Origin of the sequence: Streptomyces sp. NPDC049597 (genome assembly GCF_040675505.1) — a bacterium.
Lineage (GTDB): Bacteria > Actinomycetota > Actinomycetes > Streptomycetales > Streptomycetaceae > Streptomyces.
Window position 1 is genome coordinate 305,365 of the sequence record NZ_JBFAOY010000001.1, and the last position, 113,217, is coordinate 418,581.

The 113,217-nt window shown below is 72.4% G+C and carries 100 protein-coding genes, 4 tRNA genes and 2 pseudogenes (2 of these 106 cut by a window edge); 54 read left to right on the forward strand and 52 right to left on the reverse strand.

Annotated elements, in window-relative coordinates:
* From AB0K02_RS01400 to AB0K02_RS01415, 4 genes are all read left to right on the forward strand, one after another.
* Positions 1–162: the end of an IS5 family transposase gene (locus tag AB0K02_RS01400; RefSeq protein WP_365990281.1), read on the forward strand. It extends 708 nt beyond the left edge of the window; 162 of the gene's 870 nt are visible here — the last part of the coding sequence; the start codon falls outside the window, past its left edge; the stop codon is at positions 160–162.
* A 26-nt stretch (positions 163–188) separates the two neighbouring features.
* The gene (locus AB0K02_RS01405; RefSeq protein WP_365990723.1) at positions 189–530 is read left to right on the forward strand and encodes a hypothetical protein; all 342 of its coding nucleotides are present in this window, start codon (positions 189–191) and stop codon (positions 528–530) included.
* A 57-nt stretch (positions 531–587) separates the two neighbouring features.
* Positions 588–1,028, forward strand: a complete 441-nt coding sequence (locus tag AB0K02_RS01410; RefSeq protein ID WP_365990282.1) for a VOC family protein — start codon at positions 588–590, stop codon at positions 1,026–1,028.
* 158 nt (positions 1,029–1,186) lie between these two features.
* The gene (locus tag AB0K02_RS01415) at positions 1,187–1,987 is read left to right on the forward strand and encodes an SAM-dependent methyltransferase (protein WP_365990283.1); all 801 of its coding nucleotides are present in this window, start codon (positions 1,187–1,189) and stop codon (positions 1,985–1,987) included.
* Between the two features lie 270 nt (positions 1,988–2,257).
* Here AB0K02_RS01415 and AB0K02_RS01420 read toward each other — a convergent pair whose 3' ends face one another.
* Positions 2,258–2,920: a response regulator transcription factor gene (locus AB0K02_RS01420; protein WP_365990284.1), complete on the reverse strand. Its 663-nt coding sequence runs from the start codon at positions 2,918–2,920 to the stop codon at positions 2,258–2,260.
* The gene (locus AB0K02_RS01425; protein ID WP_365990285.1) at positions 2,917–4,044 is read right to left on the reverse strand and encodes a histidine kinase; all 1,128 of its coding nucleotides are present in this window, start codon (positions 4,042–4,044) and stop codon (positions 2,917–2,919) included. The genes AB0K02_RS01420 and AB0K02_RS01425 overlap by 4 nt, the downstream gene beginning before the upstream one ends.
* A 236-nt stretch (positions 4,045–4,280) precedes the next feature.
* On the opposite strand from AB0K02_RS01425, the gene AB0K02_RS01430 reads away from it, so the two are divergent.
* The 3 genes from AB0K02_RS01430 to AB0K02_RS01440 all read left to right on the forward strand — a co-directional run bounded on the left by AB0K02_RS01430 (position 4,281) and on the right by AB0K02_RS01440 (position 6,687).
* Positions 4,281–4,703 (forward strand): DUF6223 family protein, encoded by a 423-nt coding sequence (locus tag AB0K02_RS01430; RefSeq protein WP_365990286.1) that lies wholly within the window; start codon positions 4,281–4,283, stop codon positions 4,701–4,703.
* Between the two features lie 342 nt (positions 4,704–5,045).
* A complete protein-coding gene (locus tag AB0K02_RS01435; protein WP_365990287.1) occupies positions 5,046–5,699 on the forward strand; it encodes a hypothetical protein in 654 nt (217 codons plus the stop codon).
* A gap of 220 nt (positions 5,700–5,919) precedes the next feature.
* Positions 5,920–6,687, forward strand: coding sequence for a hypothetical protein (locus AB0K02_RS01440; RefSeq protein WP_365990288.1), 768 nt, complete (start codon positions 5,920–5,922; stop codon positions 6,685–6,687).
* A gap of 76 nt (positions 6,688–6,763) precedes the next feature.
* On the opposite strand, the gene AB0K02_RS01445 is transcribed toward AB0K02_RS01440, so the two are convergent.
* The 4 genes from AB0K02_RS01445 to AB0K02_RS01460 form a co-directional block, all read right to left on the reverse strand.
* The gene (locus tag AB0K02_RS01445) at positions 6,764–7,261 is read right to left on the reverse strand and encodes a hypothetical protein (RefSeq protein ID WP_365990289.1); all 498 of its coding nucleotides are present in this window, start codon (positions 7,259–7,261) and stop codon (positions 6,764–6,766) included.
* 114 nt (positions 7,262–7,375) lie between these two features.
* Positions 7,376–8,707, reverse strand: coding sequence for a phosphatase PAP2 family protein (locus AB0K02_RS01450; RefSeq protein WP_365990290.1), 1,332 nt, complete (start codon positions 8,705–8,707; stop codon positions 7,376–7,378).
* A gap of 222 nt (positions 8,708–8,929) precedes the next feature.
* A complete protein-coding gene (locus AB0K02_RS01455; protein ID WP_365990291.1) occupies positions 8,930–9,136 on the reverse strand; it encodes a dehydrogenase in 207 nt (68 codons plus the stop codon).
* A gap of 110 nt (positions 9,137–9,246) precedes the next feature.
* A tRNA-Val gene (locus AB0K02_RS01460) sits at positions 9,247–9,318 on the reverse strand.
* A 331-nt stretch (positions 9,319–9,649) separates the two neighbouring features.
* On the opposite strand from AB0K02_RS01460, the gene AB0K02_RS01465 reads away from it, so the two are divergent.
* The 3 genes from AB0K02_RS01465 (at position 9,650) to AB0K02_RS01475 (ending at position 12,117) form a co-directional block, all read left to right on the forward strand.
* Positions 9,650–11,026: a hypothetical protein gene (locus tag AB0K02_RS01465; protein ID WP_365990292.1), complete on the forward strand. Its 1,377-nt coding sequence runs from the start codon at positions 9,650–9,652 to the stop codon at positions 11,024–11,026.
* Positions 11,027–11,280: 254 nt separating this feature from the next.
* Positions 11,281–11,883, forward strand: coding sequence for a DUF4383 domain-containing protein (locus AB0K02_RS01470; protein ID WP_365990293.1), 603 nt, complete (start codon positions 11,281–11,283; stop codon positions 11,881–11,883).
* A gap of 9 nt (positions 11,884–11,892) precedes the next feature.
* Entirely contained in the window at positions 11,893–12,117 is a 225-nt protein-coding gene (locus tag AB0K02_RS01475; RefSeq protein ID WP_365990294.1) for a zinc ribbon domain-containing protein, read from the forward strand.
* Positions 12,118–12,595: 478 nt separating this feature from the next.
* Here the strand turns inward: AB0K02_RS01475 and AB0K02_RS01480 are convergent, their stop codons facing one another.
* The 3 genes from AB0K02_RS01480 to AB0K02_RS01490 are packed head-to-tail and all read right to left on the reverse strand — an operon-like array spanning position 12,596 to position 17,045.
* Positions 12,596–13,411, reverse strand: coding sequence for an HAD family hydrolase (locus AB0K02_RS01480; protein ID WP_365990295.1), 816 nt, complete (start codon positions 13,409–13,411; stop codon positions 12,596–12,598).
* Positions 13,408–15,882, reverse strand: a complete 2,475-nt coding sequence (locus AB0K02_RS01485; RefSeq protein WP_365990296.1) for a phosphoribosyltransferase — start codon at positions 15,880–15,882, stop codon at positions 13,408–13,410. Before AB0K02_RS01485 ends, AB0K02_RS01480 begins: the two co-directional genes overlap by 4 nt.
* On the reverse strand, positions 15,879–17,045 hold the full coding sequence (locus AB0K02_RS01490; protein WP_365990297.1) for an HpcH/HpaI aldolase/citrate lyase family protein: 1,167 nt from the start codon (positions 17,043–17,045) through the stop codon (positions 15,879–15,881). The genes AB0K02_RS01485 and AB0K02_RS01490 overlap by 4 nt, the downstream gene beginning before the upstream one ends.
* A 212-nt stretch (positions 17,046–17,257) precedes the next feature.
* Here AB0K02_RS01490 and AB0K02_RS01495 point away from each other — a divergent pair, with 212 nt between their 5' ends.
* Positions 17,258–18,091, forward strand: a complete 834-nt coding sequence (locus AB0K02_RS01495; protein ID WP_365990298.1) for a TerD family protein — start codon at positions 17,258–17,260, stop codon at positions 18,089–18,091.
* A gap of 63 nt (positions 18,092–18,154) precedes the next feature.
* Here AB0K02_RS01495 and AB0K02_RS01500 read toward each other — a convergent pair whose 3' ends face one another.
* From AB0K02_RS01500 to AB0K02_RS01525, 6 genes are all read right to left on the reverse strand, one after another.
* Positions 18,155–18,892, reverse strand: coding sequence for a Tellurium resistance (locus tag AB0K02_RS01500; protein ID WP_365990299.1), 738 nt, complete (start codon positions 18,890–18,892; stop codon positions 18,155–18,157).
* A gap of 111 nt (positions 18,893–19,003) precedes the next feature.
* Positions 19,004–20,146: a DUF475 domain-containing protein gene (locus AB0K02_RS01505; protein WP_365990300.1), complete on the reverse strand. Its 1,143-nt coding sequence runs from the start codon at positions 20,144–20,146 to the stop codon at positions 19,004–19,006.
* A gap of 71 nt (positions 20,147–20,217) precedes the next feature.
* On the reverse strand, positions 20,218–20,793 hold the full coding sequence (locus AB0K02_RS01510) for a TerD family protein (protein ID WP_365990301.1): 576 nt from the start codon (positions 20,791–20,793) through the stop codon (positions 20,218–20,220).
* 93 nt (positions 20,794–20,886) lie between these two features.
* Positions 20,887–21,462 carry a TerD family protein gene (locus tag AB0K02_RS01515; protein ID WP_365990302.1) on the reverse strand — a complete coding sequence of 192 codons (576 nt, stop codon included), beginning with the start codon at positions 21,460–21,462 and terminating at the stop codon, positions 20,887–20,889.
* Positions 21,463–21,620: 158 nt separating this feature from the next.
* The gene (locus AB0K02_RS01520; protein ID WP_365990303.1) at positions 21,621–22,079 is read right to left on the reverse strand and encodes a peroxiredoxin; all 459 of its coding nucleotides are present in this window, start codon (positions 22,077–22,079) and stop codon (positions 21,621–21,623) included.
* Positions 22,080–22,254: 175 nt separating this feature from the next.
* Positions 22,255–22,686: a DUF3052 domain-containing protein gene (locus tag AB0K02_RS01525; RefSeq protein ID WP_365990304.1), complete on the reverse strand. Its 432-nt coding sequence runs from the start codon at positions 22,684–22,686 to the stop codon at positions 22,255–22,257.
* 476 nt (positions 22,687–23,162) lie between these two features.
* Between AB0K02_RS01525 and aceE the strand changes: the two genes are divergently transcribed.
* Positions 23,163–25,910 (forward strand): pyruvate dehydrogenase (acetyl-transferring), homodimeric type, encoded by a 2,748-nt coding sequence (gene aceE / locus AB0K02_RS01530; RefSeq protein WP_365990305.1) that lies wholly within the window; start codon positions 23,163–23,165, stop codon positions 25,908–25,910.
* Positions 25,911–25,971: 61 nt separating this feature from the next.
* The gene (locus AB0K02_RS01535) at positions 25,972–26,733 is read left to right on the forward strand and encodes an ion channel (RefSeq protein ID WP_365990306.1); all 762 of its coding nucleotides are present in this window, start codon (positions 25,972–25,974) and stop codon (positions 26,731–26,733) included.
* Positions 26,734–26,761: 28 nt separating this feature from the next.
* Here the strand turns inward: AB0K02_RS01535 and AB0K02_RS01540 are convergent, their stop codons facing one another.
* Together AB0K02_RS01540 and AB0K02_RS01545 are read right to left on the reverse strand one after the other, a co-directional pair.
* Positions 26,762–27,139: a peptidase inhibitor family I36 protein gene (locus AB0K02_RS01540; RefSeq protein WP_365990307.1), complete on the reverse strand. Its 378-nt coding sequence runs from the start codon at positions 27,137–27,139 to the stop codon at positions 26,762–26,764.
* A gap of 150 nt (positions 27,140–27,289) precedes the next feature.
* The gene (locus AB0K02_RS01545) at positions 27,290–28,912 is read right to left on the reverse strand and encodes an MFS transporter (protein ID WP_365990308.1); all 1,623 of its coding nucleotides are present in this window, start codon (positions 28,910–28,912) and stop codon (positions 27,290–27,292) included.
* Between the two features lie 116 nt (positions 28,913–29,028).
* Between AB0K02_RS01545 and AB0K02_RS01550 the strand changes: the two genes are divergently transcribed.
* The 3 genes from AB0K02_RS01550 (at position 29,029) to AB0K02_RS01560 (ending at position 32,638) form a co-directional block, all read left to right on the forward strand.
* Complete coding sequence (locus AB0K02_RS01550) at positions 29,029–29,670, forward strand: TetR family transcriptional regulator (RefSeq protein ID WP_365990309.1); 642 nt, start codon at positions 29,029–29,031, stop codon at positions 29,668–29,670.
* Between the two features lie 811 nt (positions 29,671–30,481).
* A complete protein-coding gene (locus AB0K02_RS01555; protein ID WP_365990310.1) occupies positions 30,482–31,702 on the forward strand; it encodes an alpha/beta hydrolase in 1,221 nt (406 codons plus the stop codon).
* A gap of 66 nt (positions 31,703–31,768) precedes the next feature.
* Entirely contained in the window at positions 31,769–32,638 is an 870-nt protein-coding gene (locus AB0K02_RS01560) for a DUF4429 domain-containing protein (protein ID WP_365990311.1), read from the forward strand.
* Positions 32,639–32,905: 267 nt separating this feature from the next.
* Here the strand turns inward: AB0K02_RS01560 and AB0K02_RS01565 are convergent, their stop codons facing one another.
* Positions 32,906–33,367 carry a MerR family transcriptional regulator gene (locus AB0K02_RS01565; protein WP_365990312.1) on the reverse strand — a complete coding sequence of 154 codons (462 nt, stop codon included), beginning with the start codon at positions 33,365–33,367 and terminating at the stop codon, positions 32,906–32,908.
* Positions 33,368–33,454: 87 nt separating this feature from the next.
* On the opposite strand from AB0K02_RS01565, the gene AB0K02_RS01570 reads away from it, so the two are divergent.
* Positions 33,455–33,919 carry a GNAT family N-acetyltransferase gene (locus AB0K02_RS01570; RefSeq protein ID WP_365990313.1) on the forward strand — a complete coding sequence of 155 codons (465 nt, stop codon included), beginning with the start codon at positions 33,455–33,457 and terminating at the stop codon, positions 33,917–33,919.
* Positions 33,920–33,939: 20 nt separating this feature from the next.
* Positions 33,940–34,755, forward strand: a complete 816-nt coding sequence (locus AB0K02_RS01575; RefSeq protein ID WP_365990314.1) for a serine hydrolase domain-containing protein — start codon at positions 33,940–33,942, stop codon at positions 34,753–34,755.
* On the opposite strand, the gene AB0K02_RS01580 is transcribed toward AB0K02_RS01575, so the two are convergent.
* From AB0K02_RS01580 to AB0K02_RS01600, 5 genes are all read right to left on the reverse strand, one after another.
* A complete protein-coding gene (locus AB0K02_RS01580; RefSeq protein ID WP_365990315.1) occupies positions 34,721–35,398 on the reverse strand; it encodes a hypothetical protein in 678 nt (225 codons plus the stop codon). The two genes, AB0K02_RS01575 and AB0K02_RS01580, sit on opposite strands and share 35 nt — an antisense overlap.
* A 4-nt stretch (positions 35,399–35,402) precedes the next feature.
* Complete coding sequence (locus AB0K02_RS01585) at positions 35,403–36,845, reverse strand: HAMP domain-containing sensor histidine kinase (protein WP_365990724.1); 1,443 nt, start codon at positions 36,843–36,845, stop codon at positions 35,403–35,405.
* Positions 36,846–37,009: 164 nt separating this feature from the next.
* A complete protein-coding gene (locus tag AB0K02_RS01590; RefSeq protein ID WP_365990316.1) occupies positions 37,010–37,693 on the reverse strand; it encodes a response regulator transcription factor in 684 nt (227 codons plus the stop codon).
* 23 nt (positions 37,694–37,716) lie between these two features.
* A complete protein-coding gene (gene murJ, locus AB0K02_RS01595; protein WP_365990317.1) occupies positions 37,717–39,792 on the reverse strand; it encodes a murein biosynthesis integral membrane protein MurJ in 2,076 nt (691 codons plus the stop codon).
* A 269-nt stretch (positions 39,793–40,061) separates the two neighbouring features.
* Positions 40,062–41,234, reverse strand: a complete 1,173-nt coding sequence (locus AB0K02_RS01600; RefSeq protein WP_365990318.1) for a peptidoglycan bridge formation glycyltransferase FemA/FemB family protein — start codon at positions 41,232–41,234, stop codon at positions 40,062–40,064.
* Positions 41,235–41,433: 199 nt separating this feature from the next.
* Between AB0K02_RS01600 and AB0K02_RS01605 the strand changes: the two genes are divergently transcribed.
* A complete protein-coding gene (locus AB0K02_RS01605) occupies positions 41,434–42,651 on the forward strand; it encodes an Ig-like domain-containing protein (RefSeq protein ID WP_365990319.1) in 1,218 nt (405 codons plus the stop codon).
* Positions 42,652–42,904: 253 nt separating this feature from the next.
* Here AB0K02_RS01605 and AB0K02_RS01610 read toward each other — a convergent pair whose 3' ends face one another.
* Positions 42,905–43,576 (reverse strand): pirin family protein, encoded by a 672-nt coding sequence (locus tag AB0K02_RS01610; RefSeq protein ID WP_365990320.1) that lies wholly within the window; start codon positions 43,574–43,576, stop codon positions 42,905–42,907.
* Positions 43,577–43,669: 93 nt separating this feature from the next.
* Between AB0K02_RS01610 and AB0K02_RS01615 the strand changes: the two genes are divergently transcribed.
* The 5 genes from AB0K02_RS01615 to AB0K02_RS01635 all read left to right on the forward strand — a co-directional run bounded on the left by AB0K02_RS01615 (position 43,670) and on the right by AB0K02_RS01635 (position 48,533).
* Positions 43,670–44,854, forward strand: a complete 1,185-nt coding sequence (locus AB0K02_RS01615) for a helix-turn-helix domain-containing protein (protein ID WP_365990321.1) — start codon at positions 43,670–43,672, stop codon at positions 44,852–44,854.
* A gap of 89 nt (positions 44,855–44,943) precedes the next feature.
* Positions 44,944–45,861 carry an ACP S-malonyltransferase gene (locus tag AB0K02_RS01620; RefSeq protein ID WP_365990322.1) on the forward strand — a complete coding sequence of 306 codons (918 nt, stop codon included), beginning with the start codon at positions 44,944–44,946 and terminating at the stop codon, positions 45,859–45,861.
* Positions 45,862–45,877: 16 nt separating this feature from the next.
* Positions 45,878–46,879, forward strand: a complete 1,002-nt coding sequence (locus AB0K02_RS01625) for a ketoacyl-ACP synthase III (protein WP_365990323.1) — start codon at positions 45,878–45,880, stop codon at positions 46,877–46,879.
* Positions 46,880–46,945: 66 nt separating this feature from the next.
* A complete protein-coding gene (locus AB0K02_RS01630; protein ID WP_010987188.1) occupies positions 46,946–47,194 on the forward strand; it encodes an acyl carrier protein in 249 nt (82 codons plus the stop codon).
* 76 nt (positions 47,195–47,270) lie between these two features.
* Positions 47,271–48,533 (forward strand): beta-ketoacyl-[acyl-carrier-protein] synthase family protein, encoded by a 1,263-nt coding sequence (locus tag AB0K02_RS01635; RefSeq protein ID WP_365990324.1) that lies wholly within the window; start codon positions 47,271–47,273, stop codon positions 48,531–48,533.
* 299 nt (positions 48,534–48,832) lie between these two features.
* Here the strand turns inward: AB0K02_RS01635 and AB0K02_RS01640 are convergent, their stop codons facing one another.
* A complete protein-coding gene (locus tag AB0K02_RS01640; RefSeq protein ID WP_177153428.1) occupies positions 48,833–49,327 on the reverse strand; it encodes a DUF3145 domain-containing protein in 495 nt (164 codons plus the stop codon).
* A 262-nt stretch (positions 49,328–49,589) separates the two neighbouring features.
* Here AB0K02_RS01640 and AB0K02_RS01645 point away from each other — a divergent pair, with 262 nt between their 5' ends.
* From AB0K02_RS01645 to AB0K02_RS01655, 3 genes are all read left to right on the forward strand, one after another.
* The gene (locus AB0K02_RS01645; RefSeq protein ID WP_365990325.1) at positions 49,590–50,534 is read left to right on the forward strand and encodes a GDSL-type esterase/lipase family protein; all 945 of its coding nucleotides are present in this window, start codon (positions 49,590–49,592) and stop codon (positions 50,532–50,534) included.
* 53 nt (positions 50,535–50,587) lie between these two features.
* Positions 50,588–51,850 (forward strand): pyroglutamyl peptidase, encoded by a 1,263-nt coding sequence (locus AB0K02_RS01650; protein ID WP_365990326.1) that lies wholly within the window; start codon positions 50,588–50,590, stop codon positions 51,848–51,850.
* Between the two features lie 181 nt (positions 51,851–52,031).
* Positions 52,032–53,477, forward strand: a complete 1,446-nt coding sequence (locus AB0K02_RS01655) for a hydrolase (RefSeq protein WP_365990327.1) — start codon at positions 52,032–52,034, stop codon at positions 53,475–53,477.
* A 52-nt stretch (positions 53,478–53,529) separates the two neighbouring features.
* On the opposite strand, the gene AB0K02_RS01660 is transcribed toward AB0K02_RS01655, so the two are convergent.
* Entirely contained in the window at positions 53,530–54,141 is a 612-nt protein-coding gene (locus tag AB0K02_RS01660) for a LysE family transporter (RefSeq protein WP_365990328.1), read from the reverse strand.
* Positions 54,142–54,269: 128 nt separating this feature from the next.
* Here AB0K02_RS01660 and AB0K02_RS01665 point away from each other — a divergent pair, with 128 nt between their 5' ends.
* A complete protein-coding gene (locus AB0K02_RS01665) occupies positions 54,270–55,001 on the forward strand; it encodes a carbon-nitrogen hydrolase family protein (protein ID WP_365990329.1) in 732 nt (243 codons plus the stop codon).
* Between the two features lie 18 nt (positions 55,002–55,019).
* On the opposite strand, the gene AB0K02_RS01670 is transcribed toward AB0K02_RS01665, so the two are convergent.
* Positions 55,020–55,835 (reverse strand): EI24 domain-containing protein, encoded by an 816-nt coding sequence (locus AB0K02_RS01670; RefSeq protein WP_365990330.1) that lies wholly within the window; start codon positions 55,833–55,835, stop codon positions 55,020–55,022.
* 116 nt (positions 55,836–55,951) lie between these two features.
* On the opposite strand from AB0K02_RS01670, the gene AB0K02_RS01675 reads away from it, so the two are divergent.
* Positions 55,952–58,498 carry a M14 family zinc carboxypeptidase gene (locus AB0K02_RS01675; RefSeq protein ID WP_365990331.1) on the forward strand — a complete coding sequence of 849 codons (2,547 nt, stop codon included), beginning with the start codon at positions 55,952–55,954 and terminating at the stop codon, positions 58,496–58,498.
* A gap of 78 nt (positions 58,499–58,576) precedes the next feature.
* Here the strand turns inward: AB0K02_RS01675 and AB0K02_RS01680 are convergent, their stop codons facing one another.
* Together AB0K02_RS01680 and AB0K02_RS01685 are read right to left on the reverse strand one after the other, a co-directional pair.
* Positions 58,577–58,999 carry an organic hydroperoxide resistance protein gene (locus AB0K02_RS01680; protein WP_365990332.1) on the reverse strand — a complete coding sequence of 141 codons (423 nt, stop codon included), beginning with the start codon at positions 58,997–58,999 and terminating at the stop codon, positions 58,577–58,579.
* Between the two features lie 78 nt (positions 59,000–59,077).
* On the reverse strand, positions 59,078–60,094 hold the full coding sequence (locus tag AB0K02_RS01685) for an NADP-dependent oxidoreductase (RefSeq protein WP_365990333.1): 1,017 nt from the start codon (positions 60,092–60,094) through the stop codon (positions 59,078–59,080).
* A 90-nt stretch (positions 60,095–60,184) separates the two neighbouring features.
* Between AB0K02_RS01685 and AB0K02_RS01690 the strand changes: the two genes are divergently transcribed.
* Positions 60,185–60,622 (forward strand): MarR family transcriptional regulator, encoded by a 438-nt coding sequence (locus AB0K02_RS01690; protein WP_365990334.1) that lies wholly within the window; start codon positions 60,185–60,187, stop codon positions 60,620–60,622.
* 96 nt (positions 60,623–60,718) lie between these two features.
* Here the strand turns inward: AB0K02_RS01690 and AB0K02_RS01695 are convergent, their stop codons facing one another.
* A complete protein-coding gene (locus AB0K02_RS01695) occupies positions 60,719–61,474 on the reverse strand; it encodes a hypothetical protein (RefSeq protein ID WP_365990335.1) in 756 nt (251 codons plus the stop codon).
* A 130-nt stretch (positions 61,475–61,604) separates the two neighbouring features.
* On the opposite strand from AB0K02_RS01695, the gene AB0K02_RS01700 reads away from it, so the two are divergent.
* Positions 61,605–62,162, forward strand: coding sequence for a hypothetical protein (locus AB0K02_RS01700; RefSeq protein ID WP_365990336.1), 558 nt, complete (start codon positions 61,605–61,607; stop codon positions 62,160–62,162).
* A 181-nt stretch (positions 62,163–62,343) separates the two neighbouring features.
* Positions 62,344–63,372 (forward strand): annotated as a pseudogene (locus AB0K02_RS01705) (rod shape-determining protein); the annotation flags it as partial.
* Positions 63,373–63,909: 537 nt separating this feature from the next.
* Here AB0K02_RS01705 and AB0K02_RS01710 read toward each other — a convergent pair.
* Positions 63,910–64,359 (reverse strand): Lrp/AsnC family transcriptional regulator, encoded by a 450-nt coding sequence (locus tag AB0K02_RS01710; RefSeq protein ID WP_365990337.1) that lies wholly within the window; start codon positions 64,357–64,359, stop codon positions 63,910–63,912.
* Between the two features lie 69 nt (positions 64,360–64,428).
* On the opposite strand from AB0K02_RS01710, the gene AB0K02_RS01715 reads away from it, so the two are divergent.
* Both AB0K02_RS01715 and AB0K02_RS01720 read left to right on the forward strand, forming a co-directional pair.
* On the forward strand, positions 64,429–65,079 hold the full coding sequence (locus AB0K02_RS01715; RefSeq protein ID WP_365990338.1) for a lysine transporter LysE: 651 nt from the start codon (positions 64,429–64,431) through the stop codon (positions 65,077–65,079).
* Between the two features lie 233 nt (positions 65,080–65,312).
* Positions 65,313–66,773, forward strand: a complete 1,461-nt coding sequence (locus AB0K02_RS01720; RefSeq protein WP_365990339.1) for an acyl-CoA synthetase — start codon at positions 65,313–65,315, stop codon at positions 66,771–66,773.
* 205 nt (positions 66,774–66,978) lie between these two features.
* Here AB0K02_RS01720 and AB0K02_RS01725 read toward each other — a convergent pair whose 3' ends face one another.
* Positions 66,979–68,874, reverse strand: a complete 1,896-nt coding sequence (locus AB0K02_RS01725) for an RICIN domain-containing protein (RefSeq protein ID WP_365990340.1) — start codon at positions 68,872–68,874, stop codon at positions 66,979–66,981.
* Between the two features lie 505 nt (positions 68,875–69,379).
* On the opposite strand from AB0K02_RS01725, the gene AB0K02_RS01730 reads away from it, so the two are divergent.
* A complete protein-coding gene (locus tag AB0K02_RS01730; protein WP_365990341.1) occupies positions 69,380–69,793 on the forward strand; it encodes a VOC family protein in 414 nt (137 codons plus the stop codon).
* Positions 69,794–70,148: 355 nt separating this feature from the next.
* Here AB0K02_RS01730 and AB0K02_RS01735 read toward each other — a convergent pair.
* From AB0K02_RS01735 to AB0K02_RS01745, 3 genes are all read right to left on the reverse strand, one after another.
* Positions 70,149–70,222 (reverse strand) — tRNA-Ile (locus AB0K02_RS01735).
* A 198-nt stretch (positions 70,223–70,420) separates the two neighbouring features.
* Positions 70,421–70,493: transfer RNA gene (locus tag AB0K02_RS01740), tRNA-Asn, on the reverse strand.
* Between the two features lie 5 nt (positions 70,494–70,498).
* Positions 70,499–70,571, reverse strand: a tRNA-Asn gene (locus AB0K02_RS01745).
* 172 nt (positions 70,572–70,743) lie between these two features.
* On the opposite strand from AB0K02_RS01745, the gene AB0K02_RS01750 reads away from it, so the two are divergent.
* The 4 genes from AB0K02_RS01750 to AB0K02_RS01765 all read left to right on the forward strand — a co-directional run bounded on the left by AB0K02_RS01750 (position 70,744) and on the right by AB0K02_RS01765 (position 76,355).
* Complete coding sequence (locus tag AB0K02_RS01750; protein WP_365990342.1) at positions 70,744–71,043, forward strand: YtxH domain-containing protein; 300 nt, start codon at positions 70,744–70,746, stop codon at positions 71,041–71,043.
* 100 nt (positions 71,044–71,143) lie between these two features.
* Positions 71,144–72,589, forward strand: a complete 1,446-nt coding sequence (locus tag AB0K02_RS01755) for an FGGY family carbohydrate kinase (protein WP_365990343.1) — start codon at positions 71,144–71,146, stop codon at positions 72,587–72,589.
* A 104-nt stretch (positions 72,590–72,693) separates the two neighbouring features.
* Positions 72,694–74,427 carry an ABC transporter ATP-binding protein gene (locus tag AB0K02_RS01760; protein ID WP_365990725.1) on the forward strand — a complete coding sequence of 578 codons (1,734 nt, stop codon included), beginning with the start codon at positions 72,694–72,696 and terminating at the stop codon, positions 74,425–74,427.
* The gene (locus AB0K02_RS01765) at positions 74,424–76,355 is read left to right on the forward strand and encodes an ABC transporter ATP-binding protein (RefSeq protein WP_365990344.1); all 1,932 of its coding nucleotides are present in this window, start codon (positions 74,424–74,426) and stop codon (positions 76,353–76,355) included. The genes AB0K02_RS01760 and AB0K02_RS01765 overlap by 4 nt, the downstream gene beginning before the upstream one ends.
* Before the next feature lie 146 nt (positions 76,356–76,501).
* Here the strand turns inward: AB0K02_RS01765 and AB0K02_RS01770 are convergent, their stop codons facing one another.
* Positions 76,502–77,641 (reverse strand): RNA polymerase sigma factor, encoded by a 1,140-nt coding sequence (locus tag AB0K02_RS01770; RefSeq protein WP_365990726.1) that lies wholly within the window; start codon positions 77,639–77,641, stop codon positions 76,502–76,504.
* Between the two features lie 167 nt (positions 77,642–77,808).
* Here AB0K02_RS01770 and AB0K02_RS01775 point away from each other — a divergent pair, with 167 nt between their 5' ends.
* On the forward strand, positions 77,809–78,420 hold the full coding sequence (locus tag AB0K02_RS01775; protein WP_365990345.1) for a hypothetical protein: 612 nt from the start codon (positions 77,809–77,811) through the stop codon (positions 78,418–78,420).
* Positions 78,417–79,397 (forward strand): nucleotidyl transferase AbiEii/AbiGii toxin family protein, encoded by a 981-nt coding sequence (locus AB0K02_RS01780; protein WP_365990346.1) that lies wholly within the window; start codon positions 78,417–78,419, stop codon positions 79,395–79,397. Before AB0K02_RS01775 ends, AB0K02_RS01780 begins: the two co-directional genes overlap by 4 nt.
* Positions 79,398–79,739: 342 nt before the next feature.
* On the opposite strand, the gene dnaG is transcribed toward AB0K02_RS01780, so the two are convergent.
* The 5 genes and pseudogenes from dnaG to AB0K02_RS01805 form a co-directional block, all read right to left on the reverse strand.
* Positions 79,740–81,650, reverse strand: coding sequence for a DNA primase (gene dnaG / locus AB0K02_RS01785; RefSeq protein ID WP_365990347.1), 1,911 nt, complete (start codon positions 81,648–81,650; stop codon positions 79,740–79,742).
* Between the two features lie 34 nt (positions 81,651–81,684).
* Entirely contained in the window at positions 81,685–82,947 is a 1,263-nt protein-coding gene (locus tag AB0K02_RS01790; RefSeq protein WP_365990348.1) for an FAD-dependent oxidoreductase, read from the reverse strand.
* 164 nt (positions 82,948–83,111) lie between these two features.
* The gene (locus tag AB0K02_RS01795; RefSeq protein WP_365990349.1) at positions 83,112–84,533 is read right to left on the reverse strand and encodes a deoxyguanosinetriphosphate triphosphohydrolase; all 1,422 of its coding nucleotides are present in this window, start codon (positions 84,531–84,533) and stop codon (positions 83,112–83,114) included.
* A gap of 67 nt (positions 84,534–84,600) precedes the next feature.
* A pseudogene (locus AB0K02_RS01800) lies at positions 84,601–85,553 on the reverse strand (sirohydrochlorin chelatase).
* 757 nt (positions 85,554–86,310) lie between these two features.
* On the reverse strand, positions 86,311–87,027 hold the full coding sequence (locus AB0K02_RS01805; RefSeq protein WP_365990350.1) for a hypothetical protein: 717 nt from the start codon (positions 87,025–87,027) through the stop codon (positions 86,311–86,313).
* Between the two features lie 125 nt (positions 87,028–87,152).
* Between AB0K02_RS01805 and AB0K02_RS01810 the strand changes: the two genes are divergently transcribed.
* Complete coding sequence (locus AB0K02_RS01810; protein WP_365990727.1) at positions 87,153–87,791, forward strand: ElyC/SanA/YdcF family protein; 639 nt, start codon at positions 87,153–87,155, stop codon at positions 87,789–87,791.
* Between the two features lie 88 nt (positions 87,792–87,879).
* Here AB0K02_RS01810 and AB0K02_RS01815 read toward each other — a convergent pair whose 3' ends face one another.
* Positions 87,880–88,464 (reverse strand): TIGR03086 family metal-binding protein, encoded by a 585-nt coding sequence (locus AB0K02_RS01815; protein WP_365990351.1) that lies wholly within the window; start codon positions 88,462–88,464, stop codon positions 87,880–87,882.
* Between the two features lie 186 nt (positions 88,465–88,650).
* On the opposite strand from AB0K02_RS01815, the gene AB0K02_RS01820 reads away from it, so the two are divergent.
* Positions 88,651–90,753 carry a molybdopterin oxidoreductase family protein gene (locus tag AB0K02_RS01820; RefSeq protein ID WP_365990352.1) on the forward strand — a complete coding sequence of 701 codons (2,103 nt, stop codon included), beginning with the start codon at positions 88,651–88,653 and terminating at the stop codon, positions 90,751–90,753.
* Between the two features lie 213 nt (positions 90,754–90,966).
* Here AB0K02_RS01820 and AB0K02_RS01825 read toward each other — a convergent pair whose 3' ends face one another.
* The 3 genes from AB0K02_RS01825 to AB0K02_RS01835 form a co-directional block, all read right to left on the reverse strand.
* Positions 90,967–91,434 (reverse strand): gamma-glutamylcyclotransferase family protein, encoded by a 468-nt coding sequence (locus tag AB0K02_RS01825; protein WP_365990353.1) that lies wholly within the window; start codon positions 91,432–91,434, stop codon positions 90,967–90,969.
* The gene (gene cutA / locus AB0K02_RS01830) at positions 91,404–91,745 is read right to left on the reverse strand and encodes a divalent-cation tolerance protein CutA (protein WP_365990354.1); all 342 of its coding nucleotides are present in this window, start codon (positions 91,743–91,745) and stop codon (positions 91,404–91,406) included. The genes AB0K02_RS01825 and cutA overlap by 31 nt, the downstream gene beginning before the upstream one ends.
* Before the next feature lie 99 nt (positions 91,746–91,844).
* Positions 91,845–92,468, reverse strand: coding sequence for an NAD(P)H-dependent oxidoreductase (locus AB0K02_RS01835; protein ID WP_365990355.1), 624 nt, complete (start codon positions 92,466–92,468; stop codon positions 91,845–91,847).
* Between the two features lie 248 nt (positions 92,469–92,716).
* Between AB0K02_RS01835 and AB0K02_RS01840 the strand changes: the two genes are divergently transcribed.
* From AB0K02_RS01840 to AB0K02_RS01850, 3 genes are all read left to right on the forward strand, one after another.
* Positions 92,717–93,220 (forward strand): hypothetical protein, encoded by a 504-nt coding sequence (locus tag AB0K02_RS01840; RefSeq protein WP_365990356.1) that lies wholly within the window; start codon positions 92,717–92,719, stop codon positions 93,218–93,220.
* A gap of 112 nt (positions 93,221–93,332) precedes the next feature.
* Positions 93,333–94,007 carry a class F sortase gene (locus tag AB0K02_RS01845; RefSeq protein ID WP_365990357.1) on the forward strand — a complete coding sequence of 225 codons (675 nt, stop codon included), beginning with the start codon at positions 93,333–93,335 and terminating at the stop codon, positions 94,005–94,007.
* Positions 94,008–94,097: 90 nt separating this feature from the next.
* The gene (locus AB0K02_RS01850) at positions 94,098–94,556 is read left to right on the forward strand and encodes a hypothetical protein (RefSeq protein WP_365990358.1); all 459 of its coding nucleotides are present in this window, start codon (positions 94,098–94,100) and stop codon (positions 94,554–94,556) included.
* Positions 94,557–94,568: 12 nt separating this feature from the next.
* Here the strand turns inward: AB0K02_RS01850 and AB0K02_RS01855 are convergent, their stop codons facing one another.
* Positions 94,569–95,354, reverse strand: coding sequence for a TSUP family transporter (locus AB0K02_RS01855; protein ID WP_365990359.1), 786 nt, complete (start codon positions 95,352–95,354; stop codon positions 94,569–94,571).
* A gap of 203 nt (positions 95,355–95,557) precedes the next feature.
* Between AB0K02_RS01855 and AB0K02_RS01860 the strand changes: the two genes are divergently transcribed.
* Genes AB0K02_RS01860 through nirD form a run of 3 tightly spaced genes read left to right on the forward strand, consistent with a single transcriptional unit; the run spans position 95,558 to position 99,722 of the window.
* Complete coding sequence (locus AB0K02_RS01860; protein WP_365990360.1) at positions 95,558–96,757, forward strand: FAD-dependent oxidoreductase; 1,200 nt, start codon at positions 95,558–95,560, stop codon at positions 96,755–96,757.
* A gap of 11 nt (positions 96,758–96,768) precedes the next feature.
* Positions 96,769–99,363, forward strand: a complete 2,595-nt coding sequence (gene nirB / locus AB0K02_RS01865) for a nitrite reductase large subunit NirB (RefSeq protein ID WP_365990728.1) — start codon at positions 96,769–96,771, stop codon at positions 99,361–99,363.
* Positions 99,360–99,722 (forward strand): nitrite reductase small subunit NirD, encoded by a 363-nt coding sequence (nirD, locus tag AB0K02_RS01870; RefSeq protein ID WP_365990361.1) that lies wholly within the window; start codon positions 99,360–99,362, stop codon positions 99,720–99,722. The genes nirB and nirD overlap by 4 nt, the downstream gene beginning before the upstream one ends.
* Positions 99,723–99,746: 24 nt before the next feature.
* Here nirD and AB0K02_RS01875 read toward each other — a convergent pair whose 3' ends face one another.
* The gene (locus tag AB0K02_RS01875) at positions 99,747–100,739 is read right to left on the reverse strand and encodes a DMT family transporter (protein WP_365990362.1); all 993 of its coding nucleotides are present in this window, start codon (positions 100,737–100,739) and stop codon (positions 99,747–99,749) included.
* Between the two features lie 150 nt (positions 100,740–100,889).
* Here AB0K02_RS01875 and AB0K02_RS01880 point away from each other — a divergent pair, with 150 nt between their 5' ends.
* Complete coding sequence (locus AB0K02_RS01880; RefSeq protein ID WP_365990729.1) at positions 100,890–101,666, forward strand: AraC family transcriptional regulator; 777 nt, start codon at positions 100,890–100,892, stop codon at positions 101,664–101,666.
* A 43-nt stretch (positions 101,667–101,709) separates the two neighbouring features.
* Here AB0K02_RS01880 and AB0K02_RS01885 read toward each other — a convergent pair whose 3' ends face one another.
* Complete coding sequence (locus AB0K02_RS01885; RefSeq protein WP_365990363.1) at positions 101,710–102,132, reverse strand: VOC family protein; 423 nt, start codon at positions 102,130–102,132, stop codon at positions 101,710–101,712.
* A 302-nt stretch (positions 102,133–102,434) separates the two neighbouring features.
* On the opposite strand from AB0K02_RS01885, the gene AB0K02_RS01890 reads away from it, so the two are divergent.
* On the forward strand, positions 102,435–103,595 hold the full coding sequence (locus AB0K02_RS01890; protein ID WP_365990364.1) for an alkaline phosphatase PhoX: 1,161 nt from the start codon (positions 102,435–102,437) through the stop codon (positions 103,593–103,595).
* Here AB0K02_RS01890 and AB0K02_RS01895 read toward each other — a convergent pair.
* The 3 genes from AB0K02_RS01895 to dusB all read right to left on the reverse strand — a co-directional run bounded on the left by AB0K02_RS01895 (position 103,565) and on the right by dusB (position 109,769).
* Positions 103,565–104,584, reverse strand: coding sequence for a winged helix-turn-helix domain-containing protein (locus tag AB0K02_RS01895; RefSeq protein WP_365990365.1), 1,020 nt, complete (start codon positions 104,582–104,584; stop codon positions 103,565–103,567). The genes AB0K02_RS01890 and AB0K02_RS01895 overlap by 31 nt on opposite strands.
* Positions 104,585–105,287: 703 nt before the next feature.
* Entirely contained in the window at positions 105,288–107,996 is a 2,709-nt protein-coding gene (ppdK, locus tag AB0K02_RS01900; protein WP_365990366.1) for a pyruvate, phosphate dikinase, read from the reverse strand.
* Between the two features lie 621 nt (positions 107,997–108,617).
* Positions 108,618–109,769 (reverse strand): tRNA dihydrouridine synthase DusB, encoded by a 1,152-nt coding sequence (gene dusB, locus AB0K02_RS01905; RefSeq protein WP_365990367.1) that lies wholly within the window; start codon positions 109,767–109,769, stop codon positions 108,618–108,620.
* A gap of 53 nt (positions 109,770–109,822) precedes the next feature.
* Between dusB and AB0K02_RS01910 the strand changes: the two genes are divergently transcribed.
* Complete coding sequence (locus AB0K02_RS01910) at positions 109,823–111,244, forward strand: MFS transporter (RefSeq protein ID WP_365990368.1); 1,422 nt, start codon at positions 109,823–109,825, stop codon at positions 111,242–111,244.
* A 395-nt stretch (positions 111,245–111,639) separates the two neighbouring features.
* Here the strand turns inward: AB0K02_RS01910 and AB0K02_RS01915 are convergent, their stop codons facing one another.
* Positions 111,640–111,834 carry a DUF6243 family protein gene (locus tag AB0K02_RS01915; RefSeq protein ID WP_365990369.1) on the reverse strand — a complete coding sequence of 65 codons (195 nt, stop codon included), beginning with the start codon at positions 111,832–111,834 and terminating at the stop codon, positions 111,640–111,642.
* A 228-nt stretch (positions 111,835–112,062) separates the two neighbouring features.
* Between AB0K02_RS01915 and AB0K02_RS01920 the strand changes: the two genes are divergently transcribed.
* The gene (locus AB0K02_RS01920; RefSeq protein ID WP_365990370.1) at positions 112,063–113,082 is read left to right on the forward strand and encodes an aldo/keto reductase; all 1,020 of its coding nucleotides are present in this window, start codon (positions 112,063–112,065) and stop codon (positions 113,080–113,082) included.
* Between the two features lie 31 nt (positions 113,083–113,113).
* On the forward strand, positions 113,114–113,217 hold the beginning of the coding sequence (locus AB0K02_RS01925; protein WP_365990371.1) for a TetR family transcriptional regulator. 481 nt of this gene lie beyond the right edge of the window; the window shows 104 of its 585 coding nt (coding positions 1–104); it begins with the start codon at positions 113,114–113,116; its stop codon lies off the right edge, out of view.

Below are 113,217 nucleotides of genomic sequence, written 5' to 3' on the forward strand. Positions count from 1 at the left end.
CGTCCGCCGGCTTTCGACCGGCAGGACTACAAGGCCCGACATGCGGTCGAGTGCGGGATCAGCCGCCTCAAGCAGCACCGGGCCGTCGCGACCCGGTATGACAAACTCGCCGTCCGCTTCGAGGCCACCGTCCAAATCGCCGCGATGCACCAGTGGCTGTGAGCCACCGTCTCTCGTGCGGCCGTGCCATGCTGGGCCACCGAGTTCGGCAGCACACGTATGGGGAGAGTTCAGTGGCCGCCAGGTACTACTGCGCTGACAGCGAGAACGGCGACCACGTCGACGACCCGTCCGAGGTCGTCCTGTTCATGCTGATCGACGACCTCAACGACACGGACAACACCTTTGTCGTCATCCAACCCGACCAGGACGACCCCGCCTGGTTCGCTTCAGTTGCCGTCCTGGAAAACGGCGGGTATGAGATCGTCCGCCGTGACACCACCCGACACGAACACGACGTCGTCGTCGCGACCAGCACCGACCACATCGCGGGCGACCTCACCAAGTGGCTGGCCGCCCGCGCTTCCTAAAACACGGCCTAGGCAGGTCCGGCGGGGGCTGTCGGTCCCCGCCGGTACGGTCCTGCCATGACAGCCCGCATCGACCTGACCCTCGACTGCACGGACGCGCGACTCCTCGCCGGGTTCTGGAAGACGGCGCTGGGTTACGTCGACGAGCCCCCGCCGCCCCCGTTCGCCACCCGCGAGGAATGGCTCGCCCAGTTCGACCTGCCGGACGACGACTCCGCGGACGACGGCGCCTGGCTCTGCGACCCGGACGGCGTCGGCCCCCGGCTGTGCGTCCTGAAGGTCCCCGAGCCCAAGACGGCGAAGAACCGGCTCCACATGGACGTCCGCGTCCCGGGGCACGGCACGCCCGAGGAGAGGTGGGAGCGGATCCGGGCGGAGTCCGAGCGGCTGGTCGCGGCGGGCGGCAGCGTCCTGGAGGTGTTCGACGGGCATCACGTCGTGATGGCGGACCCGGAGGGCAACGAATTCTGTGTGGGGGCGGGGCCGGCGTCGGCCTGAGAACCGCCCGCCCCCTCCCCCACCGCGGAAATCCCTTACGCTGGCGCGCAGTTGCGTCCGTCCGGGACCATGCGTACTCCCCGGACCCGCTCGTCGGCGCCCCGTACCGCCCAACGAACCGCTTCCCAGGAGGGTTTCCCGTGTCGGAACACCACCCCATGTCTGACGCTGCCGCGGAGATACGCGCCCGGATCGACACGAGCAGACCGCACTCCGCCCGCTTCTGGAACTACTTCGTCGGCGGCAAGGACAACTACGAGGTCGACCGCCAGACCGGCGACCACATCAAGCAGATCTTCCCCGGCCTGGTCGACGTGGCACGCACGAGCCGGCACTTCCTCGGGCGCGCGGTGACGCACCTGGCGGGCGAGCGGGGCATCCGGCAGTTCCTGGACATCGGCACCGGTCTGCCGACCGCGGACAACACCCACGAGGTCGCGCAGCGGGTGGCTCCGAACGCGCGCATCGTCTACGTCGACAACGACCCGATGGTGCTCGCCCACGCCCGCGCCCTCCTCACGAGCACGCCCGAGGGCCGCACGGCGTACCTGGACGCCAACCTGTACGCGCCGGACGACATCCTGAAGGCCGCACAGTCCACGCTCGACTTCTCCGAGCCCGTCGCACTGATGATCCTCAACACGCTGGGCCACGTCGCCGACTACGCCGAGGCGCGCGACCTGGTCTCGCGGCTCATGGCGGGTCTGCCGTCCGGCAGTTACCTGGTGATCAGCGACAGCACCGCGACGAGCGACGGCATGATCGCGGCGTCGAACGCGTACAACCAGAGCGGCGCGATCCCCTACTACGTGCGCGGCGTGGACCAGATCGCCGGCTTCTTCGACGGCCTCGAGCTGGTGTCCCCGGGCGTCGTCCAGGTCACGAAGTGGCGCCCGACCGACACCGAGGACGATGCGCCGACGGTCGACGCGTACTGCGGGGTGGGCCGCAAGCCGTAGCCCCGGCGCACACGCCCCCCGGCCGTCACCGGCCGGGGGGGCGATGCCCAACTCCCTTGCCGCCAACGCCAGTACACTCCCGGCCATGACCGCAGCCGAACCTCCCCTCGCAGGGGACGAGACCGCCCCACTCCTGGGCTCCCCGGAGCGCCGGCGGGCGACCCTGCTGTGGAAGCTCCCGTGAGGCGCCTGCCGTGAAGCGGGCGGTCCCCGCACCTGCCCGCCGCTCGATGAACACCTCACGCTCCTGGAACAGGTGCACCGGGTTGGTCACGCGTTGCGTGGGGCCACCAGGCCGGATTCGTAGGCCATGACCACGAGTTGGGCCCGGTCGCGGGCATGGAGCTTGGTCATGGCCCGGTTGATGTGCGTCTTCGCGGTCAGCGGGCTGATCATCAGGCGGCCCGCGATCTCGTCGTTGGACAGACCCTGCGCGACCAGGACGACCGCCTCCCGTTCGCGGCTGGTCAGCTCCTCCAGTCCCGCGCCGACGCCCGTGGGGAGCGGCTGGGCGACGTACCGGTTGATCAGCTTGCGGGTGATCGAGGGCGCGAGCAGGGCGTCGCCACGCGCGGCGACGCGTACGGCGTGCAGGAAGTCCTCCGGCACGACGTCCTTGACCAGGAATCCCGCAGCGCCGGCGCGCAGCGCGTCGAAGACGTACTCGTCCAGGCCGTAGTTGGTCAGGATGACGACGTGCACCCCGGCCAGGGCCGGGTCCGCGGCGATGCGCCGGGTCGCCTCGATGCCGTCGACGACCGGCATCTGGATGTCGACGAGCGCGACGTCGGGCAGGTGCTCCCTGGCGAGCTCCAGGCCCTCGCTGCCGTCGGCGGCCTCCGCCACGACCTCGATGTCGTCCTCCAGATCGAGGAGCGCGCGGAATCCGCTGCGGATGAGTGGCTGGTCGTCGACCAGCAGGACACGGATCACGACCCTCCGTCCAGGGGGAGTTCGGCCTGGACCGTGAAACCGCCCTCGCCACGTGGTTCCGCCCGCAGCCGACCGCCGAGGGCGGTGACGCGTTCGCGCATCCCGAGCAGCCCGACGCCGGGAGTCGGCGCGGCGTCCGGTGTGGCCCTGCCGTCGTCGTCGATGCGTATCGCGAGGGCGTCCGGACGGCATTCGATCCGGACCGACGCCGTGCCGGCGTCCGCGTGACGTGCGATGTTGGTCAGCGACTCCTGGACGATCCGGTAGACGGTCCGTCCCACCGCGGCCGGCACGCCGTGCCGCTGTCCCTCGATCGTCAGCGTCGCCCCCAGGCCGGTCCTGCTCGCTCGTTCCACCAGCTCCGGGACGTCGTCGAGCCCACGCGGCGGAGTCGTGTCGTCGTCGCGCAGCGCCTCGAGGGTCGCACGCAGCTCCCGGCTCGCCTCACGGCCCGCTTCCTGGATCGCCAGCAGGGCCTCCGGCACCTGTTCGCCGCGCTTGCGGGCCACATGGACGGCCACTTCGGCCTGCACCTTGATGACCGAGATCTGGTGGGTGAGCGAATCGTGCAGCTCCCGCGCGATGTGCAGCCGCTCCTCGTCGGCGCGCCGCCGTGCCGTCTCCTCCCGGGTGCGCTCGGCCTCGTCCGCCCGCCGCTCGGCCTGCCGCAGCGCCTCGCCGGCGGCGCCGGCGGCGATCAGCCAGGCCAGCTCCAAGGCGCCTCGTGCCTGCGCGAACGCCTCGCCCGTGTCGTGCCGTCCGGAGGCCAGAGCCGCGAGCGGGAGCATGGCCAGCATGGCCACGCTCGCCGCCACCGTGACGGTGCGGTGCCCCGCCCGCACGGCCGCGTACACCGCGAACAGGTACGCGACGACGGGCACGTCGAAACCGGCCGCCTGGTACCCCACGGCGCACAGCCCGGTGACGGCCAGGACGGCGACGGGAGACCGGCGGCGCGCGGCCAGCGCCAGCCCGCCGGCCGTCAGCAGCGCGTACCCGAGCAGATCGAGGTTCGTGGCGGAACGCTGCCCGGACAGCCCGGTCACCAGCAGCGCCGCCGCCACGCCGACAGCGATGACCCAGTCTCCGAAGCGGGCCCCGACCGGGGACTGACCTGCACTCATGCGCGCACCCTAGCTGGCTGCCGCCGCGGGCGAGTCCCCTTCGTGGACGAGCAGCCGACTACCGCACACGCGGTACCCACGCGCCTCCTGCGACGTCCGTGGTACCCGGGTGCGGCATCGGCGGCAGTGCGAAGTGTCTGCGTCCGCCGGACGACCGGGCACGGGTGCGGCCGACATGCTCGAAGACATCCGGTCACAGGAAGAGCATCCGGTCACAGGAAGAGAAGGAGCACCTGATGTCTGTTCGTCGCCTGCTTGCCGCCACCGCCGCCGCCCTGCTCGGAGGCATCGGACTTGCCGCACCGGCGGCGGCGCACACCTCGGTCCAGCCGGCCGCCGCCGGCCTCTACGACGTCAGCCTCGGACGAGTCGGAGCCTCCACGGGCGCGCTGCTGGGCCTGGCCGCCGTGGCCATCGCCTGGCTGGCGCTGGCCCGCCCCGCCGGTCGCCTCGGCGTCGGCAAAGGATCGCTCGGGGCCGTGGTGGCCCTGGTGGGGGGACTGACCGGCATGGCCCTCGGCGGACTGGTCGCGGCCACCGCGGAGGGGGGTCTGGGCACCGGCAACGGGCTGGGCGGGGCGTACGTGGCCATGCTGGTGGGGCTGATCGGCACGGCCCTCGGCGGACTGGCCCTGGGCCGCTCCCGCCGCACCGGCTGACCGCAGCGGACATGAGCATGCGTCCAGGGCTTCTTGAGGACCGACCGGATTCCGGCTGCGCGGCCGGCTGAGCGGTACGTGCCGCGGACCGCCGGGGCGGCTGCCCCGGCCGTCCTCGCGTGGGCGAGGCGGCTGCGGAGCGGGACTCCGAGAGGCCCCGCACGCAAGCCCGCCCGGTCGTCGCCCGACTCCACCGGGTACGACGTGCGGCTTCACCATGCGTGTGATGCGCTGGAGGGAGTGGACGACCCGAGGTACCACCCCGGCCCGCCCCTTGAGGGGCCTTTCCCCGCAGGAGGTCTCCGCGCGCGAGCGGAGACGGGCTGTGACAAGGAGGAGCCCATGTCCGACACGACGAAATCGGCACGGCACCTGAGCGGCCTGCGAAACGCTCGCTATGGCGAGGTCCTTCTCATCTCGCCCGGCGACGACGGTCGTCTCAAGGCAGCCGTGTACAACACCTTCGGTCTCAACGACTGTCCGCCGGAGCGGTGGAACGCGCTGGACCCGAGCGCGCTGGCCCAGCAGTTCAACGTGCCGATGGTGTTCCTCAACGGACCCCGCTTCTGGACGATCGACGAGGTCACGGCGTTCGAATGGGGGGACACCGCGATGTTCGACGGCCTGGAGGCCCGCTGCGTGGCCGAAGTCCACATCCCCGCGGCGATCGATCCCACCGGGGCGACGGGCAGGGCGTACTACGTCGATTCCACGGTGAAACGGGACACCGAGTACGTCCTGTCCGGCGGCAGACCGGTGCACGCGCTGGTCACCCCGGACGACCGCACGTACGTCCTGCAGGCGTACTCCCACACCGTGGACGACAGCCAGACGTTGGACTCGCTGGCCACGCTCGACCGGCGCCTGCGGCTCCCGGAGGGCTGGCAGTACCGGGTCCACACCCTGGAAGACGACCTTGTCGTGCGGACTGTCGATGGAGAGGCCCACGTCGTGCAGGACGAGCTGGAGAACACGTACATGCTCCTCGCCCACTGAGCCGTGCCCGGCGGCGGGCGGTGCGCTCCTCGAAGTGGCTTGCCCGCACGGGTGGTTGGGGCCGGTGTCGACGCACCCGTCCCCGTGGGCCAGGAATCCTGTGAACGACCAGGCGCAGCCCGCGCCGGCCTGTGCGCGGCGTCAAGCCCGACCGCGACCGGTAAAGTGGCGACCTTCGGCCGGCAAAAGCCGTACGGAGTCCTCGAAGGCCGGGCACCTCATGCATCTCGCCGACCGTCCCGCAGGCAGCCGTCTCAGCGCCGCCCTGGACAACCTCGCCGTCACCTTCCGCGGCATGACCGCGCGTCCGGACGAGAGCAACTGCGAATGCCACTGGGGCAGCGCCGAGGAGCTCGCCCTTCTGAAGACGCCGGACCTGGAGCTGGATCCGGATCTCCTGCGCCGGAGCTGGCAGGCCATCGACTGGACCGATCACGCGGCCGTGCTGCGCCGCATCCTGCCGCAGTTCGCCAGGGTGCTGGTGGCCGGTCGCGCGGACCCCGTGTTCGGACTGGAACAGGCCGGGTACTCCTTCGCCCGCGGCCGCTGGCAGCAGTGGCCCGAGGATCACGCCGGTCCGGTACGCGAGTTCCTGCATGCCTGGTGGACGCAGAGCCTCACCGAACCGGATCCGGTCGTCCCGGCGCACCAGGTCTTCGTGATGTGCGCCGAGGCGTCCGGAACGGTCGGCCCCTGGCTCGCCGACTGGGAGAAGGAGACCGGGTACCTCAGCGACCTGCGTCTGGCCGAGGCGGCGGCGGAATGGGAGTACGAGCTCCTGGGAGACAGCCTGCCGTGGAGCGTCGAATGGTACGAGCACGACAAGGAGGAGATGCGCGCCGAACTGGTCGCCTGGCTCCTCGGCCACGCGGCGGTACGGCTCCGCGCGTCGGGCGCACCGGCGGATCTGCGGCACCGGATACGGCTGCTCGGACTCACCGATGAGGATCGCTGGACGGATCGGCACTGGCCCGGCCACCGCTACTGACGAGAACGGGCGGCGCCGGCTGTCGTGGCGGCACGCGGGGTGCGCCGAGGCGTGGCGTCCGGCGGGCCGCTCCGCGCTAGGAGACCACTCCGCCGGACGCCTCGATCAGCCAGTACAACGAGCCGCTTCCGTACGGCCACCCGGTGGTGGCCACATCGACCCAGCCGGCACCCGGCCCGCTGCCGGCGGCGTCCCACCACCACCAACTACGGTCATCGCCTTCGCCGTCGACGGGGTCGAAATAGTAGAGCCAGTTCGACAGCCTCCAGCGGCCTCGGGAAGCGGCAACCTTCTCGGCCCAGGTCTTGGCCTGCCACTCGGCAAGCCAAGCGGCGACATCCCGAGAGGGATCCGGAGGTCGTTCAGGTGCGCATGCCTGCACGAACCAAGGGGGCAGCAGCTGTGGCCAGACCTCGTCGGCAGGCCATGGCTCCATGTTCTCGATCACCCGCCCGAGCACGTCACGCGCCCGCTCGATCACCGAGACCGGGTCGTCGGCCAGGAAGTGAACCCGCACCACGAAGGCGTGTTCGTCGGGTTGCGGCCCGCTCCGTATCCGCCGGAGTTCATTCACTGGAGTCTCCATGAACCAAGAACGTGTCACAACGTGTCACATGGGCGTCGACGCAGGCGCACGGCTCCGGAGCTCCCCTGCCTCCCGGCAATGCACGCCGCGCCTTCTGAATCCCTAGCTCTGGCCGACCCGGTCCGCGGCGACCGTACCCGCCGCACCTGACTCGACCAGTTCCGGCTGCGGTTCACGTCGCGGTTCCGGCAGATGCACCGACGCGGCCTTCCCGTCCCACAGCCTGGTGACCCGTACGTAGCCGTAGATCACCGAGATCGTCGCCAGGACGAGCAACGGACCGAACACCCACGGATGTTCGGCCATCTCCACCGACAGATGGCGGTACGACACCAACAGCGCGGCGAAGACCACGGTGCCGTGGACGACCAGTTGGGTTCCCGCCCGGTCCCAGCCGCGGTCGAGCGCGCGCAGCGCCGTCTCGATCGTGAGCGTGAAGACCACACCGGCGATGATGTCCGCGCCGTAGTGGTAGCCGAAGCCCAGCGTCGCGCCGAGCGTGGCGATCAGCCAGGACGTGCCCAGGAGGCGCAGTGCCCAGGGGCCCTTGAGGGAGTGGATGAAGATCGCGGTGGCCCAGGCGGTGTGCAGACTGGGCATGCAGTTGCGCGGCGTGATCCCGTCGAAGGGCATCGGCTGCGGGGTGCCGACCGGTGGCGGTGTGTCCGGCCACAGATCGGCCACCGCCCAGTGCCCTCCGTCGGCGCCGTAGGCGAAGATCGGTCCGACCACCGGGTAGATCATGTAGATGCCCGGCCCGAGCAGGCCGATGACCAGGAACGTGCGCACCAGATGGTGGCCCGGGAAGCGGCGCTCGACCGCCACGTTGCGCAGCTGGTACAGCGCGACGACGACCGCGCCCACCGCGAGCTGGACGTAGACCCAGTCGAGAACATGGGCGCCGACCGGGCCGGTGGCCGCGACCATCCGCCCCACAACCCACGACGGGTCACCCAACGCGTGATCGGCGGCCGCCACGTACTGGTCGAGCACCGTCGGACGCGTCTTCGAGGTGATCAGCAGCCAGGTGTAGCCGGTCTTGCGGCCGGCCACCAGCAGCAGGGCCAGTCCGACGCCTTTCAGCAGCAGGACGCGGTCCCGGCCGGTGCGGCGCGTGACGGCGACGACGGCACAGGCCAACGTCACCCACAACGCGCCGTTGCCGTACATCATCTCGGCGTCGACAGCCCACCGGACAAGCCAGAAGACGACGTCGATGCCGATGGCGGCGCCGACCGCGATGAACCGCTCCCGCCACGTGAGCACCACCAGCATCAACGCCATGCTGACGTACAGCACCGTCCCCGATTTGGGGGCGAATATCACCTCGCGCGCCTGGTCGGAGATCGGCCCCCGCTCTCCGTACCGACGCGCGGCGATCTCCAGTGCGATGAGGAACGCGAGTCCCACCGCACCCACCGCGAACCACAGCATGACGCGTGGTTGACGCCAAGCAGCCGACCGAGGGCTGCCACTTCGCCGCGAAGACCCTCGCGTCCGTGTGGATATCAATTTTTCAACCGATTTGTGATATTTCAACGTGATCGTAATGAGCTCGAACATGCTAGCGGAACAAGCGGGTTCGCCTATCACGGTTAACCAAAAGCAGGGGTCGGTTCCCCCTTTGCCCGCAGGGACTCACTGCGGGGGCTGATGTCAGCGGCCGAACAGATGCGGGTACGAGCAGGGCTCCGGAGCGGTGTCCTTGCGGTCGGCCCACTGCCACCAGAAGTGACGCTGCGGGCATTCCCAGAGCCCGCGGCAGACGCGCGCGCCGTCTTCCTCGCGCCGGCACAGCGCCCAGCCACCGAACCGCATCGGCTGGGCGCACTCGGGACACGGGGTCGGGGAGCTGTGCACCATGACCGCACGGTATTGCGTGGGCGCGGTGCCACGCAGTGACCGGTCCCGTTGATGTCAGATGTGCACGTCAAAGGCCTCCAGCCCTGATCGGCTGGAGGCCTTCCCACCGGTGGGCGCGGACGGTTTCGAACCGCCGACATCTGCTTTGTAAGAGCAGCGCTCTACCCCTGAGCTACGCACCCGTGGATGAGGCCACAGCCTACCTTGCGCACACCCCCCACCTCCAAACCGTTCCCCACGCCGCCCCGAGCAGCGACAACGGCAGCATCGTCACGGAGCGTGTCATCTCCGGGACAGTCACGCCGCGTCCCGAAGCGGGTCCCCACGGCTCGGCGACCACGGGTCCGTCGACGGGCGCATCGGCATCGAGCCGCCCGCCTTCCGGCGCTCCGTCACCACAGCGACAACGCGAAAGTCGTGGTGGGCAGCGTGAACTAACAAGCCCGTGTGTTCGTCCTTCTGGTGGGAGTATTGAGCGAAACGGGCACGGCGGACACGGCACGGGAGAGGCATGTGACGGCGAGACACGCGCGGCCGCACCGCAAGGCGCGAGCGAACGCCGTCCGGGACGTGGGGGACGCCCTCGCGCTGGTGTTCCTCCCGCTGCCGCTCCTCGCCGCCGCGCTGCCGGCGGCGTTCGCCGCGGGCGGCACGCGGCGCTGGTTCGGCGGGCGCGGCGAGAGCCAGCGGGCCGACGCCCAGGCCGCCAAGGACGCCGCGGCCGCCGCGTTCTACGAGCTGGACACCGCCCAGCGCGACCTGCGGATCTCGATCGAGACGATCAGCGCCGTGGACAGTTCGCCGGGTGCCCGCCGCGCGGTGGACGACTTCGCCTCGCTGGGGCGCCGTATCGACGAGGTGAGCCACACCTACATCACCGCCGTCGACGCGCACGACCTCGACCGGGACGACCTGGAGGCGTCGGTCGCCGCCCGGGCGCGTGCGGAGCTCCACCGGGCCAAGGACGAGCTCGTACGGGTCAAGGGCGAGCTCGACCGGTTCGCGCAGGGGCTCGGGCCGCTGCTCGACAAGGCGGAGACGCAGCTCGCCCGGCTCGCGCCCGCCGTGGAGCGTGCGCGGCAGGCGCTCCTCTCCGCGAGCAACGCTCTCGATTCGGTGCGCGGCTCCGGGCTGAGAGCGGACGATCTCGCCGGCCGGCTCGCCGCCCTCGGCCCCGAGCTGACCAAGCTCAACGAAGGCGCCGGCCGGCACGGCGTCACCGAGACCCTCCAGCGCGCCGACCGCGTGCTGCGCGACGCCGAGGCGGTACGGGCCGAGGCCGAGCGGCTGCCCGAGCGCGCGGCCGAGATCGACCGGCGCCTGGTGTCCCTGCGCACCCGCGCCCAGGCCCTGAGCACGCGCGCCGAGTCCGTCAATCCCGTCCTGAGCGAGCTGCGGCGCCGTTTCTCGGCGGCGTGCTGGCAGGACCTCCAGCCCGTTCCCGAGCAGGCCGCGGCCGGTATCCGGCGCGCGGAGGAGAAGCTGAAGGAGGCCGGCAAGGCGCGCGAGGAGCAGCGCTGGCCCGACGCCACCGCCCTGCTCGGCACGGTCCGCGCCCTGCTCAACGCCACGGACGAGGCCGTCTCCGCGGCCGGCGGCCGCCTTCAGCGGCTCAACGCCGTCGCCAAGGATCCGCAGCAGGAGATCGAACGGACCCGGTTCGCGATCCGTGACGCCCAGCGGCTGGCCATGGCCGGACGGAGCACCCCCGACCCCCGCCACGCCCGCCCCCTGGACGACTCGGTCGCGCGCCTGGAGCGGGCGGTCTCCGGGCTGGAGGGCCGCCACCCCGACTATTGGCACTTCCTCCAGGAGACGGAGGCGGTGCGGCGCACGGTCGCGCACGTCGTCGAACGCATCCGCGAGGAGCGCGGCGGCGGACGGGCCTGACGGCCGGGGCGACGTCGCCGATGCGGTCGCGCGCGCGTGACGTCCGCTGGCGGTCCGCCGAGCGGTGGCACGGACGGTTTTCGAACCTCCGACATCTGCTTTGTGAGGGCAGCGCTCCGCCCCAGAGCCACGCACCCGTGGAGAGCCCGCCCACACGTCCTCGACTGCCCCGTCCCCGAGGCCCCGCGCTTGTAGCGCCCGCGGCCCGGGCGGATCCTGAAAGCCGGGGCACGTACGGACGAAGGAGGCCGGCGATGGCCGCAGGACACGTACCGCACCCGAGAGCCGGAGACCGGGCCCACCGCCGCAGCCGCATCAAGCTCGACGAGCATCTGCCCGTCGACCACCGGCTGAGCCGCTTCTACCGCATCGGCGCCGGGCTCATGGGTCTCCTGCTGGTCGCCTTCGGCATCCTGGGACTGATCGACCGGATCGGCTTCTTCGACACCCGGGGGGACACGGTCGCCGGTCTGAACACCAACGGCGCCCTGAGCGTGCTGTCCATCGGCGTCGGGCTGCTGCTCTTCGTCGGCATGGTCGTCGGCGGCAACTTCGCCTCGACCCTGAACATGGTCCTCGGCCTGCTCTTCATCGCCAGCGGGTTCGTCAATCTGGCCCTCCTCGACCGCAGCTTCAACCCGCTCGCCTTCCGCATCCAGAACGTGATGTTCAGCTTCGTGGTGGGCGTGATGCTCATGTTCTTCGGGATGTACGGGAGAGTCAGCGCGACCCTGCCGCACGACAACCCGTACTGGAAGGCCCGCCACCCGGAGGAGGCCGAACGCGAACAGCGGGCCAGGCGCCGCCGTGAACTGGAGGACCGGCGGCCGCAGCCGCCGCTCCGCGGGCCCCGGTAACCTGAGCGCATGCCGCGTTATGAATTCCGCTGCCGGGCCTGCGACGACACGTTCGAGGTGAGCCGGCCGATGGCCGAGTCGTCCGCTCCCGCCACATGCCCGGCCGGGCACGACGACACGGTCAAGCTGCTGTCCGCGGTCGCCGTGGGCGGCACGAGGTCCGCGGGACCCGCGCCCGGCGCCGGTGGCGCGGGCGGCGGCGGTGGGTGCTGCGGCGGCGGCTGCTGCGGCTGACGCCGAGACGATCAACGGCGCCGGTGGCCCCGGCTGTGCCCACAGGCCGTCCCGGGCCCGAGGCCGGTGGCGGGACTGCCGCCGCCCGGCACCGGTGGCGCGTCTGCCGCCGACAGGCGGTCCCGGCCCGGAGCGGTGGCCCCGGCTGCCGCCGACAGGCCGTCCCGGCCCGGAGCCGGTGGCGCGACTGCCGCCGAAAGGCCGCCCCGCCCCGGCGAGGTGGCCCGGCTGTGCCCAGAGGCCGTCCCCGCCCGGAGCCGTGGCCCCGGCTGCCGCCGACAGGCCGCCCCCGCCCGGCGCGGTGGCGCGACTGCCGCCGAAAGGCCGCCCCCGCCCGGAGCCGGCGGCCGGACCGCCGCCGAAAGGCCGCCCCCGCCCCGGGCCCGGCCCCCGGCGCTGGGGCCCGGCCGCAGCCCAGGGCCCTGAGCCCAGGTGAGGCGCACCACCGGCCCCCGGCGTCCGCGACCGCCCCAGGCGGTCAGGCCGCCGGCAGCCCGGCGTGGCCGCCGAAGCGGCGAAGGATCTCCTCGCCCGCCGCCACTCCCGCCTCGGGGAGCGCCTCCACGTGGGGGGCCGTCCAGCCGGCGTCCGCCAGTTCGCCGTGGGCGGGGCGCCAGGCGCGGTCGGCGCACATCAGGAGGTCCGCGTCGAGCAGGGAGTCGCCCGCCGCCAGGGTCAGGCGGGCGCCGGTGCGGCGGGCCACCTCGCGGACCGCCGCGCTCTTGGTGAGCGGCTTGGGGACCGCGTAGATCTTGCGGCCCTGGAGCGACACGGACCAGCCCCGTTCCTCCGCCCAGCCGCTCAGGTCCTTGAGCCAGCCCTCGGGCAGCAGCGCCCGCTCGACGACGAGGTAGGCGAACAGGTCCTCCGCGACCCTCTCCTTCCTGAGCCAGGTGGGGTCGGCCGCGGCGGACAGATGGGCACGGATCTCGGCCAGGGGCGCGCACTGGTCGGCGAGCCGCACGGCGACGGCATCGCGCCAGTCGCGGTCGCTGACGCCGTCGACGAGCAGGTGCCCGCCGTTGGCGCAGATCGCGTACCGCGGCGCGGCACCCGGCAGGCTGATGCGCTGGTACTGCTTGCGGGTGCGGGTGGTCGTGGGGACGAAGACCGTGTCCTCGGTGAGGCGGGCGAGGAGACCGGCCGCCGTCTCGGTCATGTACGACAGGGGCTTGCGCTCGTGCACCTCGACGCACAGCAGCCGGGGCGCCTCCGCGTCGGGCATGGTCAGCGCGAGGGCCGCGTTGGAGTAGATCAGCGTACGGTCGAGGTCGCTGGCGACGAGGACGCTCACTGGCCGGTCACCGCCCTGCCGTCGGCGCCGGTGGCGCCCCGCGTGTACTTGGGGTGGATCAGCCCCACGCAGCTGTAGGGAAGGCCGTCGACCTCCTCGACCGGTACGCCTCTCTGCTCGGCGAGCAGCCGTACGTGGTCGAGGTCGGCGCCCGCGCCGCGCTGGGCGAGGATCTTCCAGGGGACGCGGCGCAGCAGGACGCGCGTGGTCTCGCCGACGCCGGGCTTGACGAGGTTCACGTCGTGGATGCCGTACTCCTCGCTGATCCGCTCGACGGCGGCCCAGCCCTCCCAGGTGGGGGCACGGTCCGCGGCCAGCAGTTCCTTGACGTCGGCGTCGACGGCGTCCGTCACCTCGTCGAAGCGGGCGGCGACGGTGTCGAGGAAGTGGCCGGAGACGTCGGAGGCAGCCAGTTCGCGGTAGAACTTCGCGCCGTGGAAGTCGTCCGGCCCCACCAGGTCCGCGCGGAGCACGGTGCGGGATATGAGGCCGGAGACGGTGGAGTTGAGGCAGGCGGAGGGGATGAGGAAGTCCTCGCGGGTGCCGTAGGTGCGCACGCAGCCGCCGGGGTCGGCGAGGACGGCGATCTCGGGGTTGAAGCCCTCGAACTCGCGCAGCGCCTCGGCCAGTTCGCGGGTGATGGCGCCCTTGCCGGTCCAGCCGTCGACGAACACGACGTCGGCCGGGTCGTGGTGGGCGGCGAGCCAGCGCAGCGCGTTCGCGTCGATGCCCCGGCCGCGCACGATGGAGACGGCGTAGTGCGGGAGGTCGAGGCCGTGCCGCTGCTGTGCCCAGCGGCGCATCAGGACGCCGACGGGCGTGCCGGCGCGGGCGAGGGACACGAGGACGGGGCGGGGCTCCTGGGGGTACCTCCCAGGCCGAAGGCGCTGGGGGAGCTCCGCGAGGACGGTTTCGGTGACCGTGCCGACGGCCCGCGCGATCCGGGCCGCCGACGTCTCGAGCGCGGCCTTGAACAGCGCCTGGTACTGCTCGCTCGGCTGGTACTCGACGGGCAGGGACTCGGCGTAGTGCGCGCCGCCGCTCTGGATGGCCTCCTCGCGCTCCTCCGTGGGCGCCTCCAGCTCGACGTCCGACAGGTCCTGGAGCAGCCAGCCGACCTCCTCGGGCGCGTAGGACGAGAAGGCGGGTCCGCGGAGCGGCTCGGGCAGCATGGAGGCCCTTTCGGGTGCCGGGGGGACGTACGAGGGGACCACCGCGAGGAGCACGTGCGGTGTGTGGGCCGCGAGGAGGGCGAGCAGGCCGTCGGGGCCGTGGAGCTCGGCGGTGTCGGCGGTGGAGTCGACCACCGCGACGACGGCGTCGAAGCCGCCGCCCGCCACGTTGTAGGCGTAGCGCTCGCCGGGGCCGTCGGCGGGGTCGTCGTGGGCGGGGAAGACGAGCCGGGTCCGTATCGCGTAGCCGGGGTCGTCGACGGCGAGGACGGGCGAGCGGGTCGTGGTGGAGTAGGACACGTCGGCGTCGGCGTGCTGGTCCAGGGCGACGCCGATCCGCAGCGGCGCGTACATCAGCTCCTCGAAGCCGAGGACGAGCACGCGGCGGCCGGTGCCGCAGGCTTCGCCGAGCGCGTCGGCGATCCGCAGCGCCATGGCGGGCAGCTCGGCCTCCAGGGCACGCCGGTGCTCGGGGGTGAAGCCGTGGCGCCCGCCGTCGGGGACGCCGGCGGGCCAGTCCAGGTCGATACGGGTGAGCCGGCCCGCGGGCGCCGGGGCCGGGCTCGTGTCGGGGGCCGCAGGCTCGTGCTCCGCCACGAGCGCCTGGCCCTTCTCGAGGACGCCCTCCGGCAGGCGGACGGTGCCGGAGGCGAGGGACACGAGGTCGACGCGCGCGCCGATCTCGTCCGCGAAGGCGGTGAAGCGGCGGCGGTCCGCCTCGGCGCGCATGTCGACGAGCGCGACGATCACGTACTGCTTGCGCGGGAAGCGCTCGTGCAGGTCGCGGATGGTGTTGAGGACGGTGTTGCCCGTGGAGAACTCGTCGTCGACGAGGATCAGCGGACCGTCGCCCGCGAGCAGCCGCGGGTCCTCCGGCAGCAGCAGGTGCGTGGTGGCGTGCGAGTGGGACTCCTCGAACCCGCCGGCGCGGGCGACGCCGTCGACGGGGCGCCGGGTGGAGTGCAGGTAGGGGGCGAGGGCCACGCCGTCGGCGACGGAGTGGCCGAGGCCGGTCGCGGTCTCCGCGTAGCCGAGGACGACCGCGCGGCGGGACGCGGCGTCGCCGAGCAGCTCGCGCACCCGGCGGCCGAGGTCGTACCCGCACTCCCAGACCACGCGCGGGTTCTGCGGCACGTGCTTGCCCAGCACGTTGGACACCAGCAGGTGTGCCCGCTTGGGGTTGCGGCGCAGGGCGAGGCCCAGCAGCTCGGGCAGCCGTTCGTCACCGTCGAGTCCGACTCCGAGCCGGTCCGCGACCCAGCTGCCCGACCACACCACGCCGTCCTTCTCCTTCGTCATGAGTCCGCGACTCCCGCCCGCAGCAGGTCCACGAAGCCGATGTCCTCCTTGGCGACGCCGAACACCTCGGCACGCTGCAGGGTCCGCTCCGCCCAGGCGCGGTGCGGCTTCACCTCGTTCATCTTGTTCGTGTACGCGGAGCGCAGCACGCCGCCGCCTCCGCGCTCGGGGCGCAGGATGTCGCAGGCGTCGCTGTACTCCTCGTGGCTGACCACGGACAGGGCGTGGACGGGCAGCACATGGGAGGGGTGGATGCAGGTCTTGCCGAGCAGGCCGTTGGCCCGGTCGAGCTCGATCTCGCGCAGCAGGCCGTCCATGTCGTGCTCGATGAGCGCCGTGCGCAGCTCCTCGGCCCGCCCTTCGAGGAAGGGACTGCGGCGCAGCTGGGGCTTGAACATGCGCTCCTGGGTGGGGAAGTACTCCCACACCGGGCCGGTGATGGTGAAGCCGGTGCCGTCGGAGCGGCCGAGCACGTTGACCACGTCGGCGATGACGGAGGTCACGATCCGTACGTCGTACGCCGTCATGTCGGGCGAGCGGCGCAGGCCGTACGCGGAGCAGAAGTCGGTGACGCCGAGGCGCAGGGCGAGGACCCGGTCGCGGTACTTGTCGACGGTGCGGGAGATGCCGAGGAGCGTGTCGGTCCTGCTCTCCAGGTAGAGCAGCTCGGGCGACTCCAGGACGGGCATCGCGAACAGCCGGCGCCCGCAGGCGGCCTCGGCGGTGGACAGCGCCTCCAGGAAGGGGACGCCGCGCTCCTCGGTGAACTTGGGCAGGACGAATCCGGTCAGCAGCCGTCCCGCGGGTCCCAGACGCTTCACGAGGCCGGTGATCTGGTCCGGGAAGCGGACCCTGATGAACAGCATGGGCAGTTCGCCGCCGCGTGCGTCGAGGTCGGCGAACTGGCGGACCAGGTTGTCCTCGGCCGCCTCCACGTCCGCGTCGTCGATGGAGTCCTCCAGGCACAGCACCATGGACACGACGCCCCGGCCGGCCTGCTTGACCACGTCGTCGGCGAGCCGCGGGCGGGTGGCCGGGCTGTAGAGCGTGGCGCCGAGAGCCGCGGCGAGCATCCTGGCCGGAGAGCCGGCGTCGAACGCGCACGGCTGCTGGTGGAAGAGTCTCGCCTGGACCGCGGGCGGGATCTGCCCGAAATGACGCATCTATGTCCCCCGTACTGCCTCAACGGCCCTGACAACATGTGGCCGGTAATAGTACGTAGGCGCGGGTGTCGAGAGTTCCCCATGAGCGTGAAATGCAGGTAACTCGTCCACTTCGCACCCGTGTCGCCCGGCCTGTTGGACCGGCGCGCGCAAGGGCCCCCAACTGGGCCCCGCGTTGTCCCGGGCGCCCTCGTGCAGGCAGGATGACGGGCATGACGCACGCGATGCTGAAGGGCTCGAACGTCCCTCTCGATGCCACGGCCGTACGGGCCGTGCTGCGCTGGACCCCGGGCGCCGGGGTGCCGGACGTGGACGCGTCGGCGCTGCTGCTCGGCACCGACGGCCGTGTGCGCTCCGACGAGGACTTCGTCTTCTACAACCAGCCGCGCCATCCCTCGGGTCTGGTGCGCCGGCTGCCGAAGAAGCGGATAGCCGAGCACCTGACGGACACCGTCGAGGCGGACCTGGGGGCACTGGACACCTCCGTCGATCAGGTCGTGATCGCCGCCTCCTCCGATGGCGGCACCTTCGAGCATGTAGGGGATCTGCGCATACTGCTCCACGACGCGGCCGTGCCCGGCGCGGATCCGCTGGCCGTCTTCGACGTGAAGCCGGAGACGGGCGAGGAGACGGCGATCATCTGCGGCGAGCTGTACCGGCGCGGGGACGGCTGGAAGTTCCGTGCGGTGGCGCAGGGCTACCCGACGGGCCTCGTGGGGCTCGCGACCGCGTTCGGCATCTCGGTGGACGAGGCGGAGGCGGCCGCGGAGCCGTCCGCCGAGCCCTCCGGGGACCCCGCGGCGGCGACCCAGGCGGTCCCGCCCCCGCCGGCGCAGCCCGCGCCCGCCTACGGCTATCCGCAGTCGGACGCCACCCGGCCCGCGTACGGCTACCCGCACTCCGCCCCGCCCCCGCCGCAGACGCCCCCGCAGACCGCGCCGCCCGCGCCCGGGTACGGCTATCCGCAGCCGGCTCCCCTGGCCGCGCACGCGCCCGACCCGAACTTCCGGCTGCCCCCGATGGGCCCGCAGTTCCTGCGGCCGTAGCCGCCGGGGCCCGGCACGAGGCGCTCTCCGGCGCACCGGCGCGGGCCGTTCCGGGCGCCTTCGTCAGACCCGGCTCTTGTAGCCGCGGCCCCACTGCAGCCCCCATCCGTAGAGCCGGTCGAGCTCTGCCTGGAAGCCGTACACGAACTTCACCTCGCGGCGCACGACCAGCTCTCCCTTGACGTTCTCCACGGAGAAGACCGCGCAGGAGCGGGCCTGGGGCGCGCGCTCGTCGAGCTCGATCTCCACGCGCGGGCCGTTGCTCGGGTAGAGCGTGCAGTGCGCGTGCGTGCGGTCGAAGGCGGGCGTCTGGTCGTAGATGTAGACGAAGAAGAGCAGGCGCTTGATCTCGTCCCGGTGGTCGAGGTTGACGAAGATCGTCTCGCCGGAGGGGGCGCCGAACCGGTCGTCGCCGCTGAGGCGTACGTACGGCGGTTCGTTCAGGCTGCCGAAGAAGCTGCCCAGCGGCTGCACCACCCCCTTGCTGCCGTCCGTCAGCTCGTACAGGCAGCCGAGGTCCAGGTCCACGTTGACCACGCCCTGGGTGTGGGCCTGGACCACGTCCGGCTGGAAGAGCTTGAACGGGTGGCGCAGGATCCGGCCGCCCTGGCGTGAGCGCCCCTCGATGTCCGAGGTGCGCATCCGCCAGGAGAGGTTGACGCGCAGATTGCCGGTGGCCGCGCCCTGTTTGGTGAGCGAGACCGTCGGGCGCCGCTTGGTCAGCTCTATGGAGTTGGTGGCGGCGCTGCCGGAATCGAACTGCGCCGCGCTCCCCCGAAACAGGTTGTCCCAGAAGGCCATGCCCCACCCCACACTCGGTCGTCAGATCCCCGCGTCATGCCGCGGGGCGGCCTCGAGGCTCGAGAACCTCGTGACCGCCCCGTTCAGAGCGTTCCCTCCTCGCGGAGGGTGTCACACCCCGGACGACACCCCGGCTTTGTCGCCCGAGTCGGCACTCCCCTCGGCCGCCGCGAGCGCCTTGTTGCGCCGCAGCGAGGACCAGAAGGAGGCGGCGATCAGGAACACGCCGACGAGGCCGGTGATGATCTCGCTGATCTCGTGCTGGATGGTGATGAGCAGGATGACCGCGAGCGCGCCGATCGCGTAGTGGGCGCCGTGCTCCAGGTAGACGTAGTCGTCGAGGGTGCCCTGGCGGACCAGGTAGACGGTCAGCGACCGGACGTACATCGCGCCGATGCCGAGCCCCAGCGCCATCCAGAAGATGTGGTTGGTGATGGCGAAGGCGCCGATGACGCCGTCGAAGGAGAAGGACGCGTCGAGGACCTCCAGGTACAGGAAGAGGAAGAACGCGGCCTTGCCGGCCAGGCCGACCGCGGAGACCGGCTTGCCCTCCTTCTTGGCCTGCTCCTCCTCCTCGTGCTCGCGCTCCTCCTCTTCCTCCAGCTTGTCCTCGAAGTAGCCGGAGAGGCCGCCGACGACCAGGTACGTGATCAGGCCGGCGACGCCGGAGAGGAGCACGGTGGCCGACTTGTCGGCGTGCCCGGTGCTGGTGTGCGCCTGGGTGGCGAAGGTCATGGCGGTGATCATCAGGACGATCAGCGCGATGCAGACCGAGAGCATGTCGACCTTGCCGAGCTTGGCCACCGGGCGCTCCAGCCAGGCCAGCCACTTGTGCTCGCGCTCCTCGAACATGAAGTCCAGGAAGATCATCAGCAGGAACATGCCACCGAACGCGGCGATGGCCGCGTGCGCGTCGGTGACGAGGTCCTCGTACCGACCGGGGTTGTCCATGGCGAGCTGGACCGCTTCGATCGGTCCGACCTTGGCGCTGATGGCGACGATCACGACGGGGAAGACCAGTCGCATACCGAAGACGGCGATCAGAATGCCGATCGTCAGGAAGATCTTCTGCCAGAAGGCGTTCATCTTCTTGAGGATTCCGGCATTGACGACCGCGTTGTCGAACGACAGCGAGATCTCCAGGATCGACAGGATCAGTACGATCCCGAACGCCTCCCAGCCCCACTGCCAGGCGGCGAATGCGAGGCCGAGCGCCGTGACGGCGAACGACCAGCCGAAGGTTTTCAGAACCACTGGCTACCCAATCGTGTAATGGTCCCCCGGGCGATGCCCGGGGGAGGGTCTCCCCCGCGCCGCACGCGGCTTTACGAAACGTTGACCCCGAAGTCTAGAGCGATGCCCCGCAGGCCCGACGCGTACCCCTGTCCTACCGCCCGGAACTTCCACTCGCCCCCGTAGCGGTAGAGCTCACCGAAGATCATCGCGGTCTCCGTCGAGGCGTCCTCGCTGAGGTCGTAGCGCGCGAGTTCCTGGCCGTCGGCCTGGTTGACCACGCGGATGAAGGCGTTGCTCACCTGGCCGAAGGTCTGGCCCCGGTTGTCGGCGTCGTGGATGGAGACCGGAAAGACGATCTTGTCGACCGTGGCCGGCACCTTGGAGAGGTCCACCAGGAGCGACTCGTCGTCGCCGTCGCCCTCACCCGTGAGGTTGTCCCCGGTGTGCTCGACGGAGCCGTCGGGGCTCGTGAGCTGGTTGTAGAAGACGAACCACTCGTCGCCGAGGACGCGGCCGTTCTGGCAGAGCAGGGCGCTGGCGTCGAGATCGAAGGGTGCTCCCGTGGTGGAGCGTGCGTCCCAGCCGAGCCCGACGAGGACCTGGGTGAGATTGGGTGCGGCCTTGGAGAGGGAGACATTGCCTCCCTTGGCGAGCGTGACGCCCATGATGGTGAGTCCTCCCCTGGGGTGGCTGGGTTGAGAGGCACGTCCGGCGCCGCACCAGAAGGAGTGCGGCGCCGGACATGGGAACTGCTGGGCTCAGACGTTCACGCCGAAGTCCTGCGCGATGCCGCGCAGGCCCGAGGCGTAACCCTGGCCGACGGCGCGGAACTTCCACTCCGCACCGTGCCGGTAGAGCTCGCCGAAGACCATCGCCGTCTCGGTGGAGGCGTCCTCGGAGAGGTCGTACCGCGCGATCTCGGCGCCGCCGGCCTGGTTCACGACGCGGATGAAGGCGTTGCGGACCTGGCCGAAGGACTGCTGGCGGGTCTCGGCGTCGTAGATCGACACCGGGAAGACGATCTTGTCGACGTCGGCGGGGACACCGGCCAGGTTCACCTTGACCTGCTCGTCGTCGCCCTCGCCCTCGCCGGTGAGGTTGTCACCGGTGTGCTCGACCGAGCCGTCGGCGCTCTTCAGGTTGTTGAAGAACACGAAGTCCTGGTCGTTGCGGACCTTGCCCTGCGCGTTGACCAGGATGGCGCTGGCGTCGAGGTCGAAGTCGGTGCCGGTGGTGGTGCGAACGTCCCAGCCCAGACCGACGGTGACGGCGGTCAGGCCAGGGGCCTCCTTGGTCAGCGAGACGTTGCCGCCCTTGCTGAGGCTGACTCCCACGAGTCCCTCCATTGGATGTTCAGGGGCAGCGCCCCCGTCGTTCGTTGCTGTTGGGATCAACGAAAGGATCCTAGTGACCGGTTCCCGGCCGCCGTGCTATTTCCGGGCGATCGCCGGGAAACCCCGTGGTCCGCGGCGGCCGGTGCGCCGGGAGCGGCTCAGAGCGCGCCGAGGGCCTCGACGTAGTCGTTCAGGTCGCGTGCGTCGGGCAGGGCGTTGACCACGGTCCAGCGCACGACGCCCTCCTTGTCGATGATGAAGGTGCCGCGCACCGCGCAGCCCTTCTCCTCGTCGAAGACGCCGTAGGCCCGGGAGGTCTCGCCGTGCGGCCAGAAGTCGGACAGCAGCGGGTACTCGAGGCCCTCCTGCTCGGCGAAGACGCGCAGGGTGTGGATCGAGTCGTTGGAGACCGCGAGGAGCTGGGTGTCGTCGTTGACGAACGTCGGCAGCTCGTCGCGCAGGGCGCACAGCTCTCCCGTGCACACGCCGGTGAAGGCGAAGGGGTAGAAGAGCAGCACCACGTTCTTCTCGCCGCGGAACTCGGACAGCGTGACGGTGCGCCCGTGGTTGTCCTTGAGCTCGAACTCCGGAGCCTTGTCACCGACCTCGATGGCCATGGAAAACGCATCCCTTCTGTGAGCCGGTCAGGTGAACGACCACCCTACGCAGAAGGCGCGGGCCCCATGCGCGAGGCCCCCGCCGACTGCTCCCCCCGGGTCGGGGGAGGTGTCGGCGGGGGCCTCGCGATGCTGTCGGATCGCACACGGCGCCGCGGCCGGCGCTCCTCGCGGCCTAGCGCTTCTTCGCCGCGGCCTTCGGCGTCACCAGACGGGTGCCCGCCCAGTCCTTGCCGGCGCTGATGCTCTTGGTCTGCGACAGCCCCGCGGTGGTGGCGGCCTCGCCGATCTCGCTGGGCTCGACGTAGCCGTCACGGCCGGTCTTCGGCGTCAGCAGCAGGATCTGGCCGCCTTCCTCCATGTAGGCGATGGCATCCACCAGCGCATCGGTCAGGTCCCCGTCGTCCTCGCGGAACCAGAGCACCACGGCATCGGCCACGTCGTCGTAGTCCTCGTCGACGAGCTCCGTGCCGGTGACCTCTTCGATGGCCTCGCGGAGCTCCTGGTCGACGTCGTCGTCGTAGCCGATCTCCTGGACCACCTGGTCGGGCTGGAAACCCAGCCTTGCGGCCAGGTTCGTCTCCGCGTGGTCCGCGGTCGCGCTCACGGCTTGCCTCCTGATCTTGTTCTTTGGAATGCCTTGAGGCCACGCGCGTACGCGTGGCATTGGCCGTAGTCCACACGGGCGGGACGGATCGCGCAAGTACCCGGCCGTACGGACCGCCGAAACGGTGACGTTTGCGGCCGTCTCGGCGCAACTCCAGGCAGCGCCCGGTGACCCGTGCGTGAAGGGACCACGCCTTTTGTCCGTCATTGCCGCATACCTACCCCTCGATCCCTCAATCGGAACCGAACGACCGAACGAAACGCATGGACGGGTTGAGCGTATGGTTGCGATTTGGCCGGGCCGGTACCCGGGGCCTCGGCCCGATGTCACGAAGTCCGGGGGTTACCCCTCGGTAGAGGTGACGTACGCCTCCCTGCGGTACACGATGGAGGCGGTGCGACAGCTTCCCCGACATCACGTCAGCGCGTCTTCCCGTGATCTTGTCGCGGCAGACCCCCGAACAGCGAAGGAATAGCGTGGCTTCCGGATCCGATCGCAACCCGATCATCATTGGCGGCCTTCCCAGCCAGGTCCCGGACTTCGATCCCGAAGAGACCAAGGAGTGGCTGGACTCTCTCGACGCCGCCGTCGACGAGCGGGGCCGCGAGCGCGCCCGCTACCTGATGCTCCGCCTGATCGAGCGGGCGCGCGAGAAGCGCGTGGCCGTGCCCGAGATGCGCAGCACGGACTACGTCAACACCATCGCCACCAAGGACGAGCCGTTCTTCCCCGGCAACGAGGAGATCGAGCGCAAGATCCTCAACGCCACCCGCTGGAACGCCGCGGTGATGGTCTCCCGCGCGCAGCGCCCCGGCATCGGCGTCGGCGGCCACATCGCCACGTTCGCGTCCTCCGCCTCCCTGTACGACGTGGGCTTCAACCACTTCTTCCGCGGCAAGGACGACGGCAAGGGCGGCGACCAGATCTTCTTCCAGGGGCACGCCTCCCCCGGCATCTACGCCCGCGCGTTCCTGCTGGACCGGCTCTCCGAGCAGCAGCTCGACGCGTTCCGCCAGGAGAAGTCGAAGGCGCCGTACGGCCTGTCCAGCTACCCGCACCCGCGGCTGATGCCGGACTTCTGGGAGTTCCCGACCGTCTCGATGGGCCTCGGCCCGCTCGGCGCGATCTACCAGGCGCGGATGAACCGCTACATGGAGGCCCGCGGCATCGCCGACACCTCCGACTCGCACGTGTGGGCCTACCTCGGCGACGGCGAGATGGACGAGCCCGAGTCGCTGGGCCAGCTGTCCATCGCCGCCCGCGAGGGCCTGGACAACCTGACCTTCGTCGTCAACTGCAACCTGCAGCGCCTCGACGGCCCGGTCCGCGGCAACGGCAAGATCATCCAGGAGCTGGAGTCGCAGTTCCGCGGCGCCGGCTGGAACGTGATCAAGCTGGTGTGGGACCGCACCTGGGACCCGCTGCTCGCGCAGGACCGCGACGGCGTGCTGGTCAACAAGCTCAACATCACGCCGGACGGCCAGTTCCAGACGTACGCCACCGAGACGGGCGCGTACATCCGGCAGCACTTCTTCGGTGACGACCACCGACTGCGCGCCATGGTCGAGAACATGAGCGACCACCAGATCCTCATGCTGGGCCGCGGCGGGCACGACCACCGGAAGATCTACGCGGCGTACGCGGCGGCGCGCGCGCACAAGGGCCAGCCAACCGTGATCCTCGCCCAGACGGTCAAGGGCTGGACGCTCGGCCCGAACTTCGAGGGCCGCAACGCCACGCACCAGATGAAGAAGCTGACGGTCGACGACCTCAAGGGCTTCCGCGACCGCCTCCACATCCCGATCTCCGACGCCCAGCTGGAGTCCGGCCTGCCGCCGTACTACCACCCGGGCCCGGAGTCGGAGGAGATCCAGTACATGCACGACCGCCGCAAGGCGCTCGGCGGTTACGTGCCCACCCGCGTCGTGCGCTCCAAGCCGCTCGTGCTGCCCGACGACAAGACGTACGCGGCCGTGAAGAAGGGCTCCGGCCAGCAGTCGATCGCCACCACCATGGCGTTCGTCCGGCTGCTGAAGGACCTCATGCGGGACAAGGAGATCGGCAAGCGGTTCGTGCTGATCGCGCCGGACGAGTACCGCACCTTCGGCATGGACTCGTTCTTCCCGAGTGCGAAGATCTACAACCCGCTGGGCCAGCAGTACGAGGCCGTGGACCGCGAGCTGCTGCTCGCGTACAAGGAGTCGCCGACCGGGCAGATGCTGCACGACGGCATCTCGGAGGCGGGCTGCACGGCGTCGCTGATCGCGGCCGGTTCGGCGTACGCGACCCACGGCGAGCCGCTCATCCCGGTCTACGTCTTCTACTCGATGTTCGGCTTCCAGCGCACCGGTGACCAGTTCTGGCAGATGGCCGACCAGCTGGCGCGCGGCTTCGTGCTGGGCGCGACGGCCGGCCGCACCACGCTGACCGGCGAGGGCCTGCAGCACGCGGACGGCCACTCGCAGCTGCTCGCCTCCACCAACCCGGGCTGTGTCGCCTACGACCCCGCGTTCGGCTTCGAGATCGCGCACATCGTCAAGGACGGTCTGCGCAGGATGTACGGCGGCGACGCCGAGCACCCGCACGGCGAGGACGTCTTCTACTACCTCACCGTCTACAACGAGCCCATCCAGCACCCGGCCGAGCCGGCCGACGTGGACGTGGAGGGCATCCTCAAGGGCATCCACCGCTTCCGGCGCGGCGAGCAGGGCGCGATCCCGGCGCAGATCATGGCGTCGGGTGTGGCCGTGCCGTGGGCGGTCGAGGCGCAGCGCATCCTCGCCGAGGAGTGGAACGTACGCGCCGACGTGTGGTCGGCGACCTCCTGGAACGAGCTGCGGCGCGACGCCGTCGAGGCCGAGGAGCACAACCTGCTCCACCCCGAGGAGGAGCAGCGCGTCCCGTACGTGACGCAGAAGCTGTCCGGCGCCGAGGGCCCGTTCGTCGCGGTCTCGGACTGGATGCGCTCGGTACCGGACCAGATCTCCCGCTGGGTGCCGGGCACTTACACCTCGCTGGGCGCCGACGGTTTCGGCTTCGCGGACACGCGCGGCGCGGCCCGCCGGTACTTCCACATCGACGCGCAGTCGATCGTGCTGGCCGTGCTCACCGAGCTGGCGCGTGAGGGCAAGGTGGACCGCAGCGTGCTGAAGCAGGCGGTGGACCGCTACCAGCTGCTCGACGTGTCGGCCGCGGATCCCGGCGCGGCCGGCGGCGACGCGTAGCCGCTCCCGTCCTGGGGGTGTGCGGGGTTCGTCCCCGCACACCCCCTTTACGATGCGCCCCATGAAGGAACGAACGGCGCAGATGCGCTGGGAGGCGCGCACCCAGGGGCCGCTGCTGGGTCTCGCCGTGGCGTTCGCCGTCGCGTACGCGGTGCCGATCGTGGCGCCCGGCGCGGACGCGTGGGTGCACAGCGCGTGCACGGTGACCGAGTGGGCCGTGTGGGCGGCGTTCGCGGCGGACTATCTCGTACGGCTGGCCCTGGCGCCGGGCAGGTGGCTGTTCGTGCGCAGCCATCCGCTGGACCTGCTCGCGGTGGCCCTGCCGCTGGTGCAGCCGCTGCGGCTGCTGCGGCTGGTCTCCACCCTGCTGCTGGTGGGGCGGCGGGCCCGGATGGCCCCGCAGATCACGCTGACCACCTACGTGGGCGGCGCCGTGGTGGGGCTGATGATGTTCGGCTCGCTCGCGGTCCTGCGGGTGGAGCGGGACGCGCCGGGCGGAAACATCAGGACACTCGGCGACGCGGTGTGGTGGTCGTTCACGACGATGACGACGGTCGGCTACGGGGACCACGCGCCGACGACCGGGCTGGGCCGGCTGCTGGCGGTCGGACTGATGATCTCGGGCATCGCCCTGCTCGGTGTGGTGACGGCGAACATCGCGGCCTGGTTCATCGCCCGCTTCGAGAGGGACGACGCCGAGGAGCGCCGGCAGACCGCGCTGCTGGAGGCGCTGACAAGCGAGGTGAAGCAGCTCCGCGCGGAGGTGGCGCGGCTGTCGGGCACGGAGGCGGGCGCTTCCGTGCCCGGGCAGGCTGACCGTTGAGGCCCGGTTCGCCTCGGTTGCTCTGGATCTAGTTCTCCCAGATCTTGAACGCCCTTACCCGGTAGGGGGATTCGGGCACCCAGATACCGCCGCCGGGGTAGGTCTCGAACTCGCCCGTCTCCGCGCACTCAGCGGACTGGTACGTGGTCACCGGGCGGCCCGTGCGGTTGGCGAGGGAGACCGCGGTGGTGCCGGCCGGGAGCGGCACACAGCTGTCGATGTCGGTGCCGGCGAGTTCATGGGCCGTGCGGGCGCCCTGGAAGCCGCTCTTCGCCCAGAGGCACAACTCACCGGCGGCGCACGCCCCGAGGCGCAAAGGCGGGGCCGCCGGGGCCGCGGACGCGGCGGCGGGTGCGAGCAGGGCGGTGGCGGCCAGCGCGGCCGCCGCGAACACAGTCGTACGCATACGGATCGTCCCCCGTGTCGTGTGGATCACTTGACCGCAGCCTGACCTGCGCCGGCACGGCCGCGGAAGAGGGCGGCCGCGTGATCACCCGGATAGGCGAGAGCCCCGCCGGGAGTGTCCGGCGGGACTCCGGCGGGCGCTGCGTTGACGTCAGATGTGGGCGGCGCCCGCACCGGCCTCCGCGTTCTCGCCGCGCTTGGTGAGCATGGCGACCAGGGCGGCGACGACCGCGACGACGCCGGCGACGGTGAACGCCAGGCCCATGCCGGACATGAACGTGTCATGGATGACGTCACCGATCCTGGTGACCAGGTCCGGCGTCACGCCGGGCGCCTTCGCCAGTTCCTCGGGGACGGCGCCGAACTCGGCGGCCTCCTCCAGTCGCGGGTCCGGCGGGACGGGAATGCCCGCCTCTCGCCAGTTGTCCGCGAACTCGGCGCTCACCTTGGAGGACATGACGGCACCCAGCACGGCGGTGCCGAGCGCGCCGCCGACCTGCATGGCCGCCTGCTGGAGGCCGCCTGCGACGCCGGAGAGCTCCAGCGGCGCGTTGCCGACGATGACCTCGGTGGCGCCCACCATGACCGGCGCGAGGCCGAGACCCAGCAGGGCGAACCAGAGGGACATCACGAACGTACCCGTGCCCTCGGTCAGGGCGGTCATCCCGAACATCGCGACCGCCGTGCAGACCATGCCGCCGACGAGCGGGACGCGCGGTCCGAACGTGGTGATCAGAGCGCCCGCCAGCGGCGAGGACACGATCATCATCGCCGTCAGGGGCAGCAGCCGCAGACCGCTGTCGACCGGGCTGAGGCCCTTGACGCCCTGGAGGTAGAACGTCACGAAGAACAGGCCGCCCATGAAGGCGAAGGCCATCAGCACCATCAGGACCGTACCCGCGGAGAGCGGGACGGAGCGGAAGAGACCGAGTGGGATCAGCGGCTCCTCGACCTTCGTCTCCCAGAAGGCGAAGAGGGCGAAGAGGAGGATCGCGCCGCCGAGGCAGAGCCAGGTCCGGCCGCCGCCCCAGCCCCAGGACTCGCCGGCCTTGATCAGGCCGTAGACCAGCGCGCCCATGGCCCCCGAGAGCAGCACGATGCCGGGGACGTCGAACGAACGCGGCGCGTTCTCCGCGCGGTGGTCCCGGAGGATCACCAGACCGAAGAGGAGGGCGACGACGCCGACGGGCACGTTGACGAAGAACACCGACTGCCAGCTGACGTGCTCGACGAGCAGACCGCCGAGGATCGGGCCGCCCGCCGTGGAGGCGCCGATGACCATGCCCCAGATGCCGATCGCCATGTTCAGCTTCTCGGCGGGGAACGTGGCACGCAGCAGGCCGAGGGCGGCCGGCATCAGCAGCGCGCCGAACAGGCCCTGGAACACGCGGAACAGGATGACGAGGGCGATGGAGTCGGACAGGCCGATCGCCGCCGAGGCCGCGGCGAAGCCCGCGATGCCGATCAGGAACGTCTGGCGGTGGCCGAAGCGGTCACCGAGCTTGCCCGCCGTGATCAGGGCGACGGCGAGGGCGAGCAGGTAGCCGTTGGTGATCCACTGGACCTGTGACAGGGATGCGCCGAGGTCCTTCTGGATCGCCGGGTTGGCGATCGCGACGATCGTGCCGTCCAGCGCGACCGTCATCACACCGATGGCGACGGCGAACAGGGTCAGCCAGGGGTGGCCGCGCAGCCCCTTGACGGGCGCCGGGGCGGAGTCCTGGGGACCTCCGGGCTCTCTCGGCGCCTTTGCGACGGTGGTCCGACTAGTCATACGGCGAGGCTAATGTCAGCGGCTGACAGTTGACAAACGCATTCGGTAGTCGGTAGCTGTCAGCTCGCCCACAGGTACGCTGAGCTGGACGAATGCCGGGGAAAGAGGACGATGACGTGACGGTCGAGCCGACCGGACTGCGCGCCCGTAAGAAGCAGCGCACCCGCGACGCCCTGGTGCGCGTGGCCCTCGAGCTGTTCACCACGCAGGGATACGAGACGACGACGGTCGACGAGATCGCCGACGCGGTCGAGGTGTCCCAGCGCACCTTCTTCCGGTACTTCGCCAGCAAGGAGGAGGTCGCGTTCGCCGTCCAGGAACTGGCGGAGTCGCACTACCTCGCCGCCCTGCGCGAACGCCCTGCCGAGGAAGGCCCGTTCGAGGCGATGCGCAACGCCGTCTCCGCGTCCTGGGACACCATCGGGGTGGCCATCGAGGAGATCGTCCCGCTCGACCTGTACATGCGCAGCTTCCTGATGATCGAGTCGACCCCGGCACTGCTCGCGGCGCATCTGCGGCGCTCCGCGGACATGGAGGACCTGCTCGCCCGCCTGATCGCCGAGCGCGAGGGCCTGGACGTGGACGCCGACCCGCGGCCGCGGGTGGCGGTGGCCGCGTTCGGCGGGGTCATGCGGATGACCGGTCGGCTGTGGGGCCGGGGCGAGGACCCGAGCGTGGAGGCGATCCGCGCGCTGACCGAGACCTATCTCGACCATCTGGGCCCGGCGCTGGCGGGCGACTGGCGCGGGGGCGGCTGACGCCGCGGGGTGCGCGGTGCTCGCGCCGGCCGGGCGGGTGAGACCGGTGCGCGTGCTGCGCCACGGCGCCGGACAGGGCGGGCGGCGTCGCCTGCCCGGCCCGCCGCCGGAGGGGAGGGACGCCCACGGCGGGAGGCGCTACACGACGCACCGCGGGCGGCAGACGGCGGTTGTGCGACCGCGCCCGCCCGGCCCGCCGACGGAGGCAGCGGACGCCGAGCGGCCGCGCGCACGATGCGGAGGCGCGACACGACGCATCGCGGACGGCAGACGGCGGTTCACTGTCGGCGCCCGGCCCGCCCGCGGAGGCAGCGAACGCCGAGCGGCCGCGCGCACGATGCGGAGGCGCGACACGACGCACCGGGGGCGGCAGACGGCGGTTCACTGTCGGCGCCCGGCCCGCCCGCGGAGGCAGCGAACGCCGAGCGGCCGCGCTCATGGCACGAGGCACGACCAGATGGCGGTGCGGCCTCGGTGGCCGCGCCGCTGACGGACCAGCGCGGCCCGGCGCTCGGCGGCGCGCGCGGCGCCCGGGCGCGTACGGCCGGCAGCTGGTCGCGCTCGGGGCGACACGGCGCAACACCCGGCAGGAGTACGGGTGTCCGGCGCCACGCGCGGGCGCGGGGCCCGGCACGTGCTCGGCCGGACGCGGCGCGGGGCGCGTCAACGCGGCGCGCAGGCGCGCGCGTTGTGCCGATGCGTACGCCGCGCGCACGGAACGTCACCCTCCTGCCCCTTCATTCCTCCTTCACACGTGATCTGCCTCACCCTCTTCGCGCCCGTGGCCACCCTTCTCCTAGGGTGTCCCGCAGTGACTTCTTTCGACGCCTCCCCCGCCCCGACCGTCTGGCGCGCCCTGCTCGCCCTGACGGTGGTCTTCATGATGCTCGCGACCACCGGGTGGACCGCCATACGAGATCAGGGCGGCCCGCGCACCGCTCTGGCCGCCGAACTGGCGGGCTGGCGCAAGGCCCGGATCGGAGCCGAGGCGCTGCCCGCGCCGGACTCGGCACCCGCCCGGCTCGCCGCGTTCTTCGCGTCGATCGGCAGCGCCGGGGGCAAGCGGCTCGCCGCCGACTTCCCTCATGTGGTGGGCAACCTCAACGGCGCGCCGGTCACCCTGCGTTACCGGGCGAACCGCCAGGCGCTCGCCGCGTCCCTCGCCGCCGAACGGCGGCGGGTCGCCGACCCCGGCCTCACCGCGGAAGGCCATCACGAGGCGGTCCGGCGGATGCACCGGTTCCGCGCGCTGATGGACAGCGGTCGGCAGATCCTTGCCTTCGACCCGACGGGGCCCGGCCGGGTCGCCGAGGTCTTCGGCGACCTCGACCGCGCCGAACGGGTGTCGGTGATCGTCCCCGGCGTCGACACCAATCTGCTCACGTTCCAGAAGACCGCCCGCAAGTACACCGCGCCGGTCGGCATGGCGCAGTCGCTGTACACGGCCGAACGGGTCGCCGCGCCCGGCGTGCGTACCGCCGTCATCGCCTGGGCCGACTACACCTCGCCGGTCGGCGTCGGCATGGATTCCGCGATCGGGCGGCTCGCCGAGAGCGGCGCCGTGCGGCTGAAGGCCCTCACCGAAGCGCTGCCCGGCGACTCCAGGATCGCGCTCTTCTGCCACAGCTACGGCTCCGTGGTCTGCGGGGTGGCCGCCCGCAATCTGCCGGAGCGGGTCGAGGACATCGCGGTCTCCGGCAGCCCGGGGATGCGTGCCCAGCACGTCTCCGAGCTCGGGACCGGCGCCCGCGTCTGGGCCACGCGCGACAGCGACGACTGGATCCAGGACGTGCCGCACCTGGCGGTCGGCGGGCTCGGGCACGGCGAGGACCCGGTGACGCCGGAGTTCGGTGCGCGGGTGGTCTCCGCGGAGCGCGCGATCGGACACACCGGCTATTTCGAGCCGGGTACGGAGAGCCTGGACAACTTCGCCGAGATCGGCGTGGGTTCGTACGAGGGCGTCAGCTGCGCGGGCGCCACCGACACCTGCCGCAGTGGCATTTACGGCGAGGACGCGGGCCAACGCGCGTAGAGCGTCGGTGAACGGGCTTGTGACCGAGGGGCGACGGACAGGCGTCGGCCGCATACGATGAGGCACATGGGTGATGTGCTGGCCGGTATTCAAGCCACCTGGGAGTTCGAGACCGACTCCGTGCTCATCCGCTTCGATCGGGGGATCCGCAGGCCGAAGCTCTTCTCGGCCCTGCGTGAACGGCGCGTCCCCCACGAGGCGTTGGCCACGGTGACACTCACGCCCGGCAAGCCCGGGACCGTCGTCCTGCACGCCGTGCCGAGACCCGGCGCCGACCCGCTGATGGACGCGGCGGCGGGGCAGCTCAAGGATGCCAGCGATCCGTACCGGCTGGTGCTGTCGGCCGAGCGCGAGACGCTCGCCGAGTACTACGCGGACGCGCTGCGCGACGCGCTCGGCCCGGACGCGGACCGTCCCGCCGAGCGGTACACCGTGGCCGCGCCCCCGGCGCCGCTGGGCTTCAAGGCCTACGACGGGAAGGCGTCCTTCGACGGCTCGCGCGTGAGATTCCGCTGGTCGCGCACGGCGGCGTCGACGGCCAAGTGGAACGCGGGGGACCAGAGTTTCGCGGTGTCCGAGCTGACGGGGGTGGAGTGGCGCTCCCCGGAGGCGTTCGACGGCTATCTGCGCCTGGTGCCGCGCCCCGGCGCCTGCGCCCCCGCTGCCCCGCCGGCCTCGCAGGCGGACCAGGATCCGGCGGCGGTGGTGTTCGGGCTGGGCTACGGGCCGGTGCACGAGTCGCTGCCGTTCGCGGCGGCGGTACTGGAGTCCGTCCGCGCCCAGTCCCCCGCCCCCGCCCTGACGGCGCCCCCCGCCCGCCGCGACCCGGCGGACATCGCGGACCGGATACGGCACTTGGGGGACCTGCACCTGGCGGGGCTGGTGACGGACGAGGAATTCACCAAGAAGAAGGCGGAACTGCTGGCGGAGCTGTGAGCACGGCGCCTCCGGCGGTCTGATCGCGTTTCCCGGCCCGGGCCCGCTCCGCGCTGCCGCTGGCGCGACCCTTCACCCCGGAGGAGCTGGCCGCCGCGGGCGAGCCCGGCTTCCGTTGGGGCGACCGTGCGTGGCTGCCCGGTTCGCTGGCTCTGAGTGGGGAACACGGGCGCAGGGCGGCCGAGTTGCTGGCCCCGCGGCTGGAGTGGCTTGGGGCGCCGGCAGCCGATTGAGCCGCGGCCGCGGGTCGCCGGTGCGCGCCTGAGATCAGCCCCGCTCCCTCCCGGCGCGGGCGTCCGCGTAGAACTGGATCTTGTGGTCCAGCACCGCGAGCGTGTCCCGGAGCTCGGCGATCCGGTCGACGACGTCACGCCGGGTGCGCTCCAGCAGGTCCGCGCGTGCCTCGAAGGTGTGCTCGCCCTCGCGGACCAGCTCGGCGTACCTGACCATGTCCGCGACGGACATCCCGGTCAGCCGGAGCTTGCCGACGAAGGCGAGCCAGTCCAGGTCGCGGTTGCTGAAGCGGCGCTGCCCGGTGTGCGAGCGGTCGACGTGGGGCATCAGTCCGATCCGCTCGTACCAGCGCAGGGTGTGCGCGCTGAGTCCGGTGAAGGAGACGACCTCGCTGATCGTGTAGTGGTCCTGGCCGTCGGGGCGCGGATGCGCGCGGGGTGCGGCCTTGCAGAGATCGGTCCGGGCGGTCGGGGACGTGCTCTCGATCACCGTCATGCGCTCCACGCTAGAACCCTGGAGTGCACTCGAAGCAAGCGCAATCCCGTGGCGATCCGGGCGGAGCCCGCACTAGCCTGCCGGGCCATGAGCCCCGCACGCCCCGCCGGCCCCGCCGACGCCGAAGAACTGGTCCGCCTCCGCAAGGTCATGCAGGACTCCTGCCACGGCCCCGACCCGGATGTGAGCTGGCAGCCGGCCGCCGTGGCGACGCTGCGCGAGCGGCTGGCCGACGCGTCCGGCGACCTGGCCGCGTACGTCGTCGACCGGCCCGGCGGCGGGCTCGCCGCCTGTGCGGTGGGCACGATCGAGTACCGGCTGGGTGGTCCGGGCAACCCTCAGGGCACCACCGGCTACGTGTTCAGCGTCGCCACGGACGAGGACATGCGCCGGCGCGGGCTCTCCCGCGCCTGTATGGAGGGCCTGCTCGGCTGGTTCCGCGAGCGGGACGTGCGCCGGATCGATCTGCGCGCCTCCTCGGACGGCGAGCCGCTGTACGCGTCGCTGGGCTTCGTCCGCACTCCGGACCCGGCCATGCGGCTCACCCTGTAGCACCGTCTAGGCTCGTACGCATGCACAGCCTGGCGATGATCGAGAACTGGCCGGTACCGACCGCGGCGGCCGCCGTCGTGCGCGCCGACGGGACCGTGGCCGGTTCCCACGGCCCGACCGGCCGCCGCTTCCCCCTCGCCTCCGTCACCAAGCCGCTCGCGGCCTACGCGGCGCTGGTGGCGTACGAGGAGGGCGCGATCGAGTTCGACGAGCCGGCCGGGCCCGAGGGCGCGACCGTCCGTCATCTGCTCGCCCACACCTCGGGGCTCGCCTTCGACGAGCACCGGGTGATGTCCGCGCCCGGCACGCGCCGGATCTACTCGAACGCGGGGTTCGAGGCGCTCGGCGACCACATCGCCAAGGCGACCGAGATCCCGTTCGCCGAGTACCTGCACCAGGCCGTGCTGGAGCCGCTCGGCATGACGTCCACCACGCTGGAGGGCTCGCCGGCCAAGGACGGCGTCTCGACGGTCGACGACCTGGTGCGGTTCGCGGCCGAGGTGCAGGCGCCGCGGCTGCTGGATCCGCGCACGGTCCTGGAGGCCATGTCGGTCGTGCACCCGGGGCTGTCCGGGATCCTGCCCGGGTACGGCCACCAGAAGCCCAACGACTGGGGCCTCGGCTTCGAGATCCGTGACGCCAAGTCGCCGCACTGGACGGGCGCCTCGTCCTCGCCGCGCACCTTCGGCCACTTCGGCCAGTCCGGCACGTTCCTGTGGATCGACCCGGACGCGCGGGCCGCGTGCGTGGCGCTCACGGACCGGGCGTTCGGCCCGTGGGCGATCGAGGCGTGGCCGCCGTTCACGGACGCGGTGCTGGCGGAGCTGCGTCGCTAGAGGTGGCCGCGGGTGTCATGCCGGCAGGCGAGTCCCGGCCGGCCGTGCCCCCGGGCGTCACCTCGGGTTCGGCGGCCGGCACCCGCGGCACGTCCGTCGGCGCCGGGCCCGACCCGGCGTCGCAGCGGGCCGGTGCGAGCGTGCCGTCCACCCCCCGCAGGGTCACCTCCGTCTGCCCCTCGGCGTCCTCGGCGTAGGCGATCGTGCAGACGAGCTGCCGCCGCGCGGCCCCGGTCAGATCGAACACGCGGGCGGCCATCGTGACGACCACCGTGCCGCGGCCCGGTTCGACCTCGGGCGCGGAGGCGAGGGCCGGAAGGGCGACGGCGCTGCGGAGCCCGTACCCCTCCTCCTCCGGGCTGGGGCCGTTCAGCAGCGCGGCGACGGTCTTGGCGGTCGACGGCCGCGGGCGCTCGACGGCGTCGTCACCGAAGGGCTCGCCCGTGTAACGGCTCACCGGCATCAGCGTGCCCTGGGGCGAGTAGAAGAACAGGAGCATCCGCACCTCGCGTGCGGGAAGCACGTCGACGGTGGCCGGGCCGCCCGCCTCGATGACATCGGACTCCTGGATGCCGCACGCCGTGAGCGACACCGCGGCCGCCAGGCCCGCCAGGACGGCGCGTCCGCGCTTCCTCGTGCTCATGCCGTCACCCTCGCCTTCCGTGGTCCGCGGGGATCTCGACGGTGAACACCGCGCCGCCGCCGGGCCCGTTGGCGGCGCGGATGGTGCCGCCGTGCAGCCGTACGTTCTCCTGGGTGATCGCGAGCCCGAGTCCGCTGCCCGCCGACCGGGTACGGGCCGCGTCCGCCTTGTAGAAGCGGTCGAAGACGTGCGGCAGCACGTCGGGGCGGATGCCGGGCCCACTGTCGGTGACCTCGGTGACCAGCAGCGGTGTGCCGTCCGGGGCCGCCCCCGTGCGCAGCCGTACGGTGACGGGCGCGCCGCCGTGGCGCAGCGCGTTGCCGACGAGGTTGGCGACGACGACGTCGAAGCGGCGGGGGTCGAGGCGGAAGCGGATGCCGTCGGGCAGGTCGGTGCGCACCTGGCCGGTCCAGTGCCGGTTCTCCAGGGTCTTGCGTATGGTCTCCGCGGCGTCGACCTCGTCGGTGTTGAGCTCAGCGGCGCGGGCGTCGAAGCGGGAGATCTCCATCAGGTCCTCCACGAGGACCGCGAGCTTGCCCGTCTCCGCGCTGATCAGCCGCACGGCCCGCGCGGTGTCCGGGTCGAGCGAGTCCGCGTCCTCGTCGAGGACCTCGGTGACGGCGAGCATTCCGGCGAGCGGGGTGCGCAGTTCGTGCGAGACGTCGGAGGCGAAGCGGCGGGCGCGGGCCTCGGCCTTCTGCAGTTCGTCGACGGATCTCTCCAGTTGGGCCGCCGACTCGTTGAACGTGTGGGCCAGGTCGGCGAGTTCGTCGCGGCCCCGGGCCCGGATCCGGGCGTCGAGCCGGCCGCTGCCCATCGAGCGGGCGGCCTCCCGCAGTTCGCGGACCGGCCGCAGGACGCCGCGCGCGGCGATCAGCGCGGGTACGAGCGCGATGGCGAGGCCGGGCAGTGCGCCGTCGCGGGCCGCGGTGACCAGGGCGTCGATGTTCGCCTGTTCGTCCGACATCGGCATCACGGCGTACAGCACGAGCCCCGTGGGCAGCGTTCCGCCCGCGCCGACCTTCACCACCACGGGCATGGCGATGGTCAGGTACGGCACGCCGTCCTTGACGACGCGTTCGAAGCTGCCGTGCGGGGAGCCCTCGCGGGCGGTGCGGCGCAGCTCCTCGGTGATCACGGTCGATGTGGGGCTCGTGCCGGAGGAGGCCCGCAGCGAGCCGTACTCGGCGAAGACGAACCAGGGGTGCGGTTTGGCCTTGCGCGCGATGCCGCGCAGCACTTCCTGCATCACGGTGCGGTCCACGGGCAGCCCGACGCCGAGTGTCTGGACCTGCTCGCGGAAGGACTCCACCGCCGTGTCCTGGGCGCTCGCGAGAACCGCGTTGCGCGCCTCGCGGTAGGTGAGCGCGGCGGTCGTCCCGGCGCTGACGACGGCCACCAGCAGGAAGGCGATGACCAGCCGGGTGCGCAGTCCGAACGCGGCGATACGGCCCCGGCCGCCGCTCCCGGCGCCGCGCCTGCCCGGCCCCCGGTCCCCGCCGCTCCGCCGGCGTCCCACGGCGGGCTTCACGGCGGAGTTCACGGCGGGCCCCGTAGCGGGCTTCACCGCGGGCTTCACTCCGGGCTTCCCTGCGGGCTTCACGGCGGGTCTCACAGCGGCCCGAAGCGGTAGCCGAAGCCCCGCAGGGTCTGGATGTACCGCGGGGCGCCCGAGCCGTCCTCGATCTTGGTCCGCAGCCGCCGTACGCACGCGTCGACGAGCCGTGCGTCGCCGTGGTAACTGTGCTCCCACACGTGCTCCAGCAGTTGCTGGCGGCTGAACACCTGCTCCGGGGCGGCGGACAGGTGGAGCAGCAGCTTCAGTTCCGAGGGGGCGAGGGCGAGCGGCCGGCCGGCCTTGGTGACGGTGAGACCGGCGCGGTCGATGGCGAGTTCGCCGTGGGACTCGACGGCGGGCCTGCCAGCCCCCGGCCCCTCGATACGGCGCAGCACGGCCCGGATCCGGGCCTCGATCACCTCGGTCCGGGCCGGTTTGACGATGTAGTCGTCCGCGCCCGCCTCCAGGCCGATGACGACGTCGAAGTCGTCGCCGCGGGCGGTGAGCATGATGATGGGCAGCTGGCTGTTCTCCCGTACGCGGCGGCAGACCTGGACGCCGTTCATGCCGGGCAGCATCAGGTCGAGCAGCAGCAGGTCGGGCCGGAAGGCGCGCAGGGCGTCGAGTCCGGCCTCGCCGGTGGCGGCGGTACGGACCTCGTGGCCCCGGCGGCGCAGCCCGAGTTCGACCCCTTCGCGTACCGAGGGGTCGTCTTCGATGAGGAGGACGCGTGGCATGGGCGGGTGTCTCCAGGTCGTGGTCAGCGTCGGGCGGTGCGGCGGCGGAGCCGGGCCGTGGCCCCGGACAGCAGCGCGGCGGTCCCGTCCAGCCGCAGGGGCCGGGCGAGCAGGGCGAGGACGGCCGCGATCACGAGGACGCCCGCGGCGGCGGCGGCGAGCGCGCCGGCCGGGGCGGCCCAGCGGGCGGCGAGATGTGCGGCGGCCGTGGCGAGGGCGGCGGCGGCGAGCAGCCGCAGCTGCCCGCGCAGGGTCGCCGAACGCCACAGGGCGCCGCTGCCGCCCGCGAGCCTGCGGTGCAGGACGTACGCCGTGACGGCCCAGCCCGTGAACAGCGCCAGCGAGTACGCCGCGGCGATGCCGGTGACGGCCCAGCGCGCGGGCAGCAGGGTGTACGCGGTCGCGGACAGTGCCGCGTTGAGGCCGGTGATCACGAGGTTGAGGAGGAAGGGGGTGCGGGTGTCGGACAGGGCGTAGAAGGCGCGGGAGAGCACGTACTGGCCGGAGAAGGCGACGAGTCCGGGGGCGAACGCCATCAGGATGCCCGCCATGACGGCGGTGTCGTCGGCGTCGACCGCGCCGTACTGGAAGACGAGCGTCATCACGGGCCCCGCGAGGGCGAGCAGCGCGCACGCGGCGGGCACGATCAGGGCGGCGCTGGTGCGCAGCGCGTAAGCGACGTCCCTGCGCACGGCGGCCGTGTCCCCGTCGGCGGCGGCGCCGCTCATACGGGGCATGAGCGCGGTCACGAGCGAGACGGTGACGATGCCGTGCGGCACGGCCCACAGCATGTAGGCGTTGTTGTACGCGCTGAACCCGGCGCCGTCGATGTGCGCGGCGGCGGCCCGCGCGCCGGCTGCGGTGGCCAGTTTGGTGGTGACCCAGTAGGCGGCCTGGTTGGTCAGCACGAGCAGGACGAGCCAGCCGGCGGAGCGCAGGGGGCGGGTGAGCCCGCTGCCGCGCCAGTCGAAGCGGGGGCGGAAGCGGAACCGGGCGGCGCGCAGGAACGGCAGCAGGGCGAGCGCCTGGACGGCGATGCCCGCGGTGGTGCCCCAGCCGAGGAGGGCGGTCTCGGCGGGGGTGAGCGCGCCGCCGTCTCCGGCCGCGAGGTACAGGCCGAAGACGGCGATGACGACGAGGTTGTTGAGGACGGGCGTCCACATCATGGCGCCGAACCGGCCGCGGGCGTTGAGGACCTGCCCGAGCAGGGTGAAGAGGCCGAGGAAGAAGATCTGCGGCAGGCAGTACCGGGCGAACGCGACCGTCATGGCGGCCTGTTCGCCGGGGTAGTCCGTGTACGCGTCGACGATCGCGGGCGCGGCCCAGACGGCGGCGGCGGTGATGCCGAGCAGGGCGAGCACGCAGACGGTGAGCAGCCGGTCGGTGTACGCGGCGCCGCCGTCCGGATGCTCCTTGGCGGCCTTGACGAGCTCGGGCACGAAGACGGCGTTGAGCGCGCCGCCGAGGAGGAGCATGTAGACGATGGTGGGTACGGAGTTGCCGACGGCGTACCCGTCGGCGGCGGTCCCCACCCCGAGCCCCGCGGCGACGACGGCGGACCGCACGAACCCGGTGGCCCGCGACACGACGGACCCGGCGGCCATGACGGCACCACTGCGCGCGGCGGACGCGGCTCCGCGGGGGACGGCGTTTCCGGCGACCGCGCGCTCCGCCGGAGCGGCGCAGGCGTCGGCCCCGGGACCCGCGGGCCCGACCCGGCTCGGCGCGACCGAGTCGCCCGCCGGCGGGGCAGCGACAAACCGGTCCGCCTCCGGCGCGTCCGCGTCCGCGTCGGCGGAGCCGGCCGGGAAGACCCGGTCGCACCCGGCCCGGCCGCCGGCCACGGCTCCCGCGGGCGCGGCGCTGCCCGGCGCAGCCGGAACTCCCGCGCCCGCGTGGCCGTCCCGACCAGCCGGAACGGCCACGACCCCGGCGGGGCCCCCGGCCCCGGGTACCGCGCGGTCGCCGAGAGCCCGGCCCACCGGCCCGGCCGGCCCACCGGCCAGCCGGTCCGCCTCCGGCGCGTCCGCGTCCGCCTCGGCGGCACCGGCCGAGCCGGCCGGGAAGACCCGGTCGCACCCGGCTCGGCCGCCGGCCACGGCTCCCGCAGATTCGGCGCTGCCCGGCGCAGCCGGAACTCCCGCGCCCGCGAAGCCGGTTGCGACCGGTCGGCAAGCCGTCGGCGCGGTGTCGCCGCCGGCGGCAGGTTCGGTGTCGGCAGCCTCGGCCGCCGGCGCACGGCCCGGCGCGACCGAGAGCATGGGCCGCCCGGACAACTCCGGCGCAGCCGGAGCCTCCGCCCCGGCGGGGCCGGGTGGGCCCGGCACGGGCGTGGGCGCCTGGGCGGCGGACCTGCGCGCATTGCGCGTCATCGGCGGGCCAGGTACGCCTGGAACGCCCGGTACAGCGCATGGTTGGCGGTGCCGTCCAACGGTCTCTCCCATTCCCCCAGGGTCTCGACGACCTCTCCCCCGGTGCCGAGCTTCCAGCGCAGCAGTCCGTACCCGCGGTCGCCGGGGTCGAGGGTGGAGGGTACCCCGCGCATGTCGTAGACGTCGGCGCCGAGGGCGTGGGCGTCCTGCATCATCCGCCACTGCAACAGGTTGGACGGCCGCACCTCACGGCGGTGGTCGGCCGACGCCCCCGTCTGGTACCAGACGCGGCGGCCCACCCGGATCATGGTGTGCGCGGCGAGGATCTCCCCCCGGTGCCGGGCCAGGTACAGCGTCATCCGCCCCGGCTCCTCGGCGTTGAGCGCCGCGTACTGGCGCTCGTAGTACGCGAGCGAGCGGCCGAGCCGGAAGCCGTCGCGCTCCTCGGTGATCCGCAGCAGCCGGTAGAACTCGGGCAGGTCCGCCGCGCTGCCCACCACCGTCTCCACCCCCTCCTTCCGCGCCCGCCGCACATTGCGACGCCACTCCTGGTTCAGGCCGGACCACAGGTCCTCGACGGTCCGGCCGACGAGCGGCAGGCGGAACACGTACCGGGGCTGCGCGTCGCCGTCCTCCTCGCCCCCGCACCGGTGCCAGCCGCGGGCGCGCAGCCGTTCGGCGACGGCCGTCCCCAGCGGGTCGACCTCGCGGGCGAGCACGTCCGCGAGCCGCCGGTCCGCCCCGGCGGCCGCCTTGAGCCGGGCGGCGTCCCAGCTGCGGTGCTCCGGCGACGGACCGATCCGCACGGCGAACGCGCCCGCGGTGCGCAGCAGCCTCAGCAACGGGGTGAGCCAGGCGTCCATGCCCGGATCGGCCCAGTCGGCGACGGGCCCCTCGGGAAGGTACGCGAAGGACTTGCGTGTACCGGGGAGTTGGCGCAGCAGCACCAGGGCCACGCCGCTGAGCTCCCCCGCCTCCGGCCGGGGCCCCCAGCCGACGAGCAGCGGACGCCAGCCCTCCTTCACCTCGGCCCAGGACGGGCACTGGAGGAAGCCGGGCCCGAGAGCACTCCCGGCACGGGACGCGAGGAAGGCGCGGTAAGCCTCTTCGGTGATGGGACCGAGCGGTGTTTCCTGGCCGCGGTCGGCCGGCACGAGCAGCGCAGACACGGTGTGGGACCTCTCTGTGTTCGCGGAATGCCGTGGATGCTCACAGCCGTCCGTGACCGGTCCACGCGGCGGATGTGACCGGACGATGACCATTCGGCCCCAAACGGCCGTCATATCGCCCTACGGCCCCTCACCTGCGATTTCTCGGTCCTACGCTCGTCGCATCCCACTTCGTTCCGCGACCACGGAGGTTCCGTAGATGTCTGTGAGCCGTGCAGCCGCGCGCCGTATACGCATGCGCGTCGCGGCCGCCGCCGTGTTGCTGGCCCCGCTCGCCGCCTGCTCCCCCGGCCCCACGGAGGCACCGGCCGACGACGCGAAGCCCGGTGCCCGCGCCGCCGACGACCGTCCGGCGACCGTGACGGTGTCCCCGAGCGGGCGCGCTGTCCGGGCCGGGCAGCCGGTGAAGGTGACCGCCTCCGGCGGCACGCTCGCCTCCGTGACGGTCACCGACACCGAGGGCCGCACGCTGAAAGGCTCGGCAAGGGACGGCAGTTGGCAGTCCGAACGCAAGGCCGTCCCCGGCACCACGTACACGGTGAAGGCCACCACCCGTACCGCGGGCGGCACGGAGCGCACCACGTCCACGTCGTTCACGACCGCCCCGGCCGCCAAGGTCAACAAGGTCGACTGGCGGCCCGGAGCGGCCACCACTGTCGGCGTCGCCCAGCCCCTGTCGCTCGTCTTCGACAACCCGGTGACCGAAAAGGCGGAGGTGGAGCGGCAGTTGAGGGTCACCACCTCCGACGGCACCGAGGGCTCCTGGGGCTGGATGAAGGACTGGTCGGGCCGCGACAGGATCGACTGGCGGCCCAAGGCGTACTGGAGGCCCGGCACGAAGGTCACCCTGGAGGCCCGGCTGAACGGCACCGACTCGGGTGCGGGCGGCGGCTGGTTCGTCCGCGACTACGCGACGTCGTTCACGGTCGGCGCGCGCCAGATAGTCAAGGTCGACCTCGACCACCACAGACTGACGCTCGAGCGCGACGGCCGCACCGTGCGGACCATCCCCGTCTCCGGCGGAACACCCGGCGGAGACAAGCGGTCCTGGCGCGGCACGACGGTGCTGATGGCGAAGGAGGGAAGGATCAACATGAACTCCGAGACGGTCGGCCTCGCGGACGCCTACGACAAGATGGTCGACTACTCGATGCGCCTGACCTGGTCGGGCATGTACGCGCACGCGGCGCCCTGGAACGACAAGTGGATGGGCAAGGCCAACAGGAGCTCCGGCTGCATCGGCATGAGCGACGCGAACGCCGCCTGGTTCTACGCCCAGGTCCGCCCCGGCGACCCGTTCGAGATCACGGGCAGGGACACCAAGGGCGTCCCCGCGCCCGGAAACGGCTTCGGCGAGTGGAACCTCTCCTGGGAGGAGTGGCGGACGAAGAGCGCGCTGCACCCGTCAGGTGAGTGATTCCCGGCGGAACGCGAGAGCCCGGGGAGCGTGATCGCGCACGAGCACGCGCCCGGCTGTCAGCGGCAGAGCGATCCCCGGTGGCGGCTGGAGGCGCTGTGCACCAGCCCGCCCGTGGACCCCGACGAGGACGAGCGGCTCCGCCTGGCGACGGCCGCGCTGACGGCGGCGGGCCCTGCCCCCGGGGCACCGGGTCCGCTCGATGTCGGCACCCCGCCCTTCTCCTGGCAGGACTCAGACCGGCAGGACCGAGTCAGCCGGCGCCCATCTCCCACATCAGCACCTCCGCCGCCCCCTCGGCCACGATCTCCAGCCCCGCCGCGTCCGTGATCCGCGCCGCGTCACCCGGACCCAACTCCTCGCCACCGAGCGCCACTCCTCCGCGCACCACATGCACGTACAGGAACGGCGCGTCGGGGACGGCGGTCCGCTCGCCGGGGGCGAGGCGGCGGACGTGGAGCATCGCCCCGGCCTCGGGGAGCGCGTACGGGGTGGAGTCGGCGATGCCGCGCACGATCTCGTACGACGGCTCGCCGCCCGGGTCCTTCGGCGCGAGCCACATCTGCACGAAGACCAGAGGGTCCGGCCCGTCGTTGCGTTCGACGTGCCGGACGCCGCCCGCCGAGCTGAGGCGCTGGACGTCGCCGGGACGCACGAGGGTGGCGTGGCCCGCGGAGTCGCGGTGGGTCAGCTCGCCCTCGACGACCCAGGTGACGATCTCGGTGTGGCTGTGCGGGTGCTCCTCGAACCCGGCGCCGGGCGCGAGGCGCTCCTCGTTGCAGGCGAGGATCGCGCCGAAGCGCAGATTGCCGGGGTCGTAGTGGCGCCCGAAGGAGAAGGCGTGCAGGGACTCGATCCCGGCCGCCGGGTCGCCTCCCGGGTAGCGGTCGGCGGAGCGCCGGATGGAGGTCCGGATGGCAGTCACGCGGACCACCGTAGCGGGGCCGCGACAGTACACGACGCGTTGAGGGGAACCCCGGCACTTAGCCCACGCGTCCTGATAAGGCAGTCTTGTCCCGTGCCCGAACCTGCAGCTAACTCCTCCCATCCGCACTCCGCGACCCTCCGGCGCCTTGAGCAGTCCTCCGGCCGGCTGGCCGCGAACGCCATCGCCCGCATGGACGAGTCGCTGCCCTGGTACCGGGCCATGCCCCCGGAGAACCGGTCGTGGATCGGACTGGTCGCGCAGGCCGGTATCGCCGCGTTCACGGAGTGGTTCCGGCACCCCGAGACCCCGCAGGCGATCTCCACCGACGTCTTCGGCACCGCCCCGCGCGAGCTGACCCGGGCCATCACCCTGCGCCAGACCGTGGAGATGGTGCGCACCACCATCGAGGTCATGGAGGCGGCGATCGAGGAGGTCGCGGCCCCCGGCGACGAGTCGGTGCTGCGCGAGGCGCTGCTGGTGTACGCGCGGGAGATCGCGTTCGCCACGGCCCAGGTGTACGCGCAGGCCGCCGAGGCCCGGGGCGCCTGGGACGCCCGGCTCGAATCCCTCGTCGTGAACGCGGTGCTGTCCGGGGAGGCCGACGAGGGCGCGGTGTCCCGGGCCGCCGCGCTCGGCTGGAACTCGCCCGAGCACGTGTGCGTGATCCTCGGCACCGCCCCCGACGGGGACAGCGAGCTGACGGTGGAGGCGATCCGCAGGGCCGCCCGGCACGCCAAGCTCCAGGTGCTGACCGGGGTGCTCGGCGACCGGCTCGTCGTGATCGCGGGCGGCAGCGACAATCCGCTGCATGTCGCCAAGGCGCTGATCGGCCCGTACGCGGCCGGGCCGGTGGTCGCGGGCCCCATCGTGCCCGACCTGCTGGCCGCGACCCGGTCCGCGCAGGCCGCCGCCGCGGGCCTCAAGGCGTGTTCCGCCTGGCAGGACGCGCCGAGGCCGGTCCTCGCGGACGATCTGCTGCCGGAGCGCGCGATCGCCTCCGACCCTGCGGCGCGCGAGCAGTTGGTGGAGGAGATCTACAGACCGCTGGAGGAGGCGGGCTCGGCGCTGCTGGAGACGCTGAGTGTCTATCTGGAGCAGGCCAGCAGCCTCGAAGGCGCCGCGCGGATGCTGTTCGTCCATCCCAACACCGTGCGCTACCGGCTCCGACGTGTGACCGACGTCACCGGTTGGTCACCCTCTGATGTCCGCTCGGCGTTCACTCTGCGGATCGCCCTGATTCTCGGGCGTCTGGCCGACGGGGACACCCAGCCATAGACTTTTGTCGAACACCGACAATTCCCCTGACGGTTCTTCGTCCCTGTCCCCACGGGCGGGTACGGCCGTCCGCAAGAGAGAGTGTGAGGGTGCTCGTACTCGTCGCTCCCGGCCAAGGCGCCCAGACGCCCGGCTTCCTGACTCCCTGGCTCGAACTCCCCGGCGCCGCCGACCGCATCGCGGCCTGGTCCGACGCCATCGGGCTCGACCTTGCCCACTACGGCACGAAGGCGGACGCGGACGAGATCCGCGACACGGCCGTGGCCCAGCCGCTGCTCGTCGCCGCCGGCCTGCTGTCCGCCTCGGCGCTCGGGGTCGTCTCCCCCGGCGCGGTCGCCGGCCACAGCGTCGGCGAGATCACCGCGGCCGCGTTCGCCCGCGTCGTCGACGAGACCGCAGCGCTGCGCCTCGTACGCGCCCGGGGTCTGGCGATGGCCGAGGCCGCCGCCGTCACCGAGACCGGCATGTCGGCGCTGCTCGGCGGCGACCCCGAGGTGACGGTCCCGCACCTGGAGAAGCTCGGTCTGACCCCGGCGAACGTGAACGGCGCCGGCCAGATCGTGGCCGCCGGCACGATGGAGCAGCTGGCCGCGCTGGAGGCGGACAAGCCGGAAGGCGTCCGCAAGGTCGTGGCGCTGCAGGTGGCCGGCGCGTTCCACACGCACCACATGGCGCCCGCGGTGGCCAAGCTGGAGACCGCGGCGCAGGAGCTCTCCCCGGCCGACCCGGCCTTCCCCTACGTCTCCAACAGGGACGGGCGGACCGTCGACACCGGTGCCGAGGTCGTCTCGCGCCTGGTCGGCCAGGTCGCCAACCCGGTGCGCTGGGACCTGTGCATGGAGACGTTCGCGGAGCTCGGGGCGACCGCCCTCATCGAGGTGTGCCCCGGCGGCACCCTCACCGGTCTCGCCAAGCGCGCCCTCAAGGGCGTCCAGACGCTCGCTCTGAAGACCCCCGACGACCTCGACGCGGCCCGCACGCTCGTCGCCGAGCATTCAGCAGCCTGACAAGGAGCCGTAGCGCATGTCGAAGATCAAGCCCAGCAAGGGCGCCCCGTACGCACGCATCATGGGCGTCGGCGGCTACCGTCCGACCCGGGTCGTGCCCAACGAGGTGATCCTCGAGACGATCGACTCGTCCGACGAGTGGATCCGCTCGCGCTCCGGCATCGCCACGCGCCACTGGGCCTCCCCCGAGGAGACCGTGACCGCGATGTCGGTCGAGGCGTCCGGCAAGGCGATCGCCGACGCGGGGATCACCCCGGAGCAGATCGGCGGCGTGATCGTCTCCACCGTGTCGCACTTCAAGCAGACCCCGGCCGTCGCCACGGAGATCGCGGACCGGATCGGCGCGGTCAAGCCGGCCGCGTTCGACATCTCCGCGGGCTGCGCGGGCTTCGGCTACGGCCTCACGCTCGCCAAGGGCATGGTCGTGGAAGGCTCCGCCGAGTACGTGCTCGTGATCGGCGTGGAGCGCCTCAGCGACCTCACCGACCTGGAGGACCGGGCGACGGCCTTCCTGTTCGGCGACGGCGCCGGCGCGGTCGTCGTGGGCCCCGCGAAGGAGCCGGCGATCGGCCCGACCGTGTGGGGCTCGGAGGGCGACAAGTCCGAGACCATCAAGCAGACCGTGCCGTGGACGGACTACCGCGAGGGGTCCGTCGACAAGTTCCCCGCCATCACGCAGGAGGGCCAGGCGGTGTTCCGCTGGGCCGTCTTCGAGATGGCGAAGGTCGCCCAGCAGGCGCTCGACGCGGCCGGCATCTCGGCGGCCGACCTGGACGTCTTCATCCCGCACCAGGCCAATATGCGGATCATCGACTCGATGGTGAAGACGCTGAAGCTGCCGGAGCACGTCACGGTCGCCCGTGACGTGGAGACCACTGGCAACACCTCGGCCGCCTCGATCCCGCTCGCCATGGAGCGGCTCCTGGCGACCGGACAGGCGAAGAGCGGCGACACCGCGCTCGTCATCGGCTTCGGGGCGGGTCTCGTCTACGCCGCGACGGTCGTTACCCTCCCCTAGGCACCCGTACGGATCTTCCGGACGGCTGCAGCCACACCCTCTGATACACACCGAAGGAGCGCCAACATGGCCGCCACGCAGGAAGAGATCGTCGAAGGTCTCGCCGAGATCGTCAACGAGATCGCCGGTATCCCCACCGAGGACGTCCAGCTGGACAAGTCCTTCACCGACGACCTGGACGTCGACTCGCTGTCCATGGTCGAGGTCGTCGTCGCCGCCGAAGAGCGCTTCGACGTCAAGATCCCGGACGAGGACGTCAAGAACCTGAAGACCGTCGGCGACGCCGCGGACTACATCCTCAAGCACCAGGCCTGAGACTGACGCGCTCGTCGCCGCCCGGCGGTGGCGCCGTGCACATTCCGCACCCCCTACACGTGGAGAAAGAATTCCTGTGAACTCGACCAATCGCACCGTGGTCGTCACCGGTATCGGCGCAACCACACCGTTGGGTGGCGACAGCGCATCGACCTGGGAGGGCCTGATCGCCGGGCGCTCCGGAGTGCAGCTCCTGGAGGGCGAGCGCTTCGCCGAGCTCCCGGTGCGCATCGCCGCCGCGGCCGCGGTCGACCCGGGCGAGGTCCTGCCGCGCCCGCTGGCCCGCAAGCTGGACCGCTCCGCCCAGTTCGCCGTGATCGCGGCGCGCGAGGCGTGGGCCGACGCCGGTTTCACCTCGCCCGCGGGTGAGGACGCCGCCGTCGCGCCGGCCCGGCTGGGCACCGTGATCGCCTCCGGCATCGGTGGCGTCACGACGCTGCTCGACCAGTACGACGTGCTCAAGGACAAGGGCGTACGCCGCGTGTCCCCGCACACCGTCCCCATGCTGATGCCGAACAGCCCCTCCGCGAACGTCGGCCTGGAGGTGAACGCCCAGGCGGGCGTCCACACCCCGGTCTCGGCGTGCGCGTCGGGCGCGGAGGCGATCGGTTACGCCGTCGAGATGATCCGCACCGGCCGTGCCGACGTGGTCGTCGCGGGCGGCACCGAGGCGGCCATCCACCCGCTGCCGATCGCCGCGTTCGCCAACATGATGGCGATGTCCAAGAACAACGACGAGCCGACGAAGGCGTCGCGCCCGTACGACACCGCCCGGGACGGCTTCGTCCTCGGCGAGGGCGCGGGCGTCGTGATCCTCGAGTCGGCCGAGCACGCGGCCGCACGCGGCGCGAAGGTCTACTGCGAGGTGCTGGGGCAGGGCCTGTCCGCGGACAGCCACCACATCGCGCAGCCGGAGCCGACGGGCCGCGGTATCGCCGCCGCCCTGCGGAACCTGCTGGAGACGACGGACCTCAAGCCGTCCGAGGTGGTTCACCTGAACGCGCACGCCACCTCGACGCCGCAGGGTGACGTCGCGGAGATCAAGGCGCTGCGGTCGGTCCTCGGGGACGACCTCGACCACGTCGCGGTCTCCGCCACGAAGTCGATGACGGGTCACCTGCTGGGTGGCGCGGGCGGTATCGAGACGGTGGCGACGGTGCTCGCGCTGCACCACCGCACGGCCCCGCCGACGATCAACGTGGACGACCTGGACGAGAGCGTGGACGCGGACATCGTCCGCGGCGAGCCGCGGGCGCTGCCGGAGGGCACGATCGCGGCGATCAACAACTCGTTCGGCTTCGGCGGCCACAACGTGGTGCTGGCGTTCCGCACGGTGTGACGCGCGCGCTTCTGCATGAGGCCCGCCCCTTGTGGGGGCGGGCCTCGCTGTTTCCCCGGCCCGCCCCTTCCCGTAACCGGGGCCCCCGGACCCCCGCACCTCAAACGCCGGACGGGCTGCATTGCAGCCCGTCCGGCGTTTGAGGACACCGCGCGAAGCACGGTACGGGTCCGGGCGAAGCCCGGTTCGGGAAGGGGAGGGGTCGGGAACAGCCCGCGCAGCGGCCGGCCCGCCCGCCGCGGCGGTCTCGGGGCGCAGCCCCGGTCATGGGAAAGGTCGGGGTGGGGAACAGCCCCCTGTCACACCACCTGGTGCAGCCAGCGGACCGGCGCGCCCTCGCCCGCGTAGCGGAAGGGCTCCAGCTCGTCGTCCCACGGCTTGCCCAGCAGCTTCGCGATCTCCGCCTCCAGCTCCGTCTCCCCCTGCGACGACCGCGCCAGCGCGGCCCGCAGGCGGTCCTCGGGGACCAGGATGTCGCCGTGCATGCCCGTGACCGCGTGGAAGATGCCCAGCTCCGGCGTCGCGCTGTAGCGCTCGCCCTCGGCCGTCGCGCACGGCTCCGCCGTCACCTCGAAGCGCAGCAGATGCCAGCCGCGCAGCGCCGACGCCAGCTTGGAGGCCGTCCCGGCCTCGCCGCGCCAGGAGAACTCCGCTCTCCAGGTCCCCGGCGATGCGGGCTGGCGGACCCAGTCGAGCTGGACCCGCACGCCGAGCACTCCCGCGACCGCCCACTCGACGTGGGGGCACAGCGCGCGCGGTGCGGAGTGAACGTACAGAACGCCACGTGTCGTCACCGGGACCTCCAGTGTGGGACGAGGGTCACCTTCCCAGCGGCCTCAGTAAACAGCATCGGGAGCGGAACTCCGCAAAACGGACAACATATGACGTGATGTAATTTACTGGCGCCGATGGGCGGGGGTGCCTCTGGGTCGACGGGAAAAAGCTACCGTGCGGGGGCCCGGGAGGAGTGGCGTACTGTCGGTCCTGGGCCCGTACGCACGAAGCTTTCACTCGGCAGGAGTCCGACCGCCGGGTCACGGAAGGGGGAACACGGGGATGCGGCAGCGCGCGAGGACGCACCGCGGGCGCAAGGCAGGGCTCGTCGCCGTGGCGCTCGCCGCCCTGTCGGCCGCCGTGCTGACGGCATGTGACTCCTCGTCACAGCAGGGCGCGCGCCCTGGCTCCGCTTCCTCCCGGCCCACGCCGAGCCCCAGCCCCACTCCCCCCTGGGACCCCACCCCGCGCTCCCTCGCCGCGGTCGGCGACTCGATCACGCGCGGCTTCGACGCCTGCTCGCTCTTCACCGACTGCCCCGAGGTGTCGTGGGCCACCGGCACGGACGCCCGGGTGAACAGCCTCGCGCTGCGCCTGCTCGGACCGGCCGGCGCCGCCGCCCGCAGCTGGAACCACGCCCGCTCCGGTGCCGACGTCGCCGACCTGCCCGCACAGATGGCCCTGGCGGCCGCTCACAAGCCGGAACTGGTCACGGTGATGGTCGGCGCGAACGACGCCTGCGCCGACACCATGGAGCGCATGACGCCCGTCGAGACGTTCCGCGCGTCGTTCGAGGCGTCGATGGCCCGGCTGCGCAAGGACGCGCCCAAGGCCCAGGTGTACGTGTCGAGCGTGCCGGACCTCAAGCGCCTGTGGTCGACGGGCCGCGCCGATCCGCTGGGCAGTCGGATCTGGAAGCTGGGCATCTGTGCGTCGATGCTGGGCGAGGCGGAGGACGACAGCCTGTCGGCGCAGCAGCGCCGGGACGCCGTCCGGCAGCGGATCGTCGCGTACAACGAGGTCCTCGCGGACGTCTGCGCCGAGGACGACCGCTGCCGCTACGACGGCGGCGCGGTGTTCGACTACCGCTTCAGCGGGGAGCAGTTGAGCCGCTGGGACTGGTTCCATCCCAGCCGGGACGGCCAGGAGCGGCTGGCCGAGATCGCGTACCGCAACGTCACGGCCGCGAAGCCGGCGGCCGGGCAGGCCGGCGGCGGCGCGCGGTAGCCACGGCGGCGCCCCGCCCGCGATACTTCCGCCCACCCGACGGAAGGATTCCCGTGTCCCGGAAACGCGCCCGCCTGGACGTGCTCGGTGTCGCCCTCTTCGCCTTAGCCTCCCTCGCCCTCACCGTGTCTCCGACCGCCGCGGCCCAACCCGCCGACGCGGCGCGGGCGTCGGACGTGCGGCCCCTCACCGTCGAGGAGCAGCGCCTGGAGCGGGCCGTTCCGCAGGAGATCCTGCGGCGCAGCGGATTCGACGGCGTCGCGCCCGCATTCACCCGGGCGCTCGCCGGAGCCCGGTCCTACGAGCAGGCGGAGCGGACCGTCGTCCGGCAGGGCGCGGCGCTGTGGGAGCGCGCCGTCGACCGGGCGCAGGGGCGCGGGCCGACGCCGGGCGACCTGAGCCGCGACGACGACCGGCCGCTGTACTGGGCCCGGCTCGGCATGACGGCGCATCTGCGCCACTGGGAGCCGTCGTTCGGTCTCGACGACGCGCGGCGGGCGCGCCTGCTGGACCACCTGGAGCGCAGCTCGCGCGGCCAGGACTCGATGGACTTCCCCGCGGGCAAGGGGATCAGGCGCATCGTGATGACGGGCTTCGATCCGTTCACGCTGGACCGGGACATCCGGATCAGCAACCCGTCCGGCGCCACCGCGCTCGCGCTGGACGGCACCTGGATACGTACGCAGGACGGTCCGGCGCGGATCGAGACGGCCGTCTTCCCGGTGCGCTGGCAGGACTTCGCGGACGGCACGGTCGAGCGGACGCTCGGGCCCCGGCTGCCGGAGGCGGATCTGTTCACGACGGTGAGCCAGGGCCGGGTGGGCCGGGTCGACATCGAGCGGTTCAACGGCGCCTGGCGCGGCGGGTTCCCGGACAACGACAACGTCTCCCGCACGGGGACGGTGCCGGTCGACGACCCGGCCACGCAGCCCCAGTGGACCACGACCACGCTCCCGTACGCGGCGATCACCGCAGCGGACACGGGCCGCTTCCCGGTCTACGACAACACCTCGGTGACCGAGGTCCCGGCGGGCGGCGGGCCCGCGGTGGTGCGGCCCGACGGGCCGACGCCGGGCTCGGCCGCGCGCGCCGGAGGCGGCGGCAACTACCTCTCGAACGAGATCGCCTACCGCGCGACGCTGCTCCGCGACCGGCTGGGCCTGACCGTCCCCGGCGGCCACGTGCACACGCCGGTGCTGCAGTTCGGGTCCGGGAACACGACGGAGGTCACCGACCCCGAGTTCGTACGCAACCGGCTGGACATCATCGCGCAGGTGCGGGCGATCATCCGCGTGACGGCGGAGTCGGCCGGCTGATCCCCGGACGCCGCCTGGCCCGCGCCGCCGCCGGGGGGTGCGGGCCAGGGCCGTTGCCGCCCCCCTACTGGTCATGTACCGTTCAATAAAGGGACGCCCGCTCGTGCGCCGGGCGCATTTCTACGCGCGCAGACTCGACGCCCGCACCGCCTCTCCCCCCGCCGCAACGGAGGTATGCCGGATGCTCGGACCCAGACGTACCGGACGCGGATTCACCCGCGTCCTCGCCGTGTTCGCCGCCGCTCTGCTCACCGCCGGAGCCGTACAGGCCGCCACCGCCCCCACCGCGGCGGCCGCCGAACCGCATCGTGTCCTGTTCGACAACAGCAAGGCCGAGACGGCGGGCAACGCCGACTGGATCGTCAGCACGAGCCAGCCCGACCCGCTCGGACAGAACCCGTCCCCCTCGACGGAGACCAGCTGGACCGGCGCCATCTCCGCCTGGGGCGTGGCCCTCCAGCGGACCGGCGACTACGCCCTGAAGACCCTGCCGCCCGGCAGCACCATCACCTACGGCTCCGGCGCCGCGCTGGACCTGCAGAACTTCGACACCTTCGTCCTGCCCGAGCCCAACGTGCTGCTGACGGCGGCCGAGAAGACCGCGGTCATGCGCTTCGTGCAGAACGGCGGCGGCCTCTTCGTGATCCCGAACCACAGCGGGGCCGACCGCAACAACGACGGCTACGACGGCGTCGAGGTCGTCAACGACCTCATGAGCAACAACAGCGTCGACAGCACCGACCCGTTCGGCTTCTCGGTCGACTCGCTCAGCATCGGCAGCGAGAACCCGAAGGCCGTCAGCAGCACCACCGACCCGGTGCTCAACGGTCCGTTCGGCAAGGTGACCGGCAGCATCATCCGCAGCGGGACCACGGCGACGCTCAGGCCGTCCGCCAACTCCTCGGTCAAGGGGCTGGTCTACCGGCCGGGCTACTCCGGCAACACCGGGGCCTTCTTCGTCACCAGCACGTTCGGCAGCGGCCGGGTCGCGTTCTGGGGCGACAGCTCGCCGATCGACGACGGCACCGGCCAGTCCGGCAACACCCTCCACGACGGCTGGAACGACCCCGCGGGCACCAACGCGGCCCTCGCCCTGAACGCCACCGAGTGGCTCTCGGGCGGCACCGGCGACGGAGGCGGCGGGGGCGGCACCTGCACCGCCGCCCAGCTGATCGCCAACCCCGGCTTCGAGTCCGGCGCTGCCTCCTGGACCGCCACAAGCGGCGTCATCACGAACGACCCCGCCCGCCCGGCCCGCACCGGCTCGTACAAGGCGTGGCTGAACGGCTACGGCACCGACCACACCGACACGCTCGCGCAGACCGTGACCGTCCCGTCCGGGTGCACGACGGCCGCGTTCACGTTCCACCTGCGCGTCGACACGGCGGAGACCACGACGACCACGGCCTACGACACCCTCAAGGCGCAGGTGCTCAACAGCGGTGGCACGGTCCTGTCCACCCTGGCGACGTACTCCAACCTCCATGCCACGAGCGGTTATGTGCAGCGGAGCTTCGGCCTCGGCGCGTACGCGGGGCAGACGGTGACCCTCAAGTTCATCGGGACGGAGGGCTCCCGGCTGCAGACGTCGTTCGTCATCGACGACACGGCGCTCCAGGTGAGCTGACAGCCGCCGCTTCCGGCCCCGCCCGGTGCCGTCCCGGGCGGGGCCTTCGCGGTCAGCGGGCGAAGCCCAGGCTGACGCCGAGGCCGACGAGCACCGAGCCGATGGCCCGGTTGAGGGCGCGCTGCCGGCGCAGCAGGGCGGCGCGCAGCCGCGGTTGCGAGAAGAAGAGCGCGACGAGTCCGAACCAGCCGAGGTGCGCCACCGACATGAACAGCCCGTACCCGGCCTGCTGCCAGGTCGCCGTGCCCGGTCCGACGACCTGCGTGAAGGTGGAGACCACGAAGAGGGTCGTCTTGGGGTTGAGGACGTTGGTGAGGAAGCCGCCCCGCAGCGCGCCCAGCGGGGTCAGCCCCTCCTTCTGCCGCTCCAGGTCGACGGTGATCTCGGTGCGGGCGGTGAAGGTCCGGAAGCCGATGTAGACGAGATACGCGGCACCGGCGATCTTGATCGCGGTGAACAGCTCGGTGGACGAGGCGATCAGCAGCCCGACACCGAGCATCGTGTACGTGACGTGCACGAGCACGCCCGCGGCGACGCCGGCCGCGGCGAACAGGCCCGTCGTGCGGCCGTACAGGCAGCTGTTGCGCACGACCATGGCGAAGTCGGCGCCGGGACTGATGACGGCGAGGACGGTGATGACGGCCACTGCGATCACTTCGGTCATACGGCGATGCTGGCACGAGGGGCGGCCCCGTGGTGAGCCGGCCGGGCTTTCTCCCGGATCCGGCCGGGGTTTCCTCCCGGATCCGGCCGGGGTTTCCTCCCGGATCACGAGACGGCGATGATGGCCGCATGAAGATCGCAGCAGCACAGTTCCCGTCCGTTCCCGGCGACGTCGAGGCCAACATCGGCAGCATGGCGGCCCTGATCCGCGAAGCGGCCGGACAGGGCGCCCGGTTCGTGGCCTTCTGCGAACTCGCCGCCCAGGGTTACGCGCTGGCGACCGTCGCGGCGGACCCCGGTCTGTGGCTGGCCGAGGACGACCCCCGCCTCGAACCGGTGCGCGAGGCGTGCCGTACGACCGGCACGGCCGCCCTGATCGGCTGCGCGGCCCGCACGGACGGCGACCGGCCGGCGATCTCTGCACTCGTGATCGGCCCCGACGGCGAACTGCTCGCCCGCTACGACAAGACGCACCTGTACGGCAAGGAGCTGGAGGTCTTCACGGCGGGCACCGCGGAAGGCCGCTTCGAGCTCGACGGGGTCCGCTTCTCGGTCGCGATCTGCTACGACAACCGGTTCCCCGAGGTGGCTGCCTCCGCCAGGGCGGACGACTGCCGGGTGTACGTGGCCAGTTCCGTGCTGGAGACGGACAACGACTCGTTCGAGAAGGTCTGTCCGGTGCGGGCCCGGGACAACGGCCTGTACGTACTGCTCGCCAACCACGTCGGCGCCTGTGACGTGGGCGAGTGCCGCGGCGGCAGCGGGGTGTGGGGCCCGGACGGCACGCTGCTCGCGGACGCGGGCGACGGCGGACCGGGCCTCGCGCTCCTGGAGCTCCCGGCGGCCGGGGCCGCACGCTGAAGGCCGCCGGGCCGTCGCTCAGGACTTGGTGAAGCCGTACGGGGGCTGCCCGGGGGCGGGCGCGGGCGGGACCGCACCCTCGACGTCGTCCTCGCTGAGCGGGGACACCAGGTCGCGTGCCATCAGCGTCGCGCCCGCCACCGCGCCCGGCATCAGGAACACCGCCAGGAACGGGACGAGGAACGCCAGCGTCAGCGGCACGCCAAAGCCGAGCGTCAGCAGCCTGCGGCCACGCAACAGCCCCAGCCGCTCCTTCAGTTCGACGCCGCGGCGCTGGAGCGCGACCGCGGTCAGCTCCTCGGTGAGGAAGAAGCCCGAGACGCAGAAGCCGACCACGGGCACGACCGTCTGACCGATCACCGGGATGAATCCGCAGGCGAAGAGAAGCACTCCGTAGAACGCGACGCGCACGAGGATCCGCACCGAGTCGCGGGCGGAGATCCACAGTTCGCGCCACAGCGGCAGGCCGGACCCCGGCACCTCGCCGCCCTCGGTGCGGTCGACGTGCTCGGAGAGCGACTCGTAGAACGGCTGGCCGACCAGCAGGGTCACCGCCGTGAAGGTGATCACAGCGAGGAAGAGGCCGAAGGCGAAGGCGAGGACCGTCAGCGTGCCGCGCAGGACACCCTGCCACGGCGAGGCCCAGTCGTCGGCGAACGGCGTCGCCCACGCGACGAGGTCGTCCGCGCCCCAGACGAGGCCGGCGAGCGCCGCCGCGTAGAGCACCAGAGTCACCAGGCCGGGCAGCAGCCCGAAGCCGAACCAGCGGCCGTGCCCGCCCACCCAGCGCTGGCCCTTGGTCAAGTAGCCGAAGCCGGCCCAGAGATCACGCATACGCACAGCTTATCGGTGTGGCTCTTGTTGTTCGGGAGCCGAACCGGTAGACCTCGCGTACTGATCGTGTACTGATCACGTATCGATTCCTCCGGCAGTGGAAAGGTCCGTACCGCATGGGCTCACCCCGACCCTTACTGATCACCGCCACCCTCGCGGCCGCGCTCGCGGGCGCTCTGCTCGTCCCGCCCGCCGCCACCGCGGCCCCGGGCAGGGACGATCCGCGGCCCCACCCCCTGCGGGAGGGCGGCGGACGTGACACGGGCGCGGCCAGGGCGCCCGCGTCGGCCACCGCCCGTGCCCTCGGCGACCCGGCGTCCGGCCCGCGTCCGACAACCGGCGGCTACCCCCGCGAGACGACGCTGGACGTCCCGCCGGCGAACCCGGACGACAAGTCGCTCAAGCTGGGCCTGATCCCGTACCACGGGATCGCTCCGCGCCTCAACGCCCTGCAGCAGCTGGGCGACCGGGTCAGCGTCGAGGTCGCCGGGCACTCGGCGGGCGGCCACGAGCTGTACCTCGTCATCGTGACGGCCCCGGAGAGCGCGACGCAGGCGCGCGAGCAGGAGCGGATGCGCGAGCGGATCGAGAACGCGCCGGCGGCCGCGGCCGAGGACCCGCGCATCAAGGCGGCGTACAAGACGCCCGTGTTCATCAACAACAACATCCACGGCAACGAGTGGGAGGGCACGGACGCCGCACTGAAGCTCGTCGAGGAGCTGGCGAAGGCGAAGGACGCCCGCACGGCCGACCTGCTCGCGAAGAACCGCATCTACCTCAACGTGACCGCCAACCCGGACGGCCGGATCGCGGGCACCCGCGCCAACTCCGGCGGCTTCGACCTGAACCGGGACTTCATCACCGCGACCCAGCCCGAGTCGCGCGCCATCCGGCAGATCGCGATCGACAAGCAGCCGGCGGTCATGCTGGACCTGCACGGCTACGTCAACGGCACGCTGATCGAGCCGACGACACCGCCGCACGGCGAGAACTACGAGTACGACCTCTTCCTGAAGAACGCGTACGCCAACGCCCTCGGCATGGAGAAGGCCGTCAACGGCCTCGGCTACACCTTCGACAAGGACGGGGTGCGGCCCGCCGTGATCCCCTTCCGGGACGAGAAGGAGGGCTGGGACGACTGGCCGCCCATCTTCACCCCGCAGTACATGCCGTTCCACGGCACGGTGGCCTCGCACACCATCGAGTTCCCGATGCGGGTCAACAACCGCGACTACGACGCGCTGCCCGTCGCGGAGCTGCGCCGCCGTGCCGTCGTCAACACCGACATCGCGGGCGCCGCGATGCGGGCGACGCTCGCCTACACGCACGCGCACCGCACGTCGGTGATCGCCGACCAGATCGAGACGTTCCGGCGGGGCGCGGCGGGCGAGGCGCAGCGGCCGGTGTCGCAGGAGACCGTGCCGGGCGTGCCGGGCATCGGTCCCGAGGACGTGTACACGGCGACCTTCCCGCGGGCCTATGTGATCCCGGCCGGCGGCGCTCAGAGGTCGGCGGTGGCGGCGGGCCGGCTGGTGGACCATTTGGTCGCCAACGACGTGCGGGTGGAGCGGGCCCGCCTGCCGTTCCGGCTGGAGGGGCGCTCGTACCCGGCCGGTTCGTACGTCGTCGACATGCACCAGCCCAAGCGCGGTCTGGCCAATGTGATCCTCGCCGAGGGACGCGACATCAGCGCGGACGTCTCGGCCATGTACGACATCTCCGGATGGAGCCTCGGCCTGCTGTGGGGCGCGACGGTGGACAAGTCCGTCGCGCACGCGCCGCGGGTGCCGACGCGCACGGTGCACGCCGCGTCGCCGACCGGCCGGGTCGCGCCGTACGGCGACCTGCTGCTGCGTCTGGACGACCCGAAGGAGATCGCGGCCCTCAACTCCCTGCTGGCGCAGGGGATCAAGGTGCGGCGGACGGCGGACGGCGCGGCGGTCGTGCCGGGCTCGGCGCGGGGCGTCGCACGGGTGCTGGCGGACCGGCTCGGGGTCGCGTTCGAGGCGACGAAGGAGAAGGGCACGGCGCCGCTGCACCGCACCGAGGTCGCCGCGGCCGTCACCCCGGGCGAGCTGTTCGCGCTGCGGGAGATGGGCTTCGCGGTGGTGCCGGTGTCGACGGAGGTGCTCAACGCGGGCTTCGACTGGTCCACGGTGGACGCCCTGTTCGTGTCGTCCGGCCTGGACCACACCAAGCTCACACCGGCCGCCCGGGCGGCGTTCGGCAAGAGCGGCGTCGGCGTGGTCGGGCTCGGTGAGCAGGGAGCGGCGTTCAACGCGGCGGCCTCGCTGCTGGAGGCGACCGCGGTGGCGGGCAACGGTGACGCCAACGGCGTGGTCCGCGTGACCAACGCCGGCGGCCCGATCACGGGCGGCGCCCCGGCACACACGTTCGTCTACTCGCCGGGCTGGTTCACCGGCCTCGGCAGCGGCGTGCGCGTCGAGCAGTCGTACGGCTCCGGGAACCCGCTCGTGTCCGGCCACTGGCGTGCGGCACAGGACGGCAGGGGCGGCCCACAGGACGCGGCGGGCCGTGCGTCGGTCGTCTCGGGGACGTCGAAGGCCGGGGCGCCCGTGGTGCTGTTCGGCACCGAGCCGCTGTTCCGGGCGCACCCCAAGGGCGTGTTCGCGCAGATCGGCAGGGCGCTGCTGACCCGCTGATCACGACCGGCGGCCGGCCGCCGGGCATGCGACGAGGGCCGCACCCCCTGCGCGGGATGCGGCCCTCTGTCATGCGTGTCACACGGCGAGGTCGACCGTGATGTTGCCGCGGGTGGCCTTGGAGTACGGGCAGACCTGGTGGGCCTTCTCGACGAGGTCCTTGGCGGTGGCGGCGTCCACGTTCGGGATGCTCGCGGAGAGCTTGACGATGAGGCCGAAGCCGTCGTCGTTCTTGCCCAGGCCGACCTCGGCGGTGACCGTGGCCCCGGTGACGTCCGCCTTCTCCTGGCGGGCGACGACGAGGAGGGCCTGCTGGAAGCAGGCGCTGTAACCGGCGGCGAACAGCTGCTCCGGGTTGGTCCCGGCGCCACTGCCGCCCATCTCCTTGGGCGGGGTCACGACGAAGTCGAGGGCGCCGTCGTTCGTGGCGACGCGGCCGTCACGGCCGTTCTCCGCGGTGGCGACAGCGGTGTAGAGCACCTCGGACTGCTGGATGGACATGACGTCTTCCTCCTGCTGGTTCGCCGCGACTCGCGCCCACGATCGCGACGGCTGGGGAAGAGCCTAACGGGTGACGCCTCAGGCCAGAGAAACGATCATCTTTCCGGTGTTCTCGCCGCGCAGGAGGCCGGCGAAGGCCTCGTAGCCGTTCTCGATGCCCTCGACGACGGTCTCGTCGTACTTCAGCTCGCCGGAGGCGATCCAGCCCGCGACGTCCTGGACGAACTGCGGCTGGAGGGCGGAGTGGTCGTTCACGAGCATGCCCTGCAGGCGCAGGCGCTTGCCGATGATCAGGGCGAGGTTGCGCGGGCCGGGGGCCGGCTCGGTGTTGTTGTACTGCGCGATCATCCCGCAGATGGTCGCCCGGCCGCCGACGTTGAGGGAGGAGATGGCCGCCTCCAGGTGGTCGCCGCCGACGTTGTCGAAGTAGACGTCGATGCCGTCGGGGGCCGCCTCCCTCAGCTGCTCGGCCACCGGTCCGTTCTTGTAGTTGAAGGCGGCGTCGAAGCCGTACTCCTCCACGAGGCGCTTGACCTTCTCGTCGGAGCCCGCCGAGCCGATGACCCGCGAGGCGCCCTTGATCCGGGCCATCTGGCCGACCTGGCTGCCCACCGCGCCGGCGGCGCCGGAGACGAAGACCGCGTCGCCCTCCTTGAAGGACGCCACGTCGAACAGGCCCGCGTAGGCGGTGAGGCCGGTCATGCCGAGCACGCCGAGGTAGGCGGAGAGCGGCGCCCTCGACGCGTCGACCTTGACGGCGTGCTGCGCGGGCACGCTCGCGTACTCCCGCCAGCCGAGGCCGTGCAGCACGTGGTCACCGACCGCGAAGCCCTCGGCGTCGGACGCGACGACCTCGCCGACCGCGCCGCCGTCCATGGGGTGGTCGAGCTGGAACGGCGGGACGTAGGACTTCACGTCATTCATCCGGCCGCGCATGTAGGGGTCGACCGAGAAGTAGAGGTTGCGCACGAGGACCCGGCCCTCACCCGGCTCGGTGACCTCCGCCTCGCGCAGGGCGAAGTCCTCGGGCTTGGGCCAGCCCTGGGGGCGGGCGACGAGGTGCCATTCGCGGCCGGACGCGGGAAGAGCGGACATGCTGGGTTCCTCCTAGGAATGCTTCACTACCTGAAACAACCATGCTCCTGGATATTTCAGGTTGTCAAGTATCCGGGTATCCTGAGACCCATGGCCATCCCAGGAACAGATCCGCTCACCCTCGAAGTCGTCGAGCTCATCGGCTCCGTCGTGGCCCGCTACCACGACGAGTACGAGCGTGCCGCGGCGGAGCACTCCCTCACCGGTGCCCAGGCCCGGGTCCTGGGGCTGCTCTCCCTGGAGCCCCTGCCCATGCGCCGGATCGCGCACAGGCTGAAGTGCGAGCCGTCGAACATCACCGGGATCGTGGACCGCCTGGAGGCCCGCGGCCTGGTGGAGCGGCGCCCCGACCCGGGCGATCGCAGGGTGAAGCTGGCCGCGGCCACTCAGGAGGGGCGCGGCACGGCGAAGCGGCTGCGCGAGTCGCTGGACTTCGCGCGCGAGCCGCTGGGGGAGCTGTCCGCCGACGAGCGGACGGCGCTCAGGGATCTGCTCCGGCGGATGCTGGGCGAGCGCCCCGGGCAGTAGCCCGGGAGTGGACGCGGAAGGCCGGCCGGGCCGGCGTCACAGGTGCCGCGCGGGTGTCACCGCTGCCGCGGGGGTGTCACCCGTGCCGCGGGGGCGTCACAGACACCACCACAGGAAGCGGTCGCAGGTCTCCGTGGGCGAGGGCTCCGGCGGCGGGGGCTCCTCCTCGCCCGGCGGCTCCGGATCACCCGGGCCCCCCGGCCCGGAGGTCGGCTCGCCGCTCCCGCTCGGACCGGCTTCGTCGGGGGGGCCGTCCGACGCGGACGGGGAGGCGCCGTCACGGGCCGACGCGGAGGCGGACGGCGCCGGGGCGTCGCCGTCGCCGCGTGCCGTGCCCTCGCTCGTACCGGGCGTACCCCCGCCCTTCGTCGCCCCGGTGGCGCTCCCGGCGGGGCGCGGGGAGCCCGACGACATCACCGGCTTCTCGCTCACCTCGGACGGACCGTCCGGGGTGTCCTCGGCGGCCGACGGCTCGATCGTCTCCGTCTCGACGACGTCCTGTTCCTTCACCGTGGTGGCCGCGCCGTCATCGCCCGCCCCCTCGGTCGCCAGCTCCGCGAGGCTCAGCGCCCCCGCCGCCAGCACCAGCCCGAACGTCCCCAGCACCACCTTGCGCCCACGCCTCTTGCGCGCCCGGCGCCCGGCGGGCGCGGGCTTGCGGCGCGACTGCGCCTGACGGCGCGCGGCACGCGGCCCGGGCGGCGCCGGCTCGGGCTCCACGTCCAGTTCGTAGACGTGGCCCGTGTCGGGCACGCTGGCGGAGTGGTGACGGAGCTCCTCGACGGGGGTGCCGCACCCGGCACAGGCCAGCGCGCCGTTGAGGTGCCGTCCGCACGGGTGGCAGTAATCCATGGCCCCCGGAGAGTATGCGGCACCGGGGTACGCGCGGTGGGTCGGAGTGTGAGGATCTTGTGTGGAATCCTCACTTCCCCGGCGTGGCCGCTCGCCTGTGCCCTCCCATGCCACGGGCAGGATGTCGGGCATGGCTGCAACCGCCCCCTTCGGACCGCTCGACTTCCAGCTGGTGCTGCTGCGCCGGATGGCCGACCACCAGCCGGACCTCGTCGACGACGCCCGGCGCGAGCTCGGCGTCTCGCTCGTGCAGATGCGGGAGGCGAACCGCCGCTGGCAGGCGATAGTGCGCTCGCCCCGGGCGCGGAGCGCCCTGACCCGTTACCGCTCGGTGCTCGGCACCCCGGAGTCGGTCGAGCACCGGCGCGTCGGCGACCTGGAGTGCGACGCGCTGCTGTGGCCGGTGCCGCTCTGGCCCGACCTGCGTTTCGAGGTCCTGGCCGCGAAGAACGGGGCGGTGTGGAACGAATGGCTCGTACGGGCCCCCGGGGCGGCCGGCCCCGAGCTGCGGACGACGGCGGACCTGCGGCCGTGGTCGTGCACGGTCGACGAGGTGGCGAGGGCGTTCGCGCCGGTCCGGCCGCTGGAGGGGTCGGCACCGACGAGATGGCGCCTGGCGTTCACACCGCCCGGCGAGGACGAGCGGATCGCGGAGTTCACCTGGGGGCTTCTGCAGCGCCTCATCTGACGGAGCGTGAGCAACGGCCGGGGACGGCGCTCCCGGCTCGGGCCCCAGCCTCGCGGCCCTGTGATCCTGCCCGTCTGGCGGAGTGTCAGGCCCGTGTGCCCCCGACCGGCGCAGCCCAGCGCGCGCACGGCCCCGGGCGATCGCACGATGCGAACACGTACCGCACTCGGGAGGATCTGCCGTGACCGTCAGCCTTGAGCAGCTGCGCCGTTGCCATGTCGCCGTGGACATGGGGGCGGCCAGGACACGTGTCTTCGTCAAGGGCGCCGGCCTCGTCGTCGACGAGCCCAGCGTCGCCGCCGTGAACACGCGAACCGGCGCGCTGATCGCGGTCGGCACGCTCGCCGAGAAGATGACGGGCCGGACTCCCGACTACATCCGCGTCACACGGCCCGTCAGCGGCGGTACCGTCGTCGACATCGACATGGCCCAGCGCATGCTGCGGCACCTGCTCGGCGAGAAGCTCCGCCGCCAGCTGCGCCGCAAGCCCCGGCTGCGCGCCGCCGCGAGCACCCCGCACGACTCCGACCCGCTCGCGCAGCGCGCCACCGTGGAGACGCTGGTCGGCCTCGGCGCCCGCCGGGTCGAGCTCGTGGACACGCTGATCGCCGCGGCCGTCGGCTGCAAGCTCCCGGTCGAACAGCCCACCGCGAACATGATCATGGTGTGCGGTGCGGCGACCACCCAGATCGCGGTCCTCTCACTCGGCTCGATCGTCACGGCCGAACGCATCCCGATCGGCGGCAACGCCATCGACCATGCGGTGATCCAGCACCTGCGGCACCAGCACGCACTGATGCTGCCCAGCCAGTCCGTGCGCCCCCTGCAACTGGCGCTGCGCGGCAACGGGCTCACCTCGCAGGGCCCGACATCCACCGAGATCCACGGCCGGGACGTGGCCACCGGACTGGCCCGTTCGGTGCGCGTCGACACCGCCGCCGTACGGGAGGCCATCCACACGCCCCTCACCTCGGTCATCGACGGCATCGGCAAGGTGCTGCGCCACTGCCCGCCGGACCTGGTGGCCGACCTCGTCGACAGCGGCATCGTGATGGTCGGCGGCAGCGCGCTGCTCCCCGGACTCGACCAGATGCTGCGGGACGCCACCGGTATGTCGGTGCGGATCGCCGAACGGCCCGACACCTGCACGATTCTCGGGCTCGGCGCGATGCTGGAGGGCAGAATCCGGCCCATGGTGCCGGACCCGCTCACCGACGGGGGTGCGTACGGCTTCGACGACGAGTCCTCCGGCGGAACGGGGTACGCGGACGGCCTGTCGTCCATCAGCACCGTGTCCTCGTCCGGGACGGGCGACGAGGACGACGCGCCCGGCGCCGGTCCGGCCCCTGACGACCACGGCCGCTCGGAGACGGCCCCCGAGCCCCGGTGACGAGGACGTCCCGGCGCCGGCGGGGGCCGCCGGAGCCGCACCGGGGCTCGCGGCGCGGCTGAAGTCCGAAGGCTGTCGTCGGCGTCGTACCGCGGCCGCGGCCGCGCTGACCGGTGCCCGGTAGGCGGCGCCGGGGTGCTCGCCTCCCGAAGCGGACGCGTCACTCGGGGTGCTCGACTCCCGAAGCGGACGCGTCACACCGGCTCGGGGTGCTGGTGTCGCCGGCCGGAGGCCCGCCCGGCGTGCGGCTGCGGTCACCCGACGAGCGGTCTGCCGCGAGGACGGTGGCGCGGGGACCGGCGAGGCGATGTCGCCCGGCGACCGGGCGCGGCGTGTTCGGCGGCCGGCCGACCACGGTCACCTGGGCGTTCCCCCGGCTGTCGCCCGCGCGTCGCGCAGGGCGATACGGGTGCTGGACTGGGCGACGCCGGCCTCCCGCTTGAGGGTCCGCAGCAGGGCGTCGAGCTCGGCGGCGTCGGCCGCCGTGGCCCGTACGAGATAGTCGTGCGCGCCCGTGACATGGACGACCTCGGTGATTCCGGGCAGCTTGAGCACGACCCGTTCGAACTCCTCGTTCGTCGTGTCGAGGCGCAGCGTGATGTCGATGAACACGACGAGGCCGGGGCGGGGGCCGGCCGTCGGGTCGACGATCGTGGTGAAGCCGCGGATGATCCCGTCCCGGACCATCCGGCGCACCCGGTCGGCGGCGGCGTTGGCGCTCAGACCGACGCGGACGCCGAGATCGCGGTAGGAGATCCGCGCATCCTCCCGGAGCACGCCGAGAATTTCCCTGTCGAGGCCGTCCATACCGCGATTGTCGCAGCCAGCGCCGTAATGCGACCGCGAAAGGACCGGCGGGCGCATCACGGTGTGCGCATGACCGAGATATGGACGACGGCCGGCGCGGGAGCGGTGGCCGGACTGGGTGTGGCGGTACCGGTGGGGGCGATCGGCGTGCTGCTGGTCCAGGAAGCGATGCGCGACCGCGCCACGGCGGTGGCGGCGGCGTCCGCGGTGGCCGTGGTCGACATGTCGTACGCGGCGGTGGCCACGGCCCTGGGCCCGCTGGTGGCGTCGGCTCTGTCGGGCGTGGAGGCCTGGGTGCGCCTGGCATCGGCCCTGATCCTGGCCGCCATCGCGGCACACGGCCTGTGGTCGTCCGTACGGGGGCCGCGCGACGGCCCGGCGGACGAGGTCACGCGGGGCGGGGCGGACGAGCCCGCGGCACGGGCGCGGCCCGCCCGGGTGTTCGCACGGTTCGCCGCGCTCACCGCCGTCAATCCGACCACCGCGCTCTACTTCGCCGCGCTCACCACCGCCCAGGGCGCGGCCCTGCGGGGCGGCACGGCCGGAGCCGTGTTCGTCGGCGGCGTGCTCGTCGCCTCGCTCGCGTGGCAGCAGTTCCTCGTGGCGGCGGCCGGTTACGCCGGGGCCAAAATCTCCGGCACCGCCCGCGCGTGGACCTTCCGGATCGGCTTCGGGCTCGTCGCCGTCTACGCCGTGAAGATCGCGCTCCCGCTGCCCTGAGCGCCCCTCGCACACCGCCCGTACGACAGCGCCGCCGGGCTCACGCTCACCGTCCGGGCCGGAACCTGAACTCGCCGCTCGGCGGGGCGGGCAGGGAGCGGCTGGGCTCCGTGACAGAGCCGTCCGGTTCGAGGCAGGCTCAGGTCGCCGCCTTCCACGGGGAGACAATGAGGCGACGGGAAGCACTGCCATGAGCCTGCCGTGCACGGCAGGCGACACCAGGAGGTCGACGAGTGAGTTCCCTGTTCCCGGCGCTGACAGCCGCGTCCGGCGGCCCCGACCACGGCGACCGGGTCGCCCTGCGGTTCGGGGAACGGTCCTTGACCTACGGGCAGCTGGCCGGTGCCGCCGGAGCTCTCGCGGCCCGGATCGGCGCGGCCGCGGCCGGCGGGCGGGTCGCGCTGTGGGCCGCACCGACGCTGGAGACCGCGGTCGGCACGGTCGCGGCGCTGCTCGCCGGCGTACCCGTCGTACCGCTGAACCCGAAGACCGGTGAGCGGGAGCTCGCGCACATCCTCGCGGACAGCGCTCCGTCACTGGTGCTGGCGGCTCCGGGGGACGAACTGCCCGCCGCCCTCGACTCGTTGGAACGCGTCGACGTGCCGGTGGCGGGCGACGGTGAGCCGCCGGCCGGTGAACCGGGCCCCGGCGCGCCCGCGTTCGTCGTCTACACCTCGGGCACCACCGGCCCGCCCAAGGGCGCCGTCCTGCCGCGCCGCGCGGTCGCCACGACGCTGGACGCGCTCCAGGACGCCTGGCAGTGGAGCGCGGACGACGTCCTGGTGCACGCGCTGCCGCTGTTCCATGTCCACGGCCTGATCCTCGGCATCGTCGGCCCGCTGCGGCGCGACGGCGAGGTGCGGCACCTGGGGAGGTTCACCCCCGAGGGCGTGGCCCGCGAGCTCGGCCGGGGCGGCACCATGCTGTTCGGCGTACCGACCATGTACCACCGGCTCGCCGAGGCGCTGGAGGACGACGCCGACCTCGCGAAGGCTCTGGCGGGCGCCCGCCTGCTGGTGTCGGGGTCGGCCGCGCTGCCGCTGCCGGACCACGAGCGGATCGCCGCGGCGACCGGGCGGCGGGTGATCGAGCGGTACGGCATGACCGAGACGCTGATGAACACGAGCGTACGGGCCGACGGCCAGGCTCGTCCGGGGACGGTCGGCGTGCCGTTGCGCGGGGTCTCGCTGCGGCTGGTCGAGGAGGACGGCACGGAGATCACGGCGTCGGACGGGGAGACGATCGGCGAGATCCAGGTGCGCGGCGACCATCTGTTCACCGAGTACCTGAACCGGCCCGACGCGACGGCCGCCGCGTTCGACGGGGACTGGTTCCGCACGGGGGACATGGCCGTGCGCGACGCGGACGGTTACGTGCGGATCGTGGGACGCAAGGCGACCGACCTGATCAAGAGCGGCGGTTACAAGATCGGGGCCGGGGAGATCGAGAACGTCCTCCTGGACCATCCGGCGGTGCGCGAGGCCGCGGTCACGGGCGAGCCGGACGCGGACCTGGGCGAGCGGATCGTCGCGTGGGTCGTGGCGGCCGATCCCCGGACGCCGCCGTCCGCCGAGGAGTTGGCGGCGCACGTGGCGGTCCAGCTCGCCCCGCACAAGCGGCCGCGCGAGGTGCGGTTCCTCGACGTCCTGCCCCGCAACGACATGGGCAAGATCATGAAGCGGGCGCTCCACTGACTGAGCGGCTGAGCGCCCGGGAGGCGATCGCGCCGGTCTGCGACGACTTCTGCGACTGCTTGCGGCTGCGGCCAGACGTCATCGGCGGGTACGGAACGGCTCACCGCCCCCTTCACCTCAGCAGCCCGCTCGTCCATCGCGGCGCGCGGCACCACTGTTCCGGCAGGCGGGCCGCGGAGCCGCCCGCCGGGTCGCGGCCGCGCGGTCAGGGGCCCTCGGTCGCCGGCTCGTCCGGGGCCGAAGGCAGGGCGCCCTCCGGCACCGGAAGCAGCACCGGCATCACGGCGCGCTGGGAGTGCCCCTCCGTGTCCGGTGCGTCGTCGCTCGCACGGCGGACGCTGCCCTCGGAACGCGCCTCAGGCGTCGCGGCCGGCCGCGAGAGCCCCGGGGCCGGCCGGGGCGCCTCACAGGTCTCGGGGACGCACCGCTCACCGCCGGGCGGCGGAGCGCCGACCTCCTCCGTATAGGGCGCCGACTGCTGGCTGGGTCCGGTGCGGACGGCGTCCGTCGCCCAGACCTGGCCGAGCGAGTCGTCCCGTACCTTCACGACCACGGGCGACCCCGGGTCGGTCGAAGCCGGGACGACCGCGAGCCGTTCGTTCCAGCGCGGTACGACGTGGCCCTGGATGGTCAGGTCGTACCGGACGTCGCCGGAGTCGGGCGCCGTGCGCCCCGTGCAGCCGGTGGCGACAACGATGCCGTCGAGCCCGCGCGAGTTCAGGCACAGCCCGGGCGCGGCCGCGCTGCGCAGCCTGCCGTCGTTCTCGTACACCCACTGCTGGGTCGGGGACGACGACGAGCACGCCGCCATGAGGACGTCCACATCCTTCTTCGCCTCGCCGCCGGCGAAGTCGACACAGAGATCGGCCTCGACGTTGCGCAGCCGCGTGGTCAGCGGACCGCTCGGATGGCCCGCCGAGGTGGCCGAGGGCTGCGGCGCCGGTGCGGACGGCAGGGACGGGGACGGCGCGGGCCCGCCCGGGGCGCCCGGCGCGGCCTCGCTCGCGCCGGGTACCGACGGAGCCGTGCCGGTGACCGCTCCGCTGGGGACGGCCGGTCCCGCGTGGTCGCTGTCGTCGGACCACAGGGCGGCCAGGAGGGCGACGGCCAGCACCCCGGTGGCGGCGACGGCGGCGCCGAGGCCGAGGGCGGCCGGTGTCGTCCTCTCCACGGCGGCCCGCCTGCCACGCAGCACGAGGGCAGGCAGGGCCGGCCTCCGGCCGCCGCCCCGGGAGTGGCGCCCGGCCCCCCGGCCACCGGGCGCCCCCGGCCGGCCCTCCTTCAGGCGGGCGTGGCGGCGACGGCCCGGCCGGGACGCGAGATAGGACTGCGCGGCGCCCCCGAGCAGCGCCTCGGCGATCAGGACGCCGAGCCGCCCATCGGACTGCCGCAACTGGTCGGCGGCGTAACGGCAGTAAGGGCATTCCGACAGGTGCACCTGGATGTCGGGGATCAGTGCCCCGCCACGGCGCAGCGATATGTCGAGGAGACGGTTGTAGTGGCGGCATTCCCCGGTGGGAGCGTGCTCGCGGTGCACGCGTACGCAGATCTGCCGGAACTGTTCGCGCGCCTGACCGAGTTGGTCGGAGGCGGCGCGCGGATCGATACCCAGCAAACCCGCCGGTATGGATATCCCCTCGGCCTCGACCTCGGCATGCCAGAGCAGGACCTGGGCGGTCATCGGCATTGCGTGGAAAGCCCGCGAGATCAGCTGCCTATTCTCGTCCGGGGGTTCGGGAATCGACATCCCCGGCAGCATCGCGGTGATCCGCTGGTCACCGGCCCAGCCCTTGGCTATATGGCGGGTGGTCACCAGAAGATACGGGCGCAGTCCGCCGACCGGGCCGCCTTCCGCGAGATTCTCCAGAAGCTGCGCGAATGCGGCCGTCGCCAGCATCGAGGCGATTTTGGCCGAGGGCGCGCAAAGGGTGGCGTAGTCGAACACGGGCTGCCAGTGCCGGGCCAGGAGTGTGGCGACGGGGTGGGCGTTCTGGCCCGCTCCCCCGGCGCGCAGCGCGGCGGCAAACTCCTCGTCGGAAACCCCGGGTGTACGGCCGGCCTGCGAAGAGGGCACGTTTCCGGGCGTGCTGGGGTGCTGCATGGGCGTCTTTCCATCCATGGCATTGCGGTGGGGGGTTGTTGAGTGGCTTCGGCTCCGGTCGATGGATGCCGGCAGCGGGACGACAAGGAGCGGACCTGTTGGTCCATACCATCCGGTGGCGACGCCGCCTCTTTTGGAGGGGCTCGCCCGAGAATTCGAACGGTTGATCAGAATGGCGTTTGTTCGGACATGAGCGGGCTCACCCTTGCACAACTCCCCGGCCAGGAACAAGAGTTCTGGATCGACCCGCGATTAGGGGACGGCAGTCAAGCCATCTCCGGGCCGGACGACAGCGCTTTCTGGAACGCGAGTAAGTACAACAATGACGAGCCATTGCCGCGCGACTCCTTGACGCCTACCCGAAATCGGTCCGCATCCACAACCGTTACCGCGCGAAACATGGCCACTTGCGGAACGTCCGCGGACACGAACGGTTCCCTCCTGCCGCAAAAGCGGTCCGGGACTAGTCTGCACTCCTGACAAACCGTCATGAAAGGATCACGCTGTGGCCTCTCGTCTCAACCCGTACATCAGCTTCTCCGGTGAAGCGAAGCAAGCCATGGAGTTCTACAAGGGCGTCTTTGGCGGCAACCTGTCGGTGCACACGTACGGCGACTTCGGCTCCGAGGCGCCCCCCGGATACAGCGACAAGATCATGCACAGCATGCTGGAGACCGCGAACGGCTTCACGCTGATGTGCGCGGACAACCCGCCGGGCATGGAGTACAAGCCGGGCAACAACTACGCCGTGAGCCTGAGCGGGGAGGACGCCGACGAGCTGCGCGGCTACTGGGAGAAGCTGTCCGACGGCGGCAACGTGCAGGTCCCGCTGGAGAAGCAGATGTGGGGCGACGTCTTCGGCATGTGTACGGACAAGTTCGGCGTCGCATGGATGGTCAACATCAGCGGGCAGGGCTGACCCTCCCCGGGCCGCTCCGGGCGCCTTCGTCCTGCCGGGCGACACATCCCGGCCGCCGCGCACGGTGCGCCCGCCTCGCGAGGACGGTGGCAGCCGCAGCCACGGCGGGCCCCGGGACCCGGACGGGCCCGGTCCGCCACAGCGGGCGGGCGGCGCCACCGGCCGGGAAATGGCCGAGGACTTCGTCACCTCGCGGAGCGCCGAGATCCCCCGGACGAACGACTCCCCGAAGGCGGACCGCGGCCCGTCCGGAGGACGCGCGAAAAACCCCCGGCGCGTCGCACCCGTGGTGCGGCGTTCCGGGGGCATCCTCGGTCCGTACAGCTGAAAACGTTTCTTCGCGCGTGGCGCTCGGTGGGGCGGGTGGGACTCGAACCCACGGCCGACGGATTATGAGTCCGCTGCTCTAACCGGCTGAGCTACCGCCCCTCACGGCGCGTCGCGCACATTTGTGCGCGCCGTCTGCCGCAGCATAGCCGGTCATACGATCTCCTGCCTCGCACGGTCGGCAACGCTCGACCATGAGGACTTCGCTGCGTGCCCCTCGGTTCCGGATGTCGCGCAGAACACAGGGAAGAGCCCCGGAACGCGAAAAAGGACCCTCGTCGGGGCCCTCTTCCGATCCTGCTCCCCCGGCTGGACTCGAACCAGCAACCCTCCGGTTAACAGCCGAATGCTCTGCCAATTGAGCTACAGGGGATCGCGCTCCCCCGACTGGACTCGAACCAGTAACCTGCCGGTTAACAGCCGGCTGCTCTGCCAATTGAGCTACAGGGGATTGCTGCGTGTGCACCGAACGCACCTACCGGGGTGCTCCCGGAGGGCGTGCGCTCGCTGCGACACATACATTAGCGCAAGCAGGGGGGTGCTCCGCCAATCGGTTCGGGACCGGGTGATCACGGGCCTCGGCGGGTAGGCGGGCAGCACCGACGCAACGGAAGGTGACACCCATGCGGTACAAGCTCACGTTCGTCGTGGGACTGGCGATCGGCTACGTGATCGGCACACGGGCCGGCCGCGAGCGCTACGAGCAGCTCAAGAGGTCCGCGCGGCAGTTCTCCCAGAACCCTGCGGTGCGCAACGCCGCCGAGTCGGCCGCCCACAACGGACGCGAGGCGGCGGGCAAGGCGTTCCACGCCGTGAGCGACAAGGTCGGCGACCGGGTGCCCGAGTCGGTCGCGGAGCGGGTCCGCGCGCTGCGGGAGAGGGGCTCGGGCACCGAGGACGAATGGGGAACGAGCAACACCTGACACGCGCTGCCGCCGGTGAACCGGCGGCAGCGCCCGTTTTCCGGCGCCGCCGGCGGCGGATGTGACGAGACGGCTTCCGCCGTACGGCAGAATTCCGGACATGGGGATAGTCGCCGGATTGGACAGCTCGTCCGCGTTCACACGCATCGTCGTCTGCGACGCGGACACAGGCGCGGTGCTGCGCCAGGGATACGCGCCGCATCCCGTCGAGCCCAAGGCCACCGAGATCGATCCACAGGCGTGGCTGCTCTCGCTCGGCGACGCGGCCGGAGGCGGTCTGCTGGAGGGCGTGGAGGCCATCGGCGTCTCCGCCCAGCAGCACGGCCTGATCACACTCGACGCGCAGGGCGGCCTGGTGCGGCCCGCGCTGCTCGGCAACGACAAGCGGGCACAGGTCGCGGCGGCCGATCTGATCGACGCGCTCGGCGGGCGCCAGGCGTGGGCGGAGGCCGTCGGATCGGTTCCGCAGGCCGCCCAGCCCGTGGCCAAGCTGCGCTGGCTGGCCCGCAGCGAGGCGGAGGCCGCGCAGCGGGTGGCGGCCGTGATGCAGCCGCACGACTGGCTGGTGTGGCAGCTGCTCGGCCGCCCCGCCCGCCGGACCACCGACCGCGGCGGCGCCTCCGGCACCGGCTACTGGTCGGCCGGCACCGGCTCGTACCGTCCCGACCTGGTCGAGCTCGCGCTCGGGCACCCGTGTGCGCTGCCCGAGGTGCTGGGCCCCGCCGACGCCGCCGGGACGACGCCGGAGGGGCTGCTGATCTCTGCGGGCACCGGGGAGACCATGGCGGCCGCGTTCGGGCTCGGCGTGGGCATCGGCGACGCGGTGGTGTCGCTGGGGGCCTCCGGTTCCGTGATGGCGGTGCACCACGAGGCGCTGGCCGACCCGACGGGAATGATCACCTCCTTCGCCGACGCGACCGGGATGCACCTGCCGGTCGTGCACACCCTCAATGCCGTACGGGCGCTGCGCGGCACCGCGGAGCTGCTGGGCGCGGCCGACCTGGCCGAGCTGTCGGCGCTCGCCCTGAAGTCGACGCCCGGCTCGTCCGGCCTGGTGCTGCTGCCGTACCTGGAGGGCGAACGCACCCCCCAACTTCCGCACACCGCCGGCACCTTGAGCGGGCTGCGGCGTGAGTCGATGAAGCCCGAGCACCTGGCGCGGGCCTCGTTCGAGGGCATGCTCTGCTCACTGGCCGACGCGCTGGACGTGCTGCGCGGGCGCGGGGTCGACGTGCGCCGCGTGTTCCTGCTCGGGGCGGCCGCGGAACTGCCCGCTGTCCAGGCCGTCGCCCCCTCCGTCTTCGGGACGCAGGTCGTCGTGCCGCAGCCGGCGGACTACGCGGCCCTGGGCGCGGCCCGGCAGGCGGCGTGGGCGCTGGGCGCCGCGCGGGGGACGCTGTCCCCGCAGGCGCCGCCGGCCTGGCAGGGCGCCGCCGCGCAGGTCTTCGAGCCGGGCGAGGACGCCGCGGTGGGCAAAGCGGTGCGGCAGCAGTACGGGGCGACGCGGGACCAGATCCACCCGGGGGCGTTCGGCCCCACGGTATGACGATCTGCTTTTGACTCGGGCTTGGGGAAAACCCTTGGGGGTTCGGCGGCCGGGTGCCGGAAGATGAGGTGACCTCCGATCTTGCCGAGCCCGAGAGACCGCGCGTGCTGATAAGACTGCTGCGGACCCATCTGAGTCCGTACAAGAAACCGATCGCCCTGCTGGTGGTGCTGCAACTGCTGCAGACCAGCGCCACCCTCTATCTGCCGACCCTCAACGCCGACGTGATCGACAACGGTGTCGTCACCGGGGACACCGGTCACATCCTGACCGTCGGCGCGCTGATGATCGGCATCAGCGTGGTCCAGGTGCTGTGCAACATCGGGGCCGTGTTCTACGGCGCCCGGACCGCCGCCGCCCTCGGACGGGACGTGCGGGCCGACGTCTTCGCCCGGGTGCAGAGCTTCTCCGCCCGCGAGGTCGGCCACTTCGGAGCGCCGTCCCTGATCACGCGGACGACGAACGACGTCCAGCAGGTCCAGATGCTGGTGCTGATGGCGTTCACGCTGATGGTGTCGGCGCCGATCATGTGCGTCGGCGGCATCGTGATGGCCCTCGGGCAGGACGTGCCGCTGTCGGTCGTGCTGCTGGCGGTCGTGCCGGTGCTCGGCATCGCCGTGTCGCTGATCGTCAAGACGATGCGGCCGCTGTTCCGCACCATGCAGGAGCGGCTCGACACGGTGAACCGCGTGCTGCGCGAGCAGATCACCGGCAACCGCGTGATCCGCGCCTTCGTCCGTGACGCGTATGAGAAGGAGCGCTTCCGAGGGGCGAACGACGAGCTGACGGACGTGTCGATGTCCACCGGCCGCCTGATGGCGCTGATGTTCCCCACCGTGATGACCGTGGTGAACGTGTCGTCCATCGTGGTCGTCTGGTTCGGCGCGCACCGCATCGACAGCGGGGCCATCCAGATCGGCGCCCTGACCGCCTTCCTCGCGTATCTGATGCAGATCGTGATGGCCGTGATGATGGCCACCTTCATGTTCATGATGGTGCCGCGCGCGGAGGTGTGCGCCGAGCGCATCCAGGAGGTGCTGGACACCGACTCCAGCGTCGTCCCGCCGAGCGCGCCCGTGCGCGAGCTGCGCGCCCGCGGTCATCTGGAGGTGCGCGGCGTGGACTTCTGCTACCCCGGCGCGGAGGAGCCGGTGCTGCGCGGCATCGATCTGGTGGCGCGGCCCGGCGAGACCACCGCGATCATCGGGTCGACCGGCAGCGGCAAGTCGACGCTGCTGGGGCTGGTGCCGCGGCTGTTCGACGCGACGGGCGGCGAGGTGCTCGTCGACGGCGTGGACGTGCGGCAGCTGGACGAGGAGCTGATGGCCCGCACGGTCGGGCTCGTGCCGCAGAAGCCGTACCTCTTCTCCGGCACCGTGGCGACCAACCTGCGCTACGGAAATCCGGACGCGACCGACGAGGAGCTGTGGCAGGCGCTGGAGGTGGCGCAGGCGGCCGACTTCGTGCGCGGACTCGAGGGCGGTCTGAACGCGGCCGTCGCCCAGGGCGGGACCAACGTCTCCGGCGGCCAGCGCCAGCGGCTCGCGATCGCGCGGACCCTGGTGCAGCGTCCGGAGATCTACCTCTTCGACGACTCCTTCTCCGCGCTGGACTACGCGACGGACGCGGCGCTGCGGGCCGCGCTGGCGCGCGAGACCGCCGAGGCGACGGTCGTGATCGTCGCCCAGCGGGTGTCGACGATCCGGGACGCGGACCGGATCGTGGTGCTGGACGAGGGGCGGGTCGTGGGGACGGGGAGCCACCACGAGCTGATGCAGGGCAATGAGACGTACCGAGAGATCGTGCTCTCGCAGCTGACGGAGGCGGAGGCCGCATGAGCGGGGGACCTGCTGCACGGATGATGGCGGGCCAGAGTCCCGGCGAGCGGTCGATGGACTTCAAGGGCTCGGGCAAGCGGCTGCTGCGACAGCTGGCGCCCGAGCGGGCCGCGCTGTGGTGGATGCTGGCGGCCGGTGTGCTGAGCGTCGCGTGTAACGTGATCGGGCCCTGGATCCTCGGCAGGGCGACCGACCTCGTCTTCGCCGGCGTCGTGGGCCGGGAGATGCCCGAGGGCACGACCAAGGAGCAGGCGGTCGAGGGACTGCGGGCGAAGGGCGACGACGGACTCGCCGACATGCTCTCCGCAGTGGACTTCACCCCGGGCGAGGGCATCGACTTCACCGCCGTGGGCAACGTGCTGCTGGTGGCCCTCGCCGTGTACGTGGCGGCGGGCCTGCTGATGCTCGTGTCGACGCGGCTGTCGATCAAGGTGATCAACCGCACCGTCTACCGGATGCGCGAGGACGTGCAGGCGAAGCTGTCGCGGCTGCCCCTGTCGTACTTCGACAAGGCCAAGCGCGGCGAGGTGCTCAGTCGCGCCACCAACGACGTCGACAACATCTCGCAGACCCTCCAGCAGTCGATGGGCCAGCTGATCAACTCGCTGCTCACGATCGTCGGCGTGCTGGCGATGATGTTCTGGATCTCGCCGCTGCTGGCACTGGTCGCGCTCGTCACCGTGCCGGTGTCGGTGTTCGTGGCGACGCGGGTCGGCAAGCGGTCCCAGCCGCACTTCGTCGCCCAGTGGAAGTCGACGGGCGCGCTGAACGCGCACGTCGAGGAGATGTACAGCGGACACGCGCTGGTGAAGGTCTTCGGCCGCCAGAAGGAGTCGGCACAGGGCTTCGACGAGCACAACGAGGCGCTGTACGAGGCCGGGTTCAGGGCCCAGTTCAACAGCGGGATGATGCAGCCGCTGATGCTCTTCGTCTCCAATCTGAACTACGTGCTGGTCGCCGTCGTCGGCGGGCTGCGGGTCGCGTCCGGCTCCCTGTCCATCGGTGACGTGCAGGCGTTCATCCAGTACTCGCGCCAGTTCTCGATGCCGCTGACGCAGGTCGCCTCCATGGCGAACCTGGTGCAGTCGGGTGTCGCGTCCGCCGAGCGGATCTTCGAGCTGCTGGACGCGCAGGAGCAGGAGCCGGACGCTCCGTCCGTCGAGCGGCCCGAGCGGACCGAGGGCCGGGTGTCGCTGGAGAAGGTGGCGTTCCGCTACGAGCCGGAGAAGCCGCTGATCGAGGACCTCTCGCTCGCCGTCGAACCCGGGCACACGGTCGCGATCGTCGGCCCGACGGGCGCGGGCAAGACGACGCTGGTCAATCTGCTGATGCGGTTCTACGAGGTGACCGGCGGGCGGATCTCTCTTGACGGGGTCGACATCGCCAAGATGTCCCGTGAGGACCTGCGCTCGGGCATTGGGATGGTGCTTCAGGACACGTGGCTGTTCGGCGGCACGATCGCGGAGAACATCGCGTACGGCGCCTCGCGGAAGGTGTCCCGCGAGGAGATCGAGGAGGCGGCGCGCGCGGCGCACGCGGACCGGTTCATCCGCACGCTGCCCGACGGCTACGACACGGTGATCGACGACGAGGGCTCGGGCGTCAGCGCCGGCGAGAAGCAGCTGATCACCATCGCGCGGGCGTTCCTGTCCGACCCGGTGATCCTGGTGCTGGACGAGGCGACGAGTTCGGTCGACACGCGTACGGAGGTGCTGATCCAGAAGGCCATGGCCCGCCTGGCCCACGGCCGCACGAGTTTCGTGATCGCCCACCGGCTCTCCACGATCCGGGACGCGGACGTGATCCTGGTGATGGAGCACGGATCGATCGTCGAGCAGGGGACGCACGAGCAGCTGCTGGCCGCCGACGGGGCGTACGCGCGGCTGTACGCGGCGCAGTTCGCGCAGGCGGTGGTCGAGGTGGAGTAGCCCGCCACGGTGCCCCGTCCCGGGACGGAGGCCTGGCCCCGCGCGCCCCGGCCGGCGGCGGCGCGGCCCGGCCGGGACGGGGGCCGCACCCGGCCCGGGCCGCGGCGGTCTCGGTCCCGGCCGGGTGCGGCCACGCGGCGTGCGGGTCAGTCGAGGTAGCCGCGGAGCTGGTCAGCGAACGCGTGGTCGCGGAGTTTGGTCAGGGTCTTGGACTCGATCTGGCGGATTCGTTCACGCGTCACGCCGAAGAGGCGGCCGATCTCCTCCAGCGTGCGGGGGCGGCCGTCGACCAGCCCGTAGCGGAGCTGGACCACCTTGCGTTCGCGCTCGCCGAGCGTGGTCAGCACCGCCTCCAGGTGCTCGCGCAGGAGCAGGAAGGCCGCCGATTCGACCGGGGACGCGGCGTCGCCGTCCTCGATGAGGTCGCCGAGAGCGACGTCGTCCTCCTCCCCCACCGGGGCGTGCAGCGACACCGGTTCCTGCGCGAGGCGCAGCACCTCGCCGACCCGCTCGGGCGGCAGGTCGAGCTGGGCGGCGACCTCCTCGGGCGTCGGCTCGTAGCCCCGCTCCTGGAGCATCCGGCGCTGGACGCGGACCACGCGGTTGATCAGCTCCACCACATGGACCGGTACCCGGATCGTGCGGGCCTGGTCGGCGAGCGCGCGGGACATGGCCTGGCGGATCCACCACGTCGCGTACGTCGAGAACTTGTAACCGCGCGCGTAGTCGAACTTCTCGACGGCCCGGATCAGACCGAGGTTTCCCTCCTGGACGAGGTCGAGCATGGTGAGGCCGCGGCCCACGTAGCGCTTGGCGACGGAGACGACCAGGCGCAGGTTGGCCTCGATCAGACGGCGCTTGGCGACCCGGCCCATGACCACCAGCCGGTCGAGGTCGACCGCGAGCCGGGAGTCCGGGTCGGGTGTGTTCGCCAGCTTCTCCTCGGCGAAGAGGCCCGCCTCGACGCGCCGCGCCAGCTCGACCTCCTCGGCCGCGGTGAGCAGCGGGATGCGGCCGATCTCGCGCAGGTACTGGCGGAACAGGTCGGAGGACGGCCCCGATCCCTCGACGGCGCGGGCCACGGGCCGGGGCGGATCGGGCAGTTCGAGTGCGTCGGCGGCCTCGTCATCGGCCGCTCTCGCGTCCACGGGGTCCGGCACCGCCTCCGGGTGCCGCGCCGGCCGGCCCAGTGCGGCCACCTGCTCGACGGTGGCCGTGGCGACGGCCACGGCGGCGTCGGTCTCGGTCAGGGTCTGGGTCTGCACGGGGGCGACCTCCAGGGTGATCGCTGCCGGTCGGGGGCGTTCGGCAACTCCGAGGGCTCAGGCACCGCCCCCAGTGTGGGGTACGACACATCCCTGCCACGAGGGGCGTGCGGTGACTTTTTGCGACCGGTGCGTGACCGGTCGGTTACTCGGATGCCTTGGCGTGCGCGGTCTGGGAGTATCTGGCGGTGCACAAGAGCTGTGAGTACGAGACCCATGTGACCGTGCGCTGCGGCGCCGGCGGGGAGGAGAGGCTGGACGCCTGGGCGCACGCGGCCGGGCTGAAGGTGACGCACATCGAGCTGGCGCGGGGCCGGATGGTCTCCCAGCCGATGCTGACCCTGAAGGGCGGCGACGGGTTCGCGGCCCAACGGGCCGCCGCCGAGCGGCTGGTGGACGGGCTGCGGTCGGCCGGCTTCGACCCGGTGCGCGTGAAGATCGAGACCACGCCCTGGTCACCGGAGGTGGCGGCGGCCGAGAACGGGTACTTCGAGCACCATGTGAAGCTGCTGCTGGACCGGGAGTTCGACCGCGAGGCGCTCACCGAACTGGCCGTGCGGCACGGGGCGCACCTGTCGTGGAACGCGCGGAGGGTGTCCGGCGGCGGACGGCACGAACGGTTCGTGACGCAGCGCTGCCACGGGGTGTCCGCGGCGGAAGCGGGCCGGGCATGCGACGCGCTGGTCGCGGAGTTGGGGAACCACGGCTACGAAATCCGGTCCGAGGAGCGGGAGTTCGTGCTGTACGACAGTGATCTGTCGGTCGACGACGGATGGATCGAGGAGGGGACGGCACAGTGACGCAGGCAGGCAGGCGGCCGATACCGGGCGGGCCGGAGGATCTGTCCGAGCCCAGGGCGGACATCGAGCGGCGCACCACGGAACTGCCGCGCACCCTGTCGGTGGGCATGGACCACGAGGGTGTGAAGCACCAGGTCTTCGACCCCGCGCTCAAGCACTTCAGCAGGGCGTTCCGGCCGCTGGACGCTGTGACCACCGATGCCGCGGCCTGGCGGTCGGCCCGGCGCACCGCGCTCGACGCGGTCCTCGACGCCGTCTCGCGGTCGGAGTGGGCCGATTCGCTGGTGCTGCGCGGCAGCATGCTGATGGCGGCCTGGTTCCCGGGGGAGGCACGGGAGCCGAAGGATCTCGACTTCGTGGTCGTGCCCGCCGACTGGAACATCGAGGAGGAGCGCACCGGCACCATGCTGGCCGGGATCGCGTCGGCCGCGCAGCGCGCGGCCGAGGAGCGGGGCGGTCCGCTGACGATCGACGCGAGCGGCGCCGAGTCCGAGTACATCTGGACGTACGACCGGGTGCCGGGCCGCCGGATGGTGCTGCCGTGGTCCGTTCCGGGACTGCCCGGCGGCCAGGTCCAGCTCGACTTCGTCTTCAACGAGCGGCTGCCGAGGGAGGCGGTCCGCGCCACGGTCGCGGGCGCCGAACTGCAGGCGGCGAGCCCGGAACTGTCCTTGGCGTGGAAGCTCCAGTGGCTGCTCACCGACGTCTACACGCAGGGCAAGGACCTGTACGACGCCGCCCTCCTCGCGGAGCGCCACCCGTTGTCGTACGAGCTGCTGGACGAGGTGTTCCGGCTGACCGGCGAGTGGCCGTACCCGTACCGCGAGACGGTCCTGTTCGAGGACGTCGAGGAGGCCGTCGGGTACGTCGAGTGGGACCACTTCGCCGCGGACTACCCGCAGTTCGCGGGTGACGAGCGTGTGTACGCGCAGCGGCTGCTGACGGCGATCGCCCCCACCTTCGCGCACGAGCGGTGACTTCTCGGGGCCGTCCGGGCGGGGAACGCCGCGTGCGAGCCGGCCGGGGACGACCGGTCCGGCCGACGGCCGCCGGGGTCAGTCCCCGCGCGGGCCCGGGAGTCCACCGAGGTGACGAGGGCGCAGTCGAAGCGGACCGGGTCGCCCTCCTCGTTGCTGCTCTCGTCCGAGACGTGCCGCCGCCTGCTCGCCGCATGCCCGTGTGCGGCCGTCGCCGAGATCGTCGCCGCATCCGAGGCGGGCGGCACGGGTCGGGTACGCGTGGAGCGGACCGCTCGCCGCCTTCGCGGCCGCCCCGGTGACGGCCTTCGCGTCCCGCGCCGAACCGTGCCGAGCCGTGCGCTACAGCGCCGCCGCGCCCTGGTTGCGCAGGGACTGGGCGTACTGCTGGAGCACCCACAGTTCGTTGGCCACGGCCCCGTACCGCTCGGGGTCGGCGTTGCTTCCCAGGCGGGCCATCGTGCCCTGGATGTCGCGGATGCGGCGGTCCACCGCGCGCAGCCTGACCTGGACGAGCTGTTCGCCCGCGTACGCCTCGTCGACGATCCTGCCGTGGACCGCCTCCACCGCCAGCTCGGTGACGAGGGCGCGCACCGTGTCGTTCGGCGCGGCGTCGCGGACGCGGGCCAGGTAGCCGGAGGTGTCCCCGGCGCCCTGCTCGGCGCCGCCCGCGTCCTCGATGGTCTGGCGGACGGCCGCGTACGGCGGGGCGGTGAACTCGTCGACGCCGTAGGCGTCGAAGGCCGGCGAGACCAGGGCCGGGTACTGGAGCGCGAGCTTGAGCAGTTCGCGCTCGGTGCGGTGGGCGGGGCTGCGCAGGTTGAGCGCGGGCCCGGACGTGTGCTGGGGCGCCGGCGCCGCCTGGACCTGCTGCTGCGCGCGCGAGGGGCCGGGCCTGTCCGGGCCGCCGCGCCCGCCCCGCTCACGGGCCCAACGGGCCAGCTGCGCCACCCGCTTGACCACGAACTGCGTGTCGAGGATCCCGAGCATGCCGGCGAGCTGAACGGCCGACTCGTGCTGGATCGCGATGTTCTTGATGCCGGCGACGACGGGGGCGGCCTCGTCGAGGGCGGCGGCGCGCCCGGCGGGGGTCTCCAGATTGTGCCGGGCCACCATCTGCCGGATCGCGAACTCGAAGAGCGGAGTGCGGGATTCGACGAGCTTCTGCACCGACGCGTCGCCCTCGGCCAGCCGCAGTTCGCACGGGTCCATACCGCCGGGGGTGATCGCGATGGACGTCTCGGCGGCGAACTTCTGGTCGTCCTCGAAGGCCCGCAGCGCGGCCTTCTGGCCGGCCGCGTCACCGTCGAAGGTGAAGATCACCTCCGCGGTGGCGTTGTCCATCAGCAGCCGGCGCAGGATCTTGATGTGGTCGCCGCCGAACGCCGTGCCGCAGGTCGCGATCGCGGTGGTGACGCCCGCGAGGTGGCAGGCCATCACGTCCGTGTAGCCCTCGACGACGACGGCCCGGCTGGTGCGGGCGATCTCCTTCTTGGCGAGGTCGATGCCGTACAGGACGTGCGACTTCTTGTAGATCGCGGTCTCGGGGGTGTTCAGGTACTTCGGGCCGTTGTCGTCGTCGCGCAGCTTGCGCGCGCCGAAGCCGACGACCTCGCCCGTGATGTCGCGGATGGGCCACATCAGCCGGCCGCGGAAGCGGTCGATGGGCCCGCGCCGGCCGTCCTGGGAGAGGCCGGAGAAGACGAGCTCCTTGTCGCTGAAGCCCTTGCCGCGCAGGTAGCGGGTGAGGTGGTCCCAGCCGGCCGGGCTGTAGCCGACGCCGAAGTGCTGGGCGGCCGCCTGGTCGAAGCCGCGCTCGGCGAGGAACTTCCGGCCGATCTCGGCCTCGGGGCCGTCCAGCTGCTCCACGTAGAACTCGGCGGCGATCTTGTGCGCCTCGACGAGGCGGATCCGCTCGCCGCGCTGGTGGGTGGGGTTGTACCCGCCCTCCTCGTAGCGCAGGGTGATGCCCGCCTGGGCGGCGAGGCGCTCGACCGTCTCCGAGAAGGAGAGGTGGTCGATCTTCATCACGAAGGCGATGGTGTCGCCGCCCTCCTGGCAGCCGAAGCAGTGGAACAGGCCCTTGCTCGGGCTGACCTGGAAGGAGGGTGACTTCTCGTCGTGGAAGGGGCACAGTCCCTTGAGGTTGCCGCCGCCCGCGTTGCGCAGCTGGAGGTACTCGGACACGACGGCGTCGATCGGGACCGCGTCCCGCACCGCCTTCACGTCGTCATCGTTGATCCTGCCTGCCACGCGTGAATTCTACGGTGGCGCGGGGACAGCCCCCTCAGCCGCCGAGCTCCGTGAGCGGCACGCTCGGGTCGCCCAGCGCCTGGGCGTCGACGCGCGCCTTGGAGCGGATGAGCTGCTGGACGGCCTCGGTGACGTCCCACACATTGACGTTCATCCCCGCCAGCACCCGGCCCCCGCTCAGCCAGAACGCGATGAACTCGCGCTTGCCGACGTCGCCGCGCAGCACGACCTGGTCGTACGAGCCGGGGGGCGCCCAGCCGCTGTACTCCATGCCCAGGTCGTACTGGTCGGAGAAGAAGTACGGGACGCGGTCGTAGGTGACGGCCTGGCCGAGCATGGCGCGGGCGGCGGCCGGGCCGCCGTTCAGCGCGTTCGCCCAGTGCTCGACGCGCAGGCGGGAGCCGATCAGCGGGTGCTGGGCCGCCGCGACGTCACCGGCCGCGTAGATGTCGGGGTCCGAGGTGCGCAGGCTCGCGTCGACGGCGATGCCGCCGCCGTGCGCCCGGTCCGCGAGCGCGAGGCCCGCGCCCTCGGCCAGCGCGGTGCGCGGGGCGGCGCCGATCGCGGCGAGGACCTCGTGGGCGGGGTGCTCCTCTCCGTCGTCCGTGCGCGCGGCGAGCACCATGCCGTCCTGGCCGGTGATCTCGGTGAGGCGGGCGCCGAAGTGGAAGCGGACGCCGTGCTCGCGGTGGAGCTCGGCGAAGACCTGGCCGAGCTCGGGCCCGATGACCTGGTGGAGGGGCGTGGCCTCCGGTTCGACGACGGTCACCTCGGCGCCGTATCCGCGGGCCGCGGCGGCGACCTCCAGGCCGATCCAGCCGGCGCCCGCGATGACGAGGTGGCCGTTGTCCCGCCCGAGCGCGGCGAGGACGCCGCGCAGCCGGTCGGCGTGGGCGAGGCGGCGAAGGTGGTGGACACCGGCGAGGCCGGTGCCGGGGACGTCGAGACGGCGCGGCTCGGCGCCGGTGGCGAGCAGCAGCTTGTCGTAGTGGACGACGGCCCCGTCGCCGAGGCGGACGGACTTGGCCGCGCGGTCGATGGACACGGCCGGCTGGCCGAGGTGGAGCTCGACGTCCGCCTGCGCGTACCAGCCCGGTTCGTGGACGAAGACGCTGTCGCGTTCCTCCTTGCCCGTGAGGAAGCCCTTGGACAGCGGCGGACGTTCGTACGGGTGGTCGCGTTCGTCGCCGATGAGGATCACTCGCCCGGTGAACCCCTCCGCGCGGAGGGTCTCTGCGGCCTTGGCCCCGGCCAGTCCACCACCGACGATGACGAAGGTCCGATGTGCGTCGACCACGTGATGCCTCCTAGAGTCCCTGCACTGTTTGTCTCTGCGCCGCTCGGCCTTCAGCGAGCGTCCCGCACCGAGCGTGGCGGCGGAAGAGGGAGTGCCCCTCTGGTGTGTCAAACCGGACGAATCGACAAACGATCACCGTACCCGGGGGACCGGGGTGCGGGGAGTCAGCGGCGCAGGAGCAGCCGGGCGTGCAGGGTGCGGGCGGAGGCGTCGGTGAGCGAGGCGATCTGGTCGACGATCACGCGCTTGCGGGCCCGGTCGTCGGGCGCGGCCTCGAAAAGCGCCCGGAACTGCGGCTCCAGTCCCTCCGGCGCCCGCACGGTGAGCGCGTCGGCCAACTCGGCCAGAACGATGCGCTGGTCGGCGCGGAGCGCCTCCTGCTCGGCGCGCTGCATCACATAGCGGTCGGCGACGGCCTTGAGGACGGCGCACTCGTGACGCGTGGCGCGCGGGACGACGAGCTCCGCCCCGTACCGGGTGAGCCCGCCGCTGCCGAACGCACGGCGGGTGGCGCCCTCGGCGGCCAGCGCGAACCTGCCGATGAGCTGGCTCGTCGCGTCCTTGAGCCGTGCCTGGGCGACGGCCGAGCCGTCGTAGTGGTGCGGCCACCACGGCGCGTCGATCAGCCGGTCGAGCGCCTCGGACAACTCCTCGGGGGCGGTGTCCTTCGGCACGTAACGGCCCACGGCGACGGCCCAGATCCCCTCGCGTTCGGCCGGGGACAGCAGGCAGTTGGGGTCGATGTGCCCGGCGTGCAGACCGTCCTCGAAGTCGTGCACCGAGTACGCCACGTCGTCGGACCAGTCCATGACCTGCGCCTCGAAGCACTTGCGGTTCGCGGGCGCGCCGCGGCGCACCCAGGCGAAGACCGGCAGGTCGTCCTCGTACACCCCGAACTTCCCCGAGGACGGGTCGGTGGGGTGCGCGCCGCGCGGCCAGGGGTACTTGGTGGCGGCGTCCAGTGCGGCCCGGGTGAGGTTGAGCCCCACGCTGACGGGCTCGTCGTGGCCGGCCACGGGGACGAACCGCTTGGGCTCGATACGGGTGAGCAGCCGCAGCGACTGGGCGTTGCCCTCGAAGCCGCCGCAGTCCTCGGCGAACTCGTTGAGCGCCTGCTCGCCGTTGTGGCCGAACGGGGGGTGGCCCAGGTCGTGGGCGAGGCAGGCCGCCTCGACGAGATCCGGGTCGCAGCCGAGCGCCGCGCCGAGTTCGCGCCCGATCTGGGCGCACTCCAGCGAGTGCGTCAGCCGGGTGCGGGGGCTGGCGTCCCAGGCGTGGCTGCGGGTGCCGGGGGTGACGACCTGCGTCTTGCCGGCGAGGCGGCGCAGCGCCGACGAGTGCAGGACGCGGGCCCGGTCGCGCTGGAAGGCCGTACGGCCGGGCCGCTTGTCGGGCTCGGGCGCGAAGCGCTCGGCGTCCGCGGTGCCGTAGCCGTCGGGTGCGGAGGGATCCGAGGCGTACGCCTCGGGGGTCCTGGTCCGCGCGCCGGCGTCCCGTGGGTCGCGGGCGGGCGCGTGCGGTGCGGGTGCTTGGGGGTCGGGCGGCCAGGTGATGCCGTCGGTGCCGGTGGTGCCAGTGCCATCCATGCACCGAAGGTAACCGGCTGGGCCGACGGTGGGGACCAGGAAGGCGGCAGGCGGCCCCGGCGGCTGCTCAGGCGGCCGACAGCTCCTGCTCGCGCAGGGCGTACGCCGGCGTCCGCGCCTCGTCGTAACGGTGGAGCAGCAGGCGGGCGAGCGCCGGGTGCGTGCCGAGCGGGTCGGCGGCGATCCAGGGCGCGGCCGCGGCGCTGCGGGTCGCGAAGAGTCCCGGCGCGGCGAAGTAGGACGCGACGGCGATCCGGTGCCGGCCGCGGGCGGTGAGCGCGCGGACGGCGGCGGGGACGGTGGGCGCGAGCGCGGAGGCGTACGCGGCGACGACGGGTACGCCGCCGAGGCGTTCGCCGAGCAGCTCCGCCATGCGGCGGGTGTCCTCGGCGGACTCGGGGTCACGCGACCCGGCGGATGCAAGGACGACGCCGGTGCTGCGGTTGCTGCCGTCCGCGTCGCTCCAGCCGGCCTCGGCCAGCCGGGAGCACAGGGCCTCGACCAGCAGGGGGTGCGGGCCGAGGGGGCGGGCGATGCGGATGTGCGCGCCGCCGCCGGGCGCGGCCGCGGCGGCCTGCGGCAGGTCGTGCTTCACGTGGTAGCCGCGGCTGAGGAGCAGCGGCACCAGCACGGCGGGCGCGCCCCCGAGCCCGGCGAGGGTGTCGGTGAGCAGCGGCTCGTTCAACTCGATGTGCCCGAGCCGGACGTCGAGACCGGGCCGGAGCTCACGGACCCGCTCCAGGAGAGCGGAGACCGTGCGCAGGGCCCTCGGGTCGCGACTGCCGTGGGCTACGGCGACGAGGGCCGGCCGGCGGTGGGTCTGGTGGGCGTGGGGCGGGCGTTGGTGGGCCTGGGGCATGCGCTGCGGGTTCCGTTCAGTCGGACGTGACTCAGCTGGGTGCCGAGCTGAGCGGTGATGCGCGTCAGCAGCTGAGCGGTGGTGTCGAACTGCGCGGCGCTGTCGTGGGGCATCGCGGGCTGGAGGGGCGGGGACTCACGAAGGTGTTCCGGCTCCGTCATGGACCGATGGTGGCGGTCGGAGGTTGCCACTGTGTTGCGCGGGGGTGACGGGTGTTTTCGCCGGGCTCACGGCGAGGGATACGGGCGGTGCGCGAGGGTGCCCGGCAGGTGGGACGGGCGGGCACCGCGCGGGGCCCCGGAACCGGGGCTTCGCCCCAGACCCCGTGGCTCGAAACCGGCGGCCCCGGGCGCCTGCCGCACCTCGCGCGGGTGCGCGGGTGACTCCCCTGCGCCGGCTCGGCGGACGCGACCCACGTCACGGGCACCGGCCCCCTGGGGGCGGGCTTTGCCCCAGACCCCGTGGCTCGAAACCGGCAGCCCCGGCCGCCTGCCGCACCTCATGCGGGTGCGCGGGAGACTCCGCTGCACCGGCTCGGCGGACGCGACCCACGTCACGGGCACCGGCCCAGCGCCCCACAGGCAGGTCACCGAGGCTCCGCCCCGGCCCCGTCCCGGAACCGGGCTTCGCCCCAGACCCCGTGGCTCGAAACCGGCAGCCCCGGCCGCCTGCCGCACCTCGCGCGGGTGCGCGGGAGACTCCCCTGCCACGGCTCAGCGGACGCGACCCACGTCACGGGCACCGGCCCAACGCCCCGCCCCGGCCCTCTGGGGGCGGGGCGGGGATGCGACCCCCGGGCCCCGCGTCGGCGGGTCCCGGTCCGCCTGCGCACCCGTCCGGCCCTTGTGGCGCTTCGGGGGCGAAGCCCCGGCGCCGAGCACCGCCCGCAGGGGCCGGACGCAGCCCGGCAGAGGCGCCTCAGGTGGGGGGCGTGGCGAGCCAGACCCGCAGCGGGCCCGCCGGCTCGCAGCCCGACCGCAGTGCCGCCGCCAGGTCGTCCCCGTGTTCGTAGCCGACCACGGGGACGTCCGGACAGCGTGAGGTCACCGCCGCCAGGCAGCCCGCCCAGGCCGCGTCCAGATCACCGTCGAGGGTGAAGAGGTTGGAGATCCCCGCCGCTCCCGGGCTCGTGCTCAGCACCGCCCCCGCGCTCACCCGGCCGTCCCCGTCGCATGCCGCCAGGAAGGTCGTCGCCGGATCCGACAGCAGTTCCGTGCGGAACACGCCGGCGAGGCCCTGGCCGCCGTCCCACGCCGTCGCCCACTCGGCCAGTTCCGCGGCCGTCGCCACCGGGGACCACCGTGTGTCCCGGGGCGCCGCGGGCGCGGGCAGGCCCGCCGGGCGGTACAGCCACCGGGCCTCGAAGAGCACCTGGAACCCCGCCGCCGTCAGGTCCAGGCACGCGAAGCTGTCCTTGACCGAGGCGCCCGCGGTCGAGGTGTCGATACCGGCCAGGACGTCGGCGGCGGACGCGTCGGGGGTCAGCGTCACCGCGTCCGGATACAGCGGCGGCGTCCGGCGGGCGTTCGTCCAGGCGTGCGCGGCGAAGGCGCCCGGCCTGCCGTGTGCGCGACACACGGCCTCGCACCACGCGGCGTTGTTGCGGGCCGCTCGCAGCGCCCTGTCGTTGGTCACGGCAGTGATCATGCCAACAGGAAGGTCAGGGAACGAACCTTTTCCGCGGGCACCGCGTCTGACCTCCCGTGAGGGGTATCCGGAAGTTCTCGCGCCGCGGGCAGCGGCGAACCGTCCAGGCCGTCATGCTCGGCTGCGTACTCGCGCTCGCGCCCGCCATGTGGATGCACGCCGTCGCGGACAGCCGGGTCCGCGCCGCCGCGGACGTGCCCGCGCAGGACGTCGCCGTCGTCTTCGGGGCCGGACTGTGGAACGGCCGGCCCACTCCGTACCTCGCCCACCGCCTCGACGCCGCCGCCGAGCTCTACCGGGCGGGCAAGGTCAAGGTCGTCCTGGTCACCGGTGACAACAGCCGGGTCGAGTACGACGAGCCCGACGCGATGCGCGCGTATCTGACGGAGCGCGGCGTGCCGGACGGGCGGATCGTCAGCGACTACGCCGGTTTCGACACCTGGGACTCCTGCGTCCGGGCGAAGGAGATCTTCGGCGTCGAGCGCGCGGTGCTGGTGACGCAGGGCTTCCACATCCGTCGGGCCGTCGCCCTGTGCCGCTCCGCCGGGGTCGAGTCGTACGGGGTCGGCGTCGCCGAGCCGCACGACGCGACCTGGTACTACGGAGGGGTCCGGGAGGTGTTCGCGGCGGGCAAGGGGTCGCTCGACGCCCTGCTGCGGCCCGACCCGAGGTTCCTCGGCGCGAAGGAGCCGGGCGTGAGGGAGGCCCTCGAGTCGGCCCACGGCGGTCAGCAGCGCCCTCTCGGGGACTGAGGCGTGATCCCGCCGCCCCTGCGCGGGCGAGCGGCAGGGGCGCTGGGCGGGATGTCCTCCCCCGTACGGTCACCCGGCGGCCGGCTTCCTAGCTCCGGCGGCCCAGCATCGCCAGCAGCCGGGACTGGGCGCTGTCGCCCGGCGGCGGCTCGACCGGCGGCGCGAACAGACCCGATGCGGCCAGCTCGTCCGCGTACGGGGTGACCTCCTCCAGCGCGAAGGCCACGAGCGCGTCGGGCAGCCGCTCGGGCGCGCCGATCGCCCGGGACAGGTCCCAGGCGTGCACCACCGCGTCCGCGGTCATCTGCGCGCAGTAGGCGACGGCCGGTGTCTCGCCGTACGAGAGCTGCACTGTCCGCTCCAGTGCGCCGTCCGCCGCGAACGCCTTGCGGGCCGCGCGCGCGGCCGCGTCCCACGCGGCGCGCGGGCGCTCGCCGAGCACGTCGCCGTCGTGGGCGTCGCCCACGTCCGCGACGGTCGCCCCGTCCGTGACCAGGTCGGGAACCCACAGCTGCTCGGCCGTGAGGTGGTTGACCAGGTCGCGTACGGTCCACTCGGTGCACGGCGTCGGATCGTCCCACTGGTCCGTCCGCACCGCGTGCACCCGGTCGGTGAAGAGGGCGAGCGCCTCGGAGTGCCGGGCGAGGAGGTCTGCCGTGTCGTCGTTCGTCATGCGGCACACTGTCGCGCGCCGGACGCGCGGATGCGAGCGTGCCACGACACCGCGTGTCAACGGGTTCTTCCCGGCGCGTCGGGCCCCGGGCCTCACCCAGGACGGCGGCGCGCGCGGAGGGCGGCGTACCCCGGTTGTAATGTGCCGCGCCCGCCGACGTAACACGGATGTTCCACGCTGGGCGTCATGCGCGACGAGACCATCCCGACCCACTGTCCCTACTGCGCCCTGCAGTGCGGCATGAATCTGCGCGGCGGCAAGGCGGCCGATGCGGTCGTCGAGGTGGTGGAACGCCCCGATTTCCCCGTGAACCGGGGGGCGCTGTGCGGCAAGGGCCGCACCTCCCCCGCCCTGCTCTCCTCCCGGGTGCGCCTGACCGAGCCGCTCGTTCGATCCCATGCCACAGGCCGGCTCGAGCCGGCCACCTGGGAGGAGGCTCTGCGTACGATCGCCGACGGGCTGCGCCGCACGAGGGACACGCACGGCGCGGACGCGGTGGGCGTCTTCGGCGGTGGCGGGCTCACCAACGAGAAGGCGTACACGCTCGGGAAGTTCGCCCGGGTCGTGCTCGGCACCTCGCAGATCGACTACAACGGCCGATTCTGCATGTCGTCGGCGGCCGCCGCGCACAACAAGGCGTTCGGCCTGGACCGGGGCCTGCCGTTCCCGCTGGAGGACATCCCGAGGACCGGGTGCGTGATCCTCGTCGGGTCCAACCTCGCCGAGACCATGCCGCCCGCGCTGCGGTACCTGACGGAGCTGAAGGAGAACGGCGGCACGCTGATCGTCGTCGACCCGCGGCGCACGCGGACCGCCGAGCAGGCCGACCTCCATCTGGCGCCCCGCCCCGGCACCGACCTGGCGCTGGCCCTCGGACTGCTGCACCTGGTCGTCGCCGAGGGGCGGACCGACGAGCGGTTCATCGAGGAGCGGACGAGCGGCTGGGCGGACGCCCGCGCCGCGGCGATGGCGCACTGGCCGGAGCTGGTCGAGCGGCTCACCGGCGTCGGCGTGCCCCAGTTGCGCGAGGCGGTACGGATGTTCTGCGACGCGCCCACGGGCATGGTGCTCACCGCCCGCGGACCCGAGCAGCAGTCCAAGGGCACGGACACCGTCAGCGCCTGGATCAACCTGTGCCTGGCCACCGGCCGGGCCGGCCGCCCGCTGTCCGGCTACGGCTGCCTGACGGGACAGGGCAACGGGCAGGGCGGCCGGGAGCACGGCCAGAAGGCCGACCAGCTGCCGGGCTACCGCAAGCTGGACGACCCGGCCGCGCGGGCCCATGTCGCCGAGGTGTGGGGCGTGGCGCCCGAGACGCTGCCCGGCCCGGGACGCAGTGCCTACGAGCTGCTGGACGCGCTCGGCACGGACGTGAAGTCGCTGCTGCTGATGGGCTCGAACCCGGTGGTGTCGGCGCCGCGCGCCGCGCACATCGAGGAACGGCTGAGGTCGCTGGACTTCCTGGCCGTGGCGGACGTGGTGCTGTCGGAGACCGCCGCGCTCGCGGACGTGGTGTTGCCGGTGACGCAGTGGGCGGAGGAGACCGGCACCACGACGAACCTGGAGGGCAGGGTGCTGCTGCGGCGCCGCGCGGTCGACGCGCCGCCCGGCGTGCGCAGCGATCTCGAGGTGCTCGGCGCCCTCGCCGGGCTGCTGGGGCACGAGAAGGGCTTCTCGTCGGACCCGGAGGAGGTCTTCGACGAGCTGCGCCGGGCCTCGGCGGGCGGGCCCGCGGACTACTCGGGGATCAGCTACCGCAGGATCGCCGAGGAGGACGGGGTGTTCTGGCCGTGCCCCGCGCCCGCGTCGCAGGACGAGGGAGAGGTCCACCCGGGGACGCCGCGGCTGTTCCTCGACCGGTTCGCCACCGACGACGGGCGGGCACGGTTCGTGCCCGTGGCGCACCGGCCCGCCGCCGAGGAGCCGGACGCCGAGTACCCGGTGCTGCTGACCACCGGCCGGGTCGTCGCCCAGTACCAGTCCGGAGCGCAGACGCGCCGCGTCGAAGAGCTGAACACGGCGGCGCCGGGCCCGTTCGTGGAGCTGCATCCGCAGCTGGCCGAGCGCATCGGCGCCGTGGACGGCGACCCGGTGGCCGTGGTCTCGCGGCGCGGGCGGGCGGTGGGACCGGCCCGGATCACCAACGGGATCAGGCCGGACACGGTGTTCATGCCGTTCCACTGGCCCGGTGAGGGCCGGGTGAACACGGTGACCAACCCGGCGCTCGACCCGACGTCGCGGATGCCGGAGTTCAAGGTCTGCGCGGTCCGCGTGGAACCGGCCGCCTGACCGGCGACCCGTGCGCGGGGTCCGAACGGCCGCCTTGACCGGCGACCCGTGCGCGGGGTCCGAACGGCCGCCTTGACCGGCGACCCGTGCGCGCGGTCCGACCGATCGCCTGACCCGCCACCCGTGCGCGCGGTCCGAACGGCCGGCCTGACCTGCCGCCCGTGCGCGCGGGCCGCGCGGGGCCGGCGGCCCGACAGGCCACCGGCCCCGGTTTCACACCCCCGCCGCTCCCGTACGCACGCACCAGTCGCCGCCCGCGATGCGCCGTCCGCCTGCCGCGAGTTCGCGGGCCACGCCCGCGGCGGCGACGTAGACCCAGGCGCGTGTCGCGGTGCCGTCCGCGAGGATCGCCTCGCGGGCCACCCGCTCGTACATGTTGCGCGGGTGGCCGGGGGCGACGAAGTCCTCCAGCCGGTCGAGCGTCCTCAGCAGCCGGGCGTACTCCCCGGGAACGGCGGTCACGCACGCGCCCGCGACCGCGCCGCCCTCCCGCGCGTCCTCCACCAGGTACGGGTAGCCCGGCCCGTCGTACAGCAGCGCGCCCGGCAGTGTCGCGGGCTCCTCGGCACAGGTGCGGCCGGCGAGGAACAGGCCGTGGTTGTGCTCGCCGGGCCGCAGGGTGCCGTAGACCAAGAAGGGCAGCTGCTCGGTCACGGCGTCTTCGTCTCCGCCCGTACCCATGCCGCGTACGCGGCGCCCGCGCGCGCCACGGGGAGGGCGATGATCTCCGGGGTGTCGTAGTCGTGCACGGCGGTCAGGTGTGCTTCCAGGGCGTCGTAGCAGGCCGGGGTGGTCTTGAAGAGGATCTGCCACTCCTCGGCGCGCTCGATGGCGTTCTGCCAGCGGTACACGGAGGTCACCGGTGCCAGGACCTGCGCACACGCGGCGAGCCTGGCCTCCACCGCGCCCTGCGCGAGTTCGTGCGCCTTCTCGGCGCTGTCGGTGGTGGTCAGCACGACGAGCAGCGGAGGCGCGGCGGGCTGTTGCTCCACGGCGGGGGCTCCTTCGGTAGGCGGCTGGGGCACGGGGGACGGGGCCCGTGCCCGCCACGGTACGCACCTCCCGGCCCCTCGCGCCGCCCCGCCCGCGCCTCAGGCCGCGTAGGGGTGCGCGGCCTTGGCGGACCGCAGGGCGGCGCCCCACCAGGCGAGCTGGTCGAGCATCGTCTTGGCGGCGGCGTCGGGTCCGGCGGGGTCGCGGTGGTTGCCCTCGTCGTCGAAGTGGGCGCCGGCGTTGTGGAAGGAGACCGTGTCGCGGACGGTGACGGCGTGGAGCTCGGCGAAGACCTGCCGCAGCTGCTCGACGGCGCGCAGCCCGCCGGACATGCCGCCGTAGGAGACGAAGCCGACCGGCTTGGCCTGCCATTCGCCGAAGTGCCAGTCGATGAGGGACTTGAGGGAGGCGGGGAAGGAGTGGTTGTACTCGGGGGTGAGGACGACGAAGGCGTCGGCGTCGGCCAGCCGGGGCGTGACCTTGGCGAGTTCGGCGGTGACGGCCGGCGACGGCTTGTAGGACAGGGACGTGGGCAGGTCCGTCTCGGCGATGTCGACGAGGTCGACGGTGAAGTCCTCGCGACGGGCGGCGCGGGAGAGGAACCAGTCGGCGACGACGGGCCCGAAGCGTCCCTCGCGGTTGCTGGCGACGATGACGGCCAGCTTCAGCGGGGTCCGGTCGGCAGGGGTGACGGTCGTCTTCTCATGCGTGTTGAGGTCCATGGGAAGGAGCGTGGTACCTCAAGCTTGGTTGAGGTCAAGCGCCCTGTGCGGTCACCCGTTCGGCACCTTGCGGAGCGCACGGCACCCGAATGCGACATCCCCAGCCGTGACCTGCGGCAACACCGCGAGTCCAGCAGGACACGCGGCTACGGACCGGTGATTCTGATGCGCCATCAGCAGGCATGCGGCCCGGCCCGCCCTTACCTCTGAACAGAGGACCACCGCACCGCCCGCCCCCGGAGGACCCCATGCGCAGGACCGCCCGCCTGATGACCGGCTCCGCGCTGGTCATCGCCTCGCTGGGTCTCGGCTCCACGACGTCCTTCGCCGGGGACCCCGGCTCCCTGGAGATCCACCCGCCGACGGCCGCACCGGGCGGCACGGTCACCGTCAGCACCGAGGCCTGCGGCAGGAACGGGCATGGCACCGGGGACGCGCGGGAGCTGGGCGCGGGCGAGTTCAAGGTGTCGCGGGGCACGCACAAGGAGCTCGCGGCGGGCCGGTTCACGGTGCCCGACGACACGCGCCCCGGTACGTACGGGATCCGCGTGCTGTGCAAGAACGGCAAGGAGGCCCACGGCGACGTCACCATCCGCCGTGACGGCCCGAGCGGCCATGTGAGGACCGGTGTCGGCGGCAGCGTCGGACCGGACACCACCCAGATCGCGGCGGGCACGGCGGTCATCGCCGCGGCCGCCGTCGGCGGGACCCTGCTCCTGCGCCGCCGGGCGAGCGGCGCGCAGGACAGCTGACGGGCCGGTTCCACCGGATCCCGCACCGCCCGAGCCCCCGCTCCCGTCAGGCCCCGAGCCGACGGGGGCGGGGTGCGAGCCGTTTCGGCTCCCACCACCTTCGGGAGGAGAGATGAGCGCACGGGCACGCGAGCCCGGGAGGAACCGGAAGAGGGGCCCCGAGGGCATAGGTGTCGTCCTGGCCGTGTGCGCGGGGCTGTGGCTGGTCCACAACGGCGCGCGGGACGTGACCCCGCCGATGCCGTCGGCCGCCGAGGCGTTCGCCGCGGGCGAGCACACCGAGGCGGCGGCCGACCCCCTGCCCGCCTCCGCGCCGCTGCGGCTGCGCATCCCCGAGATCGATGTGGACGCCCCGGTGACCGGCCTCGGCCTGGCACGCGACGGCAGTCTGGAGACCCCGCCGACCGCCGACCGCAATCTCGTCGGCTGGTACGAGGACGGCACCGCGCCGGGCACGAGGGGCACGGCGATCGTCGCGGGCCACGTGGACAACGCCGAGGGCCCGTCCGTCTTCTACGACCTCGGCGCGCTCAGGAAGGGGAGCCGGATCGAGATCACGCGCGAGGACGGCCGGACCGCGGTGTTCACCATCGACGCGATCGAGGTCTACGAGGTGGACGCGTTCCCCGACGAGAAGGTCTACGGCCCGAGCGACCGCGCCGAACTGCGGGTGATCACCTGCGGCGGCGGCTTCTCGGAAAAAACGGGCTACCGGGGCAACGTGGTGGCGTACGGGCACCTGATCGGCGTGCGGCAGGACGCGGCGGGTCACGGCGGAAAAAGCTAGCCATGGACATAGTAGCCATGTACGGTATTGGTCCGGCGGCGTGCCCCATGCCTCCGCCGTGGAACGTCGTCGAGCCCTCAAGGAGCAGCCATGTCCGCCGCACCCCTGCTGAACAGCCAGATCCTCGGCCAGGCCCACTACGCCGCCCGCGCCCTGCTGGAGCGCGAGCTGGCCCGGACCGGCAACACCTTCGTCCACTCCATCGCGCTCAACGCCCTGGCCGCGAAGGGTGGCACGGCCGCGCGCCGGGCGATCGCGGAGCGGATGGCCTTCACCGTGAAGATCGGCGAGGGCGAGGCGCTGAAGGCCCTGGCGGAGCTGGCCGGCTCCGGGCTGGTCGAAACGGCCGCCTCGGCGGAGGAGGATCGCATACAGCTCACCGAGGACGGCCGGGCCCTGCAGTCCCGGCTCGCCGCCTTCGCGGCCGAGGTCGCGCCCCGCGTCTACGGCGCCGTCCCCGAGGAGGACCTGGCCGTCGCCGCCCGCGTCCTGCTGCAGATCACCGAGCGCGCGAACGCCGTCTTCGCGGAGACCGCCGACCGCTCCTGAGCAGGGGAGCCGCTACGCGCTCCACTGGTCGAAGCCGAGCTTGGCGACCAGGGAGAAGACGACGACGAGCAGCACGCCGCGCACGAACTCGCTGCCCTTCCTCAGGGCCATGCGGGCGCCGATCATGCCGCCGATGAGATTGAAGACCGCCATGACCGCGGCCAGCTGCCACAGCACGGTGCCCTGGTACGCGAACATCGCCAGCGCGCCCGCGTTGGTGCAGACGTTGACGATCTTGGCGGTCGCGGAGGCGGTCACCAGGTCCAGGTGGAGCACGGCGGTCAGCGCCAGGACCAGGAAGGTGCCGGTGCCCGGCCCGAACAGGCCGTCGTAGAAGCCGATGCCGCCGCCGACGAGGACGATCGCCGCGACGGTGCGGGCCCGGCTCACACGACGCCGCGCCTCGTCGGTCACCGTCCCGAACGTCGGCCGCAGCATCACGAAGGCCGCCACCCCGAGCAGCACGACCATGATCACCGGCCGCAGGACGTCGCTGCTGATCCCGGCCGCGAAGAAGGCGCCGCCCATGGAGCCCGCGAGCGCCGCGAGCCCGATCCGCACGGCAGTGCTCAGCCGGACGGGCGCCTTGCGCACATAGGTGACGGCCGCACCCGTGGTGCCGACGATCGCGACGGCCTTGTTGGTGCCGAGGACGTGGGCGGCCGAGACGTTCGGCAGTCCGAGCAGCAGGGCGGGCAGGAGCAGCAGTCCGCCGCCGCCCACCACAGCGTCGATCCAGCCGGCCGCCGCGGCGGCGAGACACAGGACGACCAGCATGGTCAGTGATATGTCGGGCACGCCGGCGACCCTACGGACGGGGTGCGTGCAGCGTCCAACGAACTTCTGTTTCTTGAGCGTCCTCTGAGCTTTCCGTGACCGGCGCGCAGCCGCCTGTGAGCGACGGCCCCTCACACCCGCACACCGCCCCCGCTGAGGGCAGCGTTCCTCACGGGAAACAGAAGGGAACCTGCCGGGTAACACCGGCGACGCACTCTGCTTGCATGACTTCGGACATCGTGGTGATCGGCGGCGGGACGGCAGGCGCGCGGCTCGCGCGGCAGCTGGGCGCGGGCGCGCGCGTCACCGTCATCGGCGAGGAGCAGCACGCCCCGTACAACCGGGTGCTGCTCGCCGAGGTGCTCGCCGGGCGGTACGGGCCCGAGGTGATCGCCCTGCCCGAGGTGCCCGTGCGGCGCGGCGTGCGGGCGACGTCCATCGACCGCGAGCGCCGGCTCGTGCACTGCGCGGACGGCACGGAGGTCGGCTACGACCGGCTGGTCCTCGCGACCGGTTCCAACCCGGTGCTGCCGCCGCTGCGCGGCATCGGCCCCGGCCTCCCCGAGGGCGTGCACCCCTTCCGGACCATGGACGACTGCGAGGCCCTGTCGCGGGCCGTCCGGCCCGGCACCCGGGCCGTCGTCGTCGGCGGCGGGCTGCTCGGCGTCTCCGCGGCCCGGGCGCTCGCCGAGCGCGGCGCCAAGGTGGTGCTGGCCCAGCAGGGCGAGCACCTCATGGAACGCCAGCTCGACGTCTCCGCGTCGACGCTGCTGCGCAGCCACCTGGAGGCCATGGGCGTCGAGGTGCACACCGAGTGCCGGGTGCGCGGACTGCGCACCGGCGCCGACGACGCGGTCAGCGCCGTGGTGCTCGCCGACGGCTTCGCGCTCGACGCCGAGCTCGTGGTGCTGGCCTGTGGGGTACGCCCCCGAGTCGGCCTCGCGGCGGACGCGGGACTCACGGTGCGCCGCGGCATCGTCGTCGACGACGAGCTGCGCACGTCCGACCCGTACATCCACGCCATCGGCGACTGCGCCGAGCACAACGGCGTGGTCCACGGCCTCGCGGGCCCGGCCCTCGAACAGGCCGACGTCCTCGCGTCCGTGCTCAGGCCCGGCGCCACCGCCCGCTACACCGGCACCCGTGCCCTGACCCGGCTCACACTCGCCTCGGCGACGAGCCCTCTCGACCTCGCCGCCTTCGGCGACCCCACACCCCGGCCTGGCGACGACGTCGTCCAGCTCGCCGACGCCACCCGCGGCGCGTACCGCAAGGTCGTCGTCCGCGGGGACCGGCTCGTCGGCGGGGTGCTGCTCGGGGATCTCGCCTCGGTCGGCGCACTCGCCCGGGCCTGGGAGGGCGACGAAGCCCTTCCCGACTCCGTGCCCCTGCTCCACCTGCTCACCAATGATGGAGGCCTCTGAACATGGCTGCGATGTCCACCCCCGCGATCACCCCCACCATCGTGGTCGTCGGCCACGGCATGGTCGGCCAGCGATTCCTGGAGGCCCTCGCCGACCGGGGCGTCACCGACCGGGCGCGCGTCGTCGTGCTGTGCGAGGAACCGCGTCCCGCCTACGACCGGGTCCGCCTCACCTCGTACTTCTCCGGGAACACGCCCGAGGACCTGTCCATGGTCGAGGACGGCTTCATGGAGAAGCACGGGATCGAACTGCACCTGGGCGACCCGGCCGAGTCGATCGACACCGCCGCCCGCACGGTCACCGCGCGCTCCGGCCTGACGCTCTCCTACGACACCCTCGTGCTGGCGACCGGCTCGTACCCGTTCGTCCCGCCGGTGCCCGGCAAGGACGCCGAGGGCTGTTTCGTCTACCGGACCATCGAGGACCTGCTCGCGATCGAGGAGTACGCGAAGACGTCCCGCGTCGGAGCGGTCGTCGGCGGCGGTCTGCTCGGTCTGGAGGCGGCCGGCGCGCTCAAGGGGCTCGGGCTCGAGACCCACATCGTGGAGTTCGCGCCGCGCCTGATGCCGGTGCAGGTCGACGAGGGCGGCGGCGCCGCGCTGCTGCGCACCATCGAGAACATGGGGCTCACCGTCCACACCGGCGTCGGGACCCAGGAGGTCACCGCCGGCGAGAACGGCGCCGTGAACGGCATGGCCCTGTCCGACGGTTCGGTCCTCGCCACCGACCTCGTCGTCTTCTCCGCGGGCGTACGGCCCCGGGACCAGCTCGCCCGTGACGCGGGTCTCGCCGTCGGCGAGCGCGGCGGCATCGTCGTCGACGAGCAGTGCCGCACCTCCGACCCCGCCGTGTTCGCCATCGGCGAGTGCGCGCTCGCCTCCGACGGGCGCGTTTACGGACTGGTCGCGCCCGGCTACGAGATGGCCGAGACCGCGGCGGCCACGCTGGAGGGCGAGGTGTCCTCGTTCACCGGCGCCGACACCTCCACCAAGCTGAAGCTGCTCGGCGTCGACGTCGCCTCCTTCGGTGACGCGCACGGCGCGGCCGAAGGCTGCCTCGACGTCGTCTACTCGGACTCCCGCGCCGGTGTCTACAAGAAGCTCGTCATCGACCCCGAGGGCACGCTGCTCGGCGGCATCCTCGTGGGCGACGCGGAGGCGTACGGCACGCTGCGCGCGTTCACCGGCTCCGTGCCGCCCGTCTCCCCCGAGGAGCTGGTGCTCCCCGCGGGCTCCGGGGCGCCGGTCGCGCTCGGCCCCGCCGCCCTGCCCGACGACGCGGTCGTCTGCTCCTGCCACAACGTCACCAAGGGCACGATCCGGGGCGCCGTCACCGAGCACTCCTGCACCACCGTCCCCGAGGTCAAGAAGTGCACCAAGGCGGGCACCGGCTGCGGCAGCTGCGTCAAGGTGCTCGGCCAGCTGGTCAACGCCGAGCTGGAGGCCGCGGGCGTCGAGGTCGACAAGGGCCTGTGCGGCTGCTTCGCCCAGACCCGCCAGGAGCTGTACGAGATCGTGCGCGTCCTGCGCATCACCTCGTACCAGGAGCTGCTGGACGGGCACGGCCGGGAGGCGGCGCGCGGCACGAACGGCTGCGAGGTCTGCAAGCCGGCCGTCGGCTCCATCATCGCCTCGCTGGCGCCCACGATCGGCGCCTCCGGCTACGTGCTGGAGGGCGAGCAGGCGGCGCTCCAGGACACCAACGACCACTTCCTCGCCAACCTGCAGAAGAACGGCTCGTACTCGATCGTGCCGCGCATCCCGGGCGGTGAGATCACCCCCGAGAAGCTGATCGTCATCGGCGAGGTGGCCCGCGACTTCGGTCTCTACACGAAGATCACCGGCGGCCAGCGCATCGACCTGTTCGGCGCGCGGGTCGACCAGCTGCCGCAGATCTGGGGTCGGCTGGTGGACGCGGGCTTCGAGTCCGGGCACGCGTACGGCAAGGCGCTGCGGACCGTGAAGTCCTGTGTGGGACAGACCTGGTGCCGCTACGGCGTGCAGGACTCGGTCCGCATGGCGATCGACCTGGAGCTGCGCTACCGCGGCCTGCGCTCCCCGCACAAGCTGAAGTCGGCGGTCTCCGGCTGCCAGCGCGAGTGCGCGGAGGCCCAGTCCAAGGACTTCGGCGTGATCGCCACGGCCAACGGCTGGAACCTGTACGTCGGCGGCAACGGCGGCGCGACCCCGCGCCACGCCGACCTGCTGGCGCAGGACCTGTCCGACGCCGAACTGATCAGGCTCATCGACCGGTTCCTGATGTTCTACATCCGCACCGCCGACCGGCTGGAGCGCACCTCGACCTGGCTGGAGCGGATCGAGGGCGGCCTCGACCACGTGCGCGACGTCGTCGTGCACGACTCGCTGGGCATCTGCGCCGAGCTGGAGTCCCTGATGGCCGACCACGTCGCCGGCTACCGCGACGAGTGGGCCGAGACGCTGAACGACCCCGAGCGGCTGCTGCGGTTCGTGTCGTTCGTCAACGCGCCCGACGTGCCGGACCCGACGGTGAAGTTCGTTCCCGAGCGCGACCAGGTCAAGCCCGACCTGCCGCTGCTGTCCATCCGTCCCCTGGACGAAGCCCTGGAAGGTACTGCCGCCCGATGACCATCGCCCCTGAGAAGACGCCGCTGTCGACGGACACGCAGATCCAGCTCCGGATCGGCGACGAGTGGCTGGCCGTGTGCCCGCTGTCCCGGCTCACGCCCGGACGCGGGGTCACCGCCCTGCTGCCGGACGGCCGCCAGGCCGGGCTGTTCCTGGACCGTGACGGCGTGCCGTACGCGATCGACAACCGTGACCCGTTCACCGGCGCGCAGGTGCTCGCGCGCGGCCTGATCGGCACGGCGGCGGGCCGGCCGTTCGTCGCGTCGCCGCTGCTCAAGCAGCGGTTCGACCTGGCGTCCGGCCGCTGCCTGGACGACGAGACGGTCTCGGTGACCGCTTACGAGGTCCGCCTCGGCTGACCGCGGGCACTCCCCCGGCTCCGCTCACGCGTCGTCTGTCACTGCCCTGACTCTTCGCGGCGCGTGAGCGGCATCCCCTCCTGCCGGGCCCCGGCGGCCCGGCAGGCGCCCCTGGGTGACGGCGAGCACCGCGCCGGCGAGCAGCACCACGGCGCCGGCCGCCTGGACGACGCCGAAGGACTCGCCCAGGAAGACGATGGCCGCCGAGCTGCCGAAGACGGGCACGAGGAACATCATCACGGAGGCCGAGGCGGGACCGACCGCGCCGACTCCGCGGTAGTAGAGGAAGTTGGCGAGGGCGGTCGGCCCGACGGCGAGGTACACCACGTTCAGCCATGTCCCGGCGGGCAGTTCGCTCCAGCTCACGGCACCCAGCTCGGGGGCCGAGAAGAGGCCGAGGGCCACGGCTCCGGCGCAGGTCGCGTACGTCGTGGCCCGCAGCGGTTCGATGCCGGCCAGCACGCGCGGCCCGGCGAGCGTGAACGAGGCCCAGCAGACGGCGCTGAGCAGGAACAGCAGATCCCCGGTCAACCGCGTCGCGCCCCCTCCGCCGGTGCCGGCCCCCACGAAGAAGACCACGGCGCCCACCACGCCCAGGCCGAGCCCCGCGATGCGGGCGGGCGACGCCGTCTCCCTGCGGGCGAGCAGCAGGAACGCGGTCGTCAGGACGGGGCTCATGACCGGGAGGATCACGCCGGCGTCCATCGAGGGCGCCAGCGAGAGCCCCCAGAAGAAGCACAGGTTGTACGCGAAGACGCCGAGCAGCCCGGCCAGCGCCGCCCTCCCCCTGTCGCGCGCGGCGACCCGTGCGCCGCGCCGTCCGAAGAGGCGCACGGCGACCAGCAGGGCGAGCGCGCCGCCGCCGAAGCGGAGGAACGCCGCGACACCGTGGGGCAGTTGCTCCACGACCACCTTGGAACTGCTGAAGGCGCTGCCCCACAGCACCATCGTCACCGTCAGCAGCAGATACGGGTTGTCCTTGCCCTTGACCGGGTACGCCGTCTTCGCCGAGTTCATGGGACCAGCGTCGCCCGGTCCGCCCTTCCCGGTCTTGTACGTTCGTGCGGGGCCCACAATGAGGGGGTGGACACCGCTCACGGCTCACCGGGCGCGACCGGCGACGGCTGGGCACGCTACTGGCGCGACCCGGACCGTCCGCTGGAGGCCATGCACGCCCACTTCTTCGACCACGTCTACCACCCGCACAGCCATGACGCGTACTCGTTCGGGATCACCGAGGCGGGCGCCCAGCGCTTCAGCTGCCGGGGCGGCGCGCACACCAGCGGCGCGGGCATGGTGATGGCGTTCAACCCGGACGAGCCGCACGACGGGCGGGCCGCGGCCGACCTCGGGTACCAGTACCGGATCGTGCACATCGGCCCCGACGTCGTCCGCGGGGTGCTGGCGGACATGTCCGGCGGGCGGGCGGTCATGCCGCTGTTCCCGGCGCCCGCGCTGAGCGACCCGGTGCTGCGTGACGCGCTGCTGCGGCTGCACACCGCGCTCGTCGGCGAGGCGGATCCTCTGGTGCGCGACGAGCGTCTGACCGCGGCGGTCACCGCCATGGTCGCCCGCGGCACGGCGCGCCCGCCGCGCGCACGCGTCCCCGGGCGCGACGGCCCGGGGCGGCTCGCGGCGCGCCGGGCGCGTGCGCTGCTGGAGGAGGCGTACGCGCAGAAGGTGACGGCCGAGGCGCTCGCCGAGGCGGCGGGCTGCAGCCGGTTCGCCCTGTACCGGGCCTTCAGGGCCGAGTACGGGATGTCGCCTGCGGACTGGCAGCGGCTGGTGCGCCTGCGCCGCGCGCGCTCGCTGCTCGCGGCCGGTACGCCGGCGGCGGACGCGGCCGTCGCGGTGGGTTTCACGGACCAGAGCCACTTCCACCGGTGGTTCGTGCGCTGTTTCGGCGTGACACCGGGGCTGTACCAGCGGGCGGGCCGGTCGTGACGCGTCCGTCACGACCGGCCCGCCGCCTCCCCCGCCGGAGGAGTCACTCGCCCTGCGCCATGGCCTCCTTGGCCGCCTCCAGGTCCATCCACACGACCTCCCACATGTGGTGGTCGGGGTCCTGGAAGGAGCGGTTGTACATGAAGCCGTAGTCCAGCGGGTCGTTGGCCGGCGAGCCGCCGGCGGCGAGGGCGGCGTCCGCGAGTTCGTCGACCTTCTCCCGGCTCTCGGCGCTCAGGGCCAGGATCACCTCGGTGGTGGTGGCGGCGTCCGCGATCTCCTTCTTGGTGAAGTCCTTGAAGCGGGGCTGGGTCAGCAGCATCGCGAAGATGGTGTCGCTGATGACCAGGCACGCGGCGTTCTCGTCGGTGAACTGCGGATTGAAGGAGTAGCCGAGCTTGCTCCAGAAGGCCTTGCTGGTCTCCAGGTCGTTCACGGGCAGGTTCACGAAGATCATCTGGGGCATGGCCGTCTCTCTCTCGTGCGCTCTCGTCGGGTGCTTCGCGGTGCGGTGTACTCGAAGGGGTAGACGGGCACGGTCATCCGTACTCATCGCTCGGGCGAGGAAAATTTCCGGCCATCTCCTGGGACTCCCGTGACGGCCGGGAACCAACGCGCCGGTAGGTCGGCGGGACTCTCTGGAGTCGACGCCTCCGTGTCACTGTCCGTTGCCGTGGCGTCAATTCACCCCTCCTAGGTTCTCCGACTGCGCGACCCCGTGGTGCCGGCCGGTGCCGCGGGGCGGTCATCCCCCCTCTGGAGTGACAAGTGGAACGTCGTAGTTTCCTGCGTGGCGCGGTCGTCGGCACGTCGGCCGCCGCATTCGGCTTCACGCTGTGGCAGGGCGCCGCGTCCGCGGCTCCGGCGCAGCCCGGCGCGGGCCCGTACGGGGCGCTCGGCGCGGCCGACGCGAACGGCATCCAGCTCCCGGCCGGATTCACCAGCCGTGTGATCGCCCGGTCCGGCCAGAAGGTCGGCGCCACCTCGTACATCTGGCACAACGCCCCCGACGGCGGCGCCTGTTTCGCCGACGGCAGCGGCTGGATCTACGTCTCCAACTCGGAGATCTCCTCCACCGGCGGCGCGAGCGCCGTCAGGTTCTCCTCGACCGGCGCGATCACCGGCGCGTACCGCATCCTGTCCAACACCAACCGCAACTGCGCGGGCGGCGCCACCCCGTGGAACACCTGGCTCTCCTGCGAGGAGGTCAGCACCGGCTACGTCTACGAGACGGACCCGTGGGGCGTGAAGGCCGCCGTACGCCGGTCCGCCATGGGGCGCTTCAACCACGAGGCCGCCGCGGCCGACCCGGTGCGCAAGGTGATCTACCTCACCGAGGACGCGTCCGACGGCTGCCTCTACCGGTTCGTCCCCACCACCTGGGGCGACCTGTCCTCCGGCACCCTCCAGGTGCTCAAGGCCGGAACGGGCACCTCCGGCTCCTTCACGTGGGCGACCGTGCCGGACCCCGACGGCTCCCCGACCCCCACCCGCGACCAGGTCTCCGGCGCCAAGCTGTTCAACGGCGGCGAGGGCTGCCACTACGCCAACGACACCGTGTGGTTCACCACCAAGGGCGACAACCGCCTGTGGCAGCTGAACCTGCTGAACAACACCTACGAACTGGCCTACGACGACTCCCTCGTGATCGGCGGCGGCGCCCCGCTGACCGGTGTCGACAACGTGACCGGAGCCGCCTCCGGCGACCTCTTCGTCGCCGAGGACGGCGGCAACATGGAGATCTGCGTGATCACGCCGGACGACGTCGTCGCGCCGTTCCTGAGGATCACCGGCCAGTCGAGCTCGGAGATCTGCGGACCGGCCTTCTCGCCCGACGGGCGCCGGCTGTACTTCTCCAGCCAGCGCGGGACGACGGGCAGCTCCTCGGGCGGCATCACCTACGAGGTGACGGGTCCGTTCCGCGCGTAGTGCTCGGGCTCCGCACAGGCGCCGCCGCGCAGCAGGGCGGCGCCCAGCGGGGTCAGCGTGTGCAGGACCGCGTTGCCGTGGCGCAGGGTCACGACGAGTCCGGCCTCGCGGAGCACCGCGGCGTGCTGGCTCGCGGAGGCGAGGGAGACCCCTGCCCTGCGGGCCAGTTCGCTGGTGGTGCAGCCGTTGCGGATGGCCTGGAGCACCGCGGAGCGCGTGTGGCCGACGAGGCGGCCCAGCGAGGGGCCCGCCGCCTCGCCGAAGGACGCCTCCGCCCCGTGCGAGACGGGGTAGACGAGCACCGGCGGCAGCGAGGCGTCGCGCAGCACCACCGGGGTGCCGCGGCAGAAGAACGACGGCTGGAGCAGCAGCCCCCGCCCCTCCAGGCGCAGTTCGCGGTCGACCGGGTAGTCGGCCTCCAGCACGGGGGCGCGCCAGCGCAGGACCGGCGGCAGCGAGGCGAGGAGTTCGCCCGCACCCCCGTCGAGCAGTGCGCGGCCGCGCACGGCGCGGTCCGCCTCGACGCGGGCCTGGATGTGGGGCCAGTACGGCTCGACGGCGGCCCGGTAGTAGGCGCGCAGGGCGGCCACGAGACGGGCGACGGCCTCCGAGCGCCCCTCGGCGAGGGCGAGGAGCCTGGCGGGCAGCACGCGCAGCGGCGAGCGGTGGGCGACCGCGAGGGCCAGCTCGGTGTGCAGCCGTACGGGCGGTGTGGCGCGGAGCGCCTCCAGTCCGGCGTCGAGGCCGTGACGGCCCTCCGCGGGCGTCAGGAAGTCGGGGAAATAACCCCTCGGCGGTACGAGCTGGGCGAGCAGGCGTGTTTCACCTTTCAACCGGGTGCGGGCTTCCGAGCGCCATTCGCCGAAGGTGAGTGCGCCTCTGCGGTCGCGCAATCGGTGAAAACTGAGAATGGATTCCCACAACGCGTCGGGCCTGGCGGCCATGCGCACTTTCGCCAGGTCGTCCGCATTGAAATGAATTCGAAGCACCGAACCCCCACCTGTTGCACTCGCAATCGCCCCCCATCACTGAGTATGCATGCAATCACAGGTTGTTACCATGGTGTTTCAGCCACAGTTGAAACGCCTCGCGGGAGCCCGGGGGCAACCGAAAGGCTGTACGGCGTCGGGCATGAAACCTACTTCACCGATGTGACGCAGCAAGGACCGTGGGGGGCCTTCCGCGTCCGGCGGCGGTGGCGGAGGTTGCGGCTCCGTGTCCGGCACGGGTAATGGAGTGCGGTCGGCGGGTGGGGATCCGCCGGCCGCACTCCGCCGGTTTCTCCAGGGGGAAACCGGTTTCCCCGGCAGTGAGAATGTCGGGAATTCGATTCCCGTTGGACGTACGGAATTCAACTGAACGAATGGTCAGCAGGCGTGGGCCCCCCCGGCACGGACCGCGCTCCTGACGACGGGGGCGCAACCGGTTCGACGACGGCCCTCGGCGGAGGCGAGCCGCCGGCGGACGGCTCGATCGAAGCGGCCGAACGGACAACGCGGAAGGGGCAGGCGCCTCGCACAGGGCGCCTGCCCCTTCCGCTGGAGTTCCGGGACCGTCACCGGGACGCCGGTGAGGGTCGAGGTTCCGGACTGCGGGTTTTCGTGCCCCGCTCCCGGATGACGGCCCCGGAAGTATGTGTCCGCGCTCGGACGCGTGGGTGCTCGGACGCCGTCGGCCGAGCACCGCCCCGCGTCAGCGCGAGTCGCTGCCCGTCGACTGGGCCGCCGCCCGGCCCGCCTCGAGGCGCGCCACCGGGATGCGGAACGGGGAGCAGGAGACGTAGTCCAGGCCCACCTCGTGGAAGAAGTGCACCGACTCCGGGTCACCGCCGTGCTCGCCGCACACGCCCAGCTTCAGGTCCGGGCGCGTCGCCCGGCCCGCCGCCACCGCGCTGCGGACGAGCGAGCCCACACCGTCCTTGTCGATCGTCTCGAACGGCGACACCCCGAAGATGCCCTTCTCCAGGTACGCCGTGAAGAAGCTCGCCTCCACGTCGTCGCGCGAGAAGCCCCAGACCGTCTGGGTGAGGTCGTTCGTGCCGAAGGAGAAGAACTCGGCGGCCTCGGCGATCTGGCCGGCGGTCAGCGCGGCACGCGGCAGCTCGATCATCGTGCCGAGCGCCAGCTTGAGCTCGACGCCCGTCGCCGCCTGCACCTCCGCGATGACCTGCTCGGCCTCGTCGCGGACGATCTCCAGCTCCTGGACCGTGCCCACGAGCGGAATCATGATCTCCGCGCGCGGGTCGCCCTTTGCCTCGATGCGCTCGGCCGCGGCCTCCGCGATCGCCCGCACCTGCATGGTGAACAGGCCGGGGATGACCAGACCGAGGCGTACACCGCGCAGACCCAGCATCGGATTCTGCTCGTGCAGCCGGTGCACGGCCTGGAGCAGGCGCAGGTCGTTCTCGTGCGGGTCCTTGCGGGCCTCGGCGAGCGCGACGCGCACCGACAGCTCGGTGATGTCGGGCAGGAACTCGTGCAGCGGGGGGTCGAGCAGACGCACCGTCACCGGCAGCCCGTCCATCGCCTCGAACAGCTCGACGAAGTCCTTCTTCTGCAGCGGCAGCAGGGCCTTCAGGGCCTCGGCGCGCTCGTCGTCGGTGTCGGCGAGGATCAGCTTCTCGACCATCTCGCGGCGCTCGCCGAGGAACATGTGCTCCGTGCGGCACAGGCCGATGCCCTGCGCGCCGAACCGCCGCGCGCGCAGCGCGTCCTCGGCGTTGTCCGCGTTCGCCCGCACCCGCAGCCGGCGGACCCGGTCCGCGTAGGCCATGATCCGGTGCACGGCGGCGACCAGCTCGTCGGCGTCGTCGGCGCCCGCGTGCATGCGGCCCTCGAAGTACTCGACGACCGGGGACGGCACGACCGGGACCTCACCGAGGTACACCTTGCCGGTGGAGCCGTCGATGGAGACGACGTCGCCCTCCTCGATGACCTGGTCGCCCACGGTCATCCGGCGGCGCTTGGTGTCGACCTCCAGCTCCTCGGCGCCGCAGACACAGGTCTTGCCCATGCCGCGCGCCACGACGGCCGCGTGGGAGGTCTTGCCGCCGCGCGAGGTCAGGATGCCCTCGGCGGCGATCATGCCGTCCAGGTCGTCCGGGTTCGTCTCGCGGCGGATCAGGATGACCTTCTCGCCGGAACGCGACCACTTGACCGCGGTGTACGAGTCGAACACGGCCTTGCCGACGGCCGCGCCCGGGGAGGCGGCGATGCCGCGGCCGAGCAGCTCGGTCTTCGCCGTGTCGTCGAAGCGCGGGAACATCAGCTGCGCGAGCTGCGCGCCGTTGACGCGCTGGAGCGCCTCGGCCTCGTCGATCAGGCCCTGGTCGACGAGCTGCGTGGCGATGCGGAACGCGGCTCCGGCGGTGCGCTTGCCGACGCGGGTCTGCAGCATCCACAGCTGGCCGCGCTCGATGGTGAACTCGATGTCGCACAGGTCCTTGTAGTGCGTCTCGAGGGTTTCCATGATCTGCATCAGCTGGTCGTACGACTTCTTGTCGATCGACTCGAGCTCGGCGAGCGGCACGGTGTTGCGGATACCGGCGACGACGTCCTCGCCCTGCGCGTTCTGCAGGTAGTCACCGTAGACGCCCTGGTGGCCGGAGGCCGGGTCACGGGTGAAGGCGACACCGGTGCCGGAGTCCGGGCCGAGGTTGCCGAAGACCATGGAGCAGACGTTGACCGCGGTGCCGAGGTCGCCGGGGATGCGCTCCTGACGGCGGTAGAGCTTGGCGCGGTCGGTGTTCCAGGAGTCGAAGACCGCGTGGATGGCGAGGTCCATCTGCTCGCGCGGGTCCTGCGGGAAGTCGCGTCCGGCCTCGGCCTTGACGATCTTCTTGAACTGCTTGACCAGCTTCTTCAGGTCGGCGGCGTCGAGGTCGGTGTCGACGGTGACCTTCTTCGCGGCCTTGGCCTCGTCGAGGGCGTCCTCGAAGAGCTCGCCGTCGACGCCCAGCACGGTCTTGCCGAACATCTGGATGAGGCGACGGTAGGAGTCCCAGGCGAAGCGCTCGTCGCCGGCCTGCGCGGCGAGGCCCGTCACCGACTCGTCGGAGAGACCGATGTTGAGGACGGTGTCCATCATGCCGGGCATCGAGAACTTGGCGCCCGAGCGTACGGATACCAGCAGCGGGTTGTCGGCCTGGCCGAGCTTCTTGCCCATGGACTGCTCCAGGGCATCGAGGTGGGCGGTCACCTCGTCGCGCAGCGCCGCGGGCTCCTCACCGCTCTCGAGGTAGACCTTGCAGGCCTCGGTGGTGATGGTGAAACCCGGAGGGACCGGGAGACCGAGGTTGGTCATCTCGGCGAGGTTGGCGCCCTTCCCGCCGAGCAGGTCCTTGAGGTCCTTGTTGCCCTCGGTGAAGTCGTAGACGAACTTCTGATCTTTGTTTTCCGACACGGGTCTCGACTCCTCGAGGACTCGGTGGCTGCCCTGACGGCGAGGAACATACCCAGATCGAAGGCGCCTCGGTACGTCCACTTGCGCGTCATACGGGCTCAACCACCCGTGCGCCAGCAGATCAAAAGTGACGCGCCGATCACCGCGATGAGTCAGCTGCCTTCATTGCTTGAACGCAAGAGTGCGGAGAGTACCTGGATCTCCTGAGCAGACACACGGAGCGTGTTCATTGCGTCGATCGATCAAAGCGAGGGCACCTGGCACTCAGTGCCATCCTTTGAGAAATGCACCATGCAAAATGGCGCTCATATGAGCCGCAAGGTCCTCAGGGGTGGCGAGAATCACCCTCCGGTCGCCGCTCAGATGTCACCATCCGGACACCTCCCCGAGCATTCTCCGTCACCATGGAATCACGTTGAGCGACACAGAGCCGCCGTTCCGGCCCTGAATCGAGCTCATCCCATCCGCTCCGTGGTCGGACCCTGCCCGGCCGCGCAGGTTTGGGCGCTCAAACGAGCGGGCCTCCGGTCCGGCACCTGATGCCAGCCGCATGAGTCGTCCGGCCGGCCCTCACGGTCCGTTCCGGGGCTTGTTCAGCGCCGCCCGCCGGGGGCCGGGCCCTCAGCCGCCCGAGGTGTCCAGTTCCGCGTCCGCGCTCACGCCCGCGCAGTCGTACGGATCCTTCAGCCAGCCGTCCGGCAGCACCACGCGGTTGTTGCCCGACGTCCTGCCCCGAGGCCCGTCCGCCCCCACCGGCCACGGCTGGTCCAGATCGAGCTCGCGCAGCTGGGTGCCGAGCTCGTCCAGGGACGAGGTGACCGCGAGCTTCTTGCGCATCTGCGAACCGACCGAGAAACCCTTGAGGTACCAGGCCACGTGCTTGCGGAAGTCGATCACTCCGCGCGACTCGTCGCCGATCCACTCGCCCAGCAGCGTCGCGTGCCGCAGCATCACGTCCGCGACCTCGCGCAGCGACGGCCGCGCGTAGGCGTCCGTACGCCCCTCGAAGGCCGCCACCAGGTCGCCGAAGAGCCACGGCCGCCCGAGGCAGCCGCGCCCCACGACCACCCCGTCGCAGCCGGTCTCGCGCACCATCCGCAGCGCGTCGTCCGCCGACCAGATGTCGCCGTTGCCGAGCACCGGGATCTCCGGCACGTGCTCCTTGAGACGCGCGATCGCGTCCCAGTCGGCCGTGCCGCCGTAGTGCTGCGCCGCCGTGCGCCCGTGCAGCGCGATCGCCGTGACCCCCTCGTCGACCGCGATACGGCCCGCGTCGAGATACGTGATGTGGTCGTCGTCGATGCCCTTGCGCATCTTCATCGTGACCGGCAGGTCACCCGCGTTGGTCACGGCCTCGTGGAGGATCGCCCGCAGCAGCGGCCGCTTGTACGGCAGGGCCGAGCCGCCGCCCTTGCGGGTCACCTTGGGGACCGGGCAGCCGAAGTTCAGGTCGATGTGGTCGGCCAGGTCCTCGTCCACGATCATGCGCACGGCCTTGCCGACGGTGACCGGGTCCACTCCGTACAACTGGATCGAGCGCGGGGTCTCGGTCGCGTCGAAGTGGATGAGCTGCATCGTCTTCTCGTTGCGCTCGACCAGCGCTCGCGTGGTGATCATCTCGCTCACGAACAGGCCCTTGCCCCCGCTGAACTCACGGCAGAGGGTGCGGAAGGGGGCGTTGGTGATTCCGGCCATGGGTGCGAGCACCACCGGCGGCTGCACGGTGTGCGGGCCGATCCGGAGTGTGGCGGCAGCAGGGGCGAGCGTGGTCATGGGCCCCATTGTCGCTCACCGGCACGGTCCTTAGTTAGCCGTACTATGCACCCATGGACGAGATCGGCCGTCGGCACCGGATCCTGATCCTGGCGATCTGCTGCACCAGCCTGCTGATCGTCAGCCTCGACAACACCGTCCTGAACGTCGCGCTCCCCTCCCTGCGCGACGAGCTGGACGCCTCCGTCGCGGGGATGCAGTGGACGATCGACGCCTACACCCTCGTCCTCGCCTCGCTGCTGATGCTCGCCGGCTCCACCGCCGACCGCATCGGCCGCCGCCGGGTCTTCCTGGCCGGGCTCGTGCTGTTCACCCTCGGGTCCCTGCTCTGCTCGCTGGCGCCCAGCCTCGAACTGCTCGTCGTGTTCCGCATGGTGCAGGCCGTCGGCGGCTCGATGCTCAACCCCGTGGCCATGTCGATCATCACCAACACCTTCACCGACCCACGCGAACGGGCCCGGGCCATCGGCCTCTGGGGCGGCGTCGTCGGCATCTCGATGGCCGCGGGACCGCTGGTCGGCGGGCTGCTCGTCGATTCCGTGGGCTGGCGGTCCATCTTCTGGGTCAACCTGCCCGTCGGCCTCGCCGCCCTGCTGCTCACCTGGCGTTACGTCCCCGAGTCCCGGGCCCCCCGGCCCCGCCGGGCCGACCCCGTCGGCCAGCTCCTCGTGATCGTGCTGCTCGGCTCGCTCACGTACGCGATCATCGAGGCCCGCCCCGCCTTCGCCGTGCTCTCGGCCGTGGCCCTGGCCGGGCTCCTCCTCTACGAGCCGAGGCGCCACGAGCCCCTCATCGACCTGCGCTTCTTCCGCAGCCTGCCGTTCAGCGGGGCCACCGTCATCGCGGTGTGCGCGTTCGCGGCACTCGCCGGCTTCCTCTTCGTCAACACCCTCTACCTGCAGGACGTCCGCGGGTACTCCGCCCTGCACGCCGGCCTCTACATGCTGCCGATGGCGGGCCTCACGCTCGTGTCCGCCCCGCTGGCGGGACGGCTCGTCGGCAGCCGGGGCCCGCGCCTGCCGCTGCTGGTCGCCGGCACCACCATGGCCGCGAGCGGGGTCCTGTTCGCCGCGTTCGAGGCCGAGACCTCGCAGGTGCTGATGTTCACCGGCTTCGTGCTGTTCGGCCTGGGCTTCGGCATGGTCAACACGCCGATCACCAACACCGCCGTCTCCGGCATGCCCCGCGCCCAGGCCGGGGTCGCCGCCGCCGTCGCCTCCACCAGCCGCCAGGTCGGCCAGACGCTCGGCGTCGCCGTCATCGGGGCCGTACTCGCCGCCGGAGTCCCCACCGCCGGGCACAGCGAGGGCTTCGTCGCCGCGAGCCGGGCCGCCTGGTGGATCATCGCGGGCTGCGGCCTGTGCGTGCTCGTCGTCGGCGCCCTCACCAGCGGCCGTCGTGCCCAGGAGTCCGCTCGCCGCACGGCCCGGCTCCTCGCGCCTGCCACCGAGGAGGAGGCCCGCGCCCCCCGGTGACCCGGCCTCTGTCGGCGCTCCGCCGGGCAGAGCGTCAAGCGTGGGCGGCCGGGACCGCGAGCGCCCGGTGCGTTCCAGGTCATGGCGCAGGCGATGAGCGCGGCGGCCGCGGGACTGGCGTTCGTCCCGACGGGGGTGCCCCTTCTTCGGGGCGTCGCCGGCTGGGCAGCGCCGCCGCGGAGGGTGCGCTCCAGGCCGGTCCGCTCACCCGGTGCGGCGCGCGGTGGCCGAGGCCGGACACGCGAAAGGGCCCGGTCCGCTCACCCGGTGCGGCGCGCGGTGGCCGAGGCCGGACACGCGAAAGGGCCCGGTCCGCTCACTCGGTGCGGCGCGCGATGGCCGAGGCCGGACACGCGAAGGGGCCCGGTCCACGCGGACCGGGCCCCTTCCTGCGATCAGGAGGCGTCCTCCTGCGGCTGCTCCTGGCGGCCCTCGGCGCGCTCGCGCATCTTGCGCAGCAGCTCCTGCTTCTGGTCGGCGGCCGCCTTGCGGTCCGCGCTGCGCGCGGGCCCGTTTCCGTGCTGGTCGGCGCGGGACAGCTTCTTGCGCTGTCCGCCCACGCCGAGCAGGTTGTTCCGGCTCTTGGCCATGAGGTTCTCCCGTCGGGGTGAGAGGGGTGAGAGGTGACTCGGATTCCGGACGGCGGGCGGGCCGCCGCCGTCTCACTCGTAGATCTGGAAGAACGAAGACATGACACGGACAGTAGCGCGCGGCCGGCCCGACGGCACCCGGTTTTCCGCACCGAATGACAGATATTGAAATCTGTCAGCAGTCATGCCATAGTCGTCAGCACGAGACCTGACGAATGGGAGCCCCTCATGACCTCCGTCCCGCACGCCACCCGCGCCCTCGGCACCACCGGCCCGCGCGTCTTCCCCCTGGGCCTCGGCTGCATGGGCATGTCCGCCCTCTACGGCGAGAGCGACCGCGCCGAGTCCATCGCGACCGTCCACGCCGCCCTGGACGCCGGCGTCACGCTCCTCGACACGGGCGACTTCTACGGCATGGGCCACAACGAACTGCTGATCAACGAGGCCCTGCGCAGCGCGGGCACGTCCGCCCGTGAAAACGCCCTGATCAGCGTCAAGTTCGGCGCGCTGCGCACCGTCGAGGGCGACTTCACCGGCTACGACGGCCGGCCCGCCGCCGTCAAGAACTTCGCCGCGTACAGCCTCCAGCGCCTCGGCACCGACCACATCGACGTCTACCGGATCGCCCGCGTGGACCCGGACGTGCCGATCGAGGAGACCGTCGGCGCCATCGCCGAGCTGGTCGAGGCCGGCCACGTCCGCCACATCGGGCTCTCGGAGGTCGGTGCGCAGACCATCCGCCGGGCCGCCGCCGTCGCCCCGATCGCCGACCTCCAGATCGAGTACTCCCTGATCTCCCGCGGCATCGAGGAGGAGATCCTGCCCACCGTCCGCGAGCTGGGCATCGGCGTCACGGCGTACGGCGTGCTCTCCCGCGGGCTGATCAGCGGCCACGTCACCCGTGACCACTCCTTCACCCCCGGCGACTTCCGGGGGATGAGCCCCCGCTTCCAGGGCGACAACCTCCAGCGGAACCTGGACCTGGTGGAGCAGCTGCGCAAGGTGGCCGAGGACAAGGGCGTGAGCGTGGCGCAGACGGCGATCGCCTGGGTGCTCTCGCGCGGCGAGGACATCGTGCCGCTGATCGGCGCCCGCACCCGTACGCGACTGGCCGAGGCGCTGGGCGCGCTGGACGTGGAGCTGTCGGCCGACGACCTGGCGGCCGTCGAGCGGGCGGTCCCGGCAGGTGCCGCGGCCGGCGAGCGCTATCCGGCGGCCCAGATGGCCCACCTGGACAGCGAGCGCTGACCCCGCCGCCTCGCCGGGTACTGTCGACCTCATGCCCACCGAGACCCTGACCGCCGAGCGCATCCTCGAAGCAACCGAGGAGGTGCTGCGACGCTACGGTCCGGCCAAGGCCACGGTCGTCGACGTCGCGCGGGC

Bases quoted from the DNA above. Each gene is read 5' to 3' on its own strand.
- AB0K02_RS01475 (WP_365990294.1), top strand. From the start codon at position 11,893: ATGCCGCGTTATGAATTCCGCTGCCGGGCCTGCGACGACACGTTCGAG.
- AB0K02_RS01820 (WP_365990352.1), top strand. From the start codon at position 88,651: ATGCGCGACGAGACCATCCCGACCCACTGTCCCTACTGCGCCCTGCAG.
- AB0K02_RS01910 (WP_365990368.1), top strand. From the start codon at position 109,823: ATGGACGAGATCGGCCGTCGGCACCGGATCCTGATCCTGGCGATCTGC.
- AB0K02_RS01840 (WP_365990356.1), top strand. From the start codon at position 92,717: ATGCGCAGGACCGCCCGCCTGATGACCGGCTCCGCGCTGGTCATCGCC.
- AB0K02_RS01625 (WP_365990323.1), top strand. From the start codon at position 45,878: ATGTCGAAGATCAAGCCCAGCAAGGGCGCCCCGTACGCACGCATCATG.
- AB0K02_RS01520 (WP_365990303.1), bottom strand. From the start codon at position 22,079: ATGGCCATCGAGGTCGGTGACAAGGCTCCGGAGTTCGAGCTCAAGGAC.
- AB0K02_RS01605 (WP_365990319.1), top strand. From the start codon at position 41,434: ATGTCTGTGAGCCGTGCAGCCGCGCGCCGTATACGCATGCGCGTCGCG.
- AB0K02_RS01725 (WP_365990340.1), bottom strand. From the start codon at position 68,874: ATGCAGCACCCCAGCACGCCCGGAAACGTGCCCTCTTCGCAGGCCGGC.
- AB0K02_RS01495 (WP_365990298.1), top strand. From the start codon at position 17,258: ATGACGCACGCGATGCTGAAGGGCTCGAACGTCCCTCTCGATGCCACG.
- AB0K02_RS01565 (WP_365990312.1), bottom strand. From the start codon at position 33,367: ATGACGGTGATCGAGAGCACGTCCCCGACCGCCCGGACCGATCTCTGC.
- AB0K02_RS01490 (WP_365990297.1), bottom strand. From the start codon at position 17,045: ATGCGTCATTTCGGGCAGATCCCGCCCGCGGTCCAGGCGAGACTCTTC.
- AB0K02_RS01765 (WP_365990344.1), top strand. From the start codon at position 74,424: ATGAGCGGGGGACCTGCTGCACGGATGATGGCGGGCCAGAGTCCCGGC.
- AB0K02_RS01710 (WP_365990337.1), bottom strand. From the start codon at position 64,359: ATGGACGGCCTCGACAGGGAAATTCTCGGCGTGCTCCGGGAGGATGCG.
- dusB (WP_365990367.1), bottom strand. From the start codon at position 109,769: ATGACCACGCTCGCCCCTGCTGCCGCCACACTCCGGATCGGCCCGCAC.
- AB0K02_RS01915 (WP_365990369.1), bottom strand. From the start codon at position 111,834: ATGGCCAAGAGCCGGAACAACCTGCTCGGCGTGGGCGGACAGCGCAAG.
- AB0K02_RS01630 (WP_010987188.1), top strand. From the start codon at position 46,946: ATGGCCGCCACGCAGGAAGAGATCGTCGAAGGTCTCGCCGAGATCGTC.
- AB0K02_RS01860 (WP_365990360.1), top strand. From the start codon at position 95,558: ATGACTTCGGACATCGTGGTGATCGGCGGCGGGACGGCAGGCGCGCGG.
- AB0K02_RS01430 (WP_365990286.1), top strand. From the start codon at position 4,281: ATGTCTGTTCGTCGCCTGCTTGCCGCCACCGCCGCCGCCCTGCTCGGA.
- AB0K02_RS01875 (WP_365990362.1), bottom strand. From the start codon at position 100,739: ATGAACTCGGCGAAGACGGCGTACCCGGTCAAGGGCAAGGACAACCCG.
- AB0K02_RS01755 (WP_365990343.1), top strand. From the start codon at position 71,144: ATGGGGATAGTCGCCGGATTGGACAGCTCGTCCGCGTTCACACGCATC.
- AB0K02_RS01455 (WP_365990291.1), bottom strand. From the start codon at position 9,136: ATGGTGCACAGCTCCCCGACCCCGTGTCCCGAGTGCGCCCAGCCGATG.
- nirB (WP_365990728.1), top strand. From the start codon at position 96,769: ATGTCCACCCCCGCGATCACCCCCACCATCGTGGTCGTCGGCCACGGC.
- AB0K02_RS01675 (WP_365990331.1), top strand. From the start codon at position 55,952: ATGGGCTCACCCCGACCCTTACTGATCACCGCCACCCTCGCGGCCGCG.
- AB0K02_RS01415 (WP_365990283.1), top strand. From the start codon at position 1,187: ATGTCTGACGCTGCCGCGGAGATACGCGCCCGGATCGACACGAGCAGA.
- AB0K02_RS01485 (WP_365990296.1), bottom strand. From the start codon at position 15,882: ATGACGAAGGAGAAGGACGGCGTGGTGTGGTCGGGCAGCTGGGTCGCG.
- AB0K02_RS01810 (WP_365990727.1), top strand. From the start codon at position 87,153: ATGCTCGGCTGCGTACTCGCGCTCGCGCCCGCCATGTGGATGCACGCC.
- AB0K02_RS01405 (WP_365990723.1), top strand. From the start codon at position 189: ATGCTGGGCCACCGAGTTCGGCAGCACACGTATGGGGAGAGTTCAGTG.
- AB0K02_RS01580 (WP_365990315.1), bottom strand. From the start codon at position 35,398: ATGAGCACGAGGAAGCGCGGACGCGCCGTCCTGGCGGGCCTGGCGGCC.
- AB0K02_RS01715 (WP_365990338.1), top strand. From the start codon at position 64,429: ATGACCGAGATATGGACGACGGCCGGCGCGGGAGCGGTGGCCGGACTG.
- AB0K02_RS01695 (WP_365990335.1), bottom strand. From the start codon at position 61,474: ATGGATTACTGCCACCCGTGCGGACGGCACCTCAACGGCGCGCTGGCC.
- AB0K02_RS01560 (WP_365990311.1), top strand. From the start codon at position 31,769: ATGGGTGATGTGCTGGCCGGTATTCAAGCCACCTGGGAGTTCGAGACC.
- AB0K02_RS01845 (WP_365990357.1), top strand. From the start codon at position 93,333: ATGAGCGCACGGGCACGCGAGCCCGGGAGGAACCGGAAGAGGGGCCCC.
- AB0K02_RS01510 (WP_365990301.1), bottom strand. From the start codon at position 20,793: ATGGGCGTCACGCTCGCCAAGGGAGGCAATGTCTCCCTCTCCAAGGCC.
- AB0K02_RS01665 (WP_365990329.1), top strand. From the start codon at position 54,270: ATGAAGATCGCAGCAGCACAGTTCCCGTCCGTTCCCGGCGACGTCGAG.
- AB0K02_RS01795 (WP_365990349.1), bottom strand. From the start codon at position 84,533: ATGGATGGCACTGGCACCACCGGCACCGACGGCATCACCTGGCCGCCC.
- AB0K02_RS01815 (WP_365990351.1), bottom strand. From the start codon at position 88,464: ATGACGAACGACGACACGGCAGACCTCCTCGCCCGGCACTCCGAGGCG.
- AB0K02_RS01540 (WP_365990307.1), bottom strand. From the start codon at position 27,139: ATGCGTACGACTGTGTTCGCGGCGGCCGCGCTGGCCGCCACCGCCCTG.
- AB0K02_RS01700 (WP_365990336.1), top strand. From the start codon at position 61,605: ATGGCTGCAACCGCCCCCTTCGGACCGCTCGACTTCCAGCTGGTGCTG.
- AB0K02_RS01645 (WP_365990325.1), top strand. From the start codon at position 49,590: ATGCGGCAGCGCGCGAGGACGCACCGCGGGCGCAAGGCAGGGCTCGTC.
- AB0K02_RS01850 (WP_365990358.1), top strand. From the start codon at position 94,098: ATGTCCGCCGCACCCCTGCTGAACAGCCAGATCCTCGGCCAGGCCCAC.
- AB0K02_RS01835 (WP_365990355.1), bottom strand. From the start codon at position 92,468: ATGGACCTCAACACGCATGAGAAGACGACCGTCACCCCTGCCGACCGG.
- AB0K02_RS01535 (WP_365990306.1), top strand. From the start codon at position 25,972: ATGAAGGAACGAACGGCGCAGATGCGCTGGGAGGCGCGCACCCAGGGG.
- AB0K02_RS01590 (WP_365990316.1), bottom strand. From the start codon at position 37,693: ATGCCACGCGTCCTCCTCATCGAAGACGACCCCTCGGTACGCGAAGGG.
- AB0K02_RS01470 (WP_365990293.1), top strand. From the start codon at position 11,281: ATGGCCGCAGGACACGTACCGCACCCGAGAGCCGGAGACCGGGCCCAC.
- AB0K02_RS01750 (WP_365990342.1), top strand. From the start codon at position 70,744: ATGCGGTACAAGCTCACGTTCGTCGTGGGACTGGCGATCGGCTACGTG.
- AB0K02_RS01435 (WP_365990287.1), top strand. From the start codon at position 5,046: ATGTCCGACACGACGAAATCGGCACGGCACCTGAGCGGCCTGCGAAAC.
- AB0K02_RS01545 (WP_365990308.1), bottom strand. From the start codon at position 28,912: ATGACTAGTCGGACCACCGTCGCAAAGGCGCCGAGAGAGCCCGGAGGT.
- AB0K02_RS01425 (WP_365990285.1), bottom strand. From the start codon at position 4,044: ATGAGTGCAGGTCAGTCCCCGGTCGGGGCCCGCTTCGGAGACTGGGTC.
- AB0K02_RS01885 (WP_365990363.1), bottom strand. From the start codon at position 102,132: ATGCCCCAGATGATCTTCGTGAACCTGCCCGTGAACGACCTGGAGACC.
- AB0K02_RS01450 (WP_365990290.1), bottom strand. From the start codon at position 8,707: ATGCTGTGGTTCGCGGTGGGTGCGGTGGGACTCGCGTTCCTCATCGCA.
- AB0K02_RS01570 (WP_365990313.1), top strand. From the start codon at position 33,455: ATGAGCCCCGCACGCCCCGCCGGCCCCGCCGACGCCGAAGAACTGGTC.
- AB0K02_RS01920 (WP_365990370.1), top strand. From the start codon at position 112,063: ATGACCTCCGTCCCGCACGCCACCCGCGCCCTCGGCACCACCGGCCCG.
- AB0K02_RS01685 (WP_365990333.1), bottom strand. From the start codon at position 60,094: ATGTCCGCTCTTCCCGCGTCCGGCCGCGAATGGCACCTCGTCGCCCGC.
- AB0K02_RS01670 (WP_365990330.1), bottom strand. From the start codon at position 55,835: ATGCGTGATCTCTGGGCCGGCTTCGGCTACTTGACCAAGGGCCAGCGC.
- nirD (WP_365990361.1), top strand. From the start codon at position 99,360: ATGACCATCGCCCCTGAGAAGACGCCGCTGTCGACGGACACGCAGATC.
- AB0K02_RS01690 (WP_365990334.1), top strand. From the start codon at position 60,185: ATGGCCATCCCAGGAACAGATCCGCTCACCCTCGAAGTCGTCGAGCTC.
- AB0K02_RS01655 (WP_365990327.1), top strand. From the start codon at position 52,032: ATGCTCGGACCCAGACGTACCGGACGCGGATTCACCCGCGTCCTCGCC.
- AB0K02_RS01440 (WP_365990288.1), top strand. From the start codon at position 5,920: ATGCATCTCGCCGACCGTCCCGCAGGCAGCCGTCTCAGCGCCGCCCTG.
- AB0K02_RS01500 (WP_365990299.1), bottom strand. From the start codon at position 18,892: ATGGCCTTCTGGGACAACCTGTTTCGGGGGAGCGCGGCGCAGTTCGAT.
- AB0K02_RS01880 (WP_365990729.1), top strand. From the start codon at position 100,890: ATGCACGCCCACTTCTTCGACCACGTCTACCACCCGCACAGCCATGAC.
- AB0K02_RS01825 (WP_365990353.1), bottom strand. From the start codon at position 91,434: ATGGGTACGGGCGGAGACGAAGACGCCGTGACCGAGCAGCTGCCCTTC.
- AB0K02_RS01410 (WP_365990282.1), top strand. From the start codon at position 588: ATGACAGCCCGCATCGACCTGACCCTCGACTGCACGGACGCGCGACTC.
- AB0K02_RS01575 (WP_365990314.1), top strand. From the start codon at position 33,940: ATGCACAGCCTGGCGATGATCGAGAACTGGCCGGTACCGACCGCGGCG.
- AB0K02_RS01680 (WP_365990332.1), bottom strand. From the start codon at position 58,999: ATGTCCATCCAGCAGTCCGAGGTGCTCTACACCGCTGTCGCCACCGCG.
- AB0K02_RS01660 (WP_365990328.1), bottom strand. From the start codon at position 54,141: ATGACCGAAGTGATCGCAGTGGCCGTCATCACCGTCCTCGCCGTCATC.